This is a genomic window from Thioclava sp. F1Mire-8 (assembly GCF_002213165.1).
Lineage (GTDB): Bacteria > Pseudomonadota > Alphaproteobacteria > Rhodobacterales > Rhodobacteraceae > Thioclava > Thioclava nitratireducens.
The window spans coordinates 334,300-425,188 of sequence record NZ_NBNY01000004.1 but is presented as its reverse complement, the minus strand read 5'-3'; the positions used below and the strand labels follow the sequence as shown (position 1 = coordinate 425,188).

The 90,889-nt window shown below is 64.4% G+C and carries 92 protein-coding genes and 1 tRNA gene (1 of these 93 cut by a window edge); 38 read left to right on the top strand and 55 right to left on the bottom strand.

Features of this window, described 5'->3' with window-relative positions; translation table 11 throughout:
• Positions 1–552 precede the first annotated feature (552 nt).
• Both pssA and B6V75_RS15690 read right to left on the bottom strand, forming a co-directional pair.
• Positions 553–1,299: a CDP-diacylglycerol--serine O-phosphatidyltransferase gene (pssA, locus tag B6V75_RS15695; RefSeq protein WP_075775469.1), complete on the bottom strand. Its 747-nt coding sequence runs from the start codon at positions 1,297–1,299 to the stop codon at positions 553–555.
• Between the two features lie 21 nt (positions 1,300–1,320).
• Complete coding sequence (locus tag B6V75_RS15690; protein WP_075775470.1) at positions 1,321–2,019, bottom strand: phosphatidylserine decarboxylase; 699 nt, start codon at positions 2,017–2,019, stop codon at positions 1,321–1,323.
• Positions 2,020–2,196: 177 nt separating this feature from the next.
• On the opposite strand from B6V75_RS15690, the gene B6V75_RS15685 reads away from it, so the two are divergent.
• Together B6V75_RS15685 and bfr are read left to right on the top strand one after the other, a co-directional pair.
• On the top strand, positions 2,197–2,454 hold the full coding sequence (locus tag B6V75_RS15685) for a (2Fe-2S)-binding protein (protein WP_075775471.1): 258 nt from the start codon (positions 2,197–2,199) through the stop codon (positions 2,452–2,454).
• Positions 2,438–2,923 carry a bacterioferritin gene (gene bfr, locus B6V75_RS15680; RefSeq protein WP_075775472.1) on the top strand — a complete coding sequence of 162 codons (486 nt, stop codon included), beginning with the start codon at positions 2,438–2,440 and terminating at the stop codon, positions 2,921–2,923. The genes B6V75_RS15685 and bfr overlap by 17 nt, the downstream gene beginning before the upstream one ends.
• 155 nt (positions 2,924–3,078) lie before the next feature.
• Here bfr and rpsI read toward each other — a convergent pair whose 3' ends face one another.
• The 3 genes from rpsI to B6V75_RS15665 form a co-directional block, all read right to left on the bottom strand.
• On the bottom strand, positions 3,079–3,579 hold the full coding sequence (gene rpsI, locus B6V75_RS15675; protein ID WP_075775473.1) for a 30S ribosomal protein S9: 501 nt from the start codon (positions 3,577–3,579) through the stop codon (positions 3,079–3,081).
• 2 nt (positions 3,580–3,581) lie between these two features.
• A complete protein-coding gene (gene rplM, locus B6V75_RS15670; RefSeq protein WP_075775474.1) occupies positions 3,582–4,043 on the bottom strand; it encodes a 50S ribosomal protein L13 in 462 nt (153 codons plus the stop codon).
• A 240-nt stretch (positions 4,044–4,283) separates the two neighbouring features.
• A complete protein-coding gene (locus tag B6V75_RS15665; protein ID WP_088720288.1) occupies positions 4,284–4,712 on the bottom strand; it encodes a PaaI family thioesterase in 429 nt (142 codons plus the stop codon).
• 63 nt (positions 4,713–4,775) lie between these two features.
• On the opposite strand from B6V75_RS15665, the gene B6V75_RS15660 reads away from it, so the two are divergent.
• Positions 4,776–5,564, top strand: coding sequence for an enoyl-CoA hydratase (locus B6V75_RS15660; RefSeq protein WP_075775476.1), 789 nt, complete (start codon positions 4,776–4,778; stop codon positions 5,562–5,564).
• Positions 5,565–5,570: 6 nt separating this feature from the next.
• Here B6V75_RS15660 and proB read toward each other — a convergent pair whose 3' ends face one another.
• The 9 genes from proB to bamE form a co-directional block, all read right to left on the bottom strand.
• Positions 5,571–6,689, bottom strand: a complete 1,119-nt coding sequence (proB, locus tag B6V75_RS15655) for a glutamate 5-kinase (protein WP_075775477.1) — start codon at positions 6,687–6,689, stop codon at positions 5,571–5,573.
• Positions 6,677–7,705: a GTPase ObgE gene (gene obgE, locus B6V75_RS15650; RefSeq protein ID WP_088720287.1), complete on the bottom strand. Its 1,029-nt coding sequence runs from the start codon at positions 7,703–7,705 to the stop codon at positions 6,677–6,679. The genes proB and obgE overlap by 13 nt, the downstream gene beginning before the upstream one ends.
• 224 nt (positions 7,706–7,929) lie before the next feature.
• Positions 7,930–8,466: a GNAT family N-acetyltransferase gene (locus B6V75_RS15645; RefSeq protein ID WP_075775479.1), complete on the bottom strand. Its 537-nt coding sequence runs from the start codon at positions 8,464–8,466 to the stop codon at positions 7,930–7,932.
• A gap of 209 nt (positions 8,467–8,675) precedes the next feature.
• Complete coding sequence (gene rpmA, locus B6V75_RS15640) at positions 8,676–8,945, bottom strand: 50S ribosomal protein L27 (RefSeq protein ID WP_075775480.1); 270 nt, start codon at positions 8,943–8,945, stop codon at positions 8,676–8,678.
• A gap of 12 nt (positions 8,946–8,957) precedes the next feature.
• Entirely contained in the window at positions 8,958–9,590 is a 633-nt protein-coding gene (locus tag B6V75_RS15635) for a 50S ribosomal protein L21 (protein ID WP_075775481.1), read from the bottom strand.
• A gap of 192 nt (positions 9,591–9,782) precedes the next feature.
• Positions 9,783–10,901 (bottom strand): CaiB/BaiF CoA-transferase family protein, encoded by a 1,119-nt coding sequence (locus B6V75_RS15630; protein ID WP_088720286.1) that lies wholly within the window; start codon positions 10,899–10,901, stop codon positions 9,783–9,785.
• Positions 10,902–11,055: 154 nt separating this feature from the next.
• On the bottom strand, positions 11,056–12,885 hold the full coding sequence (locus B6V75_RS15625) for an ATP-binding cassette domain-containing protein (RefSeq protein WP_088720285.1): 1,830 nt from the start codon (positions 12,883–12,885) through the stop codon (positions 11,056–11,058).
• Positions 12,886–13,026: 141 nt separating this feature from the next.
• A complete protein-coding gene (locus B6V75_RS15620; protein ID WP_088720284.1) occupies positions 13,027–13,743 on the bottom strand; it encodes a GNAT family N-acyltransferase in 717 nt (238 codons plus the stop codon).
• 50 nt (positions 13,744–13,793) lie between these two features.
• Positions 13,794–14,246 carry an outer membrane protein assembly factor BamE gene (bamE, locus tag B6V75_RS15615; protein ID WP_075775485.1) on the bottom strand — a complete coding sequence of 151 codons (453 nt, stop codon included), beginning with the start codon at positions 14,244–14,246 and terminating at the stop codon, positions 13,794–13,796.
• Positions 14,247–14,416: 170 nt separating this feature from the next.
• Between bamE and B6V75_RS15610 the strand changes: the two genes are divergently transcribed.
• The 8 genes from B6V75_RS15610 to B6V75_RS15575 all read left to right on the top strand — a co-directional run bounded on the left by B6V75_RS15610 (position 14,417) and on the right by B6V75_RS15575 (position 20,360).
• Positions 14,417–15,007, top strand: coding sequence for a DUF177 domain-containing protein (locus B6V75_RS15610; RefSeq protein ID WP_088720283.1), 591 nt, complete (start codon positions 14,417–14,419; stop codon positions 15,005–15,007).
• Positions 15,008–15,223: 216 nt separating this feature from the next.
• A complete protein-coding gene (rpmF, locus tag B6V75_RS15605; protein WP_075775487.1) occupies positions 15,224–15,430 on the top strand; it encodes a 50S ribosomal protein L32 in 207 nt (68 codons plus the stop codon).
• A 78-nt stretch (positions 15,431–15,508) separates the two neighbouring features.
• Complete coding sequence (plsX, locus tag B6V75_RS15600) at positions 15,509–16,630, top strand: phosphate acyltransferase PlsX (protein WP_075775729.1); 1,122 nt, start codon at positions 15,509–15,511, stop codon at positions 16,628–16,630.
• Entirely contained in the window at positions 16,627–17,601 is a 975-nt protein-coding gene (locus tag B6V75_RS15595) for a beta-ketoacyl-ACP synthase III (protein WP_075775488.1), read from the top strand. The genes plsX and B6V75_RS15595 overlap by 4 nt, the downstream gene beginning before the upstream one ends.
• Before the next feature lie 145 nt (positions 17,602–17,746).
• Complete coding sequence (gene ihfA / locus B6V75_RS15590; protein WP_075775489.1) at positions 17,747–18,046, top strand: integration host factor subunit alpha; 300 nt, start codon at positions 17,747–17,749, stop codon at positions 18,044–18,046.
• Positions 18,047–18,073: 27 nt separating this feature from the next.
• Positions 18,074–19,051, top strand: a complete 978-nt coding sequence (locus tag B6V75_RS15585) for a MerR family transcriptional regulator (RefSeq protein WP_088720282.1) — start codon at positions 18,074–18,076, stop codon at positions 19,049–19,051.
• Positions 19,052–19,138: 87 nt separating this feature from the next.
• Positions 19,139–19,216, top strand: a tRNA-Pro gene (locus B6V75_RS15580).
• 61 nt (positions 19,217–19,277) lie between these two features.
• Positions 19,278–20,360: a 2'-deoxycytidine 5'-triphosphate deaminase gene (locus tag B6V75_RS15575; protein ID WP_075775490.1), complete on the top strand. Its 1,083-nt coding sequence runs from the start codon at positions 19,278–19,280 to the stop codon at positions 20,358–20,360.
• A 146-nt stretch (positions 20,361–20,506) separates the two neighbouring features.
• Here B6V75_RS15575 and B6V75_RS15570 read toward each other — a convergent pair whose 3' ends face one another.
• Positions 20,507–21,679, bottom strand: coding sequence for an FAD-dependent monooxygenase (locus B6V75_RS15570; protein ID WP_075775491.1), 1,173 nt, complete (start codon positions 21,677–21,679; stop codon positions 20,507–20,509).
• Between the two features lie 123 nt (positions 21,680–21,802).
• Positions 21,803–22,225, bottom strand: a complete 423-nt coding sequence (gene dksA, locus B6V75_RS15565) for an RNA polymerase-binding protein DksA (RefSeq protein WP_075775492.1) — start codon at positions 22,223–22,225, stop codon at positions 21,803–21,805.
• Between the two features lie 238 nt (positions 22,226–22,463).
• Between dksA and B6V75_RS15560 the strand changes: the two genes are divergently transcribed.
• Positions 22,464–23,306, top strand: a complete 843-nt coding sequence (locus tag B6V75_RS15560; protein ID WP_088720281.1) for a MoxR family ATPase — start codon at positions 22,464–22,466, stop codon at positions 23,304–23,306.
• 61 nt (positions 23,307–23,367) lie between these two features.
• Positions 23,368–24,369, top strand: coding sequence for an aldo/keto reductase (locus B6V75_RS15555; protein WP_088720280.1), 1,002 nt, complete (start codon positions 23,368–23,370; stop codon positions 24,367–24,369).
• 68 nt (positions 24,370–24,437) lie between these two features.
• On the opposite strand, the gene B6V75_RS15550 is transcribed toward B6V75_RS15555, so the two are convergent.
• The 9 genes from B6V75_RS15550 to B6V75_RS15510 all read right to left on the bottom strand — a co-directional run bounded on the left by B6V75_RS15550 (position 24,438) and on the right by B6V75_RS15510 (position 33,266).
• Positions 24,438–24,653, bottom strand: a complete 216-nt coding sequence (locus tag B6V75_RS15550) for a hypothetical protein (RefSeq protein WP_088720279.1) — start codon at positions 24,651–24,653, stop codon at positions 24,438–24,440.
• 14 nt (positions 24,654–24,667) lie between these two features.
• A complete protein-coding gene (scpB, locus tag B6V75_RS15545) occupies positions 24,668–25,333 on the bottom strand; it encodes an SMC-Scp complex subunit ScpB (RefSeq protein ID WP_088720278.1) in 666 nt (221 codons plus the stop codon).
• Entirely contained in the window at positions 25,330–26,112 is a 783-nt protein-coding gene (locus tag B6V75_RS15540) for a ScpA family protein (RefSeq protein ID WP_075775497.1), read from the bottom strand. Before B6V75_RS15540 ends, scpB begins: the two co-directional genes overlap by 4 nt.
• Entirely contained in the window at positions 26,105–27,106 is a 1,002-nt protein-coding gene (gene nagZ / locus B6V75_RS15535; protein ID WP_088720277.1) for a beta-N-acetylhexosaminidase, read from the bottom strand. Before nagZ ends, B6V75_RS15540 begins: the two co-directional genes overlap by 8 nt.
• A complete protein-coding gene (locus B6V75_RS15530; protein WP_075775499.1) occupies positions 27,106–28,170 on the bottom strand; it encodes an SPOR domain-containing protein in 1,065 nt (354 codons plus the stop codon). The genes nagZ and B6V75_RS15530 overlap by 1 nt, the downstream gene beginning before the upstream one ends.
• Positions 28,171–28,244: 74 nt before the next feature.
• Positions 28,245–29,990 (bottom strand): arginine--tRNA ligase, encoded by a 1,746-nt coding sequence (gene argS / locus B6V75_RS15525; protein ID WP_075775500.1) that lies wholly within the window; start codon positions 29,988–29,990, stop codon positions 28,245–28,247.
• Positions 29,991–30,134: 144 nt separating this feature from the next.
• A complete protein-coding gene (locus B6V75_RS15520) occupies positions 30,135–30,557 on the bottom strand; it encodes a heme-binding protein (RefSeq protein WP_075775501.1) in 423 nt (140 codons plus the stop codon).
• Positions 30,554–32,719, bottom strand: coding sequence for a malate synthase G (locus tag B6V75_RS15515; RefSeq protein WP_088720276.1), 2,166 nt, complete (start codon positions 32,717–32,719; stop codon positions 30,554–30,556). Before B6V75_RS15515 ends, B6V75_RS15520 begins: the two co-directional genes overlap by 4 nt.
• A gap of 208 nt (positions 32,720–32,927) precedes the next feature.
• Positions 32,928–33,266, bottom strand: coding sequence for a hypothetical protein (locus B6V75_RS15510; RefSeq protein WP_088720275.1), 339 nt, complete (start codon positions 33,264–33,266; stop codon positions 32,928–32,930).
• Between the two features lie 318 nt (positions 33,267–33,584).
• On the opposite strand from B6V75_RS15510, the gene pepN reads away from it, so the two are divergent.
• The 6 genes from pepN (at position 33,585) to B6V75_RS15480 (ending at position 41,053) form a co-directional block, all read left to right on the top strand.
• On the top strand, positions 33,585–36,155 hold the full coding sequence (pepN, locus tag B6V75_RS15505) for an aminopeptidase N (protein WP_088720274.1): 2,571 nt from the start codon (positions 33,585–33,587) through the stop codon (positions 36,153–36,155).
• 141 nt (positions 36,156–36,296) lie between these two features.
• Complete coding sequence (locus B6V75_RS15500) at positions 36,297–36,710, top strand: hypothetical protein (protein WP_075775505.1); 414 nt, start codon at positions 36,297–36,299, stop codon at positions 36,708–36,710.
• Positions 36,711–36,796: 86 nt separating this feature from the next.
• The gene (gene gatB / locus B6V75_RS15495) at positions 36,797–38,314 is read left to right on the top strand and encodes an Asp-tRNA(Asn)/Glu-tRNA(Gln) amidotransferase subunit GatB (RefSeq protein ID WP_075775506.1); all 1,518 of its coding nucleotides are present in this window, start codon (positions 36,797–36,799) and stop codon (positions 38,312–38,314) included.
• A 143-nt stretch (positions 38,315–38,457) separates the two neighbouring features.
• Complete coding sequence (locus B6V75_RS15490; RefSeq protein WP_088720273.1) at positions 38,458–39,429, top strand: DUF808 domain-containing protein; 972 nt, start codon at positions 38,458–38,460, stop codon at positions 39,427–39,429.
• Positions 39,430–39,501: 72 nt separating this feature from the next.
• The gene (locus tag B6V75_RS15485; protein ID WP_088720272.1) at positions 39,502–40,245 is read left to right on the top strand and encodes an alpha/beta hydrolase; all 744 of its coding nucleotides are present in this window, start codon (positions 39,502–39,504) and stop codon (positions 40,243–40,245) included.
• 97 nt (positions 40,246–40,342) lie between these two features.
• Positions 40,343–41,053 (top strand): alpha/beta hydrolase, encoded by a 711-nt coding sequence (locus B6V75_RS15480; RefSeq protein WP_075775509.1) that lies wholly within the window; start codon positions 40,343–40,345, stop codon positions 41,051–41,053.
• Here the strand turns inward: B6V75_RS15480 and B6V75_RS15475 are convergent.
• The gene (locus B6V75_RS15475) at positions 41,039–41,821 is read right to left on the bottom strand and encodes an NERD domain-containing protein (protein WP_088720271.1); all 783 of its coding nucleotides are present in this window, start codon (positions 41,819–41,821) and stop codon (positions 41,039–41,041) included. The two genes, B6V75_RS15480 and B6V75_RS15475, sit on opposite strands and share 15 nt — an antisense overlap.
• Before the next feature lie 129 nt (positions 41,822–41,950).
• Positions 41,951–43,261 (bottom strand): polyhydroxyalkanoate depolymerase, encoded by a 1,311-nt coding sequence (gene phaZ / locus B6V75_RS15470; protein ID WP_075775511.1) that lies wholly within the window; start codon positions 43,259–43,261, stop codon positions 41,951–41,953.
• Between the two features lie 110 nt (positions 43,262–43,371).
• On the opposite strand from phaZ, the gene phaC reads away from it, so the two are divergent.
• The 5 genes from phaC (at position 43,372) to B6V75_RS15445 (ending at position 49,135) form a co-directional block, all read left to right on the top strand.
• Positions 43,372–45,165: a class I poly(R)-hydroxyalkanoic acid synthase gene (phaC, locus tag B6V75_RS15465; protein WP_075775512.1), complete on the top strand. Its 1,794-nt coding sequence runs from the start codon at positions 43,372–43,374 to the stop codon at positions 45,163–45,165.
• Positions 45,166–45,308: 143 nt separating this feature from the next.
• Entirely contained in the window at positions 45,309–45,758 is a 450-nt protein-coding gene (locus tag B6V75_RS15460) for a phasin, PhaP (protein WP_075775513.1), read from the top strand.
• Between the two features lie 150 nt (positions 45,759–45,908).
• Positions 45,909–46,457 carry a polyhydroxyalkanoate synthesis repressor PhaR gene (gene phaR / locus B6V75_RS15455; RefSeq protein ID WP_088720270.1) on the top strand — a complete coding sequence of 183 codons (549 nt, stop codon included), beginning with the start codon at positions 45,909–45,911 and terminating at the stop codon, positions 46,455–46,457.
• A gap of 293 nt (positions 46,458–46,750) precedes the next feature.
• Positions 46,751–48,700: a threonine--tRNA ligase gene (thrS, locus tag B6V75_RS15450; RefSeq protein WP_075775515.1), complete on the top strand. Its 1,950-nt coding sequence runs from the start codon at positions 46,751–46,753 to the stop codon at positions 48,698–48,700.
• A gap of 228 nt (positions 48,701–48,928) precedes the next feature.
• On the top strand, positions 48,929–49,135 hold the full coding sequence (locus tag B6V75_RS15445; protein WP_075775516.1) for a cold-shock protein: 207 nt from the start codon (positions 48,929–48,931) through the stop codon (positions 49,133–49,135).
• 92 nt (positions 49,136–49,227) lie between these two features.
• Here the strand turns inward: B6V75_RS15445 and B6V75_RS15440 are convergent, their stop codons facing one another.
• The 5 genes from B6V75_RS15440 to proS all read right to left on the bottom strand — a co-directional run bounded on the left by B6V75_RS15440 (position 49,228) and on the right by proS (position 53,510).
• Positions 49,228–49,551, bottom strand: a complete 324-nt coding sequence (locus B6V75_RS15440) for an ArsC/Spx/MgsR family protein (protein WP_075775517.1) — start codon at positions 49,549–49,551, stop codon at positions 49,228–49,230.
• On the bottom strand, positions 49,548–50,231 hold the full coding sequence (locus tag B6V75_RS15435) for an ABC transporter ATP-binding protein (RefSeq protein WP_088720269.1): 684 nt from the start codon (positions 50,229–50,231) through the stop codon (positions 49,548–49,550). Before B6V75_RS15435 ends, B6V75_RS15440 begins: the two co-directional genes overlap by 4 nt.
• Positions 50,224–51,516, bottom strand: coding sequence for a lipoprotein-releasing ABC transporter permease subunit (locus tag B6V75_RS15430; RefSeq protein WP_088720312.1), 1,293 nt, complete (start codon positions 51,514–51,516; stop codon positions 50,224–50,226). Before B6V75_RS15430 ends, B6V75_RS15435 begins: the two co-directional genes overlap by 8 nt.
• Positions 51,517–51,661: 145 nt before the next feature.
• Positions 51,662–52,186 (bottom strand): hypothetical protein, encoded by a 525-nt coding sequence (locus B6V75_RS15425; protein ID WP_088720268.1) that lies wholly within the window; start codon positions 52,184–52,186, stop codon positions 51,662–51,664.
• Entirely contained in the window at positions 52,173–53,510 is a 1,338-nt protein-coding gene (gene proS / locus B6V75_RS15420; protein WP_075775521.1) for a proline--tRNA ligase, read from the bottom strand. The genes B6V75_RS15425 and proS overlap by 14 nt, the downstream gene beginning before the upstream one ends.
• 234 nt (positions 53,511–53,744) lie before the next feature.
• Between proS and B6V75_RS15415 the strand changes: the two genes are divergently transcribed.
• The 4 genes from B6V75_RS15415 to B6V75_RS15400 are packed head-to-tail and all read left to right on the top strand — an operon-like array spanning position 53,745 to position 59,370.
• The gene (locus tag B6V75_RS15415; protein ID WP_077701263.1) at positions 53,745–54,887 is read left to right on the top strand and encodes an AI-2E family transporter; all 1,143 of its coding nucleotides are present in this window, start codon (positions 53,745–53,747) and stop codon (positions 54,885–54,887) included.
• A 2-nt stretch (positions 54,888–54,889) separates the two neighbouring features.
• On the top strand, positions 54,890–55,564 hold the full coding sequence (locus B6V75_RS15410; RefSeq protein ID WP_075775522.1) for a DnaA/Hda family protein: 675 nt from the start codon (positions 54,890–54,892) through the stop codon (positions 55,562–55,564).
• 50 nt (positions 55,565–55,614) lie between these two features.
• The gene (locus B6V75_RS15405; RefSeq protein ID WP_075775523.1) at positions 55,615–57,780 is read left to right on the top strand and encodes an RNA degradosome polyphosphate kinase; all 2,166 of its coding nucleotides are present in this window, start codon (positions 55,615–55,617) and stop codon (positions 57,778–57,780) included.
• 39 nt (positions 57,781–57,819) lie between these two features.
• Positions 57,820–59,370: a Ppx/GppA family phosphatase gene (locus B6V75_RS15400; protein WP_088720267.1), complete on the top strand. Its 1,551-nt coding sequence runs from the start codon at positions 57,820–57,822 to the stop codon at positions 59,368–59,370.
• Here the strand turns inward: B6V75_RS15400 and B6V75_RS15395 are convergent.
• The 4 genes from B6V75_RS15395 to scpA form a co-directional block, all read right to left on the bottom strand.
• Complete coding sequence (locus B6V75_RS15395) at positions 59,367–59,795, bottom strand: AAA+ family ATPase (protein WP_206198502.1); 429 nt, start codon at positions 59,793–59,795, stop codon at positions 59,367–59,369. The genes B6V75_RS15400 and B6V75_RS15395 overlap by 4 nt on opposite strands.
• Positions 59,796–59,840: 45 nt before the next feature.
• On the bottom strand, positions 59,841–60,848 hold the full coding sequence (locus B6V75_RS15390) for an endonuclease/exonuclease/phosphatase family protein (RefSeq protein ID WP_075775526.1): 1,008 nt from the start codon (positions 60,846–60,848) through the stop codon (positions 59,841–59,843).
• Positions 60,848–61,534 carry a TerB family tellurite resistance protein gene (locus B6V75_RS15385; protein WP_075775730.1) on the bottom strand — a complete coding sequence of 229 codons (687 nt, stop codon included), beginning with the start codon at positions 61,532–61,534 and terminating at the stop codon, positions 60,848–60,850. The genes B6V75_RS15390 and B6V75_RS15385 overlap by 1 nt, the downstream gene beginning before the upstream one ends.
• Positions 61,535–61,742: 208 nt before the next feature.
• Positions 61,743–63,872 (bottom strand): methylmalonyl-CoA mutase, encoded by a 2,130-nt coding sequence (gene scpA / locus B6V75_RS15380; RefSeq protein ID WP_075775527.1) that lies wholly within the window; start codon positions 63,870–63,872, stop codon positions 61,743–61,745.
• A 378-nt stretch (positions 63,873–64,250) separates the two neighbouring features.
• Between scpA and B6V75_RS15375 the strand changes: the two genes are divergently transcribed.
• Entirely contained in the window at positions 64,251–64,727 is a 477-nt protein-coding gene (locus B6V75_RS15375) for a DUF4174 domain-containing protein (RefSeq protein ID WP_088720266.1), read from the top strand.
• Between the two features lie 98 nt (positions 64,728–64,825).
• Here the strand turns inward: B6V75_RS15375 and B6V75_RS15370 are convergent, their stop codons facing one another.
• From B6V75_RS15370 to B6V75_RS15345, 6 genes are all read right to left on the bottom strand, one after another.
• A complete protein-coding gene (locus B6V75_RS15370; RefSeq protein WP_088720265.1) occupies positions 64,826–66,829 on the bottom strand; it encodes an acetyl/propionyl/methylcrotonyl-CoA carboxylase subunit alpha in 2,004 nt (667 codons plus the stop codon).
• 152 nt (positions 66,830–66,981) lie between these two features.
• On the bottom strand, positions 66,982–67,188 hold the full coding sequence (locus B6V75_RS15365) for a hypothetical protein (RefSeq protein ID WP_075775530.1): 207 nt from the start codon (positions 67,186–67,188) through the stop codon (positions 66,982–66,984).
• Between the two features lie 349 nt (positions 67,189–67,537).
• Positions 67,538–67,930 (bottom strand): hypothetical protein, encoded by a 393-nt coding sequence (locus B6V75_RS15360; protein WP_075775531.1) that lies wholly within the window; start codon positions 67,928–67,930, stop codon positions 67,538–67,540.
• 63 nt (positions 67,931–67,993) lie between these two features.
• The gene (locus B6V75_RS18500; RefSeq protein WP_143597883.1) at positions 67,994–68,359 is read right to left on the bottom strand and encodes a hypothetical protein; all 366 of its coding nucleotides are present in this window, start codon (positions 68,357–68,359) and stop codon (positions 67,994–67,996) included.
• Positions 68,360–68,843: 484 nt separating this feature from the next.
• Positions 68,844–69,365, bottom strand: coding sequence for a DUF6497 family protein (locus B6V75_RS15350; RefSeq protein ID WP_240496981.1), 522 nt, complete (start codon positions 69,363–69,365; stop codon positions 68,844–68,846).
• 8 nt (positions 69,366–69,373) lie between these two features.
• Positions 69,374–70,906 carry an acyl-CoA carboxylase subunit beta gene (locus tag B6V75_RS15345; RefSeq protein WP_088720263.1) on the bottom strand — a complete coding sequence of 511 codons (1,533 nt, stop codon included), beginning with the start codon at positions 70,904–70,906 and terminating at the stop codon, positions 69,374–69,376.
• A gap of 236 nt (positions 70,907–71,142) precedes the next feature.
• On the opposite strand from B6V75_RS15345, the gene B6V75_RS15340 reads away from it, so the two are divergent.
• Positions 71,143–72,537 (top strand): helix-turn-helix transcriptional regulator, encoded by a 1,395-nt coding sequence (locus B6V75_RS15340; protein ID WP_088720262.1) that lies wholly within the window; start codon positions 71,143–71,145, stop codon positions 72,535–72,537.
• 61 nt (positions 72,538–72,598) lie between these two features.
• On the opposite strand, the gene B6V75_RS15335 is transcribed toward B6V75_RS15340, so the two are convergent.
• Both B6V75_RS15335 and B6V75_RS15330 read right to left on the bottom strand, forming a co-directional pair.
• Positions 72,599–72,844 carry a YdcH family protein gene (locus B6V75_RS15335; RefSeq protein ID WP_075775534.1) on the bottom strand — a complete coding sequence of 82 codons (246 nt, stop codon included), beginning with the start codon at positions 72,842–72,844 and terminating at the stop codon, positions 72,599–72,601.
• A gap of 71 nt (positions 72,845–72,915) precedes the next feature.
• Positions 72,916–73,554: a thermonuclease family protein gene (locus B6V75_RS15330; RefSeq protein ID WP_088720261.1), complete on the bottom strand. Its 639-nt coding sequence runs from the start codon at positions 73,552–73,554 to the stop codon at positions 72,916–72,918.
• 80 nt (positions 73,555–73,634) lie between these two features.
• Between B6V75_RS15330 and B6V75_RS15325 the strand changes: the two genes are divergently transcribed.
• Positions 73,635–74,018 (top strand): DoxX family protein, encoded by a 384-nt coding sequence (locus tag B6V75_RS15325; protein WP_088720260.1) that lies wholly within the window; start codon positions 73,635–73,637, stop codon positions 74,016–74,018.
• 1 nt (position 74,019) lies between these two features.
• On the opposite strand, the gene betA is transcribed toward B6V75_RS15325, so the two are convergent.
• From betA to betI, 3 genes are all read right to left on the bottom strand, one after another.
• Positions 74,020–75,675, bottom strand: coding sequence for a choline dehydrogenase (betA, locus tag B6V75_RS15320; RefSeq protein ID WP_088720259.1), 1,656 nt, complete (start codon positions 75,673–75,675; stop codon positions 74,020–74,022).
• A gap of 102 nt (positions 75,676–75,777) precedes the next feature.
• Positions 75,778–77,229, bottom strand: coding sequence for a betaine-aldehyde dehydrogenase (betB, locus tag B6V75_RS15315; protein ID WP_075775538.1), 1,452 nt, complete (start codon positions 77,227–77,229; stop codon positions 75,778–75,780).
• A complete protein-coding gene (gene betI, locus B6V75_RS15310; RefSeq protein WP_075775539.1) occupies positions 77,226–77,807 on the bottom strand; it encodes a transcriptional regulator BetI in 582 nt (193 codons plus the stop codon). Before betI ends, betB begins: the two co-directional genes overlap by 4 nt.
• A gap of 117 nt (positions 77,808–77,924) precedes the next feature.
• Between betI and B6V75_RS15305 the strand changes: the two genes are divergently transcribed.
• Genes B6V75_RS15305 through choV form a run of 4 tightly spaced genes read left to right on the top strand, consistent with a single transcriptional unit; the run spans position 77,925 to position 81,450 of the window.
• A complete protein-coding gene (locus tag B6V75_RS15305) occupies positions 77,925–78,869 on the top strand; it encodes a choline ABC transporter substrate-binding protein (protein WP_075775540.1) in 945 nt (314 codons plus the stop codon).
• A gap of 35 nt (positions 78,870–78,904) precedes the next feature.
• A complete protein-coding gene (locus B6V75_RS15300) occupies positions 78,905–79,546 on the top strand; it encodes a hypothetical protein (protein WP_088720258.1) in 642 nt (213 codons plus the stop codon).
• Between the two features lie 18 nt (positions 79,547–79,564).
• Entirely contained in the window at positions 79,565–80,401 is an 837-nt protein-coding gene (choW, locus tag B6V75_RS15295) for a choline ABC transporter permease subunit (protein ID WP_075775542.1), read from the top strand.
• Positions 80,398–81,450 (top strand): choline ABC transporter ATP-binding protein, encoded by a 1,053-nt coding sequence (gene choV, locus B6V75_RS15290; protein ID WP_088720257.1) that lies wholly within the window; start codon positions 80,398–80,400, stop codon positions 81,448–81,450. Before choW ends, choV begins: the two co-directional genes overlap by 4 nt.
• Before the next feature lie 117 nt (positions 81,451–81,567).
• Here the strand turns inward: choV and B6V75_RS15285 are convergent, their stop codons facing one another.
• Both B6V75_RS15285 and B6V75_RS15280 read right to left on the bottom strand, forming a co-directional pair.
• Positions 81,568–82,473: a DMT family transporter gene (locus B6V75_RS15285; protein ID WP_168174492.1), complete on the bottom strand. Its 906-nt coding sequence runs from the start codon at positions 82,471–82,473 to the stop codon at positions 81,568–81,570.
• A 53-nt stretch (positions 82,474–82,526) separates the two neighbouring features.
• Entirely contained in the window at positions 82,527–83,138 is a 612-nt protein-coding gene (locus tag B6V75_RS15280) for a LysE/ArgO family amino acid transporter (protein ID WP_088720256.1), read from the bottom strand.
• A 95-nt stretch (positions 83,139–83,233) separates the two neighbouring features.
• Between B6V75_RS15280 and B6V75_RS15275 the strand changes: the two genes are divergently transcribed.
• Entirely contained in the window at positions 83,234–84,088 is an 855-nt protein-coding gene (locus tag B6V75_RS15275; protein WP_088720255.1) for a LysR family transcriptional regulator ArgP, read from the top strand.
• A gap of 135 nt (positions 84,089–84,223) precedes the next feature.
• Complete coding sequence (locus tag B6V75_RS15270) at positions 84,224–84,559, top strand: cupin domain-containing protein (protein ID WP_075775546.1); 336 nt, start codon at positions 84,224–84,226, stop codon at positions 84,557–84,559.
• 10 nt (positions 84,560–84,569) lie between these two features.
• Here B6V75_RS15270 and B6V75_RS15265 read toward each other — a convergent pair whose 3' ends face one another.
• The 6 genes from B6V75_RS15265 to B6V75_RS15240 all read right to left on the bottom strand — a co-directional run bounded on the left by B6V75_RS15265 (position 84,570) and on the right by B6V75_RS15240 (position 90,201).
• Positions 84,570–85,343 carry a transglutaminase family protein gene (locus B6V75_RS15265; protein ID WP_075775547.1) on the bottom strand — a complete coding sequence of 258 codons (774 nt, stop codon included), beginning with the start codon at positions 85,341–85,343 and terminating at the stop codon, positions 84,570–84,572.
• A 248-nt stretch (positions 85,344–85,591) separates the two neighbouring features.
• On the bottom strand, positions 85,592–86,023 hold the full coding sequence (locus tag B6V75_RS15260; protein ID WP_075775548.1) for a peptidylprolyl isomerase: 432 nt from the start codon (positions 86,021–86,023) through the stop codon (positions 85,592–85,594).
• Positions 86,024–86,216: 193 nt separating this feature from the next.
• Positions 86,217–86,957, bottom strand: coding sequence for a YebC/PmpR family DNA-binding transcriptional regulator (locus tag B6V75_RS15255; protein WP_075775549.1), 741 nt, complete (start codon positions 86,955–86,957; stop codon positions 86,217–86,219).
• A 108-nt stretch (positions 86,958–87,065) separates the two neighbouring features.
• Positions 87,066–87,461 carry a hypothetical protein gene (locus tag B6V75_RS15250; RefSeq protein ID WP_075775550.1) on the bottom strand — a complete coding sequence of 132 codons (396 nt, stop codon included), beginning with the start codon at positions 87,459–87,461 and terminating at the stop codon, positions 87,066–87,068.
• 12 nt (positions 87,462–87,473) lie between these two features.
• A complete protein-coding gene (locus B6V75_RS15245) occupies positions 87,474–89,252 on the bottom strand; it encodes an SLC13 family permease (protein WP_075775551.1) in 1,779 nt (592 codons plus the stop codon).
• Between the two features lie 133 nt (positions 89,253–89,385).
• Positions 89,386–90,201: a TIGR00282 family metallophosphoesterase gene (locus B6V75_RS15240; protein WP_088720254.1), complete on the bottom strand. Its 816-nt coding sequence runs from the start codon at positions 90,199–90,201 to the stop codon at positions 89,386–89,388.
• A 159-nt stretch (positions 90,202–90,360) separates the two neighbouring features.
• Between B6V75_RS15240 and B6V75_RS15235 the strand changes: the two genes are divergently transcribed.
• On the top strand, positions 90,361–90,889 hold the start of the coding sequence (locus B6V75_RS15235) for an ASKHA domain-containing protein (RefSeq protein ID WP_088720253.1). It continues 1,490 nt past the right edge of the window; only the first 529 of its 2,019 coding nucleotides appear in the window; its start codon is at positions 90,361–90,363; its stop codon lies off the right edge, out of view.

Sequence of the window (90,889 nt, the reverse complement as noted above, 5' to 3'; positions counted from 1 at the left end):
TATGCTCCGGTCCGCATCGATCATCGACCAAACCGCCCGCATATCTCTTCAGATATCTATCAATGTCAAAGAGCGCGAGGCCAAAAAGAACCGGAAGCGCTTACCTTAAGCGCAGCCCGCTCTCAAACCTCAGTAGTTTTCGTTGCCTTCCGTGTCAGCATCGCTGGCCCTTCCGGCGCCCCGTTGCGTTCCGTTTGTTCCGCTTCGGTGAGGGGGGTTCTACGCATAGGCGCCGGGGTCCGCAACAGCTTTTTTCATCTGATCGTCACTTTTTTCTCGATACCCTTATTTTGTTGGTCAAAAAACCGGCAAAAAGCGAAGTCGAGGGGATGGCCCCCGAGAGAGGCAGGTGGAATCGCCTTCGCCTGCCCTTGGGGCACCCGATTCCATTTCGCGTAAATCACCCGAATTCACGCCGATCGCCCGGGTGAATCGCATCTCTGCCTGATGAATCGCTCCCCTGCCCTCGCGTCCCCGCTGAATAGCGCTTCTGAAACGCAAACGCCGCCCCGGGGAGGGGCGGCGTTCGTTCGTCTCAATCAAGCTGCGGGGTCACGCGCGCAGGATCCGGCCCCGTGCCTTCCAGATCGCCGGGATCAGCATCACCGCGTAGATCGCGGCAAGGATCACCATCAGCAGCCAGATCCGCGTGAACACCATGCCGACTGCGATCACCGTCCCGATCAGGAGAACACCGACGGCGCGACGCGGAATGCGCATCGCTTTCGGCGAGAAGGTCTTGATCCGCGAAATCATCAACAGACCGACGAAGCCCAGCCAGAAGGCCACGACCACCGGCACCGCGCGCGCGTCGCCCAGTTCGGCGAAGCTGATGAACATCGGCAGGAGCGCGAGCCCTGCCCCGGCCGGGGCGGGAACCCCGGTGAAATGGCGCATCGAGTCGGGCTCGGCGCGCATCACGTTGAACCGCGCGAGACGCAGGCAGGCCGCGCCGGTGTAGACCAGCACGAAGACCCAGCCGAACGCATGAGTCTCTCCCAGCGCGAAGCGATACAGCAAAAGCCCGGGTGCCACCCCGAAACAGAGGAAGTCGGACAGGCTGTCGAGCTCTGCCCCGAAATCCGAGGACGCGTTGAGCCGCCGCGCGAGCAACCCGTCCATCCCGTCGATCAGCGCCGCGAGCAGGATCAGCACCACCGCGGATTCGAACCGGTCATCCATCGCGAAACGGATCGAGGTCAGCCCCAGCCCCATCCCGGCGATCGTGACGAGGTTCGGCACCAGCTGCAGAAACGGCAGCCGGTCCTTCTCGTGCGGATCGATTTCGTGGTCTTTCATCGCGCCCTCCCCGAGCCTCTCTTACCGAATGCCGCCGGAGCGCGCTTGTTCCGTGCTCTCGAGATCGGCGATCACGGTTTCGCCCGCGACCATGTTCTGGCCGATGCAGACCAGCGGGTTCACTCCCTCGGGCAGGTAGATGTCGAGGCGCGAGCCGAACCGGATCAGACCGAAGCGCTCGCCGGTGAGCAAGGACTGGCCCTCTTTCGACCAGCACATGATGCGGCGCGCGACGAGCCCTGCGATCTGCACCACCCCGTATTGGCGGCCATCGGGCAGGGTCACGGCAAGGCCGTTGCGCTCATTGTCCGAACTGGCCTTGTCGAGCGAAGCGTTGAGGAATTTGCCAGGCCGGTAGGCGACCTTCGAGATACGCCCTGCACAGGGAAGCCGGTTCACATGGCAATTGAAGACCGACATGAAAACCGAGATCCGCATCATCGGCTTGTCGCCGAGCCCCAGCTCCGCCGGAGGCACCGCCGGTTCCAGCAACGAGACGATCCCGTCGGCGGGCGATACCATCAACCCCTCGCGGGTAGGCGTCACCCGCGGCGGGTCGCGGAAGAAGTAATAGCACCAGACCGTCAGCCCGACCCCGATCCAGCCGAGCGGCTCCCAGATCAGGAACAGGATGAAGGCGATCCCCGCGAAGATGGCGACGAATTTGCGCCCTTCGGGATGCATCGGTTTCACGAAGGTGGAGAGCATGGAGACGGACATACGGGCCTCTTGAACTGTTTGCCCGTGCTTACCCCAGTTGCACGGCGATGGAAACGGGGGCGGGAGATGGCACCGCGCGACCCGATATCCGACTCTTTCCGTCGGATTGACTTTTCTGACAAAACTACTCACCTATAGGGGCAGATACCCACCTCCCCGGAATCAGGGCGCGCAACCATGATCATTTGCCATTGCCAAACCATTACCGATCGCGACATCCATGCGGCGATCGACTGGATGCGAAAATCGGACCCGAGCACGATCATCACGCCGGGCAAGATTTATCACGCGCTCGGCAAACGCGCCGATTGCGGCGGATGCATGCCGCTCTTTCTTTCCACGATGCGCAAGAATACCAATTTGAAAGTGCCGGTCGAACTGACCGGGCTGAGACAGGCACCAATGGAAGGAAGACGACATGAAGGGCGACGCTAAGGTCATCGAATATCTAAACGCGGCTCTGCGCAGCGAATTGACGGCCGTTTCGCAATACTGGCTGCACTTCCGGATGCAGGAAGATTGGGGCCTTGCCGCGATGGCAAAGAAATCGCGTGAGGAGTCGATAGAAGAGATGCATCACGCCGACAAATTGATCGCGCGCATCCTGTTCCTCGAAGGCCATCCGAACCTCCAGAAGCTCGACCCGCTGCGTATCGGCGAGGGCCCGCGCGAGACGCTCGAATGCGACCTCGCGGGAGAGCATGACGCGCTGACCCTCTACCGCGAGGCCCGCGACCATTGCGAAAGCGTGCGCGATTACGTCTCGAAGGATCTGTTCGAAGAGTTGATCGCCGACGAGGAAGGTCACGTCGATTTCCTCGAGACCCAGCTCGACCTCTACGACCGCGTAGGCGCACAGAATTACGCCCTGCTCAACGCTGCAAAGATGAACGAGGCGGAATAATCCCCGCCTCTCTCAGGGCAGACAGGCTCGAAGGCGCTCCGAACGGGGCGCCTTCATCGTTTGCACCGGTCGGAATTCGGGGGCCAAGGGGCGAAGTCCCAAACGAAAAGCGGCCCCCGTATGGGAGCCGCTTTCCAAATCGTATCTCGCGAAGTTTAGCGCTTCGAGAACTGGAAGCTACGACGGGCTTTCGCGCGGCCGTATTTCTTACGTTCCACAACGCGCGAGTCGCGGGTCAGGAAGCCAGCGGCTTTCAGAGCCGGACGCAGCGAGGGATCGTAGAGCTGCAGCGCTTTCGAGATGCCGTGCTTGACTGCACCGGCCTGGCCCGAGAGGCCGCCGCCTGCGACGGTCGCGTAGACGTCGAACTGGCCGTCCACGTTCGCCACGCCGAAGGGCTGGTTCACGATCAGCTGAAGCACGGGACGCGCGAAGTACTTGTCCATCGCCTTGCCGTTCACTTCGATCTTGCCGGTGCCCGGCTTGACCCAGACGCGGGCGACCGCGTCTTTACGCTTGCCGGTGGCATAGGAGCGGCCTTGCGCGTCGCGCACGGGCTCACGGGGCGTGGAGGTTTCGGTTTCGGTGGCGCCAGCGTTGTCCGAGCCGGTCACGACCGATTTCAGATCGTCGAGGGTCTTGATATCGTCGGCCATGATCAGCTCCGGGTGTTCTTCTTGTTCATCGACTTGACGTCGAGAACTTCAGGCTGTTGCGCTTCGTGCGGATGCTCGGCACCGGCGTAGACACGCAGGTTCGCCATTTGCGCACGACCCAGACGGTTGCGCGAGATCATGCGCTCGACCGCCTTGATGACCACGCGCTCGGGATGCGCGCCCTCGAGGATCTGGCGCGCGGTGCGCGACTTGATCCCGCCGGGGTGGTTGGTGTGCCAGAAGTAGGTCTTGTCGTCACGCTTCTTGCCGGTCATCTGCACCTTGTCGGCGTTGATGACGATGACGTTGTCGCCCATGTCCATGTGCGGCGTGAAGGTGGCCTTGTGCTTGCCACGCAGACGCATTGCGACGATCGAAGCGAGACGGCCTAGCACGACGCCTTCAGCGTCGATGATGACCCATTTCTTCTCGATCTCCGCGGGTTTTGCGGTATAGGTTTTCATCTGTGATCTGCCCTTGTGGGGTATTTCGAATTCTGATGCGGGCTTTTGCGCGATTCCGGAAGCGTTTTCAAGTGGCGCGCTTCTTAATTTTGCCAGCGAAAACAATGCGATAAAAATTAGGTATCAAAATACCCCATCGCTGCGTGCGGTTTTCCGACCCGGAGGGGGCTCTGCCCCCGGCGCATCTGCGCCTCCCCCGGGATATTTCGCCCAAGGCGAAGGCGCATCGAGAGCCCCGCCCTACCCCATCGCCCTCGGCGGGATCGAATAGGTCATGCTCGCACGCGCGACAGGCCGGTCGTCGCCCTCGGAGTAAATCAGCGCATCTCCAACGGCGAGGACGCGGCCCAGTTTCAGCACCCGGATCTTCGCGATCAGGTCGGCTCCGGCCGCTGGCTTGCGCATGAAATCCATGCTCGCATTGGTGGTCACCGCCAAGGCCACGCGCCCGATCCGGGCGAGGATCGCGATGTAGATCCCGACATCGGCCAACGCGAACATATTCGGCCCCGAGACAGTGCCGCCGGGTCGTAAATGACGCTCTTCCACTTTCAGCCGCACCACCAACTCGTCCTCGTCGAGCGCGTCGATCGCGAAGTCGCCTTTCACCTGCGGAAACGCCTCGTCGAGAAATTCCACGAGTTCGTCGCGATCCATTACCAGCGCCATGCGCCCTCCCCTTCCCTTGTCCCTCTCTCGCCCCTAGAGTTTCGACAAAGAGGAGGAGTTTCAATGACAGATCTGGTGATCCGCGAGGATAAAGGCGCGGTGGCGCATCTGACGATGAACAGCCCCGGCAGCCTGAACGCGCTGTCGGATGCGATGCTCGCGGCGCTCAAGGCCCGGTTTTCGGAGCTGACCGAGGATACGAGCATCAAGGTCGTCGTGCTGCGCGGCGCGGGCAAGGCGTTCTGCGCGGGCCATGACCTCAAGGAAATGCAGCGCGGGCGCGAGGCCGAGGACAAGGGCCGCGCCTATTTCGCAGATCTCTTCTTCCGCTGCGCCGAGATGATGCAGATGATCCCGGCCCTGCCGCAGCCGGTGATCGCCGAGGCGCATGGCATCGCCACCGCCGCCGGATGCCAGCTCGTCGCCTCCTGCGATCTGGCGGTCGCCGCCGAGGGCACGCGCTTCGGAGTGAACGGGGTGAATATCGGTCTGTTCTGCTCGACCCCGATGGTGGCGCTGTCGCGCAACGTGCCGCGCAAGGTCGCCTTCGAGATGCTGACCACGGGCGAGTTCATCGATGCCACCCGCGCCCGTGAGGTCGGACTGGTGAATCGCGTCGCCCCGCATGACGAACTCGGTGCCGAGACCGAAAAGCTGGCACAGACGATCGCGGGCAAGCTCGGCGCCGCGGTGAAGATCGGCAAGCGCGCCTTCTACGAACAGGCCAACATGGACCTCGCGAAAGCCTATGATCACACTGCGGCGGTGATGGTCGAGAATATGCTCTGGCGCGACACCGAGGAAGGCGTGCAGGCCTTCATCGAGAAGCGCAAGCCGGACTGGGCGGAGTAACCGGGCTCAGCCAACCACCATATCGTCGCGATGGATCAGCGCCGCGCGGCCGGGATAGCCCAGGATCTCCTCGATCTCGCCCGAGCGGTGCCCCGCGATCAGCCGCGCCTCGTCGCCGGTATAGCGCACGAGTCCCTTGCCGAGAACAGCGCGGTCCGGCCCCGCGATAGTAACGGGATCGCCGCGCCCAAAACGGCCGACGATCTTGGTGACGCCCGCCGGCAGCAGCGACTTGCCCGAGCGCAGCGCGTTCGCCGCGCCCTCGTCGACGAACAGCTCGCCACGCGGCTTCATCGCCGCGATCCAGCGTTTGCGCGCGGCCTGCGGGTCGCCCTCGGGCAGGAACCAGCTGCAGCGCCCGCCTTGCTCCAGTGCGCCGACCGGGTGATCGGCAAAGCCTTCCGCGATCGCCATCGCACAGCCGCCCGCCACCGCGACTTTCGCCGCCAGCAGCTTCGTTTTCATTCCGCCCTTCGAGAGGCCAGACACGGGATCGCCCGCCATCGCCTCGATCTCGGGGGTGATGTGTTCGATTACCGGCAGATGCTCGGCGCTCGGGTCGGTCTTCGGATTCGCCGTATAGAGCCCGTCGACATCGGACAGCAGCAGCAACTGGTCCGCCCCGATCGTCACTGCGATCTGGGCAGCCAGCCGGTCATTGTCGCCGAAACGAATCTCGTCGGTCGCGACCGTGTCGTTTTCGTTCACGATGGGCACGACGCCGAGGCCCAGCAGCGTCTCCAGCGTGGCACGCGAATTGAGATAGCGCCGCCGATCCGCGGTATCTTCCAGCGTGACGAGAACCTGCGCGGTGCTGACGTCATGCGGGCCCAGAACTTCCTCATAGGCCCGCGCCAGGCGGATCTGCCCCACCGCCGCCGCGGCCTGGCTCTGCTCCAGCGGCAGCGTACCACCCGCAAGACCGAGCACCCGCCGCCCCAAGGCGATGGACCCGGAGGACACGATCACGACGCCGGTGCCGCGTGCGCGCAAAGCCGCCACGTCCGCAGCCAGCGAGCGCAGCCAATCCGCGCGCAAGCCGCCCTGATCGACGAGAAGCGCCGATCCGATCTTGATCACCAGGCGCTTCGCCTGCGCCAGAGCGGGCGCGCTCACGGATGCCATGCTCCGCCCTCATCCTCCGGCTTCGGCTTGTCCTTGGCGATTTCCGCCCAGAGCGCGCGCAGCACATCCGGCACGCCTTTTTTCGACACGCCCGACATCAGCATGACAGGCCCACCCGACGCCTCTTCCAGCTCCGCCTTACGCTCAGCCAACGTCTCTTCGTCAATCGCGTCGATCTTGTTGAGTACGGTGACGCGTGGCTTCTGCGCGAGGATTTCCGAATAGGCCTCCAACTCGCCGATGATCGTGCGCCAATCCTCGACCGGGTCCTCCGCCGTGCCATCCACCAGATGCAGCAGCACCGAGCAGCGCTCGACATGGCCCAAGAACTGATCGCCCAGACCCCGCCCTTCAGAGGCGCCCTCGATGAGCCCCGGAATGTCGGCCACGACGAATTCGCGCCCGTCGATGCCGACCACGCCGAGATTCGGAACCAGCGTCGTGAACGGATAATCCGCAATCTTGGGACGCGCGTTCGAGGTCGCAGCCAGGAAGGTCGACTTGCCCGCATTGGGCAGGCCCAGAAGCCCCGCATCCGCGATAAGCTTGAGGCGCAGCCAAATCGTGCGCTCGACGCCTTCCTGACCGGGATTCGCCCGTTGCGGCGCGCGGTTGGTGGAGGATTTGAAATGCAGGTTGCCCCAGCCGCCATTGCCGCCCTTGGCGAGCAGCACGCGCTGCCCCACCTCGGTCATGTCGGCGATCAGTGTCTCCTGATCCTCGTCGAGAATCTCGGTGCCGACCGGCACTTTCAGCACGACGTCGTCGCCATCCTTGCCCGTGCATTGGCTGCCCATGCCGTGCTGGCCGGATTTGGCGAAGAAATGCTGCTGGTAGCGGAAATCGATGAGCGTGTTGAGCCCTTCGACCGCCTCGATCCAGACCGAGCCGCCCTTGCCGCCGTCGCCGCCATCGGGGCCGCCGAATTCGATATATTTCTCGCGCCGGAACGAGACGCAGCCCGCGCCGCCGCCGCCGGAGCGGATATAGACCTTGGCGAGATCGAGAAATTTCATGGCTTGGCCCCTTTCATCAAGGCGCCGCAATAGACGCCTGCGCGCGCAGGATCAAGCGCCGCGTGGGGCGCCGCCCCGCACACACCTGAGTTATTTCCATAGAGATTACGGTGAATAGGTCGAGGAAGGCGGAATTTGTCCCGGCTGCCTCTTCTTCCTGATCCAAATATCCCGCGAGGGTCCGGGAGGGCTGCGCCCTCCCGTCCGCGGCTCGGGCCGCGCGCTTACATCTTGCGCAGATAGGTCCAGGTCGGAACGTGGCGCCCGCGCGCGAGCGACCAGCTTTCCGCATCGCCCAGATATTCGAAACCGCTATTGGTCAGGACACGGGCCGAGCCCGGATTGTCCTGAAAGACCTCGGCGAAGAGGGTGCGGGATTTGTGGGGATTGGCCTCGATGATGGCGGCGACCGCCTCGGAGGCGAGACCCGTATTCCAGAAGCCCGGGCCCACCCAATAGCCGATCTCGGACTGATCGTCGTCGAGACGTGTCAGCGAGACGACACCCAGAAGTTCGCCCATGCCATGGCGCGATCCATCGATCGCCCAGACGTCTTCGACGCGGTCGTCGGCCTGTGCGCGCGTGATGAAATTCTCGGCTGTGCCGGGCGGTAGCGGATGCGGGATCGCACGGGTGCCTTCGGCGACGCGTTTGTCGCCGGAATACATCTCGATCAGACCGGCATCCGAACGGCGCAGCGGGCGCAGCACGAAACGCTCCGTTTCGATCACGGGTTGGGTGGAAATCGTCTCCTGGTACATGGGCGCTCCTCCTCGAAACGCGGACGAACCGGCGGCTCCTCCTGCCGCATGGTCCTAGTAAATAAATAGGACAGCAAGATGACGATACATCCCCTGACCCGGTAAATTTCCTCGCTGCAAATGCAAACACCTTTGCGCCACACTGCAACGAGAAAGGGGACCGGCCTTTCAGCCGATCCCCCGATTTTGTGACACTTTCGTCGGTCGGGTTACTCGGCGGCCTCCGCAGCCGGGAGGACCGATACGAAGGTGCGGCCCTTGAGGCCTTTATGGAAGGTGACGCGGCCTTCAGCCGTTGCAAAGATGGTGTGATCCTTGCCGAGGCCGACGCCCTCACCCGGCCACCACTTGGTGCCGCGCTGACGCACGATGATGTTGCCCGGGATCGCTGCCTGACCGCCGAACAGTTTCACGCCAAGACGACGACCCGCAGAGTCGCGGCCGTTACGGGATGAACCGCCTGCTTTCTTGTGTGCCATGGGTGTCTCTCCTTATTTCGCGAGCTCTTTGGCCTGCTCGACCCAGTCGGGCTTGACCTTGGTAGCTTCAAAGGTTTCGGGATCGACCGAAGCGAGCTGGGCGTAGGTGGTGATACCAGCTTCGTTCAGCTTCTTCTCGGCCGCCGGGCCGAGACCGGTGATGACCTTCAGATCGTCCGCTTCCGCGACGGCGGCGTCAGCCTTCGGCGCGGCTTTCGGAGCAGCAGCGGCCTTGGCGGGCTTGGCCGGAGCGGCTTCGCCTTTGCCACCATGCGCTGCACGACGCGCGATCGCGGTGCCCACGGCTTCCTTCACGCCCGACTTGTCGCCGCCGGTGGCGAGGACGTCGGTGACGCGCAGCAGGGTCAGCTGCTGACGGTGACCACGGGTACGCTGCGACGAGTGCTTACGACGACGCTTGTGGTAGGTGATGACCTTGTCGGCCTTGATGTTGTCGATGACTTCCGCCTGCACGGCCGCACCTTCGACGAAGGGGGTGCCGAACTGGGGCTTGTCGCCGCCGACCATCAGAATCTCGTTGAACTGGACTTTGTCGCCAGCTTCGGCTGCGAGCAGTTCCACGCGGAGCAGATCGCCCGCCTGAACCTTGTATTGCTTGCCGCCGGTCTTGAGGACCGCAAACATGGGTCTTTCCTTTTCTTCATCCGCGCCCTGTGGCCCCTGATCGGAGTTCGTTGGACCTGTTGGCCCGCCGTCGGACTGCGCGCTCCTCACGGGAGCGAAGTTGCAAAAACGAGGCCCGGCGGAAAGAGGACTCTCCGCCGGGTCGGGCCGATATCGGGGATCAGCCCCCGTCTGTCAAGGAAAATCGAGGTTTTATACGCAATCGCTCCAGCGGGCGAGCGCCTCCGCCGCAGAGATCCGCCGCCCCTGCGCGCATACCTGCCCCGGCGTGGCCGAGAGCCGCGGCGCGGGGGCTGGCTGGGCGAGGCCGTCGAGATCGACATAGGCGCCGCGTTCGGCGTTCTGCGGATGCGCAATGGCCTCGGCGATCGACAGTACCGGCGTTGCGCAGGCATCGCTGCCTGCGAAAACCTCAGTCCAGTCATCGCGGCTGCGAGTCGCGAAGCGGTCCGCGAAGGCATCCCGCAAGGCCGGCCAATTCGCACGGGCCTCGCGCGCAGGCAAGGCCTCGGGCGCGAATCCCAGCCCCGCGATCAGCACCGTGTAGAATTGCGGCTCGAGCGCGCCGACCGCCATATGGCCGCCGCAGGCACATTCATAGACCGTGTAGAACGGCGCTGCCCCGTCGAGCAGATTCGCCTGCCGCCGATCCGTCCACGCCCCCTGCCCGGCCATCCCGGTGATCATCGCCATCAGATGTGCCACCCCGTCAGTGATCGCACAATCGACGACCTGACCCTGCCCGGTCTCCCGTGCGCGCCACAGTGCCGCCAGCATCCCGAAGGCCAGATAAATTCCGCCGCCGCCGAAATCGCCCAGAAGGTTGAGCGGAATCGCGGGCGCCTCTCCGCCCATCGCATGCAATGCGCCGGTCAGAGACAGGTAATTGATGTCATGCCCGGCGGTCTGCGAGAGCGGCCCCTCCTGCCCCCAGCCGGTCATCCGGCCATAGACCAACGCCGGATGATCGGGGAAATCGTCCGGCCCCAGCCCCAGCCGCTCCATCACGCCCGGGCGCATGCCTTCGATCACCCCATCGGCGCAAGCGATCAGCGTGCGCACCGCCTCACGCCCGGCGTCGGATTTCAGATCCACCTCCACCACGTCGCGGCCCCGATCGAGCACATCGACCTCCAGCCCCAGAACGTGATTCTCCGCCCCGCCCGAGCCGGGCCGCGCGATGCGGATCACCTCGGCCCCGAAATCGGCCAGACACATTGCCGCGAACGGCGTCGGCCCCAACCCGGAAATCTCGACAATGCGCAGCCCGCTGAGCGGCCCCGCGCCCTTGGCCCCGGTTCGCTTGATCATACGCCCCTCCTGATCGCCCCGTCAGAGGGGCTCTGCCCCGCTGGCTCCGCCAGCCCCCGGGATATTTTCACCAATCCGAAAGAGAATGCCCTCCCCTTTGGCTTGGATCAAATATCTCCGCCGGAGGCATCCGACTTCACGGCGAGCGCCAAGGTCAGGCCTCTTGCGCCTTCTCCTCGAGTTCGAGCCATTCGACCTCGGCCGCGTCGAGCGCGGTCTGGCGGTCGCTCAGCATCTCGGTGGCCTTCGCGAATTTCACCGGCTCGCGGGTAAAGAGATCGGGATCGGCGAGTAACTCGTTGATCTTCGAGATCTCATGTTCGAGCTTCTCGATCACGCCGGGCAGCTCTTCCAACCGGTGTTTCTCGGTAAAGCTGAGGCCGGTTTTCTTCGGCGCAGCTTTCTGGGCTGCGGCGGGTTTCGACTCGGCTTTGGGTGCGTCCCTCTTCGGCGCAGGCTTGGCCTCCGGCGCGGCCTCGGCCTTCTGCGCCTGATAATCCGACCAGCCGCCCGCATAGACGGTGGCGCGCCCGTCGCCTTCCATCGCGATGGTCGTGCTGGCGACTCGGTCGATGAAATCGCGGTCGTGGCTGACCAGCAGCACCGTGCCGTCATATTCGCCCAGCAAATCCTGCAGCAAGTCGAGCGTTTCCACGTCGAGATCGTTGGTCGGTTCGTCGAGAATCAACAGGTTCGACGGTTTCGCCATGATCCGCGCCAGCAGAAGCCGAGCGCGTTCGCCACCCGAGAGCGCCCGGATCGGGCCGCGCGCCTGTTGCTCGTCGAAGAGGAAGTCTTTCAGATAGCCCACGACATGTTTCGGGGTGCCGCGCACCATCACCTGATCGGAACGCCCCTTCACCGCCATGTCCGGGTCGTTCACCAGCCCGTCCCACAGAGTCTGCTCGGGATTGAGCGTCGCGCGCGCCTGATCGAAGACGGCGATCTCGAGATTCGTGCCCAGCTTGACCGCGCCCTCATCGGGCTCGACCTCGCCGGTCAGCATCTTCAGAAGCGTCGTCTTGCCGACGCCATTGGGGCCGACGAAGGCCACGCGATCCCCGCGCAGCACGCGCAGATCGAAATCCTTCACGATCTGCTTGTCGCCGAAACGTTTGGACAGGCCCGTGGCCTCGATCACCCGCTTGCCCGATTGCTGGCCCGAGTCGAGTTCCATCGCCGCGACGCCCTGCCGTTTGATCTGGCTGGCGCGCTCGGCGCGCAGCGCCTGCAGCGCACGCACCCGGCCCTGATTACGCTTGCGCCGCGCCGAAATACCTTCGACCGCCCAACGCGCCTCGGCCTTGATCTTGCGATTGAGCTTGTGGCGGGCCTCGTCTTCCTCGGCCCAGGTTTTCTCGCGCCAATCCTCGAACGTCTCGAAACCCTGCTCGTTGCGTCGCACCTCGCCCCGGTCGATCCAGAGCGTAGCCCGCGTCAGCGCGCGCAAGAAAGCGCGGTCGTGCGAGATCAGCACGAACGCCTTGCGGGTCTCCTTCAGCTGGTTTTCCAGCCAGGCGATCGCCTCGATATCGAGATGGTTCGTCGGCTCGTCGAGCAGCATCAGCTCCGGCCCCTCGGCCAGAAGCTTTGCCAGCGCCGCCCGCCGCCGCTCGCCACCCGAGGCGGTCTCGACCGGAGTCTCGGGTTTGAACTTCAGCCCTTCGGCGACCATCTCGACGCGATAAGCCTCGGCCGGATCCAGCTCGGAGGCGGCGAAATCGCCCAAGGTCGCGAAGCCCGAGAGATCCGGCTCCTGCTCCATGTAACCCACCGAGATGCCCGGCGGCACGACCCGCGTGCCCGAATCCGGCTCCACCAGCCCGGCCATCACCTTCATCAGCGTGGATTTGCCCGAGCCGTTGCGGCCCACCAACGCGACGCGGTCGCCTTGCTGGACGGTGAGCGAGAGCCCTTCGAAAACGGGATTGCCGCCGAAGGTGAGCGAAATGTCGGAAAGCTGTAAGAGCGGTGCGCGTGCCATGCTCGCGAGCTAAGCGGGCCTTGGCGAAAGGTCAATGGGCCATGCGCGACGCCGCCCCTATGAGCGCAGACGTCTTCTTCCCCTTGGGACAAATATCCCCGCCGGAGGCTCCTGCCTTCTCAGCCCTCCGAAACGTCCGTGTTACCCGGCCAGCGCCCGCAAGCTGCGCCGCCGCGCCTCGGGGATCGCGGCGATCTCCAGTGCGGTGAAGACGTGACAGGTGTCGAGGTCGCGATCGATCACGGCGTGATCCGATACCCATCCGCCCATCCCGAGATAGGATCGCAGCAGCGGCGGCAAGGCACTGACGTCACCAACCTCCCCCGCCAGGGCAGCAGGGTAGTCCACACGCTCGGACGCTTTGGGGCGCGGACGCAACGCCTCTGGGCCAAGCGCGCGAGCCGCGAGATGCGCGAGCCCTGAGCGATGCGTCCGCCAGTCGCTTCCAGTGAAGGAGGAGCAGCCAATCAGAAGCTCTGCCCCGGTTTCCTCGGCAATCCGTGTAATCGCAGCCCAGCCCAGACGCAGCACATCGGGATCGCGCAGGCCCGGACGCGTGCAGAACCGTCCCAGTTCGAGAATCGGCCCGGACCATGCGGCGAGCGGCGCGAGATCGTAGAACTGCGCGCAATAGCCCTCAGGCAGCACCGCCCCACACCCCAACAGCAAAAGCCGCGCGGCGGCGGCGGGGCCGTGATCGTCGCAAATCAGGATGTGGCGGCAAAGCGGGTCGAAGCGATCGGCATCCGAGGCGCCATTCCGGAAGGCCGCCGCGCGCAGTGCAAGCGCGGCCTCTCGATCCGCAGGGGTCTCCGCCTCGCGGACCTGATAGGTGCCTTTTGCGAAACTCAGGGACATGCGACCTCGCAGATCATGACGGCACTCGCCTCGGGGCCGCCCTGCTGCGATCAGTTATTTCCGAGAACCTGACCCGCATTGACGCGACCGATCGAACCCATCAGCTGACGCAAGAAGCCGATGCCCTTGACCTTGCTCTCGGTCACGCGGCGCGACAGCGTCACGACCTGACCCTTCTCGAGGCCGAAGCGTTCGACATTCGAGACGACGCCATTGTCATTGAAGGACACGGCGACGACTTCGCGGCTGATTTCCTGCGGAGCGTGCCAGGTCACGGTTTTCCAGCGCGAACCGACGTAGTACCAGCCCGAGCCTTCCAGCAGCCCGGTGGAGCTCGGCCGCCCGATCGCGGCAGCGACATCGTCGCGTGTGCTCTTGCCGACCTCGATCTGGGCGAGGTCTTCGTCAATCGGCACATACCCGTGGTTGCGGTAGATCGGAGAACAGGCCCCCGCGATAAGCACCACGCCGAACGCGATTAACAGCATGGCCTTGCGCATCATTGAACCGATCCCCACCTGCAACCCCCTATTGCCTCTGACACTTCGGGCTTTTAGTGACGCTTACATCATGACTGCGCCGCCCTCAAGCGCTAGAGCGCGCCGACAGGGCACTCGGGCGCATGCAAAGGGTCGCCAGACAGCACCGCGCGACCCAAAACAAGGAGCCGGACATGACACAGACCCCCGTCGATCCCGACCTGCCCGCCGCCCCCGAAACGATCTGGAGCGAGCCGATGCGGCTGGCCGATCTGCCCAGCCGAAAGCCGACGCGCTTCGACATCGAGGCCAAGGGAGAGCGGCTGCAAGCGATTGCAGACTGGGCGGATATTCGCGGCGTCGAGGCGCTGCGGCTTAAAGGCGAGCTCGCGCCGAAGGGCCGCTCGGACTGGGAGCTGCGCGCGACCCTCGAGGCCCGCGTGGTTCAGGATTGTGTGATCACCCTCGCCCCGGTCACGACCGATATCCGCGAAGAAGTGGTACGGCGTTATCTCGCCGATATGGAGATGCCGACCTCCGAAGAAGTCGAGATGCCCGAGGATGAGACCGCCGAGCCGCTGCCCGCGACGGTGAATCTCGGCGTCGTCGCGCTCGAGGCGATGGAGCTGGCCCTGCCGCTCTATCCGCGCGCGGAAGGCGCGGAGCTGGAAGGCGCGCAGGTTACCGAGCCTGGCGCGGAGCCGCTCAGCGACGAGCAGATGAAGCCTTTTGCCAATCTGCGCGACTTGCTTGCCAAGGGCGAAAGCGGTAAGGGCGACGCCTAGTGGAAGACGCGGTTTCGCACCGCCCGAAACCGCTTGAAAAAAGGCCGGAAAAAAGGCTTGCACGGAAAAAGAATCCGAGTATGTTCCCGGCCTCATTCGACGTTTGGCTTCGCACCCCGAGAGACGCTTTCGGCCAAGTGACGAAACCACAAGGAAAATCAGGGCTGTAACGCCGCAAACACGGGCTACTGGCCCCCGAAACCCCGAGGTTGAGACATGGCTGTCCCTCAGAATAAAGTCACGCGTTCGCGCCGTAACATGCGCCGCGCCCACGACTCGCTTACCGCTGCAAACCCGGCGGAATGCCCCAGCTGCGGCGAACTCAAGCGCCCGCACCACGTCTGCCCGTCCTGCGGTCACTACGCCGACCGTGAGGTCGTCGCTCTGACCGAAGAGGTCGACCTGGACGACGACGCGGCGTAAGCCCGTCGACCCGCGCCGCACGTCATGCAAGACTCGCAAGACCAGCCGCAGACGGGATCGCAGATGAAGGCCGCAGAGATGCAGGCCGCCCAGAAGGGCAAAGCGCCGGCGAATGCCGGCGCTGTCGTTCTGTCCATCGACGCTATGGGCGGCGATCTTGGCCCCGAGGCCACGATCGCCGGTGTCGCGAAGGCGCACCACGCCCAACCCGATCTGCATTTCATCATCCACGGCCCGCGCGCGCAGCTCGAACCGCTGATCGCCAAGCATGATCTTGGCGAATGCATCGACCTGCGCCACGCCGAACGGACCGTCACGATGGAGGACAAGCCCGCGCAGGTTCTGCGCAGCGGGCAGGATACCTCCATGTGGTCGGCCATCGAATCGGTGCGCGACAAGGAGGCCGATGTCGCGGTCTCCTGCGGGAATACCGGGGCGCTGATGCTGATCTCGATGATGCGGCTGCGCAAGGTGCCGGGCGTGAACCGTCCGGCCATCGCCTCCTTCTGGCCGTCGCGTGGGCCTGCTGGCTGGAATGTCATGCTCGATATGGGCGCCGACGTGAAAGCCGATGCGGAGGATCTGCTGACCTACGCCCTGATGGGCACGTCCTATGCGCGCAACGCGCTGGGGCTGGAGCGTCCGCGCGTAGGTCTGTTGAATATCGGCACCGAAGAGCACAAGGGCCGCCCCGAGCTGCGAGAAGCCCATGAGCTGATCAGCAACGCCCAAGAGGCGGGGCAGTTCGACTTCGCGGGTTTCGTCGAGGGCAACGAGCTTGCCGGCGCCCGTGCTGACGTCATCGTGACCGACGGCTTCACCGGCAATGTCGCGCTGAAAACCGGCGAGGGCACGGCAAAATTCGTGGCCGAACTGCTGCGCGAGGCGCTGACCTCTTCCGTCATGTCGAAGCTGGGCGCACTCCTGGCGATGGGCGCGCTCAAGCGCCTGCGGCACAAGACCGATCCGCGCCGCGCCAATGGCGGCGTCTTCCTCGGCCTCAACGGCACGGTCGTGAAATCGCACGGCTCGGCGGATGCCACCAGCTTCGCCGCCGCGATCGAACTGGCCGCCCGACTGGCACGCTCGGGCTTCGGCGCGAAGCTTGCCGCACGGGTTGCCACTGCCCTTCCCTCGGGGCAGGATGAGGCCAAATCCGGCGCGCCATCTGCCGCCGAGAAAAGCGAGAGCAGCCAATGACGATCAGATCCGTGGTGCGCGGCGTGGGCCATTACCTGCCCGAGCGCGTTGTCGAGAACGCCGAGTTCGAGAAAACGCTCGATACCACGGATGAATGGATTCGCGGCCGCACCGGGATCGAACGCCGCCACATCGCCGCCGAGGGGGAATACACTTCGGATCTCGCGATCAAGGCCGCGAAAGCCGCGCTCGAAGACGCGAATATGAGCGTCGACCAGATCGACGCGATCGTCGTCGCGACCTCGACGCCCGACAGCACTTTCCCTTCCGTCGCCACGATGGTTCAGGCGGGGCTGGGCTCGACCACGGGCTTTGCCTATGACGTGCAGGCGGTCTGCGCGGGCTTCATCTTCGCGCTGACCAATGCGAACGGGCTCATCCTCTCGGGTCAGGCCGAGCGCGTGCTGGTGATCGGCGCCGAGACCTTCTCGCGGATCATGGACTGGACCGACCGGGGCACCTGCGTGCTGTTCGGGGATGGCGCGGGCGCGCTGATCCTCGAAGCCGCCGAGGGCACCGGCACGTCGACCGATCGCGGGATCCTGTCGTCGGACCTGCATTCCGACGGGCGCTACAAGGACCTGCTCTATGTCGACGGCGGGGTGTCGACCACCGGCACGGCGGGTCATCTGCGCATGCAGGGCAACGCGGTCTTCAAACACGCGGTCACCAAGCTGGCCGAGACTGCGCACAAAGCCCTCGATAAGGCCGGGCTCACCGGCGAGAACGTCGACTGGATCGTGCCGCATCAGGCGAACCTGCGCATCATCGCAGCCACGGCCGAGCGGATGCAGCTGCCGATGGACCGCGTGATCGTCACGGTTCAGGACCACGGCAACACCTCCGCGGCCTCGATCCCGCTGGCCCTCTCGGTCGGCAAGCAACGCGGCCAGATCAAGGAAGGCCAGGTTCTGGTCACCGAGGCGATCGGCGGCGGTCTGGCATGGGGCTCTGTGGTTCTGCGCTGGTAAGCGCGGCCTCTCTGCATTCGTTTTAAGCGTCGCCCGCGCAAACGCGCGTGAGCCCGCGCATCAAGCCCGTCCGCCAAGTGCTTGATATTGACTCGGGAATTACGGTCGGTCACTGTTAGCGAAATTCTTTATCCGGGGGGATAGGATGTCGAAGACCCTGACGCGCATGGATCTCAGCGAAGCGGTGTTCCGCGAGGTTGGATTGTCGCGCAATGAATCGGCGCAGCTCGTCGAAAGCGTGCTGCAGCATATGTCCGACGCCCTCGTGGAGGGAGAGACGGTCAAGATAAGCTCTTTCGGTACCTTCTCGGTGCGCGAGAAAGCCAAGCGCATGGGCCGCAATCCCAAGACCGGCGAAGAGGTTCCGATCTCGCCGCGTCGCGTGCTGTCCTTCCGTCCCTCGCATCTGATGAAGGACCGCGTGGCGGCGGGCAATTCGAAGTAACCCGACAACAAGTGACAGGTCCTACCGATGGGTAAATCCGCCGACGCGTTTCGGACGATCTCTGAGGTTTCAGACCTTCTCGACACGCCGACCCATGTTCTCCGGTTCTGGGAGAGCAAGTTCACCCAAGTGAAGCCGGTGAAGCGCGCGGGCGGGCGGCGGTATTACCGGCCCGCTGACGTCGCACTTCTGGGCGGCATCAAGCGTCTGCTGCATGACGAGGGTATGACCATCCGCGGCGTGCAGAAATTGCTGCGCGAGGAAGGTATCCGCGAGGTGGCCGCGCGGGCGGAAGTCAGCCTCGAGGATGAGCGCGAGACCGGTGAGGCCACGCAGAGCACTCCGGAGCCAATCGCTCCGGTTGCCGCGCCCCAGCCCAGCCCGGCGCCCGAAGAGGATACCCAGACGCAAGAACCCGCGCCGCAGGAACCTGCGCCCGAGACGGTCGACGCGGCCGCGACAGACGCCTCTCCGCAGGAGGACGCCCCGCGAGAGGCGGCGGCCCACGAGGACGTCGTGCAGGCGGCGGCTGAAGACGCCACCGAGAGCAGCGCGCCAAGCGAAGCGCTGCCCGAGCGTCCCGAGGAACTGCTCGACCTGAACGCCTCCGTGGAGGCGCCGATCGAGGCCCATGAGAGCGGCTCTGTCACCCCCTTTCCCGGCGCCTCGCAGCCCTCGTTCTTCGACGAGTCGGAAACCGCTTCCCGCGAATCTCCCGAACTGGACGAGTCGGAGGATGACGCAGAGGCCCCGATGGCGCTCGATGTCGAACCCGAGCCGGAACCGTTGGCTCCTGTCGTGGCGATGACGATCGATCGCGGGGGGCAGGACCGCGCCGCGAAAAGCGCCCCGCGGGCCGATCTGGCCAAGCTGTTGCACGGGCTGCGCACCCTCGATCCGGCGCGGCTCAGCCCTGCCGATCGAGGCGATCTGCGCATGTTGCGTCTGCGTGCGCAGGCCCTTCAGCTGAGGCTCGCGCAGCATGGCTCCACGCGCGCGGAATGAGTGATCGCAACCCCGGACGAATTGGCGTGAAATTTCTCTCACTAACTGCTTGCACCCGCCGCCCGGTTCGCACTATATCCCCCTCGTCGGGCTGTGGCGCAGCCTGGTTAGCGCGTCCGTCTGGGGGACGGAAGGTCGTGAGTTCGAATCTCGCCAGCCCGACCATTTCGACAAACGCCCACCTCTTCATCGGGGTGGGCGTTCGTGTATCCGGAGGAGGGATCGGATGACCATCGGCGTGCTGCCCGACACGATGCTGCAAGAGATGATCACGCGCGGAGAGATCGCTGCGGATCCGGCCATCATTCCCGAACAGATCCAACCTGCGAGCCTCGACCTGCGGCTTGGCACCGTGGCCTACCGGCTGCGCGCCTCGTTCCTAGCGGGCAAAGGCCAGAAGGTCTCGCATCGCCTGCATGACTTCGAGATGCACCGCATGGCGCTGACCGATGACGGCGTGGTGCTGGAAAAGGGCTGCGTCTATCTCGTGCCGCTGATGGAGAGCCTCGCGCTGCCTGAGGGCGTCACGGCGGTCGCCAATGCCAAAAGCTCCACCGGACGGCTCGATCTGCTGACGCGGCTAATCACCGATGACGGCACCGAGTTCGACCGAATCCCCCAAGGCTATAGCGGCCCGCTTTATGCCGAGATCTGCCCGCGCAGCTTCTCGGTTCTGGTACGGCCCGGCATGCGCCTCAACCAGATCCGATTCCGTGCAGGTCAGGCGGTGCTCAGCGATGCCGAGTTGAAGATCCTGCACCAGCAGGAGCCGCTCGTGGATGGCCCCGCCGTGATCGACGAGGGTCTGGGCTTCTCGGTCGATCTGAAGCCCTCTGAGGGCGATCTGGTGGGCTACCGCGCCAAGCCCCACACCGGGGTGATCGACATCGACAAGATCGGCCATTACCCGGCCCGCGATTTCTGGGAAGAGGTGCGCGCCTCCGATGGCCGCATCATCCTCGACCCCGGCGCGTTCTACATCCTCGTCAGCCGCGAGGCGGTGACGATCCCGCCCGACCACGCCGCCGAAATGGCGCCCTATCTGGCGATGGTCGGCGAGTTCCGCGTCCATTACGCGGGCTTCTTCGATCCCGGCTTCGGGCATGGGGCTGCGGGCGGCACCGGGTCGCGCGGGGTGCTGGAGGTGCGCTGCCACGAGGCCCCCTTCGCGCTCGAGCACGGGCAAGTCGTGGGCCGTCTCGTCTATGAGCGCATGGCCGAGGAGCCGCGCCAGCTTTACGGCAAGGACATCGCCTCGAACTACCAGGGTCAGGGCCTGAAGCTCGCCAAGCATTTCCGGATGGGGTGAGCCGGGAAAAGCGGCCTTCCAGTGGAAGGACGCCCGGCGAACGCCCGAAGCGCAAGCGAAGGGCCGGGGCAGCGTCTCTGTGTCGACTGAGGGTCGGGCGCGGCCCGGGGCTGGTCGCCCCGCGCCCTCAGACAGGCACCACCGCCCTACCCGGCCTGCTGCGTCACGTCGTGGCCATAAATCCAGTCGAAACGCCCGACCAGCCGCTCCGGAGTGAACCGGGAGGCGGCACGCAAAGCGAGATGACCCAAGGTGCGCGGAGCTCCTGACAGGTGATAATTCCGCGCGTTCTTGTTCGCCGCGGCCACGATCCGGTCACAGCGATCCCAGCGCGCATTCTGATAGGCCGCGAAAGCCAGCTCGTCGGTCTCGTGATTGGCAAGCGCCTCGGCCAGAACCCAGGCATCCTCCATCGCCATCACGGCACCCTGCGCAAGGAAAGGCAGAGTGGGATGCGCGGCGTCGCCCAGAATCGCGATACCGGGCGCGAACCAGCGCTCGGCCACAGGGTGACGGAACAGGCCCCATAGGTTAACTTTCTCGGCCTGATCGAGCCAGCCGCGCACGGTCGGGCAGAAATCCTCGAAGGCGGTGCGCAGATTGATCGGATCATCCTCGAGCGCCCAGCTCTCCTCGACCCAGCGATGCCGCTCCTCGACCGCCACGATATTGCGCAGCCCCCGGCCCAGCGGATAGCTCACAAGGTGCTTGCCTGCGCCCATGAAGACCTGCGCGATCTTCGGCTCGGCATCGTCGCACGGCACCAGCGCGCGCCACGCCACCTGATGGGTGAAGAAGGGCGCCACCCGCCCGTTGAGCGCCTCGCGCGCCTTGGAATTCAGCCCGTCCGCGCCGATCAGCAGATCGGTTTCGATCTGTGCACCCTGCTTGGTGTGCAAGACCGGATGCGGCCCCGACAGGTCCACCCGCTCGATCTGTTGCAGAAGACGGATCTTCACACCGGCCTCGCGCGCGCCTTCGGCCAGCAGTTCGATCAGCCGGGCGCGGTGAACGAAATGGTAATCGGCATCGGGCCGCAACCGCGCCATGTCGAGCTTGGCCACCTGGCTCCCGGTCTCGCCATCGACGAGCCGCACCGCCTCGGCGCGCGGCCCCGCCGCCTCCAGCGCCTCGCCCAGCCCCAGCGCGCGCAGCACAGCCGCCCCGTTGGGCGAAACCTGCAGCCCAGCGCCGACCTCGCGGATCGCCTCGGCCTGTTCGAGCACCTCGACATCCGCGCCGCGCATCGCCAAGGCCCGCGCCACTGTCAGCCCCGCGATCCCCGCACCCAGAACCGTAACCTTGCGCCCGATCAGCATGGGACCTCCTTGAAAAGCGAACACCGGCACCTTGGCGGTGCCGGTGTCGAAATGTTTTGCGCGCCTTCCCGCCCGAAGGCAACGCGCGTTTCGTTCTCCGACACGCGCAATCCGCGCGTGGGATCAGTCGTCGCGATGCACCCGCTCGCGGCGCTCGTGCTTCTCCTGCGCTTCCAGCGTCATCGTCGCGATCGGACGCGCATCGAGACGCTTGAGCGAGATCGGCTCCCCGGTCTTTTCGCAATAACCGTATTCGCCATTCTCGATACGGCGCAGCGCCGAGTCGATCTTGCTGACCAGCTTGCGCTGACGGTCGCGGGTGCGCAGTTCCAGCGCACGATCGGTTTCCTCGGAGGCGCGGTCGGCAATATCGGGCACGTTGCGCGCCGATTCCGCGAGACCTTCCAGCGTTTCAGCGGATTGTTCGAGAAGTTCGGCCTTCCACGCCAGAAGCTTTCTGCGGAAATATTCCAGCTGCCGGTCATTCATGAAGGGTTCATTCTCGGCCGGACGATAATCATCCGGAAGGAAAACTTCTGCTCTCATACCTGCCCTCTCTTCCGGGCCGGGGGCGCCACCATGATCGTCATTCGCCATCGGCCAACTCTCCTCGGGCGCTCCAATACCCCAAGAACACAGGGTTGTCACGTCCGCATTCACCATCACTGCGCGTTTCCTCATCAATTCTTACGCCTGGGTTGCGGCAGCATTTTGGCGCAGATAGGTTGCAAACGATTTGCGCAAGATCATTGCGTAGCGATCTCGAAACCGGAGCGTATCCCCCGTGCAATTCCAATCGACCGACAGCTATGTCGCCCCGCCCGATCTCACCGTCGCGGTCAATGCCGCAGTGGCGCTGGAGCGCCCCCTTCTGGTGAAGGGCGAGCCGGGCACCGGCAAGACGGAACTCGCGCGGCAGGTGGCACAGAGCCTCGGGATGGAGATGGTCGAGTGGAACATCAAATCCACCACCAAGGCGCAGCAGGGCCTTTACGAATACGACGCCGTCAGCCGTCTGCGCGACAGCCAGCTGGGCGACGAACGCGTCAACGACGTTAAGAACTACATCCGCAAGGGCAAGCTCTGGCAGGCCTTCGAGGCGGACCGGAAGGTCGTGCTACTGATCGACGAGGTCGACAAGGCCGATATCGAGTTCCCGAACGACCTGCTGCAGGAACTCGATAAAATGGAGTTCCACGTCTACGAAACCGGCGAGACGATCCGCGCGAAACACCGCCCCGTCGTCATCATCACCTCGAACAACGAGAAGGAACTGCCCGACGCCTTCCTGCGCCGCTGCTTCTTCCACTACATCCGGTTCCCGGAACCCGCGGTCATGCGCGAAATCGTCGCCGTCCATTTCCCCGACATCAAGGACCGGCTACTGACCGAGGCACTGAGCCAGTTCTACGAGATCCGCGAAACACCGGGCCTGAAGAAGAAGCCCTCGACCTCCGAGGTGCTCGACTGGCTGAAACTCCTGCTCGCCGAGGACCTGAACCCCGAAGACCTCAAACGCGAAGGTGCGAGTCTGCTGCCGAAGCTGCACGGGGCGCTTCTGAAGAACGAGCAGGACGTACACCTGTTCGAGCGACTGGCTTTCATGGCGCGGCGGCAGGGGCGCTAGCGCCCCGGAACCCGATCACCCCGCTCACGTTGCCCCACCTGCTCACCAGAAAGGAGACCCCATGACCGACAGATACGAACTCCCGCACCCGATCGGCATGGGGGGCGTTGCGCTTGGCAACGAGTTCCGCGTCACGACAGACCGGCAGGCGGCGGACACGCTCGAGGCCGCGTGGGAAGCGGGCATCCGCTATTTCGACGTGGCGCCGCATTACGGCGTCGGCTTGGCCGAACGCCGCTACGGGCAGTTCCTGCATCACAAGCCGCGCGAAAGCTTCGTGCTCAGCTCGAAAGTCGGGCGGCTCCTGAAAGCGGGGCCCGAGCATCGCAATCAGCAGCTCATGCCCTACTCCCCCTCGCCCAATATCGAGGTCTACGACTACAGCCGCGAGGGCACGCTCCGCTCGATCGAGGACACGTTGCAGCGCACCGGGCTCGACAGTCTCGACGTGGTCTTCGTGCACGACCTCTCGCCCGATAACGGCGCGCTGCCGAAGGACTGGCTGGAGCTGTGGCCCGAGGCGGTCGAGGGCTGTTTCGCGACGCTGAGCGAGCTGCGTGACCAAGGGGTCATCAAGGCATGGGGCATGGGCGTGAACCGACCCGAGCCGATCCTGAAATCGATGGAAGACAGCGATCCGGATCTGCACCTGATGGCGAGCCAGTATTCGCTGGTAGAGCATGACCACGCGGTCGAGACGGTCTTCCCGGCGGCGCGCAAGCACGGCAACAGCTTCGTCATCGGCTCGGCGCTGAATGCGGGCTTCCTCGCGGGGCTGCACCGTTACCATTATGGCGACAAGAACAGTGTCATCGCGAAAGAGCGGATGGAGAAGCGCGATCGCCTGAGAGAGGTGGCCTTCGATCATGGGGTGAGTCTGCTCGCGGCCGCGTTGCAATTCGCGAAAGCGCCGGATGTGGTGCAGACGGTGGTGGTGGGGCTTGGACGTCCCGACGAGGCGATCGACGACGTGGCGGCGATGAACATGCCGATCCCGGCGGAGTTCTGGCAGGACCTGCGCGGGGCCGGGCTGATCCACAAGGATGCGCCGGTGCCCGGCTAAGGCGTGAATAGGGGAAAGCACGAAGAAGGGCGTCGCGGGTCGATCCGGCGGCGCCCTTTTCCATGAGATCACATGCGCCGCGTGATCCGCGCCGCTTTGCGCGCGCGTTTGACCGCCTCGCGCGCGGTTTGGGTCTGCTTGCGCTCCTGCGCCGTCATCGGGCTCGCGCTCTTGCCCTTGCCGCCGCGCTTCGAAGCCATGCCGATGCCCTTGTTGATCCCCCAGTTGATCCCCCGGCGCAGGAACATCCGGATGACCATGTTGATGATCTGGTTGAAGTTCATCGGATATCCCCCTGTCAATCCTCGAACAATTCGGATTGGCCGGTCTGGACCTCGTCCTCCTCGCCCTCCTCGTCGTCGTCCGAGCCTGCACCCGGAAGGGGGCGCGAGTCCAGCAGACCTGCGGCGCGCAGCTCCTTGAGGCCCGGCAGGTCGCGGGCGCTCTCGAGGCTGAAATGGTCGAGGAATTCCTGCGTCACGACGAAGGTGACGGGTCGGCCCGGCGTCATGCGGCGCCGACCGAAGCGGATCCATTCCATTTCCAGCAACTGGTCGATCGTGCCGCGCGAAACGGCGACGCCGCGGATCTCCTCGATCTCGGCGCGGGTGACCGGCTGGTGATAGGCGATGATCGCCAGCGTCTCGACCGCGGCGCGGGAAAGCTTGCGCTCCTCAACCGTCTCTTTCTGCATCAGGAAGGCGAGATCGGGCGCGGTGCGCACGGCCCAGGCGTCGCCGACCTTCACCACCCGCACGCCGCGTCCCTCGTAGCGCTTGCGCAGATGCACCAGCGCCTCGGCGGGGTCGCAACCATGCGGCATCCGTTCTTCCATCTCGCGGATGCGGACGGGTTCGGCAGAGGCGAAGAGGATCGCTTCGACCATCCGCTCCTGCTCGGCAATGGGCGGCGCGGCAAAGAGGGTTTCTTCTTTTTCTTCGGTCTGTTCCGGCTCGTCGTTCATGTCTTCTTCCGGATCGAAATGGGTTGGAACGTATCGCTCTGGCGCAGCTCGATCTGGCCTTGCTTGGCCATCTCCAGCGAGGCCGCGAATGTCGCGGCGGTGGCCGAGCGTCGGCGTTTGGGATCGGCGGTCCACCCGTCGGGCAGGAAGGTGGTCAGCTCCGACCAGCCACCGGCGAAACCGATCAGACTGCGCATCCGGTCCAGCGCCTCCTCCATCGTGAAGACATTGGTCCGATCGAACGCATAGGGGCGGAATTCATCGCGCGTGCGGATGCGCGCATAGGCCTGCATCAGGTCCATCAGCGAGGCCGAATAGGTGACCTTGCGGACGCGCTCGACCTCTTCCGAGATGCCGCGCGCGAAGGTGTCGCGCCCCAGCCGGTCGCGCGCCATCAGCTGCGCCGCCGCCTCGCGCATCGCCTGCAGGCGTTCCAGCTGGAAGGCGAGGTGCTCGGCCAAATCCTCCGCCGAGGGGCCTTCGGCCTCGGGGTCAGGCGGCAGCAGAAGCCGCGATTTCAGGAAGGCGAGCCAGGCCGCCATCACGAGGTAATCGGCGGCCAGCTCGATGCGCAACGCCTTGGCGCGTTCGACGAAGGCCAGATATTGCTCTGCCAGTTGCAGCACGGAGATCTTGCGCAGATCGACTTTCTGGCTGCGCGAGAGCGTCAGCAGCAGGTCGAGCGGGCCTTCGAACCCGTCGACATCGACGATCAGCGCCTCGGCCTGAAGCCGATCCGCGACCGTTTGCGAGTCGAACAGATTTTCGGTGTCACTCATCCATGCCGCCGCTCAAGAGTGCCTCAAGTTCGGCATCGAGCGCGGCCATGTCAACTGTCTCGGGCGGCAAGCGCCGGTCCAGCGCTGCCTCGGCGCGGGCCTGTGCGGCCTCGCTCATCGCCGGGGCGGCCATCGCCACCTCTTCCATCGCGGGCATGTCGCCCTTGCAATGGAGCACCAGATCGCAGCCCGCCGCCAGCGCGGCAGCCGTGCGTGTCCCGAAGCCGCCCGCCAGCGCCTCCATCCCGATATCGTCACTCATCAGGAGCCCGCCGAAGCCGATCTCCTCACGGATCATCTTGATGATCTTCGCGCTCTGCGTCGCGGGAGCCGCGTCGAGCGCGGTGAAGCGGATATGCGCCGTCATGCCCAGTGGCAGATCGGAAAGCGCCTTGAACGGCGCGAAATCAGTCGCGATCAGATCGGCCTTCGAGGCCTCGACCACCGGCAAATCCTTGTGGCTGTCCGAAATCGCCCGACCGTGGCCCGGAATATGCTTGATCACCGGGAGCACGCCGCCCGCCAGCAGCCCCTCGGCCGTGGCGCGGGCATTGGCGATCACCGTCGCCGCATCCTTGCCCAGACAACGGTTTTGCAGGAAGGGATGGGTCAGAAGCCCCGCGATATCGCAGGTGGGCGCGCAGTTCACATCAATGCCGACCGCGCGCAGTTCCGCGGCCATGATCCGCGAGCGCAGCCAGAAGGAGCGCGGTGCCTGCGCCCCTGCCCGTTTCGCCTGCTCCAGCGGCGGCAGCCATTCGCGCCACTGGGGCCCGCGCAGCCGCTGCACCCGCCCGCCTTCCTGATCGATCAGAACCGGCGCATCGCGCCCCACCGCCCCGCGCAGAGCGTCGGTCAGACGCGTGACCTGCTCGGGCGTATCGATATTGCGCGAGAACAGGATGAAGCCCCACGGATCGGCCTCGCGGAAGAAATCCCGCTCACGCGCGGAGAGCTCGGTCCCCTCGCAGCCGAAGATCGCCGCGACGCCCATCAGCGTGCCTGCGTCGGGATGCAGTTCTGCCGCTCGGCCACGAGGGCCGCGCAGAACTGGCGCGCTTCGGTCACGTCGTCGAAGCCCGCGACGCGGAGGCGATAGAAATCGCGCCCGCCGGAGCTCGCCTTCTGGATCACGCGCTTCTTGTCGGTCATCAGCGCGTCGAAGCGCTTGGCGATCCGGTCCCATTCGCCCTTCGCCGCCGCTGCCGTATCGAAGGCGCCGACCTGCACGAGGCGCGTGCCCGCCGACAGTTCGGACGGGTCGAGATCGACGACGCCGGCCTCCGCTTGCCCGGCCGACATCTGCTTCGTCACCGCCTGCTCCAGCGCCGCCGCAAGCAGCTGATCGCGCATCGGTTTGGACTGCGGGCGCGGCGAGCGCGAGACGCCCGGCACGGAGGCCGGGATCACACCGCTGACTGCGTCGCTCTCGGGGGCTGCGTCCTGAGCGACCGCATCGGGGCGTGTCTCGGGCATGGCCGGGCTCATCAATGCAGGCTCGACGGGAATGTCGGGCGCATCCTTCACCTGCGACGGATCGGCATTGAGCGCGGCAGGCTCGAGCGCCGCAATCGCCGCCTCCACGGCAGGGTTGGACGCTGGGTTGGATCCGTCACCCGCGCCAGACGCATCGCTCGCCACCTGCGTTTCCGCCGCCAGCTCGCCCATCGGCTTGTCTTCGTCGGTGAACCCTTCCGGGCTTGGCGCGAGAGTCACTTTCTCAGGTGCAGGTGCCGCCTGCCCCGTGCCGGCCACGTCGTTGACAGCCAGACCGGTATGGCGCGCAAGTTCGCCGCCCGGGTCTTCGGGCGCGATCCGGGCGGGCCCGTCCATCGCGCGGATCACCGGCACGCCGTTCAGATCGCGCATCGCCAGCTTGTACCCCCAGACCACCAGACCCGCGATCATCGCGACCGAAGTCAGTGCCCCGGCCACGTTGACCCAGCGCGACACGACACGCGGCGCACGCTCTGGAACGGGATCTTCGGGATGCGCGTAATGGGGCTGCGGGTGTTCATGCCCGTAACCCCCACTCTCGCGGTAGTCGTAGGTCGTCATGCTCGTCGCCTCGCCGCCGGTTGCCCGGCCTTGCCCGGTTGACCCGGAATTTGCCTGTTCCCGGCGGCGTGCGTTCAGCGCATCTCTTCAGCCGGTGTCACGCCAAGAATACCAAGACCGGCGGAAATGACAACGGCACAGGCTCGTGCGAGGGCGATTTTCGCCGCCGATGCGGCCTCGTCGCCCTCCTGCAGGAAGCGCAGGGACGGCTCGTCATTGCCACGGTTCCACAGGCTGTGCAGATCCGAGGCGAGATCGTAGAGGTAGAAAGCCACCCGGTGCGGCTCGTTCGCGCGCGCCGCGATCTCCAGAAGACGCGGCCATTCGGCGATCTTCTTGACCAGTTCCAGCTCGGACGGATGCCACTCGCCGGACAGATCGACCTCGGCGAGACGCGCATCGGACATGTCCCAGCCCGCTTCCGCCGCCTTGCGCAGCACCGAGCAGACCCGGGCATGGGCATATTGCACGTAGAAGACCGGGTTGTCCTTGGACTGCTCGAGCACCTTGTCGAAATCGAAATCCAGCGGCGCGTCGTTCTTGCGGGTGAGCATGTGGAAGCGGGTCACATCCGCGCCGGCCTGCTCCACCACGTCGCGCAGCGTCACGAAAGTGCCCGCGCGCTTCGACATCTTGAAGGGCTCGCCGTTCTTGAACAGCTTCACCAGCTGGATCAGCTTGATATCAAGCGTCACCTTGCGATCTGAAAGCGCAGCCACGGCTGCCTTCATCCGCTTCACATAGCCGCCATGGTCGGCGCCGAAGACGTCGATCAGCAGATCGTAGCCACGATCGATCTTGGTCCAGTGATAGGCGATATCGGGGGCGAAATAGGTCCACGAGCCGTCCGACTTCTTCACCGGGCGGTCCACGTCATCGCCATATTCGGTCGAGCGGAACAGGGTCTGCTCGCGCTCCTCCCAATCCTCGGGCAGTTTGCCCTTCGGCGGGTCGAGCACACCCTCGTAGATCAGGCCCAGATCCTCGAGCCGCTTCAGCGCCGCCTCGATCTGGCCGGTGCCGTAGAGCGATTTCTCGGAGGAGAAGACATCCATTTTCACGCCGAGACAGGCGAGGTCCTCGCGGATCATCTCCATCATCTGCTCGGTCGCGAATTCGCGGATATCTTCGAGCCAGTCTTCCTCGGGTTTGTCGAGCAGGCTCTCGCCATACTTGGCCTTGATCGCCTCACCGACCGGGATCAGGTAATCGCCGGGATAGAGCCCCTCGCGAATTTCCGGCTCGAGGCCACAGGCTTCGCGATAGCGCTCATAGGCGGAGCGGGCGAGCACATCGACCTGCGCGCCGCCATCGTTGATGTAATATTCCCGCGTGACGTCATAGCCCGCGAAATCCAGCAGGCTTGCCAGCGCATCGCCGAAGACGGCGCCGCGGGTATGGCCGACATGCATCGGGCCGGTCGGGTTCGCGGAGACATATTCCACGTTCACCTTCACGCCGCGGCCCAGATCGGAGCGCCCGTAATCCGCACCCTCTTTCAGAACGGCGTGGGTCACATCAGCCCAGACCTTCGGATCGAGGCGTAGGTTGATGAAACCGGGACCGGCGACATCGGCGCTGACGATCCGGTCATCTGCGGCCAGCTTGGCCGCCAGCGCCTCGGCGATGTCGCGCGGTTTCGACTTGGCGGGCTTGGCCAGCACCATCGCGGCGTTGGTCGCCATGTCGCCATGCAGCGGATCGCGCGGGGGTTCCACCGCGACGTTTGCATAGTCCAGCCCCTCGGGCAGCGCGCCTTCGGAAACCATCTGATCGAGTGCCGCAATCACCGCGGCGCGGATGTCGGAAAACAGGTGCATTCTCATTGTCCTTATTTGCGCTCTCCCCTGCCAGAGCGCGCAGGTCGCGTCAATGGCCCGAGCGGGGGCCAAGCGGGGACCGAGACGGCGCGGGCGGCCCGGCATCGCCTGCCGGACCGCCCGAAATCAAACCTTGCGAGAGGATCAGTCCTCGGCGGTGAAGCCCGCAGCCTCGATCCCGGCGACAGCCACTTTCGCATCATTGTCCGAGGTGTCGCCGGTGACGCCCATCGCACCGATCACCGCGCCGCTCTCGTCGCGGATCAGAACGCCGCCGGGCACGGGGCAGGTCTTGCCGTCATATATGCCGTTCACCGCGGCCATGAAATAGGCCTGCGCCTCGGCCCGCGCCATCTGCGCCTTGCCGCCCATCCCCAGCATCACCGCGCCGTAAGCCTTGGCCTGCGCAATATCGAAGCGGCCCGGCGCCGCGCCATCGGCGCGCGCGAAAGCAAGCGGGTGGCCGCCCGCATCCAGCACGATGGCCGAGAGCGGTTTCAGCCCGTCTTCCGCGCCTTGCGCCAGCGCGGTCTCGATCATCTTCTGCGCCTGTTCGAGCGTGATCATGCGCGTTCCTCCTTCTCTTGCAGGCGGCGCTGATGCAGCACCGGTTCCGTATATCCCGAGGGTTGGACCGTGCCGAGGAAGCACAGGTCGCAGGCCGCCTGGAACGCGAAGCCGTCATAGCCGGGCGCCATGGGGCGGTAGTTGGGATCGCCCTCGTTCTGACGGTCGACGACCTTGGCCATCTTGCGCAGCGCCTCCATCACCTGGCCTTCGCTCACCAGCCCATGCTCGAGCCAGTTCGCGATCGCCTGGCTGGAAATCCGGCAGGTCGCACGGTCTTCCATCAGGCCGACGTCATGGATGTCGGGCACCTTGGAGCAGCCCACGCCCTGATCGACCCAGCGCACGACATAGCCGAGGATGCCTTGCGCGTTGTTCTCGATCTCGGTGCGGATTTCCTCCTCCGAGTAGTTCTTCCCACGCGCGAGCGGGATCGTCAGCAAATCGTCGAGCCGCGCCGGACGGTTCATCGCGGCGATTTCCTGCTGGCGGCGCTTCACGTCGATCTTGTGGTAATGGGTGGCGTGCAGCGTGGCAGCGGTCGGCGACGGCACCCAGGCGCAGTTCGCGCCCGCGAGCGGATGGTTCACCTTGGCCTCGAGCATATCGGCCATCTTGTCGGGCATCGCCCACATGCCCTTGCCGATCTGCGCCTTGCCGGCGAGCCCGCAGGCCAGACCGATATCGACGTTGCGATCCTCGTAGGCTTCGATCCAAGGCTGAGACTTCATCTCGCCCTTGCTCAGCATCGGACCGGCCTGCATCGAGGTGTGGATCTCGTCGCCCGTGCGGTCGAGGAAACCGGTATTGATGAAGGCCACACGGTTCTTCGCGGCGCGGATGCATTCCTTGAGGTTGACCGAGGTACGGCGCTCCTCGTCCATGATGCCAAGCTTCACCGTGTAGCGCGGCAGGCCCAGAACCTCTTCGACCTTGTCGAAAATCTCGGTCGCGAAGGCGACCTCTTCGGGGCCGTGCATCTTCGGCTTCACCACGTAGACCGAGCCGGTTACAGAGTTGCGCGGGCCTTCGGTCTTCTTGAGGTCATGCATCGCGCAGAGCGTGGTGACCATCGCGTCCATCAGCCCCTCATAGGCTTCTTCCCCGTCGCGGGTCAGAATCGCGGGGGTGGTCATCAGGTGGCCGACATTGCGCACCAGCATCAGCGAGCGGCCCTTCAACGTGATCACCTCGCCACCGCCGCCGGTGAACTGGTAATCGCCCTCGAGCCGCCGCACGGTCTTCTCGCCGTTCTTCACGACGTTCTCGCGCAGATCGCCCTTCATCAGGCCCAGCCAGTTGCCATAGGCGAGAACCTTGTCCTCGGCATCGACACAAGCCACCGAGTCCTCGCAATCCATGATCGTGCTGACCGCGGCTTCAAGGATGACATCGGCGATATCGGCAGGGTCGGCCTGACCGACTTCGGTTGTCGGGTCGATCTCGATCACGAGATGCAGCCCGTTGTTTTCCAAAAGAACTTCGGACAGCGCGCCCTCGTCGGAGATGTTGAACCCGAGGAACTGCGCCGGATCGGCCAGCCCCGTCTCGCCCACCGCGTTCTCCACGAAGAACACGCCGTTCTCCACGCGCAGCGCGGTCACGTCGGTCCAGCTTCCGCCCGCAAGCGGCACGGCTTCGTCGAGAAACGCCTTGGCACGCTCGATCACGCGGGCGCCGCGCTTGGGATCGTAGCCCTTGCCCTGCGGCAGATCGCCAAGCGCATCGGTGCCGTAAAGCGCATCATAGAGGCTGCCCCAGCGGGCGTTCGCGGCGTTGAGTGCGTAGCGCGCGTTGGTGATCGGCACGACGAGCTGCGGACCGCAGACGGTGGCGAATTCGGGATCGGTCTCGGGGGTCTCGATCTTGAAATCGTCGCCTTCGGGCAGGAGATAACCGATCTCGCGCAGGAAGGATTTATACTCTTCGAAATCAAAGCCTTCAGCGCGGCGATGCGAATGCCAATCGTCGAGCTTGGACTGGATCGACTCGCGCGTCTCGAGCAGCGCACGGTTCTTCGGCCCCAGCGTATGCAACAGTTCCGAGAGCCCTTCCCAGAAGCGCTCCGGCGCGACGCCGGTCCCTGGCAAAGCTTGATCCTCGATGAAAGCGGCCAGTTCGACCGCCACCTGCAGTTCGTTTCGCGCGACCCGCTGTGCCATGATGCCTCCCGTTTTCTCAGACGCGTATTAGATGAAACCGCTGGGCGCGAATGTCCAGCGGATTACGGAAAGCACGCGGGAAGGCGCGGAGACGGAAAAGCGGTCAGGAGAACCGCGCATGCCTCGGCAGACGGGGCTTTTCGAACCCCGCCCGCCGAGGCATCGGCGCTGATATCACCGTTGTGGCGCGACAGTCGTCGCCTCGGAGTTACTGCTGTATCGTGTCGCCCGGCGTTGCCTCACCATTGACCCCGCCTTCGCCGACCCCGGTCGTCGCGGGCGCCTGGGTCGTCGAGGTACCAAGCCCGTCAAGCGGCGCCGATGGCGGCTCGGAGCGCACGACGCCTTCGGTTTTCGGGGCGTTCTGCGTCGCGGCGGGCGCCTCTGTCTGGTCTGCACCCGCCCCGGTCGGTTGCGGGGAATTTGCGGCCATCGCGATCCATACGACGATCACCGCCACGCCCAGCATCACGACCATGGCCATGCCGATCAGGGCGGGGGCATGCCTCTTCTTCTCGCCATTTGTATTCGTATTCGGTGCGGACATCGGATTGCTCCTTCCATCTTCGATAGTGTCCTGTCGGGGCCGTGGCGCAGAGCGCATCGATCCGGCCCCCTTCACTTCGGGTAACGCGGTCGTCCCGGTTCGGGTTCAGCCCGTCGGCAGCGAACCGCCCGGCCCTGCCGGCGAAACCGCTTTGAAAACCGCGCGCGGGACGGATACTCTTGGCACTGAACTGCGTGACTGAGGCGAAACCGGATCGCGCCCGCCCGAAACGGGAAGCGATACCCAGAAGGCGCGCTTGCCTTCGCGCCGAAACGCTCCACGTCACACAAGCCGAGAATAACGAGGAATATCGCAAGAATGCCCGCCGACACGACGGCTACCCAAGCCCTTCCCAAGCGCCTGATCGACTACCGCCCCTATCCTTTCACGCTCGAGAGCGTGGGACTCGATTTCACGCTCGATCCGGACGCGACAGAAGTACGCGCGCGCCTAGCCTTCTCTCCGCGGGAAGCGGCAGCGGCGCTGCATCTCGATGGGGAGGAGCTGGAGCTTGTCTCGATTGCGCTGGACGGGCGCGAGCTGGCCTCCGGCGAATACCAACTCAGCAAGACCGGCCTTACGCTCCCGGCGGATATTCTGCCGGCACAAGACTTCACGCTGGAGACCGTGACGCGGATCGCACCGTCGAAAAACACCGCGCTGGAGGGGCTTTACATGTCGAACGGCATGTATTGCACGCAATGCGAGGCCGAGGGCTTCCGCAAGATTACCTTCTATCCGGACCGTCCCGACGTTATGGCGCGCTTCCACGTCACGATTACCGGCGATCAGCCGGTTCTGCTGTCGAATGGCGATCTGGTCGCGAACCGCGACGGCTATGCCGAATGGGTCGATCCGTGGCCCAAGCCCGCCTATCTCTTCGCACTGGTCGCGGGTGACCTTCGCGCGCATTCGGGCACATTCACCACGATGTCGGGCCGAGAGGTCGCCACGAATATCTGGGTCCGTCCGGGCGACGAAGATCGTTGCGACTTCGCGCTGCAGGCGCTGCATCGGTCGATGCGCTGGGACGAAGAGGTTTACGGTCGCGAATACGACCTGGACATTTTCAACATCGTCGCCGTCGATGACTTCAATATGGGCGCGATGGAGAACAAGGGGTTGAACATTTTCAACTCCAAATGGGTTCTCGCCTCGCCCGAGACCGCGACCGATGCCGATTACGAGCGTATCGAGGGCATCATCGCGCACGAATATTTCCACAACTGGACCGGCAACCGCATCACCTGCCGCGACTGGTTCCAGCTGTGCCTGAAAGAGGGGCTGACGGTTTATCGCGACCAGCAGTTCACCGGCGACATGCGCGGACACGCGACGAAGCGGATCGACGACGTTCTGGCGCTGCGCGGGCGGCAGTTCCGCGAGGATCGCGGTCCGCTGTCGCACCCGCCGCGCCCCGATCATTACCGCGAGATCAACAACTTCTACACCGCGACCGTCTACGAGAAAGGCGCCGAGATCGTGGGCATGTTGCACCGCCTGCTGGGGCCCGACGGCTATCGCGCCGCGCTCGACCTCTATTTCGAGCGCCATGACGGGCAGGCCTGCACGATCGAGGACTGGCTGAAGGTGTTCGAGGACAGCTCGGGCCGCGATCTGAGCCAGTTCAAGCGCTGGTATACCGATGCGGGCACGCCGACGCTACGGGTGCGCGACAGCTTCAAGGACGGCGTATACACGCTTGAATTCGAACAGGAAACGCGCCCCACGCCCGGTCAGGAAGAAAAGCCGTTGCGCCACATCCCGATCGAAGTGGGGCTGCTCAACGAGAATGGCGACGAGGTCGTGCCATCCACCGTTCTTGAGATGACAGAGGCGAGGCAGAGCTTCACCTTCGACGGGCTCGCGACGCGCCCGGTGCCCTCGATCCTGCGCGATTTCTCCGCCCCCGTGCGGCTGGAGCGCGACGCCGACACGTCCGAGCTTGCCTTCCTGCTGACCCATGACCGCGACCCGTTCAACCGATGGGAAGCGGGGCGTGCGCTGGCCCAGAAGATGCTGATCGGGCGCGTTCTGGGACAAGAGGGTGACCGATCCTTCTCCGATGCGATGGGTGCGCTGTTGCGCGACGAATCCGCCGATCCGGCCTTCCGCGCGCTGTGTCTGAACCTGCCCTCCGAGGACAGCATCGCGCAGGCGCTCTACGATCAGGGCGAGACGCCCGATCCTGCGGCGATCCATGAGGCGCGCGAAGCGCTCGCCCGCGATCTTGCGACTGCGCATAAGACGCTTCTGGCCGAGATTTTCACCAAAACCGAAGCGACGGCGCCCTACAGCTCCGACCCGGAGCAGGCTGGCCCGCGGGCGCTGCGCCTCGCCGTTCTGCGGCTTTTGAACCGCATCGACGGCGGAGCCCGCGCGGGTGCCCTGTTCGCCTCGGCCGAGAACATGACCGAAAGCTTCGGCGCGCTCGCGGCACTGGTGCAGACCGGACAGGATGCGAGCGCGATGGCCGAATTCCGCGACCGCTGGCAGGGCGACCGGCTGGTGATGGACAAGTGGTTCCTCGTCCAGCTCGCCAACTGCCCGCCAGAGATGGCGCTGGAGCGCGCCGAGGCGCTGACCGGCGATCCGCTCTTCACATGGAAGACGCCGAACCGCTTCCGGGCGCTGATGGCGGGGCTGTCGGGCAATCACGCGGGCTTCCACCGCGCGGACGGGGCGAGCTATCGCTTCTATGCCGATTGGCTGCTCAAGCTCGATCCGGTCAACCCGCAGGTCGCCGCCCGCATGTCCACCGCCTTCGAGACATGGACGCGCTATGACGAAGGCCGGCGCGAGAAGATGCGCAGCGAGTTGGAACGGATCGCCGCCCAGCCGGGCCTCAGCCGCGACCTGTCCGAGATGACGCAGCGTCTACTGGGCTGATTTCCGCGCGGCGCCTGCGCGCGATCCCGGAAGACCACGGATTGGCCGCATTCTCGGCCCATCCGTGCCGGGTTCTCGCGCTACGAAAGGCGGACGCTCGCGACTTGCGGGCGTTGGGCAGTTTCGCGAACAGGCTCGACCATGGACGACAATGAATTTGAATACCGACACCAGGCCCGCCGGGCGGGAGGGTATCTTGCGCTCGCCTTCGGGATGGCGCTGCTCTACGGCGCAATGAAACTGACCGCGACGACATGGATTCATGTCGCCGCGTGGATCTATCTCGCCCTCACTTTGTACAAGCTGATGCGCAACCGCTCGGGGCTGCTGCGGATCACGCCTGCGCGAATGGAAGTCTACCGCAACGGGCGGCAATTGGGCACGTTCCCCCTCGCACAGATCGACTCGGCGCGGCTGCGGCGGCGCAAGCTTGCGGGCGACGAATGCATGGTCACGCTGCGCGACGGGCGTCGCGCCTACCTGCCACGAGAGGCCACGCCGCCGCTCGACCGGCTCAGCGCGATTTTCGAATCCTACGGGGTGCCGCTGGTCTGATGTCCGCTGCGGGGCGGTCGCCCTCTTGCCCCCGCCCCTGCCCTGTCCTAGAAGCTTGCCCAAGCCTTTACTGACAGGATGTGGACATGCTCGACCATCTCGAATTCCAAGCCCCCGAACCCAAGGTCATTGCCGGTGCCAAATCGGATTGGGAGCTGGTTATCGGGCTTGAAGTCCACGCGCAGGTGGCCTCGAAAGCCAAGCTGTTCTCGGGCGCCTCGACCAAGTTCGGCGCAGAGCCGAACTCTAACGTGGCCTTCGTCGACGCGGCGATGCCGGGGATGCTGCCGGTGATCAACGAGTTCTGCGTGGCGCAGGCGGTGCGCACGGGCCTCGGCCTCAAGGCCGACATCAACCTGCGCTCGGCCTTCGACCGGAAGAACTATTTCTACCCCGACCTGCCGCAGGGCTACCAGATTTCGCAGCTCTACCACCCCATCGTGGGCGAGGGCGAAATCATCGTCGATATGGGTCCGGGCGTCGCGCGCAAGGTCCGGATCGAGCGTATCCACCTCGAGCAGGATGCGGGCAAGTCGATCCACGACATGGACCCGCATATGTCCTTCGTGGACCTCAACCGTACCGGCGTCGCGCTGATGGAGATCGTCTCGCGCCCCGACATCCGCGGCCCGGAGGAAGCGGCGGCCTATGTCGGCAAGCTGCGCCAGATCCTGCGCTACCTGGGCACCTGCGACGGCAACATGCAGAACGGCAACCTGCGCGCGGACGTCAACGTCTCGATCTGCAAGCCGGGCGCTTACGAAAAGTATCAGGAAACGCAGGATTTCAGCCATCTCGGCACGCGCTGCGAGATCAAGAACATGAACTCGATGCGCTTCATTCAGCAGGCCATCGAATACGAGGCCCGTCGCCAGATCGCCATCGTCGAAGACGGCGGCGAAGTGGTGCAGGAAACCCGCCTTTACGATCCCGACAAGGGCGAGACGCGCTCGATGCGGTCGAAGGAAGAAGCGCATGATTACCGCTACTTCCCCTGCCCCGACCTGCTGCCGCTGGAAATCGAGCAGGCCTGGGTCGACGATATCGGCGCCTCGATGCCCGAACTGCCGGACGCGAAGAAAGCGCGTTTCGTCAAGGAGCTGGGACTGTCGGAATACGATGCCTCGGTGCTGACGGCAGAGGTCGAGAACGCGGATTACTTCGAGGCCGTGGTGGCCGAGGCCGGTGACGGCAAGCTTGCCGCGAACTGGGTCATCAACGAGCTGTTCGGTCGCCTGAAGAAGGAAGACCACGACATCACCTCGAGCCCGGTCGATGCCGCGCAGCTTGGCGCGATCATCCGGCTGATCAAGTCCGACAAGATTTCGGGCAAGATCGCGAAGGACCTCTTCGAGATCGTCTACACCGAAGGCGGCGACCCCGAGAAGATCGTGGAAGAGCGCGGCATGATCCAGGTCACCGATACCGGCGCCATCGAGGCCGCCGTGGATGAAGTGATCGCCGCGAACCCCGAGCAGGTCGAGAAGGCGAAGGCCAACCCGAAGCTGGCGGGCTGGTTCGTCGGTCAGGTCATCAAGGCCTCGGGCGGCAAGGCCAACCCCAAGGCGGTCAACCAGATCGTCGCGCAGAAGCTGGGGCTGTAAGCCAAGCGAAATAGTGCGATCAAGGCGCATTCGGGCGCCTTTTTCATGCCCGCCCGGAAAGAATTCGGGAACAAGTCTTCGCGCTTGTGGCTTGGGGAGACGCGCCCTAGGCTCACGTGGGCGTGAAGAGGAAAGGGTTTGCGATGAGTGGCTTGCTGGCGCTTCTCGATGACGTGGCGGGGATCGCCAAGGTGGCGGCCACCTCGATCGACGATGCGGCAGGTCAGGCGGCCAAGGCGGGCTCGAAGGCGGCTGGCGCGCTGATCGACGATGCGGCGGTGACCCCGAAATATGTCCACGGCTTCAAGCCCGCCCGCGAATTGCCGATCGTGGGGAAGATCGCGCTCGGCTCGATCAAGAACAAGCTGATATTCCTGCTGCCTGCGGCACTGCTGCTCTCTGCCTTCGCGCCGTGGCTGATCACGCCCTTGCTGATGCTCGGCGGGTCGTACCTGTGTTTCGAAGGCGCGGAGAAGGTCTATCACCTGTTCAAGCCGCATGAGCCCGATGCCGAGGGCCATGTCGCGGCAGAAACCGCCGACCATCTCGAGGAAAAACGGGTGAAATCCGCGGTGAAGACCGATTTCATCCTCTCCGCCGAGATCATGACCATCGGCCTCGCCGCCCTGCCCTCGGGCCAGCCGATCTGGATGGAGGCTATCGCGCTCGCCATCATCGGTATCGGCGTGACGGTCGTGGTCTATGGCTCCGTCGCATTGATCGTGAAAGCCGACGACGCGGGGCTATGGCTGGCCGAGAACGGCAAGCTCGGGCCGACGCGTTCGTTCGGACGCGGCATCGTGCATGTGATGCCCAGATTGATGCAGTTGCTGATGATCGTCGGCACCGCCGCGATGATCTGGGTCGGCGGCAATATCGTGCTGCACGGGCTGGCGGAGCTTGGTTGGCACGCGCCCTACGACTGGATTCACCATCAGGCCGAAGCCGCCGCCCATGCGGCAGGCACGGCGGAAGGCGTCGTCAGCTGGGCGGTCACCGCGTTCTTCGACGGCGTCTTCGGACTGATCTACGGGCTAGTGCTGATCCCGGTCGTCACCCGGATCATCCAGCCGATCTACCGCGCCGTGACCGGCAAGGAAAAGCCCGCTCACTGAGCGCAAGCGGACAGGTTGAGGCCATCCGCGCCGCCCTATAGGCTGGGTGCGAACAGATCGCAGGAACCGCAGATGACCGAGTATTTCGAGACCCAAGAAGGCCGCCGCATCGCCTATAACCTGACGCCGGGCAAAGGGCCGGGCGTAGTTTTCCTCGGCGGATTCAAATCCGACATGGAAGGCACGAAGGCGCTGGCGCTGGAAGACTGGGCAAAGCGCGAGGGCCGCGCCTTCCTGCGCTTCGACTATTCCGGCCACGGCGTCTCGGACGGCGCATTCGAGGACGGCGCGATCGGCGACTGGTTTGAGGATGCGCGCGACGTGATCATGGCCAAGACCGAAGGCCCGCAGATCCTCGTGGGCTCCTCGATGGGCGGCTGGATCTCGCTCCTGATGTCGCGCGAACACCCCGAGAAAGTCGCGGGCCTCGTTACCATCGCCGCGGCCCCCGATTTCACCGAGGACGGCTATTGGGCGAGCTTCGACAAAGAAACCCGGCACAAGCTGGAAAGCGAAGGCTCCATCGCGGTCCCGTCGGATTACGGCGAGCCCTATGTCATCACCCGCCGCCTCATCAACGAGGGTCGCGAGCGATTGGTGCTGCGCAGCCCGCTGGCGCTGCCCTTCCCCACGCGCTTCCTGCAAGGCACCGCCGACGAGGCCGTGAGCACCGAGACCGCGATCCGGCTGCTGGAGCATGCCGAGGGCGCGGACATGCGCCTGACCCTGGTCAAAGGCGCCGATCACCGCTTCTCGGACCCCGATTGCCTCGCGCTGATCGAGACCGCGCTGGCGGAGGTACTGGCCCGGCTGTGATCCGCTGCTTGCGGCATTTCGATTTGCTTGACCTCGGCCCTTGCGGCACACTCGACGCGAGAAGCGCGAAAACGCGCCGCGATTGAGGTTTCGAGCGATGCCAAGCGATCCGCTGGTCTTTCTTCCCGGTTTCATGTGCGACGCGCGGCTGTTCTGGCACCCGCTGCAAGAGCTGTCTTCCGAGCGTTCGGTGATGGTGGCGCGGCTGCGCGGCACGACGATCGAGGAGATGGCACAGGCGGTTTTGGACGAGGCGCCGCCCCAGTTCGCGCTGGTCGGGCATTGGCTGGGCGCGGTCGTCGCGATCGAGATCCTGCGCCGCGCGCCCGACCGGGTGACCCAGGTCGCATTACTCGACGTCTCCCCCCTGCCCGAGATGCCGCAGATCGCCGCCGCGCGCGAAACCCGGATCGTGAAGGCGCTCACCGGGCGGCTCGACGAGATGATGCTGGAGGAAATCCCCGCCGACAGCCTCGCCCCCGATCCCGGCCGCGCTGAAATTCAGGCGATGCTGCTGGAGATGGCGGCAGGCTTGGGCGCCAACACGTTCGAGGCGCAGTCCCGCGCCCTGATGCGCCGCCCCGACCTGCAACGCACGCTGCGCGCCACGAAAACCCGCGCGCTGCTGATGTGCGGCGAATACGACAAGATCTGCCCGCCCCGCCGGCACGAATTCCTCGCAGAGCTGATGCCCCACGCCGAATTCCGCCTGATACTCGGCGCGGGCCACCTGAGCCCGCTGGAACAACCCGAGAAGATCACCCAGAACCTGCGCGACTGGCTGGAGGCGCCGTTATTGTTGGCGTAAAAACGCAACGACCTTCGGCGTTTCGACTTTCCGGGTCCCACGGCATTTCGGGAAATTCGTGCAGCCAAGAAACACGTCACCGGTCTTCTTGCTACGGCGCTCGACCATCGCGGATCCGCATCGCGGGCACCCATCCGTCGAAGCCTGCGATACAATTCGAGCCGCTCTGACGTTCTTGATGTGCTGCTGCGTGGTCCGCAAACCCCGCTCGAACCGTCGGCCTTCCAGCGCCTGACAAAGCGCCTCAACCTCACTCTCCGTGAGTACTACTTGGCGGGGAGACTTCAGAAAGTTGAGCATCGAGTTCCGTCGCCAGTGAACGCTGGGAGGAAACTCAGTTTTCGGGACCGCTCCACCAACGAAGACGATAACCCCGTGAACCTTGCTGCCGTCTACACCAAGACAGTCTTCAATCGCTTTGATGTGCTTGTAGTTTTGCCGCAGCGGATTCTGAAACTTGGTCTTTTTCTTATAAAGAACCTGCGTCCAATGGGATTGCCTCTCCGCACCGAATATCCACCCGCTCATGTTCTTGGTCTCAATAACGAACACGCCGCTCCGCGATATGAGGACATGATCGATTTGTGTTGTCCCGTCCTTCACGGGCAGGGTCACGTCATCGAAGAGATGCATGCCCCCTTCTTCAGCGAGCTTCTCGAGCCCTTTGCTCACGTAAACCTCTCCGATGAACCCCTTGAAGCGTGGGGATTTTACGATCGCGACTAAGAGGAGGAGGAGAAGCACAACAGGGAAAAACAATGCGTCCATAATTTCGGTCTCGAAATATCAAAGTGATTTTCCGATCATGCGCCGAAACCAGTCAAAACGATGGCGATACCGCGAATAAAAAAGCGCTGCCGAAGCAGCGCTTTTCCAAAACTCTCGCATGGAGCGAGATCACCCAGCCTCGGCTGTCTTCACCTTCTTTTTCCGGATCGGGGTGACCGTCGCGGGCTTGCCCTTCCCGGGCGCCGGGTTGTCGGCGTTCTCGTCGATGAAATCGAGCACGAGCGGGCGGATGTTGTTGCGCCAGTGCGAGCCTGCGAAGATGCCGTAATGGCCTGCGCCTGGCTCGAGATGCTGTTGCTTCATCGAATCCGGCACGCCGGAGCAAAGGCCGAGCGCGGCGACGCATTGGCCGGGGGCAGAGATGTCGTCCTTCTCGCCCTCAACGGTCTTCACCGCGACCTTGGTGATCTTCGAGATATCGACCATCTTGCCGCCGACCTCGAAGCGGTTCTTGGCGATCTCGAGGCCCTTGAAGATACGCTCAACCGTCGAGAGGTAGAACTCGGCAGTCATGTCCATCACGGCAAGGTATTCGTCGTAGAAGCGGTAATGCTTGTCGTGCTCCGATCCTTCGCCAGAGGCCTCTTTCCAGATCTTGTCCTGGAAGGCCTGCGCGTGCTTGTCCATGTTCATCGAGATGAAGGAGGCGAGCTGCATCAGGCCCGGATAGACCAGGCGCCCCGCGCCCTTGTATTTGAAGCCCACGCGCTGAATCACCATCTGCTCGAGCTGGCCCATCGTGACGCGACGGCCGAAATCGGTCACTTCGGTGGCGGCGGCGTCGGGATCGATCGGCCCGCCGATCAGGGTCAGCGTGCGCGGCTGCGCGGCCGGATCCTCGGCGGCGAGATAGGCGGTCGCGGCCAGCGCGAGCGGCGCCGGCTGACACACCGCGATCACGTTGGTATCAGGACCCATCTCTTTCATGAAATCGACAAGGTAGAGTGTATAGTCCTCGATATCGAACTTGCCTTCGGAGACGGGGATATCGCGCGCATTATGCCAATCGGTCACCCAGACATCGGCGTCGGGCAGCAGCGAGGCCACGGTGGAGCGCAGCAGCGTCGCGTAATGGCCCGACATCGGCGCCACCAGAAGGATGCGCCGCTCCATCGGCTCGCGTCCGTGGACGTTGAAATGCACGAGGCTGCCGAAGGGCTTGTTGAGCACCGTTTCGACTTCGACGAGGTGATCGCGCCCGTCCTCGGCGGCGATCGAATGGATGCCCCAATCGGGCTTGATCACCATCCGCGCGAAAGAGCGTTCCGTCACCCGGCCCCAGGCCGACATGATCTTGAACATCGGATGCGGGGCGAGGCCCCAGACCGGGTAGGACGCCATGGCGCGCGCCGAGGCGCCCATCCACTCGTTCGTGTTCCTGAAGGTTTCCATCAGGTCGTAGGACATGATCGTTTTCATATGCAACTCCTCGGGGCCGGCCACGCGCACACTCGGCAACGGAAACGCCGCTTTACCCCAAGACTGCGGCGATATTATGCTGGTTCAGAGGATAGGGAGGATTATCGTTCATGACAACCGAGGAGACGGACAAAATTGCTGCATCGCAGAAGATGCAGGAGAACCTCGCCCGCATCGAGGAACTGACAGAGCGGATGGTCGATGCGATCGCTCAGAAGCGCCCCGTGAATCCCGCCCTCGAAGGCCCCGGCGCCGATCTCTATTTCTCCTCCTCCGCGGCCATGATGAACGAATGGCTGGAGAAACCGTCAAAGATCCTCGAAGCCCAGGTGAATTACTGGGGTCAGGCGATGAAGCATTACCTCGAAGCGCAGGAGGCGCTCGCCAAGGGCGCGTTCCGCCCGCCCGAGGACACGGGCCCTTCCGACCCGCGTTTTGCCAACCCGCTCTGGGATAGCCATCCCTATTTCAACTATATCAAACAACAATATCAGATCGCGGCGCAGGGCGTGCGCGAGACGGTCGACAAGCTCGAAGACCTGGATCCGGTGGACCGTCAGCGGCTCCAGTATTTCTCGCGCCAGATCATCGACCTGATGGCGCCGACCAACTTCCTCGCGACCAACCCTGATGCGCTGGAAAAGGCGATCGAGACCGAGGGCGAGAGCCTCGTGAAAGGGCTCGAGAACCTCGTGCGCGACATCGAGGCGAACCGCGGCGACCTGCTCGTGACGCTGGCCGACAAGGACGCCTTCACCGTGGGCGAGAATATCGGCACCGCCGAGGGTTCGGTGATCTACCGCAACCGTCTGTTCGAGCTGATCCAGTATACGCCGACCACCGAGAAGGTACACAAGACGCCGCTTCTGATCTTTCCGCCCTGGATCAACCGCTTCTACATCATGGACCTGAAGCCGCAGAACTCGCTGATCCGCTGGATCGTCGATCAGGGCTTCACCCTCTTCGTGGTCAGCTGGAAGAACCCCGACAAGAGCTATGCCGATGTCGGCATGGATGACTACGTGCAGGAGGGCTACCTCACCGCGATCGACGAGGTGAAGAAGATCACCGGCGAGAAGAAGGTCAACGCGGTCGGCTATTGCATCGCGGGTACCACGCTGTCGCTGACGCTGGGCCTGCTGAACAAGCGCAAGGACAAGTCGATCAACTCGGCCACCTTCTTCACCACGCTCACCGATTTCTCGGATCAGGGCGAATTCGCGGTCTTCCTGCAGGACGATTTCGTCGACGGGATCGAGCGGCAGTGCAAGGCCGACGGCGTGCTCGACAGCTATTTCATGTCGCGCACCTTCTCCTACCTGCGCTCGAACGACCTGATCTATCGGCCTGCGATCCGCAGCTACATGATGGGGGAATCCCCGCCCGCTTTCGATCTGCTGTTCTGGAACGGCGACTCGACGAACCTGCCGGGCAAGATGGCGGTCGAATATCTTCGCGGCCTTTGCCAGAAGGACCGCTTCGCGCGCGAAGGCTTCGAGGTGCTGGGCGAGACGGTCAAGGTCTCCGACGTCAACGTGCCGTTGATGGCGATCGCCTGCGAGACCGACCACATCGCGCCCTGGGTCGCCTCGTTCAACGGGGTCGCGAAGATGGGTTCGAAGGACAAGAGCTTCATCCTGTCGCAATCGGGCCACATCGCCGGAATCGTCAATCCGCCCAGCAAGAAGAAATACGGCCACTACACCTCCGAGGCGCCGGTCGCGAATCCCAACGAGTGGAAAGCGCAAGCCGAGTTTCACGAGGGAAGCTGGTGGCCGCGCTGGGGCGAATGGCTGGCCAAGAAGTCCGGTGCGATGGTGCCCGCACGCCAGCCCGGCGATGCCGATCACCCGATTTTGGCAGACGCGCCCGGCACTTACGTCAAAGAGATGGTAAAGATATAACCTTCCCGCTTGGGTTGTGAATTTTCTGCGGCGCAGCAATTCTTCTCTTGAAATGCTGCGCCGCAGCATGTATATACGTTGCGTAACCCAAAGGGCCCCGCCAACGTTCCAGACCACGGGCCCCAACCCAACGGAGCACTCACATGGCCAAGACCCAAGACTACACCAAGATCATGCAGGACATGATGGCGTCCTTCCCCGTCGACACCTCGAAATTCCAGGATGCGTTCAAATCGCAAGCTGCCCTCGGCGAGAAGATGTCGAAAGTGGCGCTTGAAGCTGCCGGCAAGTCGACCGAAATCTCGACCAAATGGACCAAGGGCACCCTCGACAAGATGGGCGACCTGACCAAGACCAAGGAAGAGCCCGCCGATTACGCCAAGGCGATGAGCGACTTCGCGTCGGCTTCCGCCGAGATGGCGGCCGAGAACATGGCTGCCTTCGCTGAAATCGCGAAAAAGGTTCAGATGGACACCGTCGAGCTGATGATGGCCGCTGGCAAGGACATGTCGGAAGAAGCGTCCGCCACCGTCAAGAAGGCGACCGCCGACATGACCGCTGCGTCGAAGAAAGCCGCAACGGCTGCGAAATAATATCTCAACGCGGGCACCGGCCTCCTCCTCCCAGCCGGCCCTGCGTATCTCGGGCGCGCCTTCGCGGCGCGCCCTTTTTCTTTTATTGATTTTGGCAGCGCGGCGTCTCACAATCGCTGCACACGCATAATTCGGGGAGGATCGCATCACATGGCCGCAGACGAAAAGCCCTTGTTGATCAAGCGTTACGCCAGCCGCCGTCTCTATAATACCGAGACCAGCGATTACGTGACGCTCGAAGACATCGCGAAATTCATCCGCGAGGGGCGCGAGGTGCAGATCGTCGATCTGAAATCGGGCGACGACCTGACACGGCAATATCTGCTGCAGATCGTGGCCGAGCACGAGAGCCGCGGCGAGAACGTTCTGCCCGTCGATGTTCTGACCGATCTGGTGCGCTCCTATACCGGCGCCGCGCAATCGGTGGTGCCGCAATTCCTCGCCGCGTCTTTCGAGATGCTGCGCGAGGGGCACTCGCAGATGCTCGAGAACATGAACAAGATGCCGAATCCGATGAGCTCGATGCCGGGTTTCGAGGCGCTGCAGGCGCAGCAACAGGCCTTCTTGCAGAACATGATGGCGGGCTGGGGAACCGCCGGCTCGTCCGGCCCCGCGCCGGACGATGGCGACGATCGCGGCGAGCTGGACGCGATCAAGAAACAGCTCGCCGATCTGCAGAGCAAGCTCAACAAGATGTAAGGAGAGGCGCCCGAGAGGCGCCTTTTTCCTATCCGGCGCAAGGGGGCGCTGCCCCCTCGGCGCGTCGCGCCTCACCCCCGGGATATTTTCGCCAACACGAAGGGGCAGCCGCCTCTGGTCCTCGCCTTGGTCGCAATATCCCCGGGGCTCGCAGGGCGGGGTCAGCCCCCCCCTGCAACGTCTCCCCCACCCCCTCCCCATTGACAGCCGCGCCCTGCCCGCGCAAAAGGCTCTGGAACCATATATCCCGCAACCGGGCGTTCCGTGGGCGCCAAACCGACGAGGAGGACGACATGTCCCAGATCTCCCTCACCTTTCCCGATGGCAATTCGCGCGACTACGACGCAGGCGTGACGCCGGCCGAAGTGGCCGCCTCCATCGCACCTTCGCTGGCGAAGAAAGCGATCTCCGCACAGGTCAATGGCGCGCATTGGGATCTGCAATGGCCGATCCAGGAAGACGCGCAGATCGCCATCAACACGATGCAGGATGACGGCCCCGCGCTGGAGCTGATCCGCCACGACCTCGCCCATATCATGGCCCGCGCCGTGCAGGAGCTCTATCCCGGTGTGAAGGTCACGATCGGCCCGGTCCGCGACAATGGCTGGTTCTACGATTTCGACCGCGAAGAGCCCTTCACGCCCGAAGACCTCGGCGCGATCGAAAAGAAGATGCGCGAGATCATCAACGCGCGCGACGCCATCAAGACCGAGGTCTGGAGCCGCAAACACGCGATCGACCACTATCTGGCGACGAATGAGCCCTACAAGGTCGAACTGATCAACCGGATTCCGCAAGGCGAGGACATCCGGATGTATTGGCACGGCAACTGGCAGGATCTCTGCCGTGGTCCGCACCTGCAGCATACGGGTCAAGTCCCGGCGGATGCGTTCAAGCTGACCCATGTGGCCGGCGCCTATTGGCTGGGTGACTCGAGCCGCCCGATGCTGCAGCGCATCTACGGCGTGGCCTTCAAGACCAAGAAGGACCTAAACGCCTGGGTCACGATGATGGAGGAGGCCGCCAAGCGCGACCACCGCAAGCTCGGTCGCGAGATGGACCTGTTCCACATGCAGGAAGAGGCACCGGGCCAGATCTTCTGGCACCCGAACGGCTGGACGATCTACACCGCGCTGCAGGACTATATGCGCCGCAAGCAGCGCGATGACGGCTATGTCGAGGTGAACACGCCGCAGGTGGTGAACCGCAGGCTCTGGGAAGCCTCGGGCCACTGGGAGAACTATCAGGAGAACATGTTCATCGTCGAAGTCGACGAGGATCATGCACGCGAAAAGACGGTCAACGCGCTCAAGCCGATGAACTGCCCCTGCCACGTCCAGATTTTCAATCAGGGCGTCAAATCCTATCGCGACCTGCCGCTGCGCATGGCCGAGTTCGGCTCCTGCGCGCGCTACGAACCGTCCGGCGCGCTGCACGGCATCATGCGCGTGCGCGGTTTCACGCAGGATGACGCACATATTTTCTGCACCGAAGATCAGATCGAGGCGGAAACCGAGAAATTCATCAAGTTCCTCTCGGGGATCTACGACGATCTCGGCTTCACCGACTGGCGCATCAAGCTGTCGACGCGCCCCGAAAAGCGCATCGGCAGCGATGAGAGCTGGGATTACACCGAAGCCGCGCTCGGCAACGCCTGTAAGGCCGCCGGTTACGACTACGAGATCTTCGAAGGCGAAGGCGCGTTCTACGGTCCGAAACTGGAATTCGTGCTGACCGACGCGATCGGGCGCGACTGGCAATGCGGCACGCTGCAGGTCGACACCAACCTGCCCGAGCGGCTGGATGCGGAATTCGTGGGCTCGGATGGCGAGCGCCACCGTCCCGTGATGCTGCACCGCGCGGTGCTGGGCTCGTTCGAGCGTTTCATCGGCATGCTGATCGAGAACTTCGCCGGCAAGATGCCGCTCTGGCTCGCGCCGCGTCAGGTGGTCGTCGCGTCGATCGTATCCGACGCCGACGATTACGTGCTGGAAGTGACCTCGAAGCTGCGCGCCGCCGGTATCCGCGCCGAGGCCGACACCCGCAACGAGAAGATCAACTACAAGGTCCGCGAGCACTCGCTCGGCAAGGTTCCCTATATCTTCGCGATCGGGATGAAAGAGGTCGAGGAGCGCACGGTTTCGGTCCGCAAGCTCGGCGATACCCGCACCTCCACGGTGGCGATCGACGAGATCGTGGCACAGCTGATCACCGAATCGACGCCGCCCGATTTGCGCGAATAATCGCCAATTCAACGGCCTATCTCGAATTTTCACAGACCTGTGAGGGGCTTACGCCCCTCATGGAATGTCATTGCATTTTCGCAATTCTCGGAGAGACTTGAATACGCGTGTGTTACAGACTTTCCTACCGCCTCGCTTCTGAAAAAGGCAGCCGGAAGACCCGAAAGAGACTGGCTGCACGGCCCGGACGCAATATCGCGCCGGGAGACTACGAAGGAGAAGACGGTAATGGCCACTGGCACCGTGAAATGGTTCAATTCCACCAAGGGTTATGGCTTCATCGCGCCTGACGAAGGCGGCAAGGACGTGTTCGTGCACATCTCTGCTGTCGAACGTGCGGGTCTCAAGGGGCTCGATGACAATCAGAAGATCCAATATGAGCTGCAGTCGGGTCGCGACGGCCGCTCCTCGGCATCGGATCTGGTCCTGCTCTGATCGGGCGATCGGACGGCAAGGATTTGGAACGGCGCGCATCACGGGATGCGCGCCGTTTTTCTTATGTCAGCGATAAGTGCGCAAGGGCGCAGTCAGAGCCATTCGGCCTGTGTGGCCTTCGCCCAGCCCAGCGTCAGCTTGTCGCCCTCGCGGATCACCGGGCGCTTCATCAGCGCGGGATGTTCGCCCAGCAGAACGGCGACAGGCTTTTCGCGCTCACTCTCGGGCAGATTGCGCCACGTCGTCGATGCACGGTTGACGATCTTGTCGCCGAACGCGCTTTCGAATTCTGCGACCTCAGCCGCCGTCAAAGGCTCTGCCCGCACATCGCGGAACTCCACGTCGCGCCCGGCCGCTTCCAAGGCCTTGCGCGCCTTGCGCACCGTGTCGCAGGTCGAAATCCCATAAACGATCATATCCCCTCCTCCAGCGCGCCGTTCTCCAGGTGCAACACACGGTCCATCTTGGCGGCGAGCTCCATGTTATGCGTCGCGATCAGCGCCGACAGGCCCGTCTCGCGCACCAGCCCCATCAGCACGTCGAACACCGTGTCCGAGGTGGTCGGGTCGAGGTTGCCGGTAGGCTCGTCGGCCAGCAACAGGCTCGGCCCGTTCGCGAGCGCCCTGCAGAACGCCACACGTTGCTGCTCGCCACCCGATAGCGCCGAGGGGCGGTGGTCCATCCGGCCCGCCATACCGACGCGGCTCAAGAGGTCCTTGGCCCGCTCTTCCGCGGCCTTGCGGCTGACGCCATTGGCCAGCTGCGGCAGCACGATATTCTCCACCGCCGAGAACTCCGGAAGCAGGTGGTGAAACTGGTAGACGAAGCCCAGCTTCTCGCGCCGCGCCGCCGTGCGTTTGCCGTCGCGCGCGCCGGTCAGATCCTCGCCATCGATCAGCACCCGACCGAAATCGGGCGTGTCCAGCAGCCCCGCGATATGCAGAAGCGTCGACTTGCCCGCCCCCGAAGGCGCGACCAGCGCCACGACCTGCCCTTTCGGAATGGTCAGATCCAGACCTTTGAGCACCGTGATCTCGTTCGGCTTGCCCCGGTTGTAGCACTTTTCCAGCTGTTCGCAGATCAGCACGTCATTCATAGCGCAGCGCCTCCACCGGGTTCATGCGCGCGGCACGGCGCGCCGGGAAGATGGTCACGATGAAGCTCAGCGCCAGCGACAGCGTCACCGCCTTGGTCACGTCCCAGGGCTGCAATTTCGCGGGCAGATGGTAGATGCCGCGGATCGACGGATCCCATGCATCGCCGCCATTGAGCCAGTTTACGAAGCCCATGACGTGGTCGATATTCACCGAGAACAGCACCCCGATCGCCAGCCCCGCGAGCGTTCCGATCACCCCGGTGAACGCGCCGCAAAGGAAGAAGACCCGCAGGATCGAACCCTCGCTAAGCCCCATCGTGCGCAGGATACCGATGTCGCGGCCCTTGTTCTTCACCAACATGATCAGTCCCGATGTGATGTTCATCGACGCGATCAGCACGAGGATCGAGAGGATGATGAACATTACGTTGTCTTCGACCGTCAGCGCGCGCAGGAAGCTCGACGATGCGTCCTTCCATGTCCACAAAAGCGTGCCCTTGCCGCTCGCATCCATGATCGCGGGCTCCCATTCGGCGATGCGCTCGGGATCGGCCACGTCCACGTCGATCTCATCGACCCCGCCCTCGCGGTTGAAGAAGCTCTGCGCCTCCTTGAAGGGCATATAAAGCCGCGTCTGGTCGATGTCGTAACGCCCGGCCGAGAAAACATAGGAGACCTTGTAGGCGTTCACGCGCGGGCTTGTGCCCGACGGAGTCTTCGCCCCATTGGGCGAAATCACCTTGACCGTGTCGCCCACCGTCACGCCCAGATCGCGCGCCATGCCGATGCCGATCGCGATGCCTTCACCGTAATTGTCGATATCGCCCTGCGCATCTTCGGAATGCGCGATATTGGGGATGTTCTTCAGATCCGACAGCGCCAGACCGTAGACATCCGCCACGTTGGAACGATCGCCGAAGCTGACCATCGCCTGACCGCGCACCGCCGGCGCGGCGCTCACCACGCCCGGGATCGCCTTGATCCGATCGGTGCGCTCGGCATAGTCGCGGATCAGCTTGGAATAGACGCCCGAGCCCTCCGCCACTTCCATCGGTGCGGAATAGACGGTGATCTGCGGATTCGAACCGACGATGGTCGAGACGAACTCGGCGCGAAAGCCCGCGCGCACGGCCAACGTCGCGATCAGGGCGGCCACGCCAAGCGCGATGCCGATCAGGGAAATCCATGTCATGACCGAGACGCCACCTTCGGCGCGGCGCGCGCGCAGGTAGCGCCATGCGATCATGAACTCGAAACGGGAAAACGGGGCAGTGCGTGCGGCCATCGGCTCCATCCACGAAAATTCGGCGCAAGCTGGCGCGGCGGGGTCGAAAGGTCAAGCCTGCGCCCGGTCATAGCGGCGAGAGCGCGCCTCTTCGGCTTGGTCGAAATATCCCGGGGGCGCCCGGAACGGGCGGGGGCAGAGCCCCCTATTTGCAGCCCAGCGTGCCGGGCACATCCGCCAGAAGCGGTGCCATCGCCTCGGCCAGATCGGCGGGGTAATCGGTCTGCACCGAGGCAAGCACCGCCTCGCCCGCGCACTCGAGCCGCTGCGTCTTGCGCAGCGTCACCTTGCCGAACACGTCCTTGGAGCGGATCGCAAACCCGTCTTCGGTCATCTCGTCCGACAGCACCGTATCGCCATCGAGCAGGATCGTGTGCAGGAGTTGTTCATGCGCGGCCGTAAGGTCCGCGCCCGCATCGGCATGGGCACGCAGCGCGACATGGGCGGTCTTGTGCGGGTCGATATCGGGCGCGGAGAACAGGATGCCGCCGCCCGGCATCTCGTCCGACGTCCAGCCCTTCGGCACCCTGGCCGAAATACCGAGCGCATCACTCGACCACGGCACGAGACCTTGGCCGGCGCCCTGCCCCGTGCCTTCGGCCAGAGCGGGCCCGGCGAGCAAGCCCGCAGTGACCGCGCTGGCGGCAAGGATCAGATCAAAGCCCTTCATAGATGCCCACTATCTTCTCGACCGCCTCTTCAGCCGGCATCTCCTCGCTCTCGCCGGTGCGGCGGCAGGTCAATTCAACCTTGTTGGCCGCGATCCCGCGCGGACCGACGGTAATGCGCCACGGCAGACCGATCAGGTCCATAGTGGCGAATTTCGCGCCCGCGCGCTCTTCGCGGTCGTCATAGAGCGGGTCGAGCCCGTGGTCGAGGAACGCGCGGTAGAGCGCCTCGCAGGCGCTGTCGCAGCTGACATCGCCCTGCTTGAGGTTGACGATGCCAACATGGAACGGCGTCACGCCCTCGGGCCAGATGATGCCCTTGTCGTCGTGGTTCGCCTCGATCAGCGCGCCGACGAGACGGCTCACGCCGATCCCGTGGGAGCCCATATGGACCGGCACCTTCGCGCCATCCGGGGTCTGAACGGTTGCGCCCAATGCCTCGGAATATTGCGTGCCGAAATAGAAGATCTGGCCGACCTCGATCCCGCGCGCGACGCGGCGACGCTCTTCGGGGACCTCGTTGAAGACCGCCTCGTCATGGGTCTCGTCGGTGCGGGCATAGCGCGAGGTGAATTCCTCCAGCACGCCCTGGCACTGCGCCACGTCGTCATAATCGATTTCGCGGTCGCCGAAGGTCAGATCGGTGATCTCGCTGTCGTAGAACACCTCCGACTCGCCCGTTTCGGCCAGCACGAGGAATTCATGGGTGTAATCGCCGCCGATCGGGCCGCTATCGGCGCGCATCGGGATCGCCTGCAGGCCCATGCGCTCATAGGTGCGCAGGTAGCTAACGAGGTGGCGGTTATAGGCGTGCAGCGCGTCTTCCTTCGACAGATCGAAGTTGTAGCCGTCCTTCATCAGGAATTCGCGGCCGCGCATCACGCCGAAGCGCGGGCGGATCTCGTCGCGGAATTTCCACTGGATCTGATAGAGCGTCAGCGGCAGCTGCTTGTAGCTAGAGACATGGGCGCGGAAGATGTCGGTCACCATCTCCTCGGCGGTGGGCGAGTAAAGCATATCGCGGCCCTGCCGGTCGGTGATCCGCAGCATCTCTTCGCCATAGCCGTCATAACGGCCCGACTCGCGCCACAGATCGGCCGATTGCAGCGTCGGCATCTGGATCGCGAGGTGGCCGGCGCGCGCCTGCTCTTCGTGCACGATCTGCTCGATCCGGCGCAGCACCTTGAAGCCCATCGGCAGCCAGGAATAGATCCCGGCCTGCTGCTGCTTGATCATACCCGCACGCAGCATCAGCCGATGCGAGGCGATCTGCGCCTCGGCGGGGGTTTCCTTGAGAACGGGAAGAAAATAGCGGGACAGGCGCATGAGCGGTCCTTCGAGGGTTGGTGTCAGACGTTGCGTTTGGCCTAGAGGAAACGGGGGCGTTGGGCAAGATGGTGGCGTCGGACGCGGGTGTCGCATATGAGGGGCTCCGCCCCTGGCGCATCCGCGCCTCCCCCGGGATATTTCCGCCAAGAGGAAGGGGCACGCGATCCTAGCCTTGATTTCCCACCGCATTTCGCCACGTTAGATCGAACGCACCGCCGAGAAGGACCACGCATGGCCCTGCCTGCCCGCCAGCAAGTCACCTATTGGTCCGTCGCCGCCTTGGTGCTGGTCCTGTCGCTGTGGTGGCTGGGCAATGTCATCCTGCCGTTCATCATGGGCGGCGCGATCGCTTATTTCCTTGACCCGCTGGCCGACCGGCTGGAGAAGCTTGGCCTGAGCCGCGCGGCCTCCACCGCGATCATCGGGCTGGTGACGGTGCTGATCTTCGTGATCCTTGCACTGGCCGTGGTGCCGATGCTGGCGCGTCAGCTGGCGCAGCTGGTTGCGCTGGCGCCCGATCTTCTGTCGTCGTTGCAGGCCTTCCTGAACGAGCGGTTCCCCAACCTCCTGCAGAACTCGGTCGTGAACGACACGCTCAACAGCCTCGGCAGCGCAATCAAGGCGCGGGGCGGCGAACTGGCGGCGACCCTGCTGAGTTCGGCGATGACGCTGGTCAACGTCGTCGTCTTCATCGTCGTGGTGCCGGTCGTGGCCTTCTACATGCTGCTCGACTGGGACCGGATGGTGGCCAAGATCGATGGCTGGCTGCCGCGCGATCACGTCCAGACGATCCGCACCATCGCGCGCGACATCGACCGGGTGCTTTCGGGCTTCGTGCGCGGCCAGGTCACGGTCTGCCTCGTGCTCGGCGGCTTCTACGCGATCGCGCTGATGGCGGCGGGGCTCGATTTCGGGCTGCTGGTGGGGTCGGTCGCCGGCGCGCTGACCTTCATCCCCTATATCGGCGCGATCATCGGCGGAACGCTCGCCATCGGCCTCGCGCTGTTCCAGTTCTGGGGCGAGTGGTTCAATATCGGCATAGTGGCGGGCATCTTCGTGCTCGGCCAGTTTCTCGAAGGCAATTTCGTCACTCCCAAACTCGTGGGCGATTCGGTCGGGCTGCATCCCCTCTGGCTGATCTTCGCGCTGTCCGCTTTCGGCACTTTGTTCGGTTTTGTGGGCATGTTGGTCGCCGTTCCCGTCGCTGCGGTGATCGGAGTGGTTGCGCGCTTCTTCATCGACCAATATCTGCAAGGGGCGCTTTACCGAGGGCAAACGGAGCGCGAGCCAACAGCCCATCCGCCGATCTCCCTTATCAACGAGGAGACCGGGGAAGTGACGGGCGCGACCGAGACGACCGAACACGAGAACTGAGAATGGCCGAGCAGTTGACCTTCCCGCTTCACCTGCGTTCTGCGCAGGGGCGTGAAGACTTCTTCATCTCCCCAGCCAATGCGCTGGCGGTGACGACCCTCGACGCGCCCGAAACATGGCCGCTGGGCCGGATGATCCTGATCGGGCCGGAGGGCGCGGGCAAGACGCATCTCGCGACGATCTGGGCCGACGAACAGGGCGCGGAGATTCTGCCGGCCCGCAATCTCACCGAAGATATGGCCCCCGCGCTGGTCGCCAAGGGCGCCGCCGTGATCGAGCGGGCCGAAACGCTCGGCGCCGACGAGGCGGGGCAACGCGCGCTCTTTCACCTGCACAACCTGATGCAGGCCGAAGGCGGGCGGCTTCTTCTGACCGCGCGCACACCGCCCCGCGACTGGGGATTGAGCCTGCCCGACCTGATCAGCCGGATGGAAGCGACGGCGACGGTGCGCATCACGCCGCCTGATGACGCGCTGCTGGCGGCCGTTCTGGTGAAGCTGTTCTCCGACCGGCAACTGACCGTGCCGCCAAACCTGATCGGCTGGCTGGTGACGCGGATGGACCGCTCTCTCGCGACCGCGCGCAAACTGGTCGCGGCGCTCGATCGGCAGGCACTCGCACAGCGCCGCGCGATCACGCAAAGACTAGCCGCCGAGGTTCTGGACAGTCTCGATTGAGCCGCGCAAACTGTCATGGAGCCATTACAAAATCCAACGATAAGCGCGCCATGACCCAAGCAGATTTCCTCAAGACCCCCTTCCCCACGCCGATCACGCTGCCCGAGGCGGAGATCAGCGGCCCCGGTCGTTTCTTCAACCGGGAACTGAGCTGGCTGGCGTTCAACTGGCGGGTTCTGGAAGAGGCGCGCAACCCGCGCGTGCCGCTGCTGGAGCGCGTGCGTTTCCTGTCGATCTCGGCCACCAACCTCGACGAATTCTACACCGTGCGCGTCGCGGGCCTGATGGAGCTTGTGCGCGAGAGCAACGTGAACCCCTCCGATGACGGGCTCACCCCCGCCGAGCAGCTGGAGAAGATCAACGCCAACGCGCGGCGGTTGATGGACACGCAGCAGGCGACATGGTCAGCGCTCAAGCGCGAGATGGATCACGAGGGCATCCATGTCGTCACCCGCTCGCGTCTGACCAAGCGCGATCTCGACTTCCTGTCGGATCACTTCCTCAACAACGTCTTCCCGGTGCTCTCGCCGCTGGCGATCGACCCGGCCCACCCTTTCCCTTTCATCCCGAATACCGGCTTCTGCCTCGCGCTGGAACTGGAGCGCGAAAGCGACCAGCGCCGGTTGCAGGCGCTGCTGCCGATCCCGGCCCAGATCGACCGCTTCGTGCGCCTGCCGGGCGAGGCGCGGTTCCTGCCGCTCGAGCAGCTTCTGATGCTGCATCTGAGCTCGCTCTTCCCGGGCTACAAGGATGTGGGCTCGTGCTCGTTCCGGGTGCTGCGCGACAGCGATCTGGAAGTCGAGGACGAGGCCGAAGACCTCGTGCGCGAGTTCGAGACCGCGCTGAAGCGCCGCCGCCGCGGTCAGGTCATCCGCATGTCGGTCTCGCCGGGCGCGCCGGAAGACCTGCAGGCGCTGGTAATGCGCGAGTTGCATGTCGATCCCGAAGAGGTGGTCGAGGAAAAGGGCCTCGTGGGCATCGCCGATGTGAAGGAACTGATCCTCGGCGAGCGCCCCGATCTGCTCTGGCCGCCCTTCATGCCGCGCGTGCCCGAACGCGTGCAGGACCACGAGGGCGACATGTTCGCCGCGATCAAGCAGAAGGATATCCTTCTGCACCATCCCTACGAGACCTTCGATCTGGTGGTGCGCTTCATCGATCAGGCGGCGAACGACCCGAACGTGCTGGCGATCAAGCAGACGCTCTATCGGACGTCGAAAGACAGCCCCGTCGTGTCGTCGCTCTGCGAGGCGGCGGAGAATGGCAAATCCGTGACCGCGCTCGTGGAGTTGAAGGCCCGGTTCGACGAGGCCGCCAATATCCGCCAGTCGCGGCGGCTGGAGCGCGCAGGCGCCCATGTCGTCTACGGGTTCATCAACTACAAGACCCACGCCAAGATCTCGACCGTCGTGCGCCGCGAGGGCGACCATCTCGTGACCTATACGCATTACGGCACCGGCAACTACCACCCGATCACGGCGAAGATTTACACCGATCTGAGCTTCTTTACCTGCGATGCCGCGCTCGGGCGCGATGCGACCAAGGTCTTCAACTACCTCTCGGGCTATGTGCAGCCCGAGGGTCTCGAAAACATCGCGATCTCGCCTATCACGCTGAAGCCGCGCCTGCTGCAGTTGATCGACCGCGAGATCGAACACGCCAAGGCGGGAAAACCCGCCGCGATCTGGGCGAAGATGAATTCGCTGATCGAATCCGACGTGATCGACGCGCTCTACAAGGCCTCGCAGGCGGGGGTGAAAATCTCTCTCGTGATCCGCGGCATCTGCGGCATCCGCCCCGGCATCAAGGGCCTGTCGGAGAATATCCGCGTGAAATCCATCGTCGGGCGGTTCCTCGAACACTCGCGCATCGTGTGCTTCGGTAATGGCCATGCCCTGCCGTCGAACGACGCGCGCGTGTTCTTCTCCTCCGCCGACTGGATGGGGCGCAACCTCAACCGCCGGGTGGAGACGCTGGTCGAGGCCAAGAACCCCACGGTGAAGGCGCAGATCGTCAGCCAGATCATGGCGGCGAACATGGCCGACGAGGCGCAAAGCTGGATTTTGCAGCCCGACGGCAAGTTCATCCGCCACCTGCCCGACGACCGCGAGGACCTGTTCTCGTGCCACCGGTTCTTCATGGAATACCCCTCGCTCTCGGGCCGCGGTTCCGCTGGGGCAAGCGATGTTCCCGAACTTGCCCATAGCTTCGACTAGCCCTAGCTTTGGGGTCGAACGACTCGAACGGACGGGCACATGAGCAAAGACAAAGCGGCGCCGGCACTCGATGACAGCGACGATTGGGACCCGTTCGGCCAACCTCTCTTCGACGATCCGTCCGTGCGCGCGCTCTCGCGCGTCGGCGTCGTCGATATCGGCTCGAACTCGATCCGGATGGTGGTGTTCGACGGCGCGGCGCGCAGCCCGGCCTATTTCTTCAACGAGAAGGTCATGGCGGGTCTCGGTCAAGGTCTCGCAGAGACTGGCCAGCTGAACCCCGAGGGGCGCGAGCGCGGCCTGATCGCGCTCAAACGCTTTGCCGCGCTCGCCGAAGGGATGGAGATCGGCCCGCTCACCTGCGTCGCGACCGCCGCGATGCGCGACGCCGAGGACGGCCCCGAGTTTCACCGCAAGATCGAGAATGAGACCGGCCTCAAGGTCCATATCGTCGACGGGCTCGAAGAGGCGCGCCTCTCCGCGCAAGGGGTGCTACTTGGCTGGCCCGAGGCCGAAGGCCTCGTCTGCGATATCGGTGGCAACTCGATGGAATTGGCCGAGATTCGCGGCGGCAAGGTCTGGCGCCGTGCCACCTCGCAGCTCGGCCCCTTCCGGCTGCAGCAGATCGCGGGCGGCAAGAAGGCCATCACCGCGCATATTCAGGCGACGATGCAGGAGTTGGCCGAGAAAGTCGGGACCGAGCATGAACGCATCTACCTCGTCGGGGGCTCGTGGCGCGCCATCGCGCGTCTCGACATGGAACGGCGCGACTATCCGCTGCTGGTGATGCACGAATACCGGATGAAGCCCGACGAGCTGGGCGAGACGATCGACTGGATCGGCAAGTCCGACCTCGAGAAGCTGCGCGCCAATACCGGCACCTCCGCCGCGCGGATGGAACTGGTCCCGCTCGCGAGCCAGGTGCTGCGCGAGTTGATCGCGACCTTCCAGCCCAAGGAGATCGACGTCTCCGCCTACGGGATCCGCGAAGGGCTGCTTTACGAGCAGATGCCCGAACGCCTGCGCCGCCGCGATCCGCTGGTGGAGGCCGCGCGCCATACCGAGCGCGTGATGAGCCGGATGCCCGGCTTCGGCAAGAAGCTCCACGCCTTCATCGAGCCGATCTTCGGGCCGCTCCCACCCGAGAAATTCCGCCTCGTGCGCGCGGCCTGCCTGCTGCATGATACGACATGGCGCACCCATCCCGATTACCGCGCCGAGGCCTGTTTCGAGAACGTCACCCGAGCGAACTATTCGGCCATGTCCCACCCCGAGCGGATCTGGCTCGGCGTGGCGCTCCTGCACCGCTACAAGAACTCGCGCAACGGCTCGCGGCTGGAGCCGTTCCTGCCGCTGCTGACCGAAGAGCAGATCCAGGAGGCGGAAGTTCTGGGCAAGGCGATGCGCTTCGGCGCGATGTTCGCGACCCACAGCCCCGCCGATGCGGGCGAGTTGAAATATTCCGCCAAGAAGGGCGTTTTGGAGCTGAAGCTGACCAAGCGCGGCAAGGCGCTGATGGGCGAGGTCGCCGAGTCGCGCTTCCGCTCGCTCGCGGGCGCGCTGAAGGCCGATCCGATCATCACGGATTAAAGCTCGATCCCGCCCTCCGGGATCTCAATCGGCCCGCCTTGCTCCGGGTCGTCTTTTTGCGGCGCATCCTCCGGCGGCTCGGTCATCAGGGGCGGCGGCGGCGGTGCATCCGGGTCGCGCCGCATGATGATATCGCCATTGGGCAGCCGCTCGGGCGCGCCGTAATTCGCCATATCGTCGACCAGCGCGAGGAACTGGCGCAGCTTCGGCCCCAACTGGGCCGCGGCCTCCCCCAAGCCTTTCTGCATCTCGTCGAGCTGCGGCTTCATCTCTCCCATCAGCCCGCGAAACAGCGTCTGCGCCCCTTCCTGCAACAAGGAGAACCCGCGATCGACATCGCCGCCAGCGTCGCCCCCCTCATCCTGCGCGGAGACGGGCGTGGCCAGAAGGGCGAACGAGAGAGCGATGACGAGCGGCTGTTTCATGGCTCCGATCCTACGCGGAAGCGGGACGAAAATCACGCCCCTCGCTCAATCGATATCGACCGAGACGGGAAAATGATCGGAGGCCTGCAACAGCGCCTCGCGCAGCTCGGGCACGCGGTAGATATGCGGATCGTCGAACGGGTGCCAGATTCTCCACGCCGTCGCCCGCGCCGCCAGATCGGGTGAGAGCATCACGTAATCCAGCATGGCCGAGAAATACTGCTTCTGATCCACGAGATAGAACCGCGCGGAACTGGGCGCGGCGGCCGTATGATGGGCTTTCGACAGCCGCGCATGCGGGTCGCGGAGGCGCACCGCGTCGGGCCCACCCTCGCCTGCGACGATCTCGACACCCGAGCGCCCGAACAGCTTCTCGTACTCGTCGAGCCCCGGACCGTCGTTGAAATCGCCGAGCACGATCAGGCTGTCGCCCGCCGCCAGATGCTCCTCCACGCGGCCCCGGATCCAGATCGACTGTGCCAGCTGCTTGCGCCGGTTCTCGATCGCCATGCGGGTCGCCGTCTCCAGGCTCGTCGCGCCATGCGGAGCTTTCGACTTCACATGCACGCCGATCATCCGCATCACCTCCCCGGACCGCGTCCCCAGAACGACTTCCAGGGGCGGCTTGGAAAAGGTGACCGTATCCATCCGCGCATCGATATCGAGGTCGATCCGGAGACTGCCGTCGAAACGCGGCCACGCCTCCGAGCTTTGCGGATCATGCCGCGCCGTCACGACATCGGGGTCGTAGAGCAACGCCAGTTCCTGCTGCGTGTCGTTGGAAAAGCCAAGAAGCGCGCGCCGCTGACGCAGCCCGAAGCGCTCCGCAAAGGCTTCGAGCATATCGACCGTCTTGTGGCGGTGGTTGTCGTCGGGCGCCTCGACCACCAGAAGCACATCGGCCTCCAGCGCGCTCATCACTATCGCGATCGCCCCGGTCTGCTGGCTGCGCGTCACATTGTAGCGCGCCGACCACTGATCATCGTCGAGAAGCGCCCCGTTGCGATCGAAAAGGCTGTTGAACCACTCGATATTCCAAGTGGCGATCCGCATCAGGCGTCCGCATGGCTGGCGCGGATTTCCTCCCAGGCCTTGTTGAGCGCGATCACCCGCGCCTGCGACAGCTGCACCGCCTCTTCCGGCAGGCCGCGCGCAATCGCCCGGTCGGGATGGGCCTCGCGCACCTTGTTGCGCCAGACCTTGCGCACTTCGGGAAGCGGCGTGCCCGGTTCGACCTCGAGCACCGACCACGGATCGGGATCGGCATCCTCCACGAAGGCGGAGCGCATCGCACGGAAACAGCATTCCTCCAGCCCGAAGATCCGCGCGACTTCCAGCAGGAAGGCATCCTCGCCCTCGTGGTAATCGCCATCGGCCAGCGCGATGAAGAACAGCCCTTCGAGCACGTCTTTCAGCACGTCCGCGCCGGGACCAAACATGTTGGCGATCTTGCGGGCATAGGCGTCGAAGCCCGCTACATCGGTGCGCGCCATGTTGAAGACGCGCGCGGCATTGGCTTCCTCTTCCGGTGGGATCTGGAAGATGCGTCGGAACGCCGCGACCTCGTCGCGAGTCACCTGCCCATCCGCCTTTGCCATCTTCGCGCCGAGTGCGATCACCGCGATGGTGAAGGCGACAGAACGCTCCGGCGGTTGGCGCAGATTGTCGAAAACGGTCGACAACGCCTCGCCCCGCCCGAGAGCGGAGAGTGCTTGCGCGATGCGCGACCAGAGAGAAATGGGCCTGTCCATGGTTCAAGTTTAGCCGCGCTGCGGCGGAAATGCACCCGCGCAAATCCGGCCTGTGATTAAATCGTTGTAATATTTTGAATGAACGGCGGCGCGCAGAGTTCCCCCGCGCGCCGCTTAAGACCTATCAAGGTCGAAGTTCGGGCTTGACCAAATATCCCGGGGGGCGCTTCAGCGCGGGGGCAGAGCCCCCTCGCCCTCAGGCCCGCGCCTGCCGCACGATGTCGAGGATTTCGCGCGCGGCCAGCGGGATATTGGTCCCCGGCCCGAAGATCGCCTTCACGCCCGCCTTCTTGAGAAAGTCGTAATCCTGCTGCGGGATCACGCCGCCGCAGATCACGATGATATCCTCGGCGCCCTTCTCTTTCAGCGCCGCGATCAGCTTCGGCGCGAGGGTCTTGTGACCCGCCGCCTGCGACGAAATCCCGACCACGTGGACATCGTTGTCGATCGCATCCTGCGCGGCTTCTTCCGGCGTCTGGAACAGTGGGCCCACATCGACGTCGAAGCCGATATCGGCAAAGGCCGTCGCGATCACCTTGGCGCCGCGGTCGTGGCCGTCCTGACCCATCTTCACCACCAGCATCCGCGGGCGGCGGCCCTCTTCCTCGGCGAAGGCCTCAACGTCCTTCTGGATCTGCGCGAAGCCCTCGTCGCCGTCATAGGCCGCGCCATAGACACCTGCGAGCGTCTTCACCTCGGCGCGGTGACGTCCGAACACCTTTTCCATCGCCATTGAAATCTCTCCCACAGAGGCCCGGGCGCGTGCAGCTTCCACCGCCGCTTCGAGCAGGTTGCCACCTTCAGAGGCGCGGCGCGTCAGCTCGGCCAGCGCCGCCTCGCAGGCTGCCTCGTCGCGGCTTGCGCGCATCTTCTCGAGCCGCGCGATCTGGTTGTCGCGCACTTTCGCGTTGTCGATGTCGAGGATATCCAGCTCATCCTCGGTCTCGCGGCGATACTTGTTCACACCGACCACGACATCCTCGCCCCGGTCGATCAGCGCCTGACGCCGGGCGGCCGTTTCCTCAATGCGCAGCTTGGGCATGCCCGAGGCCACGGCCTTCGTCATGCCGCCCATCTCCTCGACTTCCTCGATCAGCTCCCAGGCCTTCTCGGCCAGTTCCGCCGTGAGGCTCTCGACGTAGTAGGAGCCCGCCAGCGGATCGACCACATTGGTGATCCCCGTTTCTTCCTGCAGGATCAGCTGCGTGTTGCGCGCGATCCGGGCCGAGAACTCGGTGGGCAGCGCAATTGCCTCGTCGAGCGCATTGGTGTGCAGCGACTGCGTGCCGCCCAGCGCTGCCGACATCGCCTCGTACGCCGTGCGGATCACGTTGTTATAGGGATCCTGCTCCGCCAGCGAGACGCCCGAAGTCTGGCAGTGCGTGCGCAGCATCGAGCTTTGCGGCTTCTTCGGCTCGAACTCTTCCATGATCCGGCTCCACAGCAGGCGCGCCGCGCGCAGCTTGGCGGCCTCCATGAAGAAGTTCATCCCGATCGCGAAGAAGAAGCTCAGACGGCCTGCGAACTTGTCGACATCCATCCCCGCCTTGATCGCCGTGCGAACATATTCGCGCCCGTCGGCCAGCGTGTAGGCCAGCTCCTGCACGAGGTTCGCGCCGGCCTCCTGCATGTGGTAGCCCGAGATCGAGATCGAGTTGAACCGCGGCATCTCGTTCGAGGTGTATTCAATGATATCCGCGATGATCCGCATCGAGGGCTCGGGCGGATAGATGTAGGTGTTGCGGACCATGAACTCCTTGAGGATGTCGTTCTGGATCGTGCCCGACAGAACGCTGCGGTCATGGCCCTGCTCTTCGCCGGTGACGATGAAGTTGGCGAGGATCGGGATCACCGCGCCGTTCATCGTCATCGAGACCGAAATCTGATCGAGCGGGATGCCGTCGAACAGGATCTTCATGTCCTCGACGCTGTCGATCGCGACACCCGCCTTGCCGACATCGCCCTCGACGCGCGGGTGATCGCTGTCATAGCCGCGGTGGGTCGCCAGGTCGAAGGCCACCGACACGCCTTGCTGCCCGGCAGCGAGCGCCTTGCGATAGAAGGCGTTCGACTCCTCGGCGGTCGAGAAGCCCGCATATTGCCGGATCGTCCACGGACGGCCCGCATACATCGTCGCACGAGGCCCGCGCGTGAAGGGCGACAGGCCCGGCATGGTGCCCAGATGGTCGAGCCCCTCCACGTCCTCTTCGGTGTAAAGCGGCTTGACCGCGATCCCTTCGAGCGTGTTCCAGGTCAGGTCCTCGAACGGCCTTCCACGCAGTTCCTTCTCGGCGAGCTTGCGCCAGTCCTCTTTCTTGTCCGTCATGGCCAAATCCTTCTTCCACTGTCGCCGCGGCGGGTGTCTTCCCCGCATCTTCGGCCGTCATTTCCACGAAATTCAGTCCCGGCGGCGCGTGGCGCAGCCCGGTCATATGTCCCAGATCGCGGGTGTCCATCCGCGCACGGCACCCTATCGAAAGGCATCCGGCGCGCTTCGCCCGCCTCCGGTGCGTCGGCGTTTCGCATATCCGCTTCCCACGACAGCAGGCCCAAGCGGCACCCCGCCGCACGCCCCGCCCCCCGGCGCCAGTCGGCACCGCTGTTCCTAGCGGCGCGCTTAAAGGCCGCATTTCGCGAAAATTCGTAGCGCCCGCCATGGTGCGAGAGGTCCGCCGCGCATATATCTGGAACGAGAGAGGAGCCCATGACCCGTCTATTATCCCTTGGACTCGCTGCATTTCTTGCGCTGACGCCCTTCGCGGTCGCAGCCCAGGACAGCACCGTCAATCTTGCCGTGGCAGAGCCCGAGGTCACGCCCCCCTTCGCACCGGTCGATGGGGCGGACGCGGATCTGGATGCGCTCGTCTGGCAGAAGCGGCCCATCGTGGTCTTCGCCGACAGCCCCCTCGACCCGGCCTTCAAGGAACAAATCCGGTACCTCGAAGACCATTGGTCGGAACTGGCCCAACGCGACGTCGTCGTCATCACCGACACCACGCCCGATCCGGCGAGCGACGTGCGGCGCAAGCTGCGCCCGCGCGGGTTCTCCCTCGTGATCATCGCGAAGGACGGTACGGTGAACCTGCGCAAGCCCGCCCCGTGGGATGCGCGCGAGATCATCCGCTCGATCGACAAGATGCCGATCCGGCGCGACGAGATCCGCGAAGAGCGCGGTTTCTGACCACATCCCCGCACACCACCGCGCGCCAATAGACCGTGCCCCGCCGTGGCGGGGTGAGCCGGTCGCCCGGCCTCCCTATGCCACGGCGCGGGCGTCACTTATTCGAACTCCATGATGATGTCGTCGACGGCAAGGCTCGCGCCCGCCTCGGCGTTGATCTTCTTCACGATGCCCTTCTTCTCGGCGCGCAGAATGTTCTCCATCTTCATCGCCTCGACAGTGGCCAGCGGCTGACCCTCCTGCACTTCCGCGCCTTCCTCGACCGAGATCTTCACGACGAGACCCGGCATCGGGCAGAGCAGGAATTTCGACGTATCCGGCGGCAGTTTCACCGGCATCAGCTGCGCAAGCTCGAACTGGCGCGGTGTGCGGACATGGACCTTCAGATCGGCGCCTCGCACGCGGATGCGGAAGCCCATCGGGATCTTGCCGACCTTCAGGACCAGCGGCGCACCGTTCACGGTCAGTTCGGCCAGCGGGTCGCCCGGGGTCCAGTCACTCTCGACGCGCATTTCTTCGCCATCCTCGAAGACGATGGTGGAGCCGTTGCGATCCGCATTCACCTTCAGCTTGAAATCCTCATCCTGCAGCGAGACCGCCCAATCCACGCCGACCTTGCGCTCGTGATTGCCGAGCGTGCCGGAGATCTTCGTGCGCCGAATCTCGGCCACGCGCTCCATCGCCGCCGTGGCCGCCGCGACCTTGCGCAGCATCCCCTCGTCGAGCGTGACGCCCGCGAACCCTTCGGGATATTCCTCTTCGATGAAGGCGGTGGTGATGTTGCCGGAGGTGAAGCGCTCGTGATCCATCACCGCGGCGCAGAACGGAAGGTTGTGACCGATGCCTTCCACCTCGAACTTGTCGAGCGCGAGGCGCATCTCTTCGATGGCCGCGTCGCGGGTCTCGCCCCAGGTGCAGAGCTTGGCAATCATCGGGTCGTAGAACATCGAAATCTCGCCGCCCTCGAAGACCCCGGTATCGTTGCGCACGATGCCGCCCGACGCGGTCTTGCCTTCCACCGGCGGACGGTAGCGGGTCAGACGCCCGATCGAGGGCAGGAAGTTGCGGTAAGGATCTTCGGCATAGAGGCGGCTCTCGATCGCCCAGCCGTTGATGCCGATATCTTCCTGCTTCATCGGAAGCTTCTCACCGTCGGCCACGCGGATCATCTGCTCGACGAGGTCGATGCCGGTGATCAGTTCGGTGACCGGGTGTTCCACCTGAAGACGGGTGTTCATCTCGAGGAAGTAGAAGTTCTTCTCGCCATCGACGATGAATTCCACCGTGCCCGCGCTGCAGTAATCCACCGCTTTCGACAGGGCGACGGCCTGCTCGCCCATCGCCTTGCGGGTCTCGGGGTCGAGGAAAGGCGACGGCGCCTCTTCGATGACTTTCTGGTTGCGGCGCTGGATCGAGCATTCACGCTCGTTCAGATAAACGCAGTTGCCGTGCTTGTCGGCGAGCACCTGAATCTCGATGTGGCGCGGCTGGGTGACGAATTTCTCGATGAAAATGCGATCGTCGCCGAAGCTGTTCGCGGCCTCGTTCTTCGACGACTGGAAGCCCTCGCGGGCTTCTTCGGCGTTCCACGCGATGCGCATGCCTTTACCGCCGCCGCCAGCGGACGCCTTGATCATCACCGGGTAGCCGATCTCGTCGGAGATCTTCACCGCTTCATCGGCATCCGCGATCAGCCCCATGTAACCGGGCACGGTCGACACGCCGGCCTCTTTCGCGAGCTTCTTCGAGGTGATCTTGTCGCCCATCGCCTCGATCGCGCCCGAGGGCGGGCCGATGAAGGCGACGCCCTCTTTTTCCAGCGCCTCGGCGAATTTCTTGTTCTCCGACAGGAAGCCGTAGCCCGGGTGAACCGCTTCGGCGCCGGTCTGGCGGATCGCATCCATGATCTTGTCGATCACGATATAGGATTGGTTCGCGGGCGGCGGACCGATATGCACCGCCTCGTCGGCCATCTGGACATGCAGCGCCTGCGCATCGGCATCGGAATAGACGGCGACCGTCTTGATCCCCATCTTCTGCGCCGACTTGATGACGCGGCAGGCGATCTCGCCACGGTTGGCGATCAGGATTTTCTTGAACATGTCAGGCCCTTCCCTTCCGGTGCGGGAGGGGCATCCCCCCGCCCCGCGTGTCGTGTTCATGATGTGAGACAAAAGAAAAACCGCCACCGGGGCGAGCAGCCCCGATGGCGGTCGGATAGCGATCGGGCGCGGTCAGAGCCGCGCGGATGTGCTTAGTAGGAGCGCTGGCAGACGCCGGCGTCGTCGCAATAGGTGCCCGCGAGCGCGCCGAGAGCCGCACCGGTGAGCGCGTTGTTGTCGGTCGCGTCCGCGATGATCGCGCCGCCGGCCGCACCGGCGAGGGCGCGCTGACCGTCGGTTTGCATGCAGCCTGCGAGGGCGAGACCGGCAAGGAGAAGAAGGATCGGGGTTTTGCGCATGGGAAACTGCCTCCAATAGCGGTTATGATTGGACGCGAGTTTATCGCGGCCCCGTGAAAAGCCAACGGCGAAAACGCGAGGTCCGACCCCATCGGCGAGCTATCGCCACTGCCCTTCACATCTCTGCAGGCAGCCCCTTGACCTTCCGAAGGAAAAAACTGCGGCCCGACCATAAGATCAGGCCGCAGGAATAGGGAAGGGGTAGGGATATTACACAAGCCGCGGGTGTTGGGGACAGTACGGCTTGCCCCCTCAATGTGACTGCGCATATCGCGGATTGCAAAGGCGAAATCCCTGCAATTCCGAGATTCGGCGGCATGCCGCCATTTCGCGCAGGACATCAGCGAAATCATGCCCAATCCTCATCCTCGTCATCGTCGAAGGTGAAGGCGTCGGGATCGGCGAAGACCTCCGGGAAGGAGGCTTCCGCGCGTTTCACGTCGATCTTGAGAAGCGCCTCGTAGCTTTCGGGGTCGAACGGGTCCTCGGCAGGCACGACTTCGCGCCCAAAGAGCCAGCTCAACCGGCCCGCATCGAGATTGCCGCGCTCGAACGGCTCTTCGCCGAAATGCGCCCAGAGCGCGGCCATGAAGCCCGCATCGGCCTTGCGATCGGCATGACCGCGATCGGCGTAGCGTTCACGCCGAATGATCTTCGTCGCGCCCTTCTTGTTGGCGCGGCGAATGGTGAATTGATAATCCGTCGAGGGTAGCCGCGACGGGAAACCGCGATGCTTCAGCATGACGCGCCCTCCGCTTTGAAGTTGCTGGGACGGCGTGCGCTGAGTTTCTGCGTTACGCCTTCATTATTGACCCGTTCGGGTCTGGTTCCCGCCGGTTGGGTCGGTCGAAGAAGGTGGCGTGCCAGGCGTCGTCGGCTGGCGCTCGCTCGAGCCACCGCGCTGCTCGGGGACGCATTGCGCCGGTCGCTGCGTTGTCGCTGCCACCGCCGTCTCGAACGGTCCGCATTGCAGCGGACAGTCGGGCACGGAAGCCGGGTATTGCGAGTCGACGAGCCGTCCGGTCGGTCGGCAACTGCTGCCGCTTGCGACGGGACCGCCATATTTGCCGGTATAGACCGGTTCCACGGTGACAGGCGCAGGCTCCGGCTTGGGCGCACAGCCCACAAGCAGAGCCGCACAGGCGACGGCGCCCAGAGAAATTCGGACCATTTCACTCTCCCCCATTCTGTTATCGAATGGCTAAGAGCGTACTCCCGAAGGGAAATTTCCGCTAGGTAACCGTATGGCGTATTGCAATACGCCGCCCTCTCGGCAGGGATCGTGGGGGCAAGGCGGTGGCTGCCGCCCTGCCCCGCACGCAGATCACTTGTACTTGCCGGTATAGGTCGGCTCGGTAGTGACGGCCACCGGCATCGGCTCGGGCTTGGGCGCGCAGGCTGCGACGAAGGCCACGAGGCCAAGCGCGATGAGAGCTTTCGACATGTCGTTCTCCTGTCCAGGGGGGCGCGCGCCCCGATCTGGGCGAGGTTCGGCACGACCCGTTTCAACGCGGGGACCGAAATCGCTTTCCCCAAGGGCAGGTTAGCCCGCAAATCCCGCTCACGAAAGCGCGATCTTGCCGTGAGCGTCCGCACAAACGCGCGCTCCGGCATCCTGCCTTCCAAGCTGTGATCTGCGGGTCTGGCCACGGCCATCAGAAAAACTCCCAAACGCATTTTCCATCCTCGACGGAAAAGCTGTCGAAATATTGCACCACCTCTGGGGCGGCTTCGCCGAACGGCACGATCTGGTCCGACAGGCTCACCATCACCTGTGCGGGCTCCGGACCGGGCTGCGGCAGGCGCGGCACCACCCACCCGTTGCACAGCGCCTCGATATCCTTCAGCGCGATATCGGAGGAGATCGGGCTCGGCCCTCCGATCTGCGGCGCGAGGAAGCGGAAGCGATAGGTCAGCCCGTCCGGTCCGGCCTCGTTGTGGATCACGTCGACCCACCAGACCTTCTGCCCGGACGGTACCGGGATCGCATCGCCCTTCGTCCCCTCCGGCCCGTCGCCGGGCCCCAGATCCTCCCCCAGGTTGCCCGGATGCATGACCGCACCGTAATCGGGCACTGGCGTCACCTCCCGCAGCTCCTGGGCGGGCGCCGAAGACGCCAGCGCCAGCCCGGCGAGAGCGCCGGGCAAGAGCGTCGCGATCCTCGACCTGCCCGTCATGCGCCTCCTCAGAGCGGGATGTTATCGTGCTTCTTCCACGGGTTGGACAGCTTCTTCGAGCGCAGCGCCGCGAAGGCGCGGGCCACCCGGCGACGCGTCGAACGCGGCTGGATCACCTCGTCGATGAAACCCTTCTCGGCCGCCACGAACGGGTTCGCGAAACGGTCCTCGTAATCGGCGGTGCGCTTGGCGATCTTCTCCTGGTCACCCAGTTCCGAGCGATAGAGGATTTCGACCGCACCCTTCGCGCCCATCACCGCGATTTCCGCAGTCGGCCAAGCGTAGTTGAAATCGCCGCGCAGGTGCTTGGAGGACATGACGTCATAGGCGCCACCATAGGCTTTGCGGGTGATAACCGTGACCTTCGGCACGGTCGCCTCGCCATAGGCGAACAGCAGCTTCGCACCGTGCTTGATGACGCCGTTATATTCCTGGCTCGTGCCCGGCAGGAAGCCCGGCACGTCGACCAGCGTCAGGATCGGGATTTCGAATGCGTCGCAGAAGCGCACGAAGCGCGCGGCCTTGCGGCTGGAATCGATATCCAGACAGCCCGCCAGCACCATCGGCTGGTTCGCGACAACGCCGACCGTCTGACCTTCCAGACGGATGAAGCCGGTGATGATGTTGCCCGCGAAGTCCTTCTGGATCTCGAAGAAATCGCCCTCGTCGGCGATCTTCAGGATCAATTCCTTCATATCGTAGGGGGTGTTCGCGTTCGAGGGCACCAGCGTGTCGAGCGACGCCTCGATCCGGTCCACCTCGTCGAAGAAGGGCCGCACGGGCGCCTTCTCGCGGTTCGAGAGCGGCAGGAAGTCGATCAGGCGTCGGGTCTCGAACAGCGCCTCGACGTCGTTCTCGTAGGCGCCATCGGCGACCGAGCTTTTCTTGGTGTGGGTCGCGGCCCCGCCAAGCTCCTCGGCCGTCACCTGCTCGTTCGTAACCGTCTTCACCACGTCGGGGCCGGTGACGAACATGTAAGACGTATCCTTCACCATGAAGATGAAGTCCGTCATCGCGGGCGAATAGACCGCACCGCCGGCGCAGGGCCCCATGATGAGGCTGATCTGCGGCACGACGCCCGAGGCCATGATGTTGCGCTGGAACACGTCCGCATAGCCTGCAAGCGACGCCACGCCTTCCTGAATCCGCGCCCCGCCCGAATCGTTGATGCCGATCACCGGCGCGCCGTTCTGGACCGCCATATCCATGATCTTGCAGATCTTCTCGGCGTGGGTTTCCGACAGCGAGCCACCGAAGACAGTGAAATCCTGGCTGAACACATAGACCATGCGCCCGTTCACGGTACCCCAGCCGGTGACGACGCCGTCGCCATAGGGCTTGCTCTCTTCCATCCCGAAATCGGCGCAGCGATGGGTCTTGAACATGTCGAACTCTTCGAAAGAGCCCTCGTCGAGCAGCAATTCGATCCGCTCGCGCGCGGTCAGCTTGCCCTTCTTGTGCTGCGCCTCGATGCGTTTCTCGCCGCCACCAAGGCGGGCTTCGTCGCGCCGATGCTCCAGCTCCTTCAGGATGTCTCTCATGAGGGTCCTCCGCATAATTTCTCGGCACCCTATTCCGAAGGCAACAATCTTACAAAGGGGATTCGAGAAAATTTGCAAATTATTGGCAAGCATGCGATAGCGAATTGCATAACTGCGAAGCACGCTACCGATCGCAGACCATCCGCGATTGATCCAATGACGCCGGCTCAGAACCGGCAAAATTTGACGCAGGGTTTTTGCAAAGCTAAAAATCTCTTTGCAAAAAGGAGGGGCAGATGGCGACTCAGAAACTCTATGCCGGCGTGAAACTGCGCGAAACCCGCACGCGGCTCGGCCTGACCCAGAAAGCCTTCGCCGAGCGGCTCGGCGTGTCGCTGCCCTATCTCAACCAGATGGAGAACAACCACCGCCCGGTCTCGGCGCAGGTCGTGCTGGCGCTGGCGAGCGAATTCGGCCTCGACGTGACCGAGCTCTCGGCGGGCGATGCGGAGCGGCTGGTCTCGGACATGCGTGAGGCACTGGCCGACCCGATCTTCTCCGACGGCGCACCGCCCTTGGCCGATCTACGGCTCGCGGCCTCCAACGCCCCTGCACTCGCCCGGTCCTTCCTCGAACTGCACCGCGCCTACCGCCAGACCCATGAACGCCTCGCCTCGCTCGACGAAGCCCTGGGCCGCGAGGGCGCACAGACGGTGGTCTCCCCCTGGGAAGAGGTCCGCGACTTCTTTCACTATTGCGACAATTACATCGACGCCGTCGATCGTGCCGCCGAACGATTTTCCTGTCGTGATGGCAAGCGGTTGGAGCCCATTCCTCATGCGATCGATACCCTCGCGAAACGCGGTCTCGACGTGCAGTTCTCCGACATTTCGCAACTGCGCGAGCGTGACGGCAACCGGCTTCTGATCAACGCCCATGCGGGCCGGCCGACGCAGGCCTTCCAATTGCTGCACCAAGTGGCGTTGCTGACCCAGAACGACTTGCTGGATGCGACGCTCGACCTCGCGCGCTTCCAATCCGACACGGCCCGGGCGATCGCCAAGATCGGGCTCGCCAACTACTTCGCGGGCGCGGCGCTGCTGCCCTACCGCCCCTTCCTCGAAGCGGCGCAGGACACCCGCCACGATCTGGAGCGACTCTGCGACATCTTCACCGCCTCGATCGAGCAGGTCGCCCACCGTCTCTCGACCCTGCAGCGCCCCGGCGCGAAGGGTATTCCCTTCTTCTTCGTCCGCGTCGATCAAGCCGGCACCATCACCAAGCGCCACTCTGCCACGCGACTGCAATTCGCCCGATTCGGTGGCGCCTGCCCGCTCTGGAACGTCCACCAAGCCTTTGAAACTCCGACTAGATTCCTGCGCCAACTCGCAGAGACCCCCGATGGCGTTCGCTATCTCTGCCTCGCGCGCGACGTCTCGAAATCGGGCGGCAGCTTCACCGCGCCAGTCCGCCGCTACGCGATCTGTCTGGGCTGCGAGGTGAGCCACGCGAAGGGGCTCGTCTATGCCGACGATATGGAGCTTGGCAATCCCAAGGCCTACCAGCCGATCGGGATCTCCTGCCGAATCTGCGAGCGTAAGGATTGCCACCAGCGCTCGGTTCCGCCGCTGGAACGCCGCCTGCATGTCGACCCCGACCATCGCGGCCTTCTGCCCTACGACATCGCATAGAAAAACGCCCCGGGGCCGAAGCCCCGAGGCGTCCCACCAAAATCACTCGTTACCATACAACTCAGGCGTCGGCGGTACCCAGCATCCGCGCGATCTCATCCTTCACCGCGGCGCGTTGCTTGCGCAGGTCGGTCTCGGCGAGGCTGTCCATCGGCTCCACGTTCGTCTCGGCCCGGTGCACGCGATCGTTCAGCGTGTCGTAATCGTCCAACAGCTTTGCAAAATGCGCGTTGGAGATTTTCAATTCGTGAATCCGATCGAGTTTCGTCGGGAATTCGTCTTGCAGCGTGTGCGGCGTATTGGCCATGTCGCTCCCTTTCCTTGCTGTCGGACCGACATTAGGCCACCGCGACTCGCGCCACCTTGATGCGCATCAAGTCAGCCGCCTGCGCGACGCCATCCGGCCGCTTTTGCCGCGGCCTCGGTGCAAAACCATCGCTCGCCCTTGGCGGTATTGATCCGCGTCGCGGCATAAGAGCCCGTGCCCGGCAGATGATAGAGCCGCCCGCGCTTGGAAATATTGCCCTTGATCGCGCAATTACCCGGCGGGGTTTGTACCTTGGTCGCGGCGCGGACCGCTGCTGGGCGCCTTGCTTCGCCCTGCCAGATGCCGAGGCCCGCGCGGCGCGCGCGCTCCTCCTGCCCGACATAATCGAGCGCGTATCTTCGGTAAGCGAAGGCTGCGCCGCGGGCCACCATCTCGGCGTTGAGATCGCGCCCGCCGGCGCGGCAAATAGCGATCAGCCGCCCGTAGCGATCCTGCTCGTGACCCGAGCACCGCACTCCCCGCCCCGCGAGCCGCTGCAGTTCCGCCGTCGCGGCCTGTCCACAAGCCCAGCGCACGCCTTGCGTCGTCTTGCAGCTTTGCTTCGCCTCCGGCGCGTCGATGCCGAACAGCCGCACCCGCGTATTCGCAACCACCAGCGTATCGCCATCGACGACGCGTGGAATGCCCGTGACCGTCGCCGCGAAAACGGGCGAGGCGATGAGAACCAGAAGTGAACAAAGCCTTAACATTCCCTAGATATCGGTGGGACTGATCTCGCACGCAACAGATTTCGTAGCTGAAAGGTAAACGCGAAACTTGGGAGCCCCGCATGTCCGACGCGCTCAACCTGATCGGCCGCATCCTGATCGCGCTGCTGTTCCTCGGCGGCGCGGCGCAGAAAGTCAGCGACCCGCGGATGGTGCAGGAAATGATCGGCTGGCTTGGCCTGCCCGGCTGGCTGGTCTGGCCCGCGGCGCTGTTCAACCTGATCGCGGCGCTTGGCCTGATCTTCGGCCCGAAGGTGCGGGCCTGGGCACTCATCCTCGCCGCCTATTGCATCTTCACCAGCTGGTTTCACTGGCAGCTGCGCGCCGACCCGTGGCAGGTGACGATCTTCGTGAAGAACTGGGCGATCGCGGGCGGCCTCTTGATCCTCGCGGCGCAGGGGCCGGGGCGCTATGCCCTCAGCCTCCCGCGCCGCGAAGGCCGCTAACTCAGCGCTGCGCCACCTGCCAGTTCGGCGCCACCCACGGCTCGAGGTTCTCGCGTGCGAGCGGTGCCCGGCCCAGCAGGTGATCGGCCATCTTCTCGCCCACCATGATCGAGGGCGCGTTCAGGTTGCCGTTGGTAATGCGCGGGAAGACAGAGCTGTCGGCGACCCGCAGCCCCTCGACCCCGATCACGCGGCCTTCCGGATCGACGACGGCACTCGGATCGTCCGCCGCCCCCATCTTCGCAGTGCCACAGGGGTGATAGGCGCTCTCGGCATGTTCGCGGATGAAGGCGTCGATCTGCTCATCCGTCTCCACGTCGGCCCCCGGCTGGATCTCGTGCTTCACATGGGCGGCCATCGGCGCTTGCGCAAAAATTTCCCGGGTCAGCCGCACGCATTTGCGGAATTCGGCCCAGTCGTCGGGATGGCTCATGTAGTTGAACTTGATCTCGGGCTTGGCCTCGGGATCGCCCGAGCGCAGCCGGATATGGCCACGCGACTTCGAACGCATCGGCCCGACATGTGCCTGAAAGCCGTGCCCCTCGGCGGCGGCCTTGCCGTCATAGCGCACCGCAATCGGCAGGAAGTGATACTGGATGTCCGGGTAGTCGATCCCGGCCTCCGACCGAATGAAGGCGCAGCTTTCGAACTGGTTCGACGCGCCGAGCCCGCTTTTGGTGAAAAGCCATTGCGCACCCACACGGGCCTTGCCGTAGAGGTTCCAGTACTTGAACAGCGTGACCGGCTGTTTCGCGGCGAATTGCATATAGATCTCAAGGTGATCCTGCAGGTTGCCGCCCACCCCGGGACGATCCGCCAGCACCTCGATGCCATGCGCACGCAGATGCTCTGCCGGGCCGACACCCGAGAGCATCAGAAGCTTCGGCGTATTGATCGAACTTGCCGCCAGCACGACCTCGGACGTCGCGCGGACCACCTCGATCTGCCCCTTGCGCTTGATCTCGACGCCGACGGCCTTCTTGCCTTCGAAGACGACGCGCCGCGCCAGACCGCGCACGATCCGCAACTTGCCGGTCTTGAGCGCGGGGCGCAGATAGGCATTGGCCGCCGACCAGCGACGCCCTTTGTAGATCGTGGCCTCCATCGGCCCGAAGCCTTCCTGCTGCCGGCCGTTGTAATCCTCGGTCACCGGATAGCCCGCCGCCGCGCCCGCAGCGACGAAGGCGTCGAACAGGGGGTTGGAGCGCGGCCCGCGGGTCACATGCAGCGGCCCCGAGCGGCCACGCCATTCGGTTTCTTCGCCGCCGTGCCAATGCTCCATCCGCTTGTAATAGGGCAGCACATCGGCGTAGCCCCAGCCGCGCGCGCCACTTTCTTCCCAATGGTCGAAATCGCGCGCGTGGCCCCGGACATAGACCATGCCGTTAATGCTCGACGAGCCGCCCAGCACCTTGCCGCGCGGGGTCGCCAGACGGCGTCCGCCCAGATGCTCTTCGGGTTCCGACTGAAAGCCCCAGTCGTAGATCCCCATATTCATCGGATAGCTCAACGCGCCGGGCATCTGGATGAACGGCCCGGCATCCGAGCCGCCATGCTCGATCACGACCACGTCGCGGCCCGCTTCCACGAGCCGGTAAGCCAGCGCCGAGCCACCCGAGCCTGCGCCTACGATCACATATTCTGCCGAAACACTCATATCTTCCCCTTGGCGGAAAATCCCGGGGGGCGCCGGTTGGGCGCCATCGGTCCGAGGACCAACCGGCGACGGGCAGCGCCCCCAACCTCCCCAAATTCAAATTCAGTACGGGCTCTCGACCGGCCCCATGCCGACATAGACGGATTTGAGCTGCGTATAGTGCTCCACCGCCGCGCGCGAATTCTCGCGCCCGAAGCCCGATTGCTTCACCGCGCCGAAGGGCATTTCCACCGGCGTCAGGTTGTAGGCGTTGATCCAGGTCGTACCCGCCTGCAGCTGGCTCACGACACGGTGGCCGCGCGCCAGATCGCCGGTGAACACACCCGCGGCGAGGCCGAACTGCGTGTCATTGGCCCGCGCGATCGCCTCTTCCTCGGTCTCGAAATCCAGCACGGACATGACCGGGCCGAAGATTTCTTCCCGCGCGATGGTCATATCGTCGGTGACATCGGCGAAAACGGTGGGCTGCACGAAAAGCGGCCCCTCATTGCCTGCCGAGCCGCCGCAGACCAGTCGCGCGCCTTCGGATTTCGCGCTCTCGACATAGGACATCACCTTGTCGAACTGCGCCTTCGAGATCAGCGGACCGAATTGCGTCGCCTCGTCCAGCGGATCGCCCGCGACAATGGTTTCCGCGCGCTCTTTCAGACGGGCGAGAAATTTCTCCTTGATGCCCTTCTGCACGAAGACTCGCGTCCCGTTCGAGCAGATCTGACCCGAGGAATAGAAATTCCCCAGCATCGCCGCGCCGATTGCGCTTTCGATATCGGCATCATCAAAAACGATCATCGGGGATTTGCCGCCAAGCTCCATCGTGACGTGCTTCATGCCCGCCGATGCCGCCTGATAGACCTTCTGACCCGTCGGGACCGACCCGGTCAGCGAGACTTTCGCGATACGCGGATCGGTCGAGAGCGCCGCCCCTACCGGGCCGAAGCCCTGCACCACGTTGAAGATACCCGCGGGCATCCCGGCTTCGATGAAGATCTCGGCGAGCTTCAGCGCGCCCAGCGGCGTCATCTCGGAGGGTTTGAACACCATCGCGTTGCCGGTCGACAGTGCAGGCGCGGATTTCCAGCAGGCGATCTGGCTGGGATAGTTCCACGCGCCGATCCCTGCGCAGACGCCCAGCGGCTCGCGGATCGTATAAGCGAAATCGCCGCCCAGCGGCATCGTCTCTCCGGTCAGCGTGGGCGCGAGACCCGCGAAATACTCCAGCGCCTCGGCGCCCGAGGGCCAGTCGGCCTCGCGGGTTTCCTGAATGGGCTTGCCGGTGTCGAGCGTTTCCAGCAGCGCCAGTTCCTCACCGCGCTCGCGGATGATCGCGACGGCACGGGTCAGGATACGGCCCCGCTCGACCGGGCGCAGCGCGGCCCAGTCCTTCTGCGCCTCAACCGCCCCCGAAATCGCGGCGTCGATCACCGCAGGGGTCGCCGCATGCAGCTTGGCGATCACCTCGCCAGTGCCGGGATAGGTGACGATCAGCTCGTCGCCGTCCGTATCTTCCATCCAGTCGCCATTGACGAAATGGCTTGCTTTCGGCTGTGCCCTCATTGGTGGACCTCCAATTCCTTTTCCAGATGCGCCAGCACCAGTTCGCAGGCGGCCTCGCGGTCGGGCTCGCCCGCGACAAGCGCCGCGCGGATGTAGACGCCGTCGATCATCGCGCCCAAACCCTCGGCCACGGAGCCCGCGCGGTCGCCGACCAGCGGCCGCAGCCCATGCATGAGGTTGGAGCGCAGACGGCGCTGATAGATATGCAGCAGGCGCCTCGCTTCGGCGCTCGACTGCGCGAGAACGTAGAAGTTCAGCCACGCGGCGATCGCCTCGTGACGGAACGAGCCCGCCGCGAAAGAGCCCATCACAACTGCGCGAACACGCTCGTGCGGGGAATGCGCCATCGCCATCGCACCGCGCACTTCGGCCCCGTAAATCGAAAGGATCGAGCGCATCGCGGCGAGGAAAATCCGGTCTTTCGACCCGAAATAATGGTGCGCCAGCGCCGAGGACATGCCCGCGCGCCGGGCGATCTGCGCGACCGTCACGTCGAGCGACCCCGCCTCGCCCACTGTCTCAATAGTCGCTTTGACCAAGGCTGCGCGCCGTATAGGCTCTGCTCCAAGCTTCGGCATGTGATCGGCCTCCTTCCGGGTGGCTTGCTTGCATGTCGAGCTAGAACATGTTTATTGACTCGTCAATCAACAACCGCATCCCGCGGTTTTTCTTAACGCTGCACAGGGAGAAAAAGCATGAAACTTCGTTCCACGCTCCTCGCACTGGGGGCCGCGCTCTCGTTCGGACTGGCAGGCACCGCGCCCGCTCAGGCCGCCGATTGCTCGAAAGTGACCTTCTCCGATGTTGGCTGGACCGACATCACCTCGACCACCGCGGTCGCGACCACCATCCTCGAAGCGCTCGGCTACGAGACCGACACCAAGGTTCTCTCGGTTCCGGTGACCTACGAGGCGCTGTCGAAAGGCGACGTCGACGTGTTCCTTGGCAACTGGATGCCCTCGATGGCCGCCAACGTCGATCCCTACACCAAGGACGGCACCGTCGAGACGCTCGGCACCAACCTGACCGGCGCGAAATACACGCTGGCAACCAACCCCGCTGGCGCCAAGCTCGGCATTAAGGACTTCTCCGACATCGCCAAGCACGCCGACGAGCTGGACAACCAGATCTACGGCATCGAGCCGGGCAATGACGGCAACGCGCTGATCCTCGACATGATCGACAAGGACGCGTTCGGCCTGAAGAACTTCGACCTGAAGGAAAGCTCCGAGCAGGGCATGCTCGCGCAGGTCGCGCGTGCCGACAAAGCCGACAAGCCGATCATCTTCCTCGCGTGGGAACCCCACCCGATGAACTCCAACTTCGACATCACCTACCTGTCGGGCGGCGATGACTTCTTCGGCCCCGATTACGGCGGTGCGACGGTCATGACCAACGTCCGCGCGGGCTATGTCGACGAGTGCCCGAACCCGGGCAAGTTCGTCTCCAACCTCAAGTTCACCCTCGCGATGGAAAACGAGATCATGGGCAAGATCCTCGACGATGGCGAGGATCCCAAGGCGGCCGCGAAGGAATGGCTCAAGGCCAACCCGGACAGCTGGAAGCCCTGGCTCGACGGTGTGACCACGAAGGACGGCGGCGACGCGCAGGCAGCGGTCGAGAAAGCGCTGAACTCGTGAGCCTTCGGGCGCAATATTCGCGCGGGCGGCAGGGCATGGCCCTCCGCCCCCGCTTCCCCTCGGTCCGCGCCCTCACCGGCGCGGCCCTTCTCTTCGCGGGGATGTTGAGCGCGCCCGTGACCCCGGCGCGCGCCGCCGATTGCCCGGAGGCCGAGGCCCTGCACGCGGCGGGCGTCACACTCACCCGCAACACCCCGAAAATGGCGCAGGCCTATCGCTACGAAAACGGCACGCTGACCTCCTACCGGGTCGACGATCCCGAGCTCGGCCGGCCGCCCAAGCGCGAGCGCTACGACCATCCGCTGGCGGTGAGCCTGCAGGAAATGGACGGGCGCAGTTTCGCGCTCATCTATGACGAGGACCCCGCGCGGCTCGACCAACTGCCGCAGCTGGGCAACTGGCGCACTCCGGTGACGCTGAAAGTCGACGGCGAGACCAAGGATCGCGGCACCATCTCCTACGCCTATCGCGGCCCTGGCTCGGTGCTGATCGGCGCGTGCCGCTACGATGTCTGGCAGGTCGTCGAACGGATCGCGATGGGCAAGCTGCGCACCGCCTTCCTCAAGGAATTTTCCCCCAAGGCCGGGCTGGTCCTGCGCGTGACCAAGCTCGACCCCGAAACCGGCAAGGCGCAATCGCAAGTCGCCTTCGACCGCATCGAAACGCGCCAGAAATAACAACTCGCAAGGACAGTTATGAACTGGTTGACCGAAACCAAAATCCCCGTGGGCAAGACGGCCAAGATCGTGATCGACTGGCTGCAGGACCATGCAGCGCCGCTCTTCGACGCCCTCTCCGTCGCGCTGAAAGCGCTGATCGACGCAACGCTCTGGGTGCTGCAAGGCCCCCCGCCCCTTCTCGTGATCCTCGCCTTCGCGGTGATCGCCTACCTGCTGCAGCGCAGCTGGAAGATTTCCCTGCTGGTGATCGTGGGCTTCCTGTTCATCCTCAATCAGGACTACTGGGAAGAGACGACCGAGAGCCTCACCCTCGTGATCGCCGCCTGCGTGGTCTGCATGGGGATCGGGGTGCCGATCGGCATCGCCGCCGCCCATCGCCCACGGCTGTATTCAGTACTGCAACCGGTCTTGGACCTGATGCAGACGCTGCCGGCCTTCGTCTACCTGATCCCGGCCATCGTCTTCTTCGGCATCGGCATGGTGCCCGGCCTGATCGCGACCGTGATCTTCGTGCTGCCCGCGCCGATCCGCCTGACCCATCTGGGCGTCTCCTCAACGCCGGACACGCTGACCGAGGCCGCCCAATCCTTCGGCGCAACCAAGAGCCAGCTTCTGTGGAAAGTCGAGCTGCCCTACGCCACGCCACAGATCATGGCGGGTCTGAACCAGACGATCATGCTCTCGCTCTCGATGGTCGTGGTGGCCGCGCTCGTCGGCGCTGACGGGCTTGGCGTGCCGGTCGTGCGCGCACTGAACACCGTGAACACGGCACTCGGCTTCGAATCCGGCTTCGTGATCGTCGTCGTCGCCATCATCCTTGACCGCATGCTGCGCCGCGGAGGTTCGAAATGACCCAGACCAAAGCCAAAACCGCCGTCAAATTCGACAATGTCTCCATCGTCTTCGGCGATCGCCCGCAAGAGGCCCTGCCATTGATGGACGAAGGGCTCTCGCGCCCCGAGATCCAGGAGCGCACCGATCAGGTGCTTGGCGTGCATGACTGCTCGGTCGAGGTACCCGAGGGCGAGATCCTCGTCCTGATGGGCCTCTCGGGCTCGGGCAAATCGACGCTGCTGCGCGCGGTGAACGGACTCAACCCGGTCGTGCGCGGGCAGGTCGAGGTGCATGACGGCGAGCGTCTCGTCGATGTCACCCACGCCGATCCCGCGACTTTACGCAAAATGCGCCTCAACAAGATCGCAATGGTCTTCCAGCAATTTGGCCTGCTGCCCTGGCGTACCGTGCGCGAGAATGTCGGCCTCGGCCTCGAACTCGCCGGCATGAGCAAGGCGGAACGCCGCAAGAAGGTCGACACCCAGTTGGAACTGGTGGGTCTGTCGGACTGGGCCGACCGTCAGGTGGCAGAGCTTTCGGGCGGCATGCAGCAGCGCGTGGGCCTCGCCCGGGCGTTCGCCACCGACGCGCCGATCCTGCTGATGGACGAGCCCTTCTCGGCGCTCGACCCGCTGATCCGCACCAAGCTGCAGGACGAGTTGCTGGAGCTGCAGACCAAGCTCAAGCGTACGATCATCTTCGTCAGCCACGACCTCGACGAGGCGTTCAAGATCGGCAACCGGATCGCGCTGATGGAAGGCGGGCGGATCGTGCAATGTGGCACGGCACGCGACATCATCGCCAAACCGGCGAACGGCTATGTGGCCGATTTCGTGGCCCATATGAACCCGCTCGGCGTGCTGACCGCCGAGGATATCGCCGATCCCGTCGGCACGCCGACCGGCGATGCCACGGGTGAACCGATGCCCGCCGACGCCCCCGTGCGCGACGTGATGGAGCGCCTGCGCCATGAGCCTGCCGTCCCGCTCACCGATGGCCGCGTCGTGACCCGCGAAGGCGTCATCACGCGGCTCATCGACCCCCAGCGCAGCGCCGAGACGAGCTGAGGGACGCTTCGCGGAGGATATTTTGACCAAGCCGAAACCAAGGCGCGCGCGCCCCTTCGGCTTGGCTCAAATATCCCCGCCGGAGGCATCCGACATTTGCAGAAAAGCGCTGCGCTGTCAGATCTTGGTGGCAGGCGGAGGCGGCGTCACCCGGCGCTTGAGCTGCGCCTCGCGGATGGTCATGTAGCTCACCGCGCCGATGATGATCGCACCGCCCAGGATCACGTAAGGGTCCGGACGCTCGCCGAAAATCGTCCAGCCCGCAATCGCCGCCCAGACCAGTTGCAGGAAGATCACCGGCTGCGTCACCGTCACGGGCGCCGCGGCGAAGGCCCGCGTCATGCAGTAATGCCCGCCGGTGGCGAACACCGCGACCGCGCCCAGCCAGAGCGTCTCGGACAGCGTGATCGGCTCCCATTTCCAGATCGCCACCGGAGCGAGCGCGACGGTCACTACCAGCGTCATCATCGCCACCACCGTGCCCGCGGGCACGTAATCGGTCAGCCGCTTCGCCGCGAGATAGGCGCCGCCAAAGAACAGCGCCGCGCCAAGCTGGGCGATATGGCCGGGCTCGATCGCGCGCATCCCCGGGCGCAGGATGATCAGCGCCCCGATCAGCGCGACGATCACCGCCGTCACGCGCCGCCACGCCAGCCCCTCGCCCAACAGGAGCGCACCGCCCACCGTCACCACGATCGGGTTGAGGTAGTTGATCGCGGTGACATCGGCGATCGGGATATTGCTCATCGCGAAGAACCACAGCCCCACCGCCACCGCGTGCAACGCCCCGCGCACACCGAACAGCGCCCAGACCTGCGGCGGGAAGTTCTGGCGCAGGATGCGGGCCAGTGCGGGGGCGAAGAATATCAGCCCCCAGGTGAAGCGCACGAAGGCCGATTGCGCGGCGGGCACCTGATCGCCCAGCCAGTGGACGATGATATTCACCATGACGAAACAGGCGGTGGTGGCGAGCATCCACAGGATGCCGATCAGCGGTTTGTTAGGTTTTTCTTGCGCGGTCATGGCTCTCTTGGACGCTGGATCGGCACCGCGCGCAAGGGGCGGTTTTGTGTCGGTTATAATCCGCCCGCGGCGAGCTTCCAGGCGATCGACCCCATCAGCAGCCCAATCAGCGCATCAAGCACGCGCCAGGCGCTCTCCTTGGCGAAAAGCGGCGCCAGCAGCCGCGCGCCATAGGCCAGCGCGAAGAAGAACACGAAAGACGCCACGATCGCGCCGGTGGCGAAGCCGATCCGCGCGCCTGCGAACTGCGCCGAGACCGCGCCCAGAAGCACCACCGTATCGAGCCAGACATGGGGGTTCGCCCATGTGAAAGCGGCCACCGTCACGAGGACCGCGCGCAAGGACGGCGCGCTGCCCGCGCTCGGGTCGAGATGCTCGCCGCCCCGGATCGCCGCCAAAGCGGAACGGATCGAATACCAGCTGAGAAAGGCGACACCGCCCCAGCGCAGCGCCTCGGCCAGCCATGGCAGTGCGGTGGACGCGGCGGCGAAGCCCGACACGCCAATGGCGATCAGCACCGCATCGGAGAGTGCGCAGAACAGCGCCACCGCCAAGACATGCTCGCGCCGCAGCCCCTGACGCAGCACGAAAGCGTTCTGCGCGCCGATCGCCACGATCAGCCCGAGCCCCAGTTTCAGCCCTGCCCAGAATGCCGCCAATTCCATCCGCCTCACCCCCAGTCTGCTCGGAGACGCTTCTCAGTGCAGGGGCGCGCGTATAAGTTCAACTTAATTAAACTAACTCTGTATAAGTAAAACTTATGTTCGACTATGCCGCGCTGGATGCGCTCGCCACCGTGATCGAGACCGGAAGCTTCGAGGCCGCGAGCGCACGGCTCGGGGTGTCGCAATCGGCTGTCTCGCAACGCGTCCGCCAGTTGGAGGAACGCATGGGCGCCGTTCTGGTGATCCGCGCCACGCCCTGCCGCGCGACCGAGGATGGGGCGCGGCTGATCGCCCATCTGCGCGAGGTGGCGCTTCTGGAAACCGAGCTGGCGCCCTCCGAGACCCCGCCGGTTCTGCGTATCGCCGTCAATGCCGACAGTCTCGCGACATGGGTGCTGCCCGCGCTGGCCGAGGTGGAGGGCGTGCGTTTCGATCTGGTGATCGACGATCAGGACCATTCGGCGGGGCTGTTGCGCCGGGGCGAGGTCGTGGGGGCGATCACCGCCGACGCGGGGCCGATCGCGGGCTGCGACGGCGTGAGCCTCGGGCGGCTGCGCTATATCGCGACGGCGAGTCCGGACTTCGTCGCGCGGTATTTTCCGAACCGGATCGACCGGCACAGTTTGCGCGCGGCCCCCGCCCTGCAGTTCAACGCGAAGGATCGCTTGCAGGATCGCTGGGCCTCGATGATCGCGGGCATGCCGATGGGGTTGCGGGCGCATCGTATCGGCTCGACCGAAGGCTTCGTAGAGGCCTGTCTGCGCGGCATGGGCTGGGGGCTGAACCCCGAGGCGCTGGTGCAGGCGCATCTGGAAAGCGGCGCGCTGGAACGGCTGGGCCCGGCGCCGATCGACGTGCCGCTCTACTGGCAAAGCGCGAGGCGGCTGAAAGCCCCGCTCGCGCCGCTGACCAAAGCGTTGCGGAAGGCGGCGAAGGTGGTGTTGTTGTAAGAGGTCGGGAACAGGGCGTCGCGCACGGCTTGTTCCGGTCTGAGCGGCTCCCCGGGCTGAGCGCGCATTGCCCGCGGCCTGCGCGGCGCGCATAGTGACGCATGTCCCGCAGGCCCGTCAGGAGGAGAGACACCCATGGAGCTACCCGATTTCATTCAGGCCTTCCCCGCCCTCGATCTGCCGTTTCCCGAAGATCAGGTGCGCAGCCACGCGGTCCGCTCGGAGGCGGGGCTGGTGGTGTTTCTGCACTTCCTCACCGATTTCGACCTTCCGGCCCATTCCCACAAGGGCCAGTGGGGCACCGTGATCGAAGGCGAGGCGGAGCTGACCATTGCAGGCGAGACCCGGGTCTATCGCCCCGGCGAGACCTACAACATCCCTTCGGGCGCGGAACATTCCGCGCGGCTCAAGGCCGGAACGAAAGTGATCGACGTCTTCGAAGAGGCCGATCGCTATCCGTTGAAGCGCTGAAGGAACGCGCTCAGACCCGGATTACCGAGACGCTCTGGTTGATCAGCGTAGCGGGCGCCTGCGATTCCATGAAGGCCACGTCATAGGCGTCGCGCCCCACCGCGACCAGCGCCATGTTCTCGGCCCCGCACATGCCGGTCGCATCGACCATATGCCACGCGCCATCGAGCCAGACCTCTGCCACGGCGTGGAAATCCTGCGGCCTCACGTCCGGCCCGTAGGACGAAGCCATCCGCGCCGGGATCTGCGCCGCACGCACCATCGCGCAGAACAGATGCGCGTAGTCGCGGCAAACCCCTGCCCGGCCCGCGAAAGTCTCGAGCACATTGGTGTCGCTGTCCGACGCGCCGGGCACGTAGGAGAGGTTCTTCTCGATCCAGTCGCGGATCGCGGCCACTTTCGCGCCGCCCTGCAGATCGCCGAAGCGCTTGCCCACGAAGGAGACGAACTTGTCGGACTGCACGTAGCGCGAGGGGCGGATATAGGGGGCGGCCTCGGCGGGCAGTTCGTGCAACTGCGCGGCTCGCATCTGGCTGAGGTCGATCGCCGGGCGCGTGATGTCGATCAGCGCCTGATAATGCAGCGTCATCTGTGTGCCGACCCTGGCCCAGATCCGCTCGCCCACGCCGCAATCGCCCGCGATCCGGTCGACGGTCGCATCTCCGAGATTCATCGACGCGCTGACGATCTCCTGCCCCGGAGCATGCGCCGCTTCGAGCACCAGCGCGACCGTATTGGGCTGCGGGAACTGGTATTGCATCTGCACGTCGACGGAAATGCGCATGGCGGCTCCTTCTCTCGGGTTTCAGGTGGTGTCACTGGGATGGAGCGCGCCGCGTAACAGAGACACGTCGATGGGAAAAGGGGGGGGAGAGGGTTTCGTTCCGGCGCAGGATGCGCCCGCATCGAATTGCCTGTCGCAAGGGACATATCGTGGTCGGAGCGACCGTCCGCCCTGCTCCGGATAAAATTAACGGCGGCCGCGCCGGGAAGGCACAGCCGCCGTTGAAGTCACGCCAGGTGCGTGCCGACTTACGCGTCGATCTTGACGAGTTCCACGTCGAAGGTCAGCGCCTTGCCGGCGAGCGGGTGGTTCGCGTCGAGGACGAGTTCCTTCTCGTTCGCCTCGGCGACGGTCACGTTCACGGTCTGGCCGTCCTGGGTCTGAACCTGAAGCTGAGTGCCCGGCTCGGTCGGGATGTCGTCGGGAATGTTCGCGCGGTCGACGGCCTGCATGCGCTCGGGGTGGTGCTCGCCATAGGCTTCTTCGGGCTCGACACGCACGGTGCGCTTTTCGCCCTCTTCCATGCCGGTCACGCCCTTGTCGAGGCCGGGAATGATCTGCCCCGAGCCGAGCGTGAAGGAGAGCGGCTCGCGGCCTTGCGAGCTGTCGAAGACGGAGCCGTCATCGAGCTTGCCGGTGTAATGCAGATGCAGGGTGTCGCCAGCCTTTGCCTGGGTCATGGTGATATCCTTTCGCGGGCAGATGAATTTGCCGAGGCCGCGGGGGTTCGCGGGTGCTCGGAGCGTCACGCGACAACGTGGGGGTTATGGCCCGGAATGTAAACCGGGGCACGGGAAAAGGCGCAATTTCACGCGTTTTTCATGCAAAAAGCGCCCCGGAGGGCGCTTTTTCCTATTTTTTCGGCGAAACGCGTTACAGCTGCGCTGCAACATCTTCGGGCACGTCGAAATTGGCGGTGACGGATTGCACGTCGTCATCGTCTTCGAGCGTGTCGATCAGCTTCATCAGCTTCTGGGCGGTCTCCAGATCGACCTCGGTGCGGTTCTGGGGCTTCCAGATCAATTTGGCCTCCTCGGCCTCGCCCAGCTCCTTCTCCAGCGCGTCGGAGACATCCGAGAGGTCTTCCATCGCGCAGTAGATCCAGTGGCCTTCCTCGTCGCTCTCGACGTCTTCGGCGCCCGCCTCGATCGCGGCCATCAGCACGGTCTCGGCATCGCCCACGGACGCGGGATAGATGATCTCGCCCATACGGTCGAACATGAAGGACACCGAGCCGGTAGTGCCCAGATTGCCGCCATTCTTGGTGAAGGTGGAGCGCACGTTCGACGCGGTGCGGTTGAGGTTGTCGGTCATCGCCTCGACGATCACCGCGATGCCCTCGGGGCCGTAGCCCTCGTAGCGGATTTCGGTATAGTCATCGCCGTCGCCCGCCTGCGATTTTTTGATCGCGCGGTCGATCACGTCTTTCGGCATCGACTGGGATTTGGCCGCTTTCACGGCGAGGCGCAGGCGCGGGTTCTTCTCGGGATCGGGGTCGCCCATCTTCGCGGCAACCGTGATCTCTTTCGAGAGCTTGGAAAACATCTTCGAGCGCGCCGCATCCTGCTTGCCCTTGCGGTGCTGGATGTTGGCCCATTTTGAGTGGCCTGCCATGGGTATCTCCGTTCGGAATAGTCGCGAAATCGACCCCGTATAGTGCGCAACGGGGGGATAATTCAAGATCGATGGATGCGGGCCGGCTCCGTGCCCGCCTAAGCGAGGTTACTGCGGCAGCTGGATCTGGCCCTCGCCGCGGGCATGCGGCGGCACGTCACGAGGCGTCTTGAAGTGCCAGCGCCGACCGGCCGCGTCTTTCAGCGTCACCTCGGCATAGGGCTGGAACAGGTCCCCCACCCCGCTGCCCGCGAGATAGCTCGGCTCGAAGCGGGTCACTTGGTAGCGCATCGGATAGGGGCAATCCACAAGGTCGCCGGTATACTGGCCCGAGATATTGGCGTGGCAGTTGGTGCCATCATTGAACGACACCTGCATCACCGTGCCCCGGAAGCTGATCTTGTCCGGCCAGGAAGGTGCGCGGGTCCCCGGCCCCGGCACGCATGCGGCGAGCGCGAGCGGCGCGAGAAGCGACAGGGCGGCGAGACGAGCGGCAAAGCGCATGGGGGAACCTCCTCAGAAGGGCCAGATCAGCGGGATCAGCAGGCAGGCGGTCACCCCGGTCACGATATCCATCGGGATGCCGACGCGCAGGAAATCGGTGAACTTATAGCCACCGGGGCCATAGATCATCATATGGGTCTGATATCCTATCGGGGTCGCGAAAGCCACCGAGGCGGAGAACATCACAGCCACGGCGAAGGGCCGCGGATCGAGCCCGAGAGCGGCGGCCAGCGAGATCGCGATCGGGGTGTAGATCACCGCCACGGCGTTGTTCGACAGCAGCTCTGTCATGAACAGGCCGAGGAAATAGACCACGAACAGCGCAAGCTGCGGCGGCAGCATCTTCAGCAAGGGCGCCACGCCCGAGACGATCAGTTCGACTGCGCCGGAATGCTCGAGCCCTGCGCCGACCACGAGCATCGCGAAGATCAGTGCGAGCAGGCGGCCCTCGATGAAGGTGAAGGCCTCGTCGGTATCGATGCAGCGGCTGACAAGGATGCCTGCCACCGCCACCATCGCGAGCGCGAGGATTGGGGCCACGCCAAGCGCCGCGAAGATTACCACCGCACTCAAAGCACCCATCGCGAGCGGCAGATGCGAGCGGCGATAGGCGCGCGCCTGCGGTTTCGACACGTCCACAAGGTCCATATCAGAGGCCAGACGCGCGATATCCTCGGGCGCGCCTTCAAGCAGCAGCGTATCGCCCACCACCACAATCAAATCGTCGAGCTGGCGGCCGATATTCTGGTTCCGGCGGTGCGCGGCCAGCGTGTAGACGCCATAGCGGCGGCGCAGGCGCATGTCGCCCAGACGCTGCCCGATCATCCGGCAGCCGGGCGAGATCAGCACTTCCACCGTCTCGGTCTGCACAGAGGACAGCTTGTCGACCATACGAAGGTCGCGGTTCTTCTGCATCCCGAGCAGTTCTTCCATCTCCGAGCGCAGCACGACGCGGTCGCCCGCCATCAGCTCGACCGAGGCCAGATCTCGGCGCAGCGAGGCATCGCCGCGCAGCACGTCGATCACCCGTACGCCCTCTCGCTTGAAAGTGTCGGCCTCCTGCACTTTCTCGCCGATCAAGCCGCTCTCCTCCGGGATCGCGACCTCGGTGAAATATTTCATCTTCGGCCGATCGCCGAGCATGAAGGACAGCGATTGCCGCTCGGGGATCAGTTTCGGCGCGAAGATCATCAGGAACGCCCCGCCGACCAGGCAGATCGCGAAGCCCAACGGCGCGATCTCGAAGATGGTGAAGGGCTCCATGCCGCGGCCGCGCACGACGCCGTCGACGAGGATGTTGGTCGAGGTACCGATCAGGGTGATCATGCCCCCCATCACCGTGACGTAGCTCAGTGGCATCAGCAGGCGCGACGGCGAGAGGTTCAGCTTGCGCGCGACCTGAATGAAGACCGGGATCATCACCGCAACGACCGGCGTGTTGTTCATCACCGCGCTGGCGAACATGGTGATCGCGAACATCAGAAGCACGGTGAGCTTCGGGTTCTGGTCGATCCGCGATTCCGCGTAGCGCGTCATCGCGTCGAGCGCGCCGGTGCGCACCAAGGCTCCCACGATCAGGAACATGAAGGCGATGGTCCAGGGCGCCGGGTTCGACAGGATGGCGGCCGCGTTCTCGTAGGGGACGAAGCCGAAGATCAGCATCAGCGCCGCGCCCGCGATCGCGGTGACCTCTGGCGGCCAAGTCTCGCGGACGAACATCGCGAACATCCAGCCCACGACGAGAAGGGCCGCGACTGCCGTCTCGGTGCCGGTGAAGGGCAGTTGGATCATGTCAGGCTCTCGCGAAGGCGCATCGGGCCGATACTATCGACACGCGATGCACGAGCAAGCGCGCTCTGCCCACAGCAAAGGAAATTTGCACGCAACGGCATGAGGTTCGGGCAAATCGGGACGCGAACGGCGCTCAGAGCGGCACCGATTGCGCGAGCCTGCCGCCGGTGCGCACCGCTTCGCAGCGGGTGGCGCGGCCGGTCTTGTCGTCGGTCTCGACATAGAAGCCGCAGAGCGTCACCGGACCGCGCGCCGGCGAGAAGCGTTCCTTCGACATGCCGGTCACGAAGCGCCGCATCGGTTCGGCCTTGGCCATGCCGATGACGGAGTCGTAATCGCCGCACATTCCCGCATCGCTGAGATAAGCCGTGCCCTTCTCTAGGATCTGCGCATCGCCCGTGGGGACATGGGTATGGGTGCCCACGACGACGCTCGCACGCCCGTCGCACCAATGGCCCATCGCCATCTTCTCCGAGGTCGCCTCGCAATGCACATCCACCAGCGCGGCCTGCACCGCCCCGCCCAGCGGGTAGCGTTTCAGTTCCGCCTCGATGGCCGAGAAGGGATCGTCGAAGGCGCGTTTCATGAACACGTTGCCCAGCACCTGCGCCACCAGCACCTTGCGCCCGCGCCGGTCCTGGAACACCCGCGCGCCCTTGCCCGGCGCTTCCTTGGCGTAGTTCACGGGGCGGATGATGCGCGGCTCGCTCTCGATGAAGCGCAGCATGTCCTTCTGATCGAAGGCGTGATCGCCCAGCGTCACCACGTCCGCGCCCGCATCCAGCAGAAGCTTCGCGTGATCGCCGGTCAGCCCCATGCCGCCCGAGGCGTTCTCGCCATTGACCACGACGAAATCGAGGCGCCACTCCTCGCGAAGTTTCGGCAGGGTTTCGGTGATCGCGGCGCGGCCCGCGCGGCCCATCACATCGCCTAGAAAGAGTATCTTCATGGCCCGATTAGATAGAGCGCGGCGCCAGCGAGAGCAATGGGCGGCGCGCATCGGCTGCATGATGATGATGACGATTTCTCATGCAGGCGCGTCGGTTGCGGGCTTTGCTCTGCCCCGCATGGGCCCTAGAACGAGGGGCAAGGAAAACGGGAGCGCGATATGACCGAAGACGTGCAGGTAATCTTCACCCCCTCTGGCAAGCGGGGGCGCGTGGCGCGTGGCACAAGGGTGCTCGCGGCGGCGCGCAAGCTGGGTGTCGATCTCGATTCCGTCTGCGGCGGGCGCGGCGTGTGCTCGAAATGCCAGTGCACGCCGTCCTTCGGCGATTTCCCCAAACTCGGCCTGCATGTGGAGCCCGGCGCGGTCAGCCCGATCAACGCGGTCGAGGAACGCTATGACCGGATTCGCGGGTTGAAACCGGGGCGGCGGCTGGGCTGCCAGACCGAAATCCTCGACGACGTGGTGATCGACGTGCCGCCCGAAAGTCAGGTGCACAAACAGGTCGTGCGCAAGGCGGCTTCCGAACGCGTGATGGAGATGGATCCGGCGACGCGCCCGGTCTATGTCGAAGTCGCGGAACCAGATATGCACCGCCCCGAGGGCGACCTGCAGCGGCTCTCGCAGGCCCTCGAAAAGCAGTGGCAGATCAAAGGCGTGCGCGCCGATCTTGATGTTCTGCGAATGCTTC

Coding starts and splice junctions, on each gene's coding strand:
- phaC (WP_075775512.1), top strand. CDS start 43,372: ATGACAACCGAGGAGACGGACAAAATTGCTGCATCGCAGAAGATGCAG.
- B6V75_RS15395 (WP_206198502.1), bottom strand. CDS start 59,795: ATGAAACAGCCGCTCGTCATCGCTCTCTCGTTCGCCCTTCTGGCCACG.
- B6V75_RS15335 (WP_075775534.1), bottom strand. CDS start 72,844: ATGGCCAATACGCCGCACACGCTGCAAGACGAATTCCCGACGAAACTC.
- phaZ (WP_075775511.1), bottom strand. CDS start 43,261: ATGAAAACGATCATGTCCTACGACCTGATGGAAACCTTCAGGAACACG.
- B6V75_RS15330 (WP_088720261.1), bottom strand. CDS start 73,554: ATGTTAAGGCTTTGTTCACTTCTGGTTCTCATCGCCTCGCCCGTTTTC.
- B6V75_RS15405 (WP_075775523.1), top strand. CDS start 55,615: ATGACCCAAGCAGATTTCCTCAAGACCCCCTTCCCCACGCCGATCACG.
- B6V75_RS15240 (WP_088720254.1), bottom strand. CDS start 90,201: ATGAAGATACTCTTTCTAGGCGATGTGATGGGCCGCGCGGGCCGCGCC.
- B6V75_RS15595 (WP_075775488.1), top strand. CDS start 16,627: ATGACGATCAGATCCGTGGTGCGCGGCGTGGGCCATTACCTGCCCGAG.
- B6V75_RS15365 (WP_075775530.1), bottom strand. CDS start 67,188: ATGCGCAAAACCCCGATCCTTCTTCTCCTTGCCGGTCTCGCCCTCGCA.
- B6V75_RS15665 (WP_088720288.1), bottom strand. CDS start 4,712: ATGGCGCTGGTAATGGATCGCGACGAACTCGTGGAATTTCTCGACGAG.
- choV (WP_088720257.1), top strand. CDS start 80,398: ATGACCCAGACCAAAGCCAAAACCGCCGTCAAATTCGACAATGTCTCC.
- B6V75_RS15255 (WP_075775549.1), bottom strand. CDS start 86,957: ATGGCAGGCCACTCAAAATGGGCCAACATCCAGCACCGCAAGGGCAAG.
- B6V75_RS15635 (WP_075775481.1), bottom strand. CDS start 9,590: ATGTTTGCGGTCCTCAAGACCGGCGGCAAGCAATACAAGGTTCAGGCG.
- B6V75_RS15400 (WP_088720267.1), top strand. CDS start 57,820: ATGAGCAAAGACAAAGCGGCGCCGGCACTCGATGACAGCGACGATTGG.
- obgE (WP_088720287.1), bottom strand. CDS start 7,705: ATGAAATTTCTCGATCTCGCCAAGGTCTATATCCGCTCCGGCGGCGGC.
- B6V75_RS15570 (WP_075775491.1), bottom strand. CDS start 21,679: ATGCTGATCGGGCGCAAGGTTACGGTTCTGGGTGCGGGGATCGCGGGG.
- B6V75_RS15390 (WP_075775526.1), bottom strand. CDS start 60,848: ATGCGGATCGCCACTTGGAATATCGAGTGGTTCAACAGCCTTTTCGAT.
- B6V75_RS15340 (WP_088720262.1), top strand. CDS start 71,143: ATGGCGACTCAGAAACTCTATGCCGGCGTGAAACTGCGCGAAACCCGC.
- B6V75_RS18500 (WP_143597883.1), bottom strand. CDS start 68,359: ATGGTCCGAATTTCTCTGGGCGCCGTCGCCTGTGCGGCTCTGCTTGTG.
- plsX (WP_075775729.1), top strand. CDS start 15,509: ATGCAGGCCGCCCAGAAGGGCAAAGCGCCGGCGAATGCCGGCGCTGTC.
- pssA (WP_075775469.1), bottom strand. CDS start 1,299: ATGAAAGACCACGAAATCGATCCGCACGAGAAGGACCGGCTGCCGTTT.
- B6V75_RS15550 (WP_088720279.1), bottom strand. CDS start 24,653: ATGAACTTCAACCAGATCATCAACATGGTCATCCGGATGTTCCTGCGC.
- argS (WP_075775500.1), bottom strand. CDS start 29,990: ATGCACCTGTTTTCCGACATCCGCGCCGCGGTGATTGCGGCACTCGAT.
- betA (WP_088720259.1), bottom strand. CDS start 75,675: ATGAGTGTTTCGGCAGAATATGTGATCGTAGGCGCAGGCTCGGGTGGC.
- B6V75_RS15540 (WP_075775497.1), bottom strand. CDS start 26,112: ATGAGTGACACCGAAAATCTGTTCGACTCGCAAACGGTCGCGGATCGG.
- B6V75_RS15500 (WP_075775505.1), top strand. CDS start 36,297: ATGGACGACAATGAATTTGAATACCGACACCAGGCCCGCCGGGCGGGA.
- B6V75_RS15250 (WP_075775550.1), bottom strand. CDS start 87,461: ATGCGCTTTGCCGCTCGTCTCGCCGCCCTGTCGCTTCTCGCGCCGCTC.
- B6V75_RS15610 (WP_088720283.1), top strand. CDS start 14,417: ATGACACAGACCCCCGTCGATCCCGACCTGCCCGCCGCCCCCGAAACG.
- B6V75_RS15575 (WP_075775490.1), top strand. CDS start 19,278: ATGACCATCGGCGTGCTGCCCGACACGATGCTGCAAGAGATGATCACG.
- B6V75_RS15280 (WP_088720256.1), bottom strand. CDS start 83,138: ATGGAATTGGCGGCATTCTGGGCAGGGCTGAAACTGGGGCTCGGGCTG.
- B6V75_RS15475 (WP_088720271.1), bottom strand. CDS start 41,821: ATGGACGCATTGTTTTTCCCTGTTGTGCTTCTCCTCCTCCTCTTAGTC.
- B6V75_RS15445 (WP_075775516.1), top strand. CDS start 48,929: ATGGCCACTGGCACCGTGAAATGGTTCAATTCCACCAAGGGTTATGGC.
- ihfA (WP_075775489.1), top strand. CDS start 17,747: ATGTCGAAGACCCTGACGCGCATGGATCTCAGCGAAGCGGTGTTCCGC.
- B6V75_RS15345 (WP_088720263.1), bottom strand. CDS start 70,906: ATGAGAGACATCCTGAAGGAGCTGGAGCATCGGCGCGACGAAGCCCGC.
- B6V75_RS15625 (WP_088720285.1), bottom strand. CDS start 12,885: ATGGCACGCGCACCGCTCTTACAGCTTTCCGACATTTCGCTCACCTTC.
- phaR (WP_088720270.1), top strand. CDS start 45,909: ATGGCCGCAGACGAAAAGCCCTTGTTGATCAAGCGTTACGCCAGCCGC.
- thrS (WP_075775515.1), top strand. CDS start 46,751: ATGTCCCAGATCTCCCTCACCTTTCCCGATGGCAATTCGCGCGACTAC.
- scpB (WP_088720278.1), bottom strand. CDS start 25,333: ATGAACGACGAGCCGGAACAGACCGAAGAAAAAGAAGAAACCCTCTTT.
- B6V75_RS15530 (WP_075775499.1), bottom strand. CDS start 28,170: ATGACGACCTACGACTACCGCGAGAGTGGGGGTTACGGGCATGAACAC.
- pepN (WP_088720274.1), top strand. CDS start 33,585: ATGCCCGCCGACACGACGGCTACCCAAGCCCTTCCCAAGCGCCTGATC.
- dksA (WP_075775492.1), bottom strand. CDS start 22,225: ATGAGAGCAGAAGTTTTCCTTCCGGATGATTATCGTCCGGCCGAGAAT.
- B6V75_RS15480 (WP_075775509.1), top strand. CDS start 40,343: ATGCCAAGCGATCCGCTGGTCTTTCTTCCCGGTTTCATGTGCGACGCG.
- rpmA (WP_075775480.1), bottom strand. CDS start 8,945: ATGGCACACAAGAAAGCAGGCGGTTCATCCCGTAACGGCCGCGACTCT.
- B6V75_RS15435 (WP_088720269.1), bottom strand. CDS start 50,231: ATGAATGACGTGCTGATCTGCGAACAGCTGGAAAAGTGCTACAACCGG.
- B6V75_RS15300 (WP_088720258.1), top strand. CDS start 78,905: ATGGCCCTCCGCCCCCGCTTCCCCTCGGTCCGCGCCCTCACCGGCGCG.
- B6V75_RS15440 (WP_075775517.1), bottom strand. CDS start 49,551: ATGATCGTTTATGGGATTTCGACCTGCGACACGGTGCGCAAGGCGCGC.
- B6V75_RS15510 (WP_088720275.1), bottom strand. CDS start 33,266: ATGTCCGCACCGAATACGAATACAAATGGCGAGAAGAAGAGGCATGCC.
- B6V75_RS15485 (WP_088720272.1), top strand. CDS start 39,502: ATGACCGAGTATTTCGAGACCCAAGAAGGCCGCCGCATCGCCTATAAC.
- B6V75_RS15585 (WP_088720282.1), top strand. CDS start 18,074: ATGGGTAAATCCGCCGACGCGTTTCGGACGATCTCTGAGGTTTCAGAC.
- B6V75_RS15370 (WP_088720265.1), bottom strand. CDS start 66,829: ATGTTCAAGAAAATCCTGATCGCCAACCGTGGCGAGATCGCCTGCCGC.
- rpsI (WP_075775473.1), bottom strand. CDS start 3,579: ATGGCCGACGATATCAAGACCCTCGACGATCTGAAATCGGTCGTGACC.
- B6V75_RS15430 (WP_088720312.1), bottom strand. CDS start 51,516: ATGGCCGCACGCACTGCCCCGTTTTCCCGTTTCGAGTTCATGATCGCA.
- proB (WP_075775477.1), bottom strand. CDS start 6,689: ATGGCATCCGTGAGCGCGCCCGCTCTGGCGCAGGCGAAGCGCCTGGTG.
- B6V75_RS15375 (WP_088720266.1), top strand. CDS start 64,251: ATGACCCGTCTATTATCCCTTGGACTCGCTGCATTTCTTGCGCTGACG.
- B6V75_RS15490 (WP_088720273.1), top strand. CDS start 38,458: ATGAGTGGCTTGCTGGCGCTTCTCGATGACGTGGCGGGGATCGCCAAG.
- B6V75_RS15690 (WP_075775470.1), bottom strand. CDS start 2,019: ATGTCCGTCTCCATGCTCTCCACCTTCGTGAAACCGATGCATCCCGAA.
- betI (WP_075775539.1), bottom strand. CDS start 77,807: ATGCCGAAGCTTGGAGCAGAGCCTATACGGCGCGCAGCCTTGGTCAAA.
- B6V75_RS15425 (WP_088720268.1), bottom strand. CDS start 52,186: ATGAAGGGCTTTGATCTGATCCTTGCCGCCAGCGCGGTCACTGCGGGC.
- B6V75_RS15275 (WP_088720255.1), top strand. CDS start 83,234: ATGTTCGACTATGCCGCGCTGGATGCGCTCGCCACCGTGATCGAGACC.
- B6V75_RS15520 (WP_075775501.1), bottom strand. CDS start 30,557: ATGATCACGCTCGAACAGGCGCAGAAGATGATCGAGACCGCGCTGGCG.
- rplM (WP_075775474.1), bottom strand. CDS start 4,043: ATGAAAACCTATACCGCAAAACCCGCGGAGATCGAGAAGAAATGGGTC.
- choW (WP_075775542.1), top strand. CDS start 79,565: ATGAACTGGTTGACCGAAACCAAAATCCCCGTGGGCAAGACGGCCAAG.
- B6V75_RS15645 (WP_075775479.1), bottom strand. CDS start 8,466: ATGTACCAGGAGACGATTTCCACCCAACCCGTGATCGAAACGGAGCGT.
- B6V75_RS15270 (WP_075775546.1), top strand. CDS start 84,224: ATGGAGCTACCCGATTTCATTCAGGCCTTCCCCGCCCTCGATCTGCCG.
- bfr (WP_075775472.1), top strand. CDS start 2,438: ATGAAGGGCGACGCTAAGGTCATCGAATATCTAAACGCGGCTCTGCGC.
- B6V75_RS15410 (WP_075775522.1), top strand. CDS start 54,890: ATGGCCGAGCAGTTGACCTTCCCGCTTCACCTGCGTTCTGCGCAGGGG.
- B6V75_RS15360 (WP_075775531.1), bottom strand. CDS start 67,930: ATGCTGAAGCATCGCGGTTTCCCGTCGCGGCTACCCTCGACGGATTAT.
- B6V75_RS15350 (WP_240496981.1), bottom strand. CDS start 69,365: ATGACGGGCAGGTCGAGGATCGCGACGCTCTTGCCCGGCGCTCTCGCC.
- bamE (WP_075775485.1), bottom strand. CDS start 14,246: ATGATGCGCAAGGCCATGCTGTTAATCGCGTTCGGCGTGGTGCTTATC.
- B6V75_RS15260 (WP_075775548.1), bottom strand. CDS start 86,023: ATGACCCAGGCAAAGGCTGGCGACACCCTGCATCTGCATTACACCGGC.
- B6V75_RS15685 (WP_075775471.1), top strand. CDS start 2,197: ATGATCATTTGCCATTGCCAAACCATTACCGATCGCGACATCCATGCG.
- B6V75_RS15460 (WP_075775513.1), top strand. CDS start 45,309: ATGGCCAAGACCCAAGACTACACCAAGATCATGCAGGACATGATGGCG.
- gatB (WP_075775506.1), top strand. CDS start 36,797: ATGCTCGACCATCTCGAATTCCAAGCCCCCGAACCCAAGGTCATTGCC.
- B6V75_RS15325 (WP_088720260.1), top strand. CDS start 73,635: ATGTCCGACGCGCTCAACCTGATCGGCCGCATCCTGATCGCGCTGCTG.
- B6V75_RS15415 (WP_077701263.1), top strand. CDS start 53,745: ATGGCCCTGCCTGCCCGCCAGCAAGTCACCTATTGGTCCGTCGCCGCC.
- B6V75_RS15620 (WP_088720284.1), bottom strand. CDS start 13,743: ATGTCCCTGAGTTTCGCAAAAGGCACCTATCAGGTCCGCGAGGCGGAG.
- B6V75_RS15305 (WP_075775540.1), top strand. CDS start 77,925: ATGAAACTTCGTTCCACGCTCCTCGCACTGGGGGCCGCGCTCTCGTTC.
- B6V75_RS15515 (WP_088720276.1), bottom strand. CDS start 32,719: ATGGCACAGCGGGTCGCGCGAAACGAACTGCAGGTGGCGGTCGAACTG.
- B6V75_RS15660 (WP_075775476.1), top strand. CDS start 4,776: ATGACAGATCTGGTGATCCGCGAGGATAAAGGCGCGGTGGCGCATCTG.
- nagZ (WP_088720277.1), bottom strand. CDS start 27,106: ATGGGCGTCGCGGCGATCTTCGGCTGCGAGGGGACCGAGCTCTCCGCG.
- proS (WP_075775521.1), bottom strand. CDS start 53,510: ATGCGCCTGTCCCGCTATTTTCTTCCCGTTCTCAAGGAAACCCCCGCC.
- B6V75_RS15285 (WP_168174492.1), bottom strand. CDS start 82,473: ATGACCGCGCAAGAAAAACCTAACAAACCGCTGATCGGCATCCTGTGG.
- scpA (WP_075775527.1), bottom strand. CDS start 63,872: ATGACGGACAAGAAAGAGGACTGGCGCAAGCTCGCCGAGAAGGAACTG.
- rpmF (WP_075775487.1), top strand. CDS start 15,224: ATGGCTGTCCCTCAGAATAAAGTCACGCGTTCGCGCCGTAACATGCGC.
- betB (WP_075775538.1), bottom strand. CDS start 77,229: ATGAGGGCACAGCCGAAAGCAAGCCATTTCGTCAATGGCGACTGGATG.
- B6V75_RS15245 (WP_075775551.1), bottom strand. CDS start 89,252: ATGATCCAACTGCCCTTCACCGGCACCGAGACGGCAGTCGCGGCCCTT.
- B6V75_RS15630 (WP_088720286.1), bottom strand. CDS start 10,901: ATGATCAAGCGAACCGGGGCCAAGGGCGCGGGGCCGCTCAGCGGGCTG.
- B6V75_RS15265 (WP_075775547.1), bottom strand. CDS start 85,343: ATGCGCATTTCCGTCGACGTGCAGATGCAATACCAGTTCCCGCAGCCC.
- B6V75_RS15555 (WP_088720280.1), top strand. CDS start 23,368: ATGACCGACAGATACGAACTCCCGCACCCGATCGGCATGGGGGGCGTT.